Origin of the sequence: Pseudomonas sp. SIMBA_068, from assembly GCF_046534705.1 — a bacterium.
Classification (GTDB): domain Bacteria; phylum Pseudomonadota; class Gammaproteobacteria; order Pseudomonadales; family Pseudomonadaceae; genus Aquipseudomonas; species Aquipseudomonas putida.
On record NZ_JAWRYI010000001.1, the window covers coordinates 1 to 115343 of the forward strand.

The window sequence follows — 115343 nt, forward strand, 5'->3', positions numbered from 1 at the left end:
GGACTCATAGCTCAGCTGGATAGAGTACTCGGCTACGAACCGAGCGGTCGCAGGTTCGAATCCTGCTGAGTCCGCCATATCCCATCAAGAAGCCCGCTCAGTTGAGCGGGCTTTTTGTTTTTCTGCGCCACTGAATTGTTGGCCATGTCGATCTAAGCTCTTCTGTAATGTTTGTGGTGTAGCTTGAGGCCGCTGGTGCGGCGCCGAATTCGATCAGGCATCGCAAACACATCTACGCACACAACAAATGTGCTTTAAACGCCAGAGCCGCCGTCGCACTGATAGCTTCAAGCGTTGTCCCACCTTTATCGCGCAAACGATTGTTCTGGCCAAAAATTTAAGCGATCTGACAGCTTTAGCAGTGTATGATTGCGCCCGTCAGCCCCGCCGGGGCTTGTGGAAAACCACCATGGACTTACCCAGTAGTTACTCGCTAACACGATTCATACAGAAAGATCTGACCGATTGATTCTCCCGGCGTGCTCCGCTGCTGGGAGTGGAGTTCGCCTATGACTGAAGTAGAAGTAAAAAAAGCGCAAGAAAGCCTGCAGGATCGCCTGGCCCAGGTGGTCGAACTGCTGCAACGCCAGCGTGTGGTCGAAGACCTGACGCACCGCCAGGAAGGCGCGCACAACGACTTGGTCGAAAACCTGGTCCACCGCCAGAATCTCGTCGAGCTGCAGCGCAAGCTCGATGATCTGCACCCCGCCGACATCGCCTATATCCTCGAAGCCTTGCCCCTGGAAGACCGCCTGACGGTCTGGCAGCTGGTGCGCTCGGATCGCGATGGCGACATCCTGCTTGAAGTTTCCGACTCGGTTCGCCAATCGTTGATCGCGGACATGGACGATCACGAGCTGCTGGCCGCCGCCAAGGAAATGGACGCCGACGAGCTGGCCGACCTGGCCCCAGAGCTGCCGCGCGACGTTGTTCACGAGCTGATGGAAACCCTCGATGCCCAGCAACGCGAGCGTGTGCGCTCGGCGCTGAGCTACGACGAGGAGCAGGTCGGTGCGCTGATGGACTTCGAGATGGTCACCATCCGCGAAGACGTCAGCCTGGAAGTGGTGCTGCGCTATCTGCGCCGCCTGAAAGAGCTGCCCAACCACACCGACAAACTGTTCGTGGTCGATTACGACGGCATCCTCAAGGGGGTGTTGCCGATCAAGCGCTTGCTGGTCAACGACCCGGAGAAGAAGGTAGCGGAGGTCATGGCGACCGACCCGGTGTCCTTCCAGCCCGAGGAAGATGCCTATGATGCAGCGCAGGCTTTCGAGCGTTATGACCTGGTATCGGCACCTGTAGTAGACAAAGGCGGGCGCCTGATCGGCCGTTTGACCATCGACGAAATGGTCGACCTGATCCGTGAGGAGAGCGAGAGCGAAGTCCTCAACATGGCGGGCCTGCGTGAAGAGGAAGATATCTTTGCCTCGGTCTGGCGCTCGTTCCGCAACCGTTGGGCATGGCTGGCGATCAACCTGATTACCGCTTTTCTCGCTTCCCGCGTTATCGGGCTGTTTGAAGGCTCGATCGAAAAGCTGGTGGCGTTGGCTGCGTTGATGCCTATCGTTGCGGGTATTGGTGGCAACTCGGGTAACCAGACCATCACCATGATTGTCCGCGCGATGGCGCTGGACCAGGTGTCGCCGGGCAATACCAGCCGCCTGATGCGCAAGGAGTTGGCAGTGTCGCTGATCAACGGCCTGGTGTGGGGCGGAGTGATCGGTGCGGTGGCTTTCTGGCTGTATGGCAGCTGGTCACTGGGTTTGGTGATGACCGCCGCAATGACCCTGAACCTGTTACTGGCAGCGCTGATGGGCGTGCTCATCCCGATGACATTGGCCCGCCTGGGCCGCGACCCGGCGATGGGGGCGAGTGTGATGATCACTGCCGTGACCGACAGTGGCGGCTTTTTCATCTTCCTCGGCCTGGCTACGCTGTTCCTGCTGTAAACCGATCTTTCCCTGTGGGAGCGGGCATGCCCGCGAACACCGGCGCAGCCGGTGCCATCCACCGCGTCGCCTGATTCGCGGGCTTGCCCGCTCCCACAGTGGTCCTGCAATGGCGTATGCCGTTGCCGTAGGCCAGCCACAAAAAAGCCAGCTTACGCTGGCTTTTTCATGTTCGCTGCAGACCTCAGGAAGCGTCAGCGGCCATTTCCACATCGTGAGCGATGAGGGCCACCAGGGCGTTCTGCTGGCGGTGGGACAGTTGACGGAAGCGCTGCAGCAACTCGCGCTCATGCAGCGACAGCTCAGGGCTGTCCAGGCGCATGCTCAGCTCGTCACCCAGCGCACCTTCCTGGATAAGGCTCTGTTCCAGGCGCGCGATGATTTCGGAGTTCATGCTGCGGTGATGGTTTCGCGCTACCTCGGCAATGCGCTCACGCATCCCGTCTGGCAGGCGGACGACGAACTTGTCAGCGGTGCGGCTCGAATAAATAGCCTGTTTCATTGGGCGCATATAAATTGACCGGAGTTTGGTTCAGGGGAAGCGGTTCTCAAATTGGCCGCACGGGGTGGAAGTACGACCGTGGCGACGACAAAATGTTCAACCGGCAGTAAAAATGGGTGCTCATCTTGCCTCATCATCGCCGTTTCCTTGGCGTCAATTCTGTGACAAATAGTGAGCCGGATAAAGGCTTTCTGCCAGTACCAATTATCAGAAATGAGCACTGGTTTGAAAAGTTTTACATGCTCCGGCTTGCCCAACCGTCAGTCTTTTGCCGTCAAAAACTGGTAAAACGCAGCAAAAGGCAAGGAAAACACCTAGAATGCGGCGGTTTCCCTTCATAGAGCATAGTGGCTATGCAACATGACGCAAGCGACCGTCGATCAGGGTCAGGCCGGTTGATATTTCTGATAGGACCGTCGGGTTCGGGGAAAGATTCCCTGATCGACGCTTCGCGTGAGCGACTGGCGGCCGCCGGGGTAGAAATTGCCCGTCGCGTCATTACCCGTTCGGCCGAAGCCAAGGGCGAAGCCGCTCATGGGGTTACGCCCGAGCAGTTCGAGACCCTGCGTGCACAGGGCGCATTTGCCATGCACTGGCGCGCCAACGGCCTGGACTATGGTATTGCGCAGCAGGTGGACGAGTGGATGGCGGCGGGCAGGGCAGTGCTGGTGAATGGCTCGCGCGCCTACCTGGCCGAAGCGCGCCAGCGTTACCCGGACCTGCTGGCGGTGCTGGTCGAGGTCAGGCCCGAAGTGCTGCGTCAGCGCCTGCTGGCCCGTGGCCGCGAAAACGCCGAGGAAATCGAGCAGCGCCTGGCTCGCAGCGCCCGTTTGCAGGCACCGCCCGATCCTTCAGTGCATGTGCTGGACAACTCGACAACCCTGGAGGCAGCGGTCGCAGCCCTGTTCGGGCTGCTTCGCGATGAAGGGGTTCTGCCACCGGTGTAGCAGTGCCAGAAAAGGATTACGCGAAAAAGCCCGGCAGGTGCATGACAAACGCCAGCATGCTGGTTAACATGCTGGCCATCCCGCTGCGCAGCGCTCGCTGCCGGTCGTAGCGTCTCAGTAGCTCAATTGGATAGAGCATCCCCCTCCTAAGGGGAAGGTTGCAGGTTCAATTCCTGCCTGGGACGCCATTTCTTGTTTCTCCCGTTTTTGCCTCCGCCTCCTGTGCAGCCGCCGCCGTCCGTTTGCGCGTCAGGAAGTACCCCGCCACTACCAGCACCACCGTCAGCACCGTGAACCAGAACTGGAAACGCGACGCCGGTTCGAACGCCTGGGTGCCGATCACTGCCAGCAAGGCGAACAGCGCAACGATATTGGCGTACGGGAACAGCCAGGCGCGGAAGGCCTTGGGGTCGATCGCTTCATGACGGGTTTTCCAGCGCATGGCCACGTGGGCGATGATGATGAAGATCCACACGACCATCACGAGGCTGCCGGTACTCTTGGCCAGGGTCATGAACAGGTCGCCGGCGCTGATAAAGTGCACGGTCAGGATCATCGTGCAGATCGACAGGCTCAGCAGCAATGCATTGATCGGCACGCCCTTGGCACTGGTGCGCGAGAACAGCTTGGGCGCGTGCCCGCGCTGGCTCAGCGAGAACAGCATGCGCGAGTTGGAGAACATGAACGAGTTCATCACCGACATGAACGAGACGAACAACACCAGTTTCATGGCCACCGCCGCACCACCGAACCCGGCCAGGCTGAACAGCGAAACATAGGGCGAGGCCAGGTTGGCCTTGTCGGTCCATGGCAGGCACAGGATCAGGATCGACACCGAGCCGACGTAGAACAGCATCACGCGCAGGATCACGCTCTTGATCGCGCGGATCACGTTCTGCCGCGGGTTCTCCGACTCACCTGCGGCCACGGCGGCGATTTCGCTGCCGCCCAGCGAGAAGATCACCACGATGACACCCGCCATTACCGGCGACAGGCCGTTGGGCATGAAGCCGTCGTGGGCGGTGAGGTTGACCAGGCCAGGCGACGGAATGTCGTGGTGCAGGCCAAGCAGGATCGAGATGCCCAGCAGCATGAAGATGAGGATGGTGGCGACCTTCATCGCCGCCAGCCAGTACTCCACTTCGGCAAACGAACGCACCGAGTAGGCGTTGCTGGCCATCAGTGTCACCAGCATCAGGAAGGCGCCTGCCCAGATCGGCAGCCAGGGTAGGAAGTCATGCAGGATGGCGCCCAGCAGGACTGCTTCCAGGGTGATGGTCATCATCGACTTGAACCAGTACAGCCAGCCGACTGCAAACCCGGCCCAGTCGCCGAGCCAGGTGTTGGCGTAGGTCGAGAACGACCCGGCATCCGGGTTGCGGCAGGCCATTTCGCCCAGCATGAACATGACCAGGGTGACCACCAGGCCACCAATGAAATACGACAGGATGGCCGCAGGCCCTGCCGATGCGATCAGTGAGCCCGAGCCCATGAACAGGCCTGCACCGATCACCCCGCCCAGTGCGATCATGGTGATGTGCCGCTGCTTGAGGCTTTGCTTCAAACTGTTGGATTGCATTTCCTTGTCCTCTCTTATTGTTGGGGGGACCTGACAACGTCCCCCAACGCAGGCATCGTCATGCGCCTGCGTCCACGCGTGGCAAATAGCTACCAGCCTGCCAACCTGGACAATAAGGCCAAGGACCTCAAACGAATTCTCTGCACAACATCCTGCCGATTTTTCCTGAGATCGGTTATGGCGCCGGTAGCGGTGCAGTTGACCAAGCCATGCACCACCTGAACATCGACACCGCCGGGCGCCTTCAAACGGGTCAGGTTGGGGAGCCTTTCACGACCCGCGGCACTTTCGTACCGACCGCCGCAACTCCCTCATGCCGTGCCGGCCGCTTGTTGCTCTTCATCCAGGCCGTCCGCCTTGGCGAGCTGCTCTTGCGCTTTCTCCTCGATCTTGCGCTCGATGTCCTCTTTCATGCGCTGGGCGATCAACTCGTCGACCTTTGCTTTCATTTCTGGCGGCAGGGCGTCGTACTCTTCTTCGGTCAGGCCTATTTCACGCAGCAGTTTTTCCTTGATCATCTCGCCGGGTGACTTGGACATGAAGTCGTGAAACTCCTGCCGGGCAGTCTTGGGTGGCAGTGGTTCTCCGATCACCGGCTCGGTGGTCGCAGAACCCAGGTTTTGCAGCATCACCTTGAATTTGGCAAAGGCTTCTTCGCGAGCATCCTCAGCGTTTTGCTGAGCGGTGTTGCCTTGGCGCTGCTGTTGGGTCGCCGTGTTGGCGGTGGTTATTGGCGTGCCGGCTGGCGCAATCTCGGCCACTGTCTGCTCATCGTTGGCGTGCCGAGGCTGATGGAGCGTGGGCTGCCAGCTGACGCCGTTAGGGGCGATTATCATGTTTCCTCCTTGGAAATAGCGTTGGCAGCTACCCAGCGCAAAAGCCATGCCAGCGCTGTGCCGGTCGAAATCAGGCCTTTGGCGCTATTTCGGTTGCGCGCTGGCGGGCATATGCTTGCCTGTCCAAGGCATGATCTTGCCGCCTGCGGCAATTACCACCACTGTCGGCAGCCCCTTGACCGGAGCGCAGTTGCTGGGCATCAGGGAGAGCGTCCATGAATCAGGAAACCAGGCCGGCACCCGCCAGCTTCAGTGAACAGCAATTGCACACCTTGTTCGAGTTGATCAGTGATGGCATCTGGGACTGGAATGCCAACACCGGCTACGTCTATCGCAACCCCGGCTGGTACGCCATGCTCGGTTACGCCAGCCACTCCATGGCCAACTCGGTACTGACCTGGGAAAGTGTGATCCACCCCGAGGACTACCCGCGGGTAATGGCGCATTTCGAGGCCTATATCAACCAGCGCAACGAGCGCTACCTCATCGAATACCGCTGCCGTTGCCAGGATGGCAATTACATCTGGATCGAAGACAGCGGCTACATCATCGGCCAGAACGCAGACGGTTCGGTGGCGCGCATGCTCGGGGCGCACCGCAACATCGACGCCGGCAAGCGCCTGGTGGCGCAGCTGGAGCAGAAGAACCAGTCGCTGGAGTGCCAGGTGGCCGAGCGTACCCGCGAGCTGTCCTGGGTGAACCAGCAGTTGCAGCGGCAACTGGACGAAAACCTCGAGTTGGCCGAGCGCGATGCGTTGACCCGCATTGCCAATCGCTATCGGCTGGAAAAGTCGTTGCAGACGGAGTGCGAACGCGCCCAGCGATTCCGTCAGCCGTTGTCGCTGATCGCCATGGACATGGACGATTTCAAACCGATCAACGACCGCTACGGCCACGCCCGTGGCGATGCGGCGCTGGTGTTGGTGGCCGATAACTTGCGTACCTGCCTGCGCGAGCTCGACGTGTTGGCGCGCTGGGGTGGCGATGAGTTCGTCATCGTGCTGCCCCAGACCACGCTGGGCGAGGCGCTGGATGTGGCGGCGGGCTTGCGCCAGGTGATGGAGCAGCTGGAGCCGGTGGGCGATTGCCGGCTGACCCTGAGCTATGGCGTGGTGCAATGGCAGGAAGGGGAGGACCAGCATGCGCTGCTGGCGCGTGCCGACAAGGCGCTGTACCGGGCCAAGGCGGCCGGCAAGAATGCCATAGCCCCATAGCCTGACGCGGTCCGACAAGGGATCGCGCAGGTGATGGGGATCAGTGCCTGGATGAAAAAAGACCCGCAGCGCCTCTCGGCGCAGCGGGCCAAATCGGCCTTGGCCGCTTCAGTGTCAGATATGCAGGGCGTGGCCCAGGGCGCGCAATGCCGCTTCCTGTACCGCCTCACCCAGCGTCGGGTGGGCATGGATGGTGCCGGCCACATCCTCCAGGCAGGCGCCCATCTCCAGCGATTGGGCAAACGCGGTGGACAGTTCGGAAACCGCCACGCCAACGGCTTGCCAGCCCAGGATCAGGTGGTTGTCCCGCCGTGCCACCACGCGCACGAATCCGCTCTTCGCTTCCAGGCTCATGGCCCGGCCATTGGCGGCAAACGGGAACTGCGCGACGATGCAGTCCAGCCCTTGCTGGCTGGCCTGCTCCGGGGTTTTACCGACTACCACCACTTCTGGGTCGGTGAAGCACACCGCAGCAATCGCGGCAGGCTCGAAGCGGCGTGCCTTGCCAGCGATGATCTCGGCGACCATTTCGCCCTGGGCCATGGCCCGGTGCGCCAGCATCGGTTCGCCAACCACGTCGCCGATGGCCCAGACGTTGTGCATGCTGGTCTGGCAGCGCGCGTCGATGGCAATGGCGGCGCCGTTCATTTTCAAGTCCAGGCACTCCAGGTTGAAACCTTTGGTGCGCGGCCGGCGGCCGACGGCCACCAGCACCTGGTCGGACTCCAGGCGCAGTTGCCCGCCCTTGCCGTCGTTGGCCAGCAGGCAACCGTTTTCGTAACCTTCGACGCTGTGGCCCAGGTGCAGGGCGATGCCCAGCTTTTTCAACGACTCGGCCACCGGGGCAGTCAATTCGCTGTCGTAGGTCGGCAGGATGCGCTCACGCGCTTCCACCACGCTTACTTGCGCGCCCAGCTTGCGGTAGGCAATGCCCAGTTCCAGGCCGATATAGCCACCGCCCACCACCACCAGGTGCTGCGGCAGGGCTTTCGGCGCCAGGGCTTCGGTCGAGGAAATCACCGGCCCGCCCAGTGGCAGCATCGGCAGTTCGACGCTGCTGGAGCCGGTGGCCAGCAACAGGTGTTCACACTGGACACGCTGGCCATCAACTTCGACCTGCTTGCCGTCGAGCACCTTCGCCCAGCCATGAATTACCTTGACCCCGTGCTTTTTCAGCAGGGCGGCCACACCAGTGGTCAGGCGGTCTACGATGCCGTCCTTCCAGGCCACGCTCTGGCCGATGTCCAGGCGCGGCGAGGCAACGCTGATGCCCAGTTCCGACGGCCCGGCGAAGCGCGAGGTCTGGTGGAACTGCTCGGCCACATGGATCAGCGCCTTGGACGGAATGCAGCCGATATTCAGGCAGGTACCGCCCAGCGCCTGGCCTTCCACCAGCACGGTAGGGATGCCCAGTTGCCCGGCACGGATGGCGGCCACATAGCCGCCAGGGCCGCCGCCGATGATCAACAGGGTAGTCTGGATAGTCTGTTGCATGCTTACTCCACGAACAGGCAGGCAGGTTGTTCGAGCAGGCCACGCACGGCCTGGATGAACAGGGCGGCGTCCATGCCATCGACCACGCGATGGTCGAACGAGCTGGACAGGTTCATCATCTTGCGCACGACGATCTGGCCGTCGATCACCACCGGCCGCTCAACCATGCGGTTGACGCCGACAATCGCCACTTCCGGGGTATTGACCACCGGCGTGCTGACGATGCCACCGAGGGCGCCCAGGCTGGTCAGGGTAATGGTCGAGCCCGACAATTCTTCGCGGTTGGCCTTGTTGCTGCGTGCAGCGTTGGCCAGGCGCGAAATCTCGCCGGCATTGGCCCACAGGCTGCCCGCTTCGGCGTGGCGCAGCACCGGTACCATCAGGCCGTTGTCACCTTGGGTGGCGATGCCCACATGCACCGCGCCATGGCGGGTGATGATCTGCGCTTCGTCGTCATAGGTGGCGTTGATCTGCGGGAAGTCACGCAGCGCCACGACCAGTGCACGCACCAGGAACGGCAGCAGCGTCAGCTTGCCGCGGCTGTCGCCGTACTTGCTGTTGAGCTGCTGGCGCAGGGCTTCCAGGGCGGTGACGTCGATTTCTTCCACATAGCTGAAGTGCGCGACCCGGCGCTTGGCGTCCTGCATGCGCTGGGCGATCTTGCGGCGCAGGCCGATCACTGGCACCTGCTCGCTGTCGCTGCGCTTGGCATAGCCATTGGGGGCTTGCCCGGCGGCGCTCTGCGGCTTGCTCATGAAGGCGTCAAGGTCTTCGTGCAGGATGCGCCCGGCCGGGCCGCTGCCGTGCACATAGCGCAGTTCGATACCGGTATCCAGCGCACGCTTGCGCACAGCCGGTGAGGCCAGCGGCTTATCGCCCGGCTGGCGCGGCACGATGGGCGCAGCTTCGTGGTTGGCGGGTGCCTGGTACGCAGCGGGTTTTACGTCTTTCTGCGGTTCTGGCTTGTCTGCCACAGGGGCGGCGGGCGTTTCTACCTGTTTGGCCTGAGGCACATCCACATGGTTACCGCTGCCTTCCACTTCGATGCGGATCAGCTCGCTGCCGACCGCCATCACTTCACCTGGCTGGCCACCCAGGGCCAGCACCTTGCCGCTGACCGGCGAAGGGATTTCCACGGTAGCCTTGTCGGTCATGACGTCGGCCACCACCTGGTCCTCGGCGATCATGTCGCCGACCTTGACGAACCATTCCACCAACTCGACCTGTGCGATGCCTTCGCCAATGTCCGGCATCTTGATGACGTGCGTGCCCATTCAGACCTCCATGACCTTTTTCAATGCCGCACCTACCCGCGAAGGCCCTGGGAAATACGCCCATTCCTGCGCGTGAGGGTAGGGGGTGTCCCAGCCGGTGACGCGCTCGATCGGCGCCTCCAGGTGGTGGAAGCAGTGCTCCTGCACCAGCGACACCAGTTCGGCACCGAAGCCGCAGGTACGGGTGGCTTCATGCACCACCACGCAGCGGCCGGTCTTTTTCACCGACTCGACGATGGTGTCCAGGTCCAGCGGCCACAGGCTGCGCAGGTCGATCACTTCGGCATCGACGCCGCTTTCTTCGGCAGCCACCTGGGCCACGTACACCGTGGTGCCGTAGGTGAGCACGGTCACGTCATTGCCGGGGCGGGTAATGGCGGCCTTGTCCAGCGGCACGGTGTAGTAACCGTCGGGCACGGCGCTGTGCGGGTGCTTCGACCACGGCGTTACCGGGCGGTCGTGGTGGCCGTCGAACGGGCCGTTGTACAGGCGCTTGGGCTCCAGGAAGATCACCGGGTCGTCGCATTCGATCGAGGCAATCAGCAGGCCTTTGGCGTCGTACGGGTTGGACGGCATGACGGTGCGCAGGCCGCACACCTGGGTGAACATCGCTTCCGGGCTCTGGCTGTGCGTCTGGCCGCCGTAGATGCCACCGCCGCATGGCATGCGCAGGGTCAGCGGGGCGATGAACTCGCCGGCCGAACGGTAACGCAGGCGCGCCATTTCCGAGACGATCTGGTCGGAGGCGGGGTAGAAGTAGTCGGCGAACTGGATCTCCACCACCGGGCGCAGGCCGTAGGCGCCCATGCCCACGGCGGTACCCACGATGCCGCTTTCGGAGATTGGCGCGTCGAATACGCGGGACTTGCCGTACTTGTTCTGCAGGCCTTCGGTGCAGCGGAACACGCCGCCGAAGTAGCCGACGTCCTGGCCGTAGACAACCACATTGTCGTCGCGCTCAAGCATGACATCCATGGCCGAGCGCAGGGCCTGGATCATGGTCATGGTAGTGGTGGCCATGGCGGTTTCCGGGTTGATGCTGTTGTTGTGATCGTTCATCTCAAACCCCCAGTTCCTGGCGTTGACGGCGCAGGTGGTCGGGCATTTCCTTGTACACGTCCTCGAACATCGAGGCGGCGCTCGGGATGTGACCGTTGGCCAGGGTGCCGTACTGCTCGGCTTCTTTCTGCGCGGCAATCACAGCAGCCTCGAACTCGGCCGTGGTGGCCTGGTGTTCTTCCTCGGACCAGTGGCCGATCTTGATCAGGTGCTGCTTCAGGCGGACGATCGGGTCGCCCAGCGGGAAGTGGCTCCAGTCATCGGCGGGGCGGTACTTGGACGGGTCGTCCGAGGTCGAGTGCGGGCCCGCGCGGTAGGTGACCCACTCGATCAGGCTTGGGCCCAGGCCGCGGCGGGCGCGTTCGGCGGCCCAGCGCGAGGCGGCGTATACGGCGACGAAGTCGTTGCCGTCAACCCGCAGCGAGGCGATGCCGCAACCTACACCACGGCCGGCGAAGGTGGTCGACTCGCCACCAGCGATGGCCTGGAAGGTAGAAATGGCCCACTGGTTGTTGACCACGTTGAGGATCACCGGGGCACGGTAAACGTGGGCAAAGGTGAGGGCTGTGTGGAAGTCTGACTCGGCGGTGGCGCCGTCACCGATCCACGCCGAGGCGATCTTGGTATCGCCCTTGATCGCCGAAGCCATGGCCCAGCCGACCGCCTGCACGAACTGGGTCGCCAGGTTACCGCTGATGGTGAAGAAGCCAGCCTCGCGTACCGAGTACATGATCGGCAACTGGCGGCCCTTCAGCGGGTCGCGCTCGTTGGAGAGCAGCTGGCAGATCATCTCTACCAGCGACACGTCGCGGGCCATCAGGATGCTTTGCTGGCGGTAGGTCGGGAAGCACATGTCGGTGCGGTTCAGCGCCAGCGCCTGGCCGCTGCCGATGGCTTCTTCGCCCAGGCTCTGCATGTAGAAGGACATCTTCTTCTGGCGCTGGGCAACCACCATGCGGCTGTCGAAGATCCGCGTCTTGAGCATGGCGCGCATGCCTTGGCGGAGGATTTGCGGGTCGATGTCTTCAGCCCACGGGCCTTGGGCGTCGCCTTGCTCATCGAGCACGCGGACCAGGCTGTAGGACAGGTCGGCGGTGTCGGCAGCATCGACATCCACAGGGGGTTTACGGGCTTGACCTGCATCGTTGAGGCGCAGGTAGGAAAAATCGGTCTGGCAGCCTGGCCGGCCGGTGGGCTCGGGCACATGCAAACGCAGGGGGGCGTACTCGTTCATGCTTTTTACGCTCGCTCGGGTATTTGTTTTTGTGAGCTCTGAAGCGGCCGCCGCTGAATACCTGCTTGTGACTGGTAGGTCAGCGTCATCTACATCTTAGTGGCCCGGCAGGAGAATTTTTCTCTCAAGTTGATTGCCTTTGCCGAGCGGTGCAGATAAACATTCCGCATAAACACAAAAAACCGGTGATTTTGTCTCATGCGCAAACTCGATCGTACCGATATCGGCATTCTCAACAGCCTGCAGGAAAACGCCCGCATCACCAACGCCGAGCTGGCACGCTCGGTCAACCTGTCGCCCACGCCCTGTTTTAACCGGGTGCGGGCCATGGAGGAACTGGGGGTAATCCGCCAGCAGGTGACCTTGTTGTCACCCGAGGCGCTGGGGTTGGATGTAAACGTGTTCATCCATGTCAGCCTGGAAAAGCAGGTGGAGCAGTCGCTGCACCGCTTCGAGGAGGAGATTGCCGAGCGCCCCGAGGTGATGGAGTGCTACCTGATGACGGGGGACCCGGATTACCTGTTGCGGGTACTGCTGCCGAGCATCCAGGCGCTGGAGCGGTTTCTCGATTACCTGACGCGGTTGCCGGGGGTGGCCAATATCCGCTCGAGTTTTGCCTTGAAGCAGGTGCGGTACAAGACCGCTTTGCCGTTGCCGGCCAATGGCATGACCTTGCGCGAGTAGCCCATCTGTAGGAGCAGCCTTGTGCTGCGAAGAGGCCATCAGCACCAGTAGAGAAGCAGCGGCCATGCGGGCCTCTTCGCAGCTCAAGGCTGCTCCTACGGATCCCGGCGTGCCCCGTAGGTGCTTGATATTTTAAACACCCCCAGCCTATGTTGTTGTCAGCGTACAACAACAAGGACAAGCGTCATGAGCACCGCTCCGCTTCAGGGCATCGATGAAATCGAATGCGTCACCCCCGACCTCAACGGCGTCCCGCGCGGCAAGGTGATGACCGCCGAAGGCTTTCTGGAAGGCCGCCGCCTGCAGATGGCCCGGGGGGTGTTGCTGCAATGCATCATGGGCGGCTACCCGCCGGCGAAATTCTACGGCAGCGACGACGGCGACCTGGCGCTGGTGGCCGAACCCAGCCAGGTCCATCGCCTGCCCTGGAGCAGCGACGGTCGCGCCCTGGCCATCTGCGATGCCATTGAACTGGATGGCCGGCCCTCGGCACTGTCCACCCGTGGCCAGCTCAAGGCGGTCATCGCCCGCTACGCGGCCCTGGGGCTGGCGCCCGTGGTGGCGACCGAACTCGAATTCTTTGTTTTTGCCCCCAACAGCGACCCGCAGCAGCCGTTCCAGCCACCCGTAGGCAGCGATGGCCGTCGCGAGCTTGGCCATTCGGCGTTCAGTGTCAGTTCCAACAATGGCCTGCGCCCGTTCTTCAAAGAGGTGTACCACTGCATGGCCGCGCTCGGCCTGCCGCGCGACACGTTCATGCACGAAATGGGCGTCAGCCAGTTCGAGATCAACCTGCTGCACGGCGACCCGCTGGTGCTGGCTGACCAGACCTTCCTGTTCAAGCATCTGCTCAAGGAAGTGGCGCTCAAGCATGGGCTGACCGTGGTGTGCATGGCCAAGCCGCTGGCGCGCACGCCCGGCAGCTCCATGCATATTCACCAGAGCCTGGTCGAGGCCGGCAGCGGGCGTAACGTGTTCAGCGACGAGCAGGGCCAGCCGACCGACACCTTCCACCATTTCATCGGCGGCCTGCAGGCGTGCATGGCCGACTTCACCGCGCTGTTCGCGCCCAACGTCAATTCCTACCAGCGCCTGTGCCACCCCTATGCCTCGCCAAACAATGCCTGCTGGTCTGAGGACAATCGCGCCGCTGGCCTGCGCATTCCGGCCAGTGCGCCGTCAGCGCGGCGGGTCGAAAACCGTTTGCCCGGTGCCGACACCAACCCATACCTGGCCATCGCCGCCAGCCTGGCTGCCGGGCTGCACGGTATCGAGCAGCGCCTGCAACCTTCGCCGGCCATTCAGGGCGAGTTTGAAGTGCCCGAGCACCTTAGCCTGCCGTGTACCCTGCATGCCGCGCTCGAACGGCTCAAGCGCAGCGCACTGGCACGGGAACTGTTCGGCAGCGAGTTCATCGAAGGCTACATCGCCAGCAAAACCCTGGAGCTGACCGATTTCTACGACGAGATCACCCCGTGGGAGCGCCGGGTGCTGGCGGCACAGGCCTGATCGCGACACGACCTGCACCGGACACGTCCCCGCCACCGCATTTTGCTGGCGGGGGCCTGCACTGACCGGCATTTGCCCTTATGCTGCTAGCACCTACCGCCACCTGACCAGGGAGCTTCTCGGTACGTATGCGAAATGTATGGAAGCCGTTTCAGTCGTTGTATTTCGCCGCGCTGATGATGTTGATCGGTTCGGGCCTGCTCAGTACCTACCTGGCCCTGCGCCTGGCGGCCGACAATGTCGACAGCCTGTGGGTGGGTGCGTTGATGGCGGCCAACTACTTTGGCCTGGCCGTCGGCGGCAAGGTCGGCCACCGGCTGATTGGCCGGGTCGGGCACATTCGCGCCTATGCCACTTGCGCCGGTATCGTCGGTGCGGCGGTGCTGGGGCATGGACTGACCAATTGGCTACCGGCCTGGGTCGGGCTGCGAATGATCGTCGGCCTGGGCATGATGTGCCAGTACATGGTCATCGAGAGCTGGCTCAACGAGCAGGCCGATGTGAAACACCGCGGTGCGGTGTTCAGCGGCTACATGATCGCCTCGTACCTGGGACTGGTGCTCGGCCAGCTGATCCTCGTGGTGCACCCTGAGCTTGGCCCGGAGCTGCTGATGCTGGTGGCGATGTGCTTTGCCCTGTGCCTGGTGCCGGTGGCAATGACCCGGCGCATCCACCCGGCGCCCTTGCGCCCGGCACCGATGGAACCGAAGTTCTTCATCAAGCGCGTGCCGCAGTCGCTCAGTACGGTATTGGGCTCGGGGTTGATCGTCGGCTCGTTCTACGGCCTGGCGCCTTTGTACGCCTCAAGCCAGGGGATGGCGACCGAGCAGATCGGTCTGTTCATGGGTAGCTGTATTTTTGCCGGCCTGCTGGTGCAGTGGCCGCTGGGCTGGTTGTCTGACCGTTACGACCGGGCGGTGCTGATCCGTAGCGTGGCAATAGGCCTGGCGCTGGCGGCTGCGCCATTGGCGATACTTCCCAGTGTTCCCCTGGAGATGCTGTTCGGTATCGGCTTCCTGATTTCGTTGCTGCAGTTCTGCCTGTACCCGCTGGCGGTGGCGTTTTCCAACGACCACGTGGAAAGCGAGCGGCGGGTGTCGCTGACGGCCATGCTGTTGGTGACCTATGGCGTGGGCGCGTGTATCGGGCCACTGGCGGCGGGCGTGCTGATGAAAGTGCTGGGCCCGCAGATGCTCTATGCGTTCTTCGTGTTCTTCGCCCTGGTGCTGGTGTGGCGCATTCGGCCGAAAGCGGTTACCGGGCTGCACCAGGTGCAGGATGCACCGCTGGGCCACGTGGCGATGCCGGCGGCCGGTTCGCCCTTGTCGGCAGCGCTGGACCCTCGGGTGGATGAGCAGACCGTGCAGGACGTGATGCAGGCGCCGGTGGCGGCGGAAGACACCGAAGAGGAAGAGAAGGGCGCTGAGAAGGGCCTTGAGCCGGAGAGTGAGGTCAGCAAGTCGATGTAGGCCGGCACTGGAAGAACACAAATGAAAACGCCACCTGAAAAGGTGGCGTTTTTGCATTTGGCCGACGATCAATAATCGTCCTTGTCGAACCGCCGCGCCTCGCGTTGCAGCTGGTACACAAAACTCTCGATCTTGCGCTGTGCCTGCCCGCTCAGGTTATGGAAGCGCACGCCAGCGAAGGTGGTGTTGATGTGCTCTTCATAGTGCAGGTGACGCAGTTCGACCATGGTGTCCACCAGGCCCAGCGGGTTACCCGCCTTGAAGCGCTCGTACACCTGGCCCAGTTGCAGGCGGCTTTCTACATCGCCTTCAAAACGCAGCTTGCAGCCGGTGGCCGAGATATCCAGCAGCTTGCCACGCAGGGCGCCGTTACCCTTCAGGTGGGTGCCATCGAGGATGATGTCGACCAGTTGCGACAGCTTCAGCGCGGCGCGGAAGGCGTTGCGGCGCTGGTGGTAGGTCATCTCTTGAGGCATGGCGCCGCTGTAGCAGCGGTGGCCGTCGACTTCGCTGATCTTCAGCTCGTGGTTGCATTCCCAGGCGATGCGCACGCCATCGTGGAAGCCCTCAACGCGGAAGTGCTCGCCGTTTTCGATGAATTTTTCACCGTCGCGCGGGATCATCTCGTCCAGTGCCAGGGTGTTGCTTTCACGGTCCACGTGCACCACGTAGCTTTGGAAGCGCTGGCTGCGGTCATGGAAGGTGATGATCAGGGGGTCGTGGCTTTCCTGCAGTTGCCGCAAGTTGGCCGCAATCTCCAAGGGGGTGTTCAGCACCTTTGGCGGTTGCGGGGCTTCGGTTTCATTGAACACGGCTTATCGTTCTCCAGGCAAAAGCGACACACGCAAGTTACGGCATTTTGCCAGTATGTTCCGTGCCTTGATAGAAAAATCACACTTGGCTGAGGGCCCGTGGCTTGGCCAGCAGCGAGGTGCTGCCGCGGCTGTCGTAGAGCGACGGCGAGTCGCCGCCCATGAGGATTCTGATCTGGTTGTTGGTGACGTGTTGCTGCACCTGGATGATCCGGCCGTTGGTCTGGTTGACCTGCTGGCAGTCATCCATCAGTTTCGACAGCATGTCGAGCCGCTGCAGCATCGCTTCGCCATGGGGCGATTGGGCGGCTACCGCTTGCACGCCAGTGCGATCGGCACTCAGGCCCAGGCTGCCGAGCAACTGGCTGCGGCGCTGGCCATGCTGCTCGAGCAAGATGATCAGCGACTGCTTGCGCGCCAGAATCTGTTCCAGCAGCGGCATGTCGCGGCCATGCAGGGCGATCGCTTCTTTATTCAGAAGGTCGAGCAGTTCCTGCATCGGGGCAATGTCATCTTCGATCAGTTGCAGCAAGGTGGTGTCGTGCATGGCTAACTCTTGGCTTTTCTAGCGTCCGTGAAGTCAGCGCGCCGAACGGTCAGCGCTGGGCTTCGAAATCGAGCAGTTTGCTGGCGATCTTGCCGGCATCGACCTGATAGCTGCCGTCGGCGATCGCCTGTTTCAACTGGGCCACACGGGCACTGTTGACGACTGGCTCGTCGCGCAGCTTGTCGCTGATCTTCTGCAACTGCTGTGCCTCTTGGCTGAGGTGTACCGCTTCTCCGCTGGCGCTGGTGCTGGTGGCCGCTTCCTGGCTGGCGGCCGGTTTTTCGGCGCTGCCGGGCGCGGTATTGCCGCGCACGCCGCCCGTGACGGACGGAGAGTTATTCAAACGACTGAAGTCGATGACCATGATCAGGAACCTCTGGGTATTTGGACGCTTGCCTTGTTTTCGGCCAACCCGAAAGAAACTTTAGGCACAAATGCATAGCCGCCTGTCAGCAAGCTCGCGAACCCGTTCTCTGACACAGTTTAGGAAATGCGGTTCCTCACTGCCAGCGCAATCTGTGGCTGGCTACATACTCACCTCGACCTGGCCCGGGCCAGTAACCCGGGCCTTGACCACCCGTTTGGAGTTCAGGTTGCGTACCCGTATCTGTTCGCTCAGGCCGCCCTTGCTCAGGGCTTCGCCCGGCATGCGCACGCTGAGGCTGCCGCTACGGGCGATGATCACCACCTGGTCGCCCTTGCGCACCACCTCGGCCCGCTCCAGATGCTGCGGGGTGAGCACCTGGTCGATCACCGTGGGGCGCAGCATCTTCATGCCCACCGCCTGGTCCAGTTCGGTCAGAAAACCCTGGCCAAGGGTGCCGACATCGCGCTCGCGCAGGGCCACGTCGCCTTCGCCCACCGTGTTATCGCGCTTGAGTGGACGGGTGACCACCACCACGTCGCGGAACAGCCGCACCGTGGCCGGGACAAACACCGTCCACGGGGCCGTACTGTCGCAGCGCACCCGTACCGTTACCCGGCCAAGTGGCAGGGAAGGGCTTTCCAGCGAGGCGTCTAGCTGCTGGCTGCACAACGGCATGCGCAGGCGGGGGTCCAGCGGGTTGACCTGGATTTCATAGCGGCCGGGGGTCTGGGTGGTGGCCAGGTAATCTTCTACCGTGAATTCAAGAAACCCTTGGGTGACACCGATAAGCTGTTCAGGCAAGGTAAGCGCGTCCGCTACCGTGCGAACGCCGGGCGCCAGCAGGCACAGCGTGGCCAGCGAGCCAGTCAGCAGGCGCGTCAATCGTCGGAAAAATGTCGTTTTCGTATGCATGACGCTCAAAAAAGCAAAGCCCGTGCCGACTCGTAACTTGAGTTGCAACGAAAGGCTGAAAGATTAAGGAGTCTGGCATGGCGGGTGTTATGGATTCGGTCAACCAGCGCACGCAGCTGGTGGGGCAGAATCGCCTGGAATTGCTGCTGTTCCGCCTCAATGGCGAACAGCTTTATGGCATCAACGTGTTCAAGGTCAGGGAAGTGCTGCAATGCCCTGCGCTGACCCTGCTGCCCAAGGCGCACCCTGTGGTGCGTGGCGTTGCCAACATCCGCGGGGCGACCATCCCGATCCTCGACTTGTCGATGGCCACCGGGTTACGGCCGCTGCAGGAAGAAACACGCAACAGCTTCGTGATCATCACCGAGTACAACACCAAGACCCAGGGCTTCCTGGTGCACTCGGTGGAGCGCATCGTCAACATGAACTGGGAAGAGATCCATCCGCCACCCAAGGGCACCGGCCGTGACCACTACCTGACTGCGGTCACCCGGGTGGACAACCGCATGGTCGAAATCATCGACGTGGAGAAGGTGCTGGCCGAGGTTTCGCCGTCGTCCGAATCGGTGTCGGCCGGGGTGATCGATGCCGAGGTGCAGGACAAGGCGGTGCTGATGCGGGTGCTGACCGTCGATGATTCGTCGGTGGCGCGCAAACAGGTCAGCCGCTGCCTGCAGACCGTGGGGGTGGAAGTCGTGGCACTCAATGATGGCCGTCAGGCCCTGAACTACCTGCGTCAGCTGGTGGATGAGGGCAAAAAGCCGGAAGAAGAGTTCCTTATGATGATCTCGGACATTGAAATGCCGGAAATGGACGGCTATACGCTAACGGCGGAGATCCGCAGCGACCCGCGCATGCAAAAATTGCACATCTGCCTGCATACTTCGCTTTCCGGGGTGTTCAACCAGGCAATGGTCAAGAAGGTCGGCGCCGATGACTTCCTGGCCAAGTTCAAGCCGGACGACCTGGCCCAGCGGGTGGTCGACCGGATCAAGGCAGCGCATTGAAGCAGCCGGGGCAAGCCCCCGGCACCAGTGATTGAAAAGAGGCGGCAGTAGTGTCTACGGGTAATTTGGATTTCGAACAGTTCCGGGTATTCCTGGAGAAAGCCTGTGGCATCCTGCTGGGCGAAAATAAGCAGTACCTGGTTTCCAGCCGTCTCAACAAGCTGATGGAACAACAGGGCATCAAGAGCCTGGGCGAGCTGGTGCAGCGCATCCAGGCCCAGCCGCGCAGTGGGTTGCGCGAGCAGGTGGTCGATGCCATGACCACCAACGAGACCCTGTGGTTTCGCGATACCTACCCGTTCGAAGTGCTGAAGAACAAGGTGATCCCCGAGTTCATCCGCAACAACCCCGGCCAGCGCCTGCGCATGTGGTCGGCGGCCTGTTCGTCGGGGCAGGAGCCGTATTCCATCTCGATGGCAATCGACGAGTTCGAGCGCAGCAACCTTGGCCAGTTGAAGATGGGGGCGCAGATCGTTGCCACCGACCTGTCCGGCACCATGCTCACCAACTGCAAGACCGGTGAGTACGACAGCCTGGCCATTGCCCGCGGTTTGTCCCAGGAACGCCTGCAACGCTACTTCGACCCCAAGGGGGCGGGGCGTTGGGCGGTCAAGCCGGCGATTCGCAGCCGCGTCGAGTTCCGCTCGTTCAACCTGCTTGACAGCTATGCCAGCCTGGGCAAGTTCGACATCGTGTTCTGCCGCAACGTGCTGATCTACTTCTCGGCACAGGTGAAGCGCGACATCCTGCTGCGCATTCACAGCACACTGAAGCCAGGTGGCTACCTGTTCCTTGGCGCCTCGGAGGCGCTGAACGGGTTGCCGGACCATTACCAGATGGTCCAGTGCAGCCCGGGGATCATCTACCAGGCCAAGTAGACACAGGCGCGGTCCTTGTAGGAGCAGCCTTGTGCTGCGAAGAGGTCGGTGCAAGCGCAGTTGATCAACTGTTCTTTCACCGGCCTCTTCGCAGCACAAGGCTGCTCCTGCAGAGGCCGGTATGGATCTCAGATAGTCTGACGTCAATTTTTTGTTTTGCCGCTTTTGCCGCCCGGCAATTGCCGCTTTCGCCGCCCAAGGCGGAAGGTCTTTGCCGCTTTTCTGGCATCACCCTGACACCACTCCACCTCGAAAGCCCATGTTTCCGGGCTTTGCAATGATTGGCACAGCCCTTGCTATACCTTGCTCAACGAAATTCCGGTCAACCTCTGAAGGTTTCCCCGACATGAGCATCAGCTTCGACAAGGCGCTTGGTATTCACGAAAAGGCCATGGGCTTCCGCGCCCAGCGCGCCGAAGTGCTGGCCAACAACATCGCCAACGCCGACACGCCCAATTACAAGGCGCGTGACATGGACTTCGCCTCTGTGCTGGCCGCCGAAAGCGACAAGCAGCAAAGCGGCCGCTTCGCCATGGACCGCACCAATAGCCGCCACATCGAAGCCGAAGGCCTCGCCATCGCGGCCGACGATACCCTCAAGTACCGCACGCCGCTGCAGCCATCGATTGACCAGAACACCGTGGACGCGCAGATCGAGCAATCGAACTACACCGAAAACGCCATTGGCTTCCAGGCCAGCTTCACCTTGCTCAACAGCAAATTCAAGGGGCTGGTATCGGCCCTGCGGGGAGAATGACCATGTCCCTTTCCAGCGTCTTCAACATTGCCGGTAGCGGCATGAGCGCGCAGAACACGCGCCTGAACACCGTGGCTTCCAACATTGCCAACGCCGAAACCGTCTCGTCGAGCATCGATCAGACCTACCGCGCTCGCCACCCGGTGTTCGCCACCACCTTCCAGGATGCGCAGGCTGGCACCAGCCAGTCGCTGTTCGACGACCAGGGTGAAGCAGGGCAGGGCGTGCAGGTTAAAGGCATCGTGGAAGACCAGAGCACCCTGGAGGCTCGCTACGAGCCAAACCACCCGGCAGCGAACAAGGACGGCTACGTCTACTACCCGAACGTCAATGTGGTCGAGGAGATGGCTGACATGATCTCCGCCAGCCGTGCGTTCCAGACCAACGCCGAGCTGATGAACACGGCCAAGAGCATGATGCAGAAAGTCCTGACCCTGGGGCAGTGATAGGAAGCCGACATGACCACTACCAATTCAACCTCTGACGTCAGCAGCGCGTACCTGACATCGCTGCAGAAGCAGACGTCGAAGACCGACAGCAGTACCGGTGCTGCCGGCAGCGCGCTGGGCAAAGATGCTTTCCTGCAGTTGCTGGTTACCCAGATGAAGAACCAGAACCCGCTCGATCCGCAGGAAAACGGCGAGTTCGTGGCGCAGCTGGCGCAGTTCAGCAGCCTTGAGAGCATGCAGTCGCTCAATGACTCGGTGACCTACATCGCGGCTGGGCTGCAATCCTCCCAGGCGCTGCAGGCTTCGTCGCTGGTCGGGCGCAATGTGATTGTCCAGACCGACAAGGCCGTGGTCGACACCAGCAAGGATATGAAAGGCACTGTCAACCTGACGTCGTCGAGCACCGCCACCTCGGTGGGCATCTACGACAAGGACGACAAGCTAGTGCGCACCCTCGATCTGGGTACTCAGAAAGCCGGCAAGATCGACTTTACCTGGGATGGCCTGAACGACGACGGCGAAGCAGCGCCAGCCGGTACCTACACCTTCAAGGCCACTGCTTCGATCGATGGCACGGCCACGGCCATGACCACCAATCTGCCCGCCTCGGTCACCAGCGTGACCATGGGCACCAACGGTTCGGAGATGACACTCAACCTGGCCGGGTTGGGCAGTGTTGCTCTTTCCAAAATCCAAAGCATCGGCATCTAGGGCCTGAGCAAAACGACAGGAGTTACACATGTCTTTCAATATCGGCCTTAGCGGCCTCTATGCAGCAAACAAGGCCCTGAACGTTACCGGCAACAACATTGCCAACGTTGCCACCACCGGCTTCAAGTCGTCGCGCGCCGAGTTCGCCGACCAGTACTCCAACTCCATTCGCGGCACCAGTGCCGGCAAGAACGTGGTGGGCACTGGCGTGAAGACTGCCGCCGTGTCGCAGATGTTCACCCCGGGCAACATCAATGGCACCGGCCAGGCGCTGGACATGGCCATCGATGGCAACGGCTTCTTCGTGATGAACGACAATGGCTCGAAGATCTACACCCGTGCCGGTGCCTTCTACAGCGACAAGGACGGCTACGTGGTCAGCTCGTCGGGGGCCAACCTGCAAGGTTATGCAGTGGATGCCAATGGCAAGATCATCCAGGGTGTGCTGACCAACCTGCAGATCGACACCTCGAACCTGACGCCGAACCCGACCGGTCGCATCTCCGAGAACGTCAACCTCAACTCCACCGCGACTGCACCCACCCAGACGCCGTTCGATCCGACCAATACCGGCACCTATAACTACACGTTCAATACCGACGTGTACGACAGCCAGGGTAACGCGCACCAGCTGAACCAGTACTTCGTCAAGGACGCCACCAGCAACTCCTGGACCATGTACACCACTATCGACGGGCGCAACCCGGCCGATCCGACCTCGACCACGCCGCTGTCCAACAAGCTGCCGTTCAAGTCTGACGGCACCCTGGACACCGCCTCGATGACGGAAGGTCCGGTAGCCGGCGGCATGACCATCGCCGCCAACAAGACCTTCACCCTCAGCAACTGGATCCCGGCACAGAAGAACGCCGCCGGTGTATGGGGTGCCAACGGCGCTACCGCCAACGTTGCGGGGGTGAACCTGGACATGCTCGGTACCACCCAGTACAACGCCGCCTCCGCCACCACCGCGAAGAGCCAGGACGGCTTTGCCACCGGTGAGCTGTCGGGCCTGACCATCGACGAAAGCGGCAACATGTTCGCCAACTTCACCAATGGCCAGGACAAGGTGATCGGCCAGGTGGCTATCGCCAACTTTGCCAACCTGCAGGGCCTGACCCCGATTGGTGGCACCAACTGGAAAGAGTCCTACGCCTCGGGCGTGCCGGTGATCGGCGCCCCGGACACGGGTACCTTGGGCCAGATCACCGGCGGCGCACTGGAAGACTCCAACGTCGACCTGACCGGCGAGCTGGTCAACCTGATCAAGGCGCAGAGCAACTACCAGGCGAACGCCAAGACCATTTCCACCGAAAGCACCCTCATGCAGACCATCATCCAGATGACCTGATGGTCGCCTGCTAGTGTGGTTTTGTCTGTAATTGGGGCTGCCTTGCAGCCCATCGCCGGCAAGCCGGCCCCCACAGGAGGTTGCAATTCCCTGTGGGAGCTGGCTTGCCGGCGATGGGCCGCAAAGCGGCCCCAGGTTCTTCAAGGTTCACACCCATGAAACGGCTAATGCTTACCGCCCTCCTGGCCATGGCCTTGCCGCTCTCGGCCGCTCCCGCCCCGTTCTACCAATGGCAAAGCCTGGCCACCGGCCGCTACCTGTGCTCGGCCAGCAATCCGGGGGAGGGTTGGGTCCGCCATTCCGGCCCCTACAACAACGCCGCGTGCCGCACCTTCTGACAAGCCCTTGCCGCAGGCGGCAAACATCCGCCGACAAACTGACGTTTGTTGCCCCTTGCCGCGCTGAAACCCCCGTAAACAGGCGGTTTCAGACTTGGTTCGATTATTGCTTCGAACCTGCCCAGTGACAGCGCGGCAGCGACGCGCAGAGGAGATACTGTGGACAAGTTGCTTTATGTGGCCATGACCGGCGCCAGCCAGAACGCGCTGGCGCAAAAGGCCCACGCCAACAACCTGGCGAACATTTCCACCAACGGCTTTCAGCGTGACCTGGAACAGGCGCGTTCGATGCCGGTGTTCGGCGACAGCTTTCCGGCGCGCGCCTTTGCCATGACCGAGCGCCCGGCCACCGACTTCAGCGAAGGCCCGTTGGTCGAGACGGGTCGTGACCTGGATGTTGCCGTGACCGGCAAGGGCTTCATCGCTGTGCAGGCACCGGACGGCAGTGAAGCCTACGTGCGTACCGGCAGCCTGAACATCGACGCCCTCGGCGTGCTGCGTGCCGGCAACGGCATGCCGGTGATCGGCAACGGTGGCCCTATTGCCATCCCGCCGGAGCAGAAGGTTGAGGTCGGCGCCGACGGCACCCTCAGCATTCGCTCCATGGGTGAAGACCCGCGGGTGATGGCCGAGGTCGACCGCATAAAGCTGGTCAACCCGGACACCAAAGGCCTGACCAAAGGCCTGGACGGTCTGATCCACACCACCTCTGGCCAGCCGGCCGACGCCGACGTCAACGTGCGGGTGGTGGCGGGCTTCCTGGAAGGCAGCAACGTCAACGCTGTCGAGGAAATGACCTCGGTGCTGGCGCTGTCCCGCCAGTTCGAACTGCACGTCAAGATGATGAACACGGCCAAGGAAGGCGACGAAGCCATGGCTCGGGTTTTGCAAATCGGCTAATCACTTTTGAACGGGTGCCGTAAAACAGGCGCACGAGGAGAAACTACATGCTTCCGGCTCTTTGGGTCGCTAAAACCGGCCTGTCCGCCCAGGACACCAACCTGACGGTCATTTCCAACAACCTGGCCAACGTCTCCACCACCGGCTTCAAGCGTGACCGTGCCGAGTTCGCTGACCTGCTGTACCAGATCCGCCGCCAGCCCGGCGCCCAGTCCACCCAGGACAGCGAGCTGCCTTCGGGCCTGCAGGTCGGTACCGGTGTGCGCATTGTCGGCACCCAGAAGAGCTTCGTCGCCGGCAGCCTGCAGACCACCGAAAACCCGCTGGACATGGCCGTCAACGGCCGTGGTTTCTTCCAGATCCTGCAGCCGGATGGCACGGTGTCGTACACCCGTGACGGCACCTTCCACCTGAACTCCGACGGCCAGATCGTCACCGCCAACGGTTACGCCCTGGAGCCTGCCGTTGTCGTGCCGAACGACGCGCAAACCTTCACCGTCGGCCAGGACGGCACCGTGTCGATCACCACGGCCGGCAACCCTGCGGCGCAGGTGATCGGCAACATCCAGACTGCCGACTTCATCAACCCGGCTGGCCTGCAGGCCATCGGCGACAACCTGTTCCTGGAAACTGCCGCCAGTGGCGCGCCGCAAGTGGGCACCCCGGGCCTGAACGGTTTCGGTACCACCCAGCAGCAGACCCTGGAAAACTCCAACGTCAGCACCGTGGAAGAGCTGGTGAACATGATCACCACCCAGCGCGCCTACGAGATGAACTCCAAGGTCATCTCCACCGCCGACCAGATGCTGTCGTTCGTGACCCAACAGCTCTAAGCCCTGTCGCTTCGTTACACCCGTGAGGTATGCACCATGAATCGTCTGTTGTCCGTGTTCGCCCTGGGGGGGGCGGTGTTGCTGGCAGGTTGCGTCGGCCCGACGCCCAAGCCCAACGACCCGTACTACGCGCCGGTACTGCCGCGCACCCCGTTGCCGGCAGCGGCCAACAACGGTTCCATCTACCAGGCCGGTTTCGAGCAGAACCTGTACAGCGACCGCAAGGCGTTCCGGGTGGGTGACATCATCACCATCACCCTCAACGAGAAAACGTCGGCCAGCAAGAACGCAGGTTCGCAGATCCAGAAGAACAGCAAGGCCGACATCGGCCTGACCTCGCTGTTCGGCAGCACACCGAACACCAATAACCCGTTCGGTGGCGGTGACCTGTCGCTGGAGGCCGGCTACAACGGCGAACGCGCCACCAAGGGCGACAGCAAGGCCACCCAGGGCAACACCCTGACCGGTTCGATTACCGTGACCGTGGCCGAAGTGCTGCCCAACGGCATCATCGCCGTGCGCGGCGAGAAGTGGCTGACCCTGAACACCGGCGAAGAGCTGGTGCGCATTGCCGGCATGATCCGCGCCGACGACATCGCCACCGACAATACCGTGCCGTCCACCCGTGTGGCCGACGCGCGCATCACCTATTCCGGTACCGGCTCGTTCGCCGATGCCAGCCAGCCCGGGTGGCTGGACCGCTTCTTCATCAGCCCGCTTTGGCCTTTCTGAGTACGGATGACCATGTTCAACGTGAGGCAGCTGATTGCCGCAACCCTGCTCCTGTCCTGTGCCTTCGGTGCGCACGCAGAGCGCCTGAAGGACATCGCCAGCATTTCTGGCGTGCGTTCCAACCAGTTGATCGGTTACGGCCTGGTGGTGGGGCTGAACGGCACGGGTGACCAGACCACCCAGACGCCGTTCACCCTGCAAACCTTCAACAACATGCTGTCGCAGTTCGGCATCAAGGTGCCGGCCGGCTCCGGCAACGTGCAACTGAAGAACGTCGCGGCAGTGTCGGTGCATGCCGACCTGCCGGCGTTCGCCAAGCCCGGCCAGGTGGTGGACATTACCGTGTCGTCGATCGGTAACTCCAAGAGCCTGCGTGGCGGCAGCCTGCTGATGACCCCGCTCAAGGGTATCGACGGCAACGTCTACGCCATCGCCCAGGGCAATCTGGTGGTGGGGGGCTTTGACGCCGAAGGCCGTGACGGCTCGAAGATCACCGTCAACGTTCCGTCGGCCGGTCGCATCCCCGGGGGTGCCAGTGTCGAGCGGGCAGTGCCGAGCGGCTTCAATCAAGGCAACACCTTGACCCTGAACCTCAACCGCCCCGACTTCACCACCGCCAAGCGCATCGTTGACAAGGTCAACGACCTGCTCGGCCCGGGTGTGGCCCAGGCTGTGGACGGTGGTTCGGTGCGGGTCAGTGCGCCGATGGACCCCAGCCAGCGCGTGGATTACCTGTCGATCCTGGAAAACCTCGAGATCGACCCGGGCCAGGCGGTGGCCAAGGTCATCATCAACTCGCGTACCGGTACCATCGTCATCGGCCAGAACGTCAAGGTGTCGCCGGCAGCGGTGACCCACGGCAGCCTGACCGTGACCATTACCGAAGACCCGATCGTCAGCCAGCCGGGGGCCTTCTCCAATGGCCAGACGGCCGTGGTGCCGCGCTCGCGGGTAAACGCCGAGCAGGAAGCCAAGCCGATGTTCAAGTTCGGCCCGGGCACCACGCTGGATGAGATCGTCCGCGCGGTGAACCAGGTGGGCGCAGCGCCCGGCGACCTGATGGCCATTCTCGAAGCCCTGAAACAGGCCGGCGCCTTGCAGGCCGACCTGATCGTGATCTGAGGACGGCGCGGATGAACATCAAAAGCCAGGTTTCCGGCAGTGCCGACAGCGGCGCCTACACCGACCTCAACCGCCTGAGTGCGCTCAAGCACGGTGACCGCGACAGCGAAGCCAACGTGCGCAAGGTGGCCCAGGAGTTCGAGTCGCTGTTCATCAGCGAAATGCTCAAGGCCTCGCGCAAGGCCAGCGACGTGCTGGCTGATGACAACCCGATGCACACCGAAACGGTCAAGCAGTACCGCGACATGTACGACCAGCAGCTGGCCGTGAGCATGTCCCGCGAAGGTGGTGGTATCGGTCTGCAGGATGTGCTGGTGCGCCAGCTGACCAAGGGCCGCAGTGCGTCGATCAACACCAGCCCGTTCCCGCGTGCCGACGGCAGTGGCCCGGCGCTGTGGGGCAACAGGGTGGCGGAGCCGGTGCATGCGACGGAATCGACCGCTACCCGCAACGACGTCGCTGCGCTCAACTCGCGGCGCCTGGCCTTGCCGAGCAAGCTTACCGACCGCCTGCTGGCTGGCATCGTGCCGTCGGCCGCCACGGCCAATAACGCCGCTGTGCCGGCCCGTGACGGCCAGCAAGTGGCCAAAGCCTTCGCTGTGCCGGATAACGGCCTGCGCATTGTCGGCCGCGCCGTGGCCCAGCCGCCGCTGGCGCCGAACAAGGCCTTTACCGACAGTGACGAATTCGTCGCCACCATGCTGCCGATGGCCGAGCAAGCGGCCAAGCGCATTGGTATCGACCCACGCTACCTGGTGGCCCAGGCCGCGCTGGAAACCGGCTGGGGCAAATCGGTGATGCGCAATACCGATGGCAGCAGCAGCCACAACCTGTTCGGCATCAAGGCCACCGGCAACTGGCAGGGTGAGCAGGCACGGGCGATCACCAGCGAGTTCCGCGATGGCCAGTTCGTCAAGGAAACCGCAGCGTTCCGCAGCTATGACTCGTACCAGGACAGCTTCCACGACCTGGTGAACCTGCTGCAGGGCAATTCTCGCTATCAAGATGCGCTGGACTCGGCCGATAACCCTGAGCAGTTTGCAAGAGAGCTGCAGAAGGCAGGTTATGCGACCGACCCGGGCTATGCGAAGAAGATCATCAGCATCGCCCAGCAAATGCAGTCAACCCCGCAATACGCCATGGCTGGCAGAACCACGAATCTATAAAAGGACTAAATCATGTCGAGCCTGATTTCCATCGGCCTGAGTGGCCTGAGTGCCAGCCAGGCGGCCTTGTCGGTAACCAGTAACAACATCGCCAACGCCGCGACCAGTGGCTACTCGCGCCAGCAGACGGTTCAGGCGGCGGGGCCCTCGCACAACATCGGCGCGGGGTTCCTGGGTACCGGTACCACGCTGGCGGACGTGCGCCGCATCTACAGCTCCTACCTGGACAACCAGCTGCAGACCGCTACCTCGCTGCAGGCCGACTCGGTTGCCTTCCAGGACCAGATCACCAGCATCGACAAGCTGCTGGCCGACCGCGATACCGGTATCAGCTCGGTCCTTACAGCGTTCTTCTCGGCCCTGCAGACGGCGGCGGCCAAGCCCGGTGACGTTGCCTCCCGGCAGCTGTTGCTGACCCAGGCGCAAACCCTGAGCAACCGTTTCAACGCGGTGAGCACTCAGCTGACCCAGCAGAACGAAACGATCAACTCCCAGCTCGACACCATGGCTGGCCAGGTCAACAAGCTCACCGCCAGCATCGCCGAGTACAACAAGCAGATCGCGGCGGCCTCGGGCACCGGCAACACGCCCAACAGCCTGCTGGATGCGCGCAGCGAAGCAGTGCGCCAGCTCAACGAGCTGGTCGGCGTGACCGTACAGGAACGTGACGGCAACTACGACGTGTACCTGGGCAGCGGCCAGTCGCTGGTTACCGGCAACAAGGCCAACACCTTGTCGGTGCAGCCTGGTACTGCCGACAAGAGCCAGGCCAGCCTGCGCATCAACTATGAGTCGTTCAGCTCCGACGTGACCTCGGTGGTGACCGGTGGCGCGATCGGCGGCCTGGTGCGTTACCGCCAGGACGTGCTGATACCGTCCATGAACGAGCTGGGCCGTGTTGCCCTGGTGGTGTCGGACAGCATCAACAGCCAGCTGGGGCAGGGCCTGGATGCCAATGGCCAGTTTGGCAGCTCGCTGTTCTCCAGCATCAACAGCGCCACTGCCGTTGCCCAGCGCAGCCTGGCTTCGTCGAACAACAGCACCGGCTCCGGCAACCTGGACGTGACCATCGCCAACAGTGGTGCGCTGACCACCTACGACTACGAGGTGAAGTTCACCAGCGCCAACCAGTACAGCGTGCGCCGCTCCGACGGCACCGACATGGGCAGCTTCGACCTCAGCACCGACCCGGCGCCGGTGATCGACGGCTTCAGCCTGTCGCTGAAAGGCGGTGGCCTGGCGGCCGGCGACAGTTTCAAGGTGATCCCTACCCGTGCGGCAGCCGGCAGCATCACCACCACCCTGACTGATGCCAACAAGCTGGCCTTCGCCGGGCCGATCAGTGCGGCGGCAGGCAGTGGCAACAGCGGTACCGGCACCATCACCCAGCCCACGCTGGGCGAATCGCTGGATATTTATGGCGGTGCCGATACCGCACTGATCCAGCAGTCGATTCGCGACTCGATGCCGGTGCGCGTAGTGTTCGACGCCGCCAGTGGTGGCTCCCAAGGCTACAAGCTGTTCGATGCCAAGGGCACCCAGATCGGCACCGGCAGCGTGGTCCCGGGTACCGACAACAAGCTGTCGGTGGCTGTGCCAATGCTGGATGCTGCCGGGCAGCCGATTCTCGATGGCAGCGGCAACCCGCGCACGTTCAGCGTCGAGACCACCATCGGCGGCAGCCCGGCGGCCAATGACAGCTTTACCCTGTCGTTCAATGCCGACGGCAAGGCCGACAACCGCAACGCCACGGCGCTGCTGGGCCTGCAGACCAAGTCGACGGTGAACACCGGTTCCGGCGGTGGCACCAGCTTCACGTCGGCCTATGCATCGCTGGTCGAGCGAGTGGGTGCCAAAGCCAACCAGGCGACCATCGACACCACGGCGACCGAGGCGGTACTCAAGTCCGCCAGCGAAAGCCGCAGCGCGGTATCTGGCGTCAACCTCGATGACGAGGCGGCCAGCCTGGTGAAATTCCAGCACTACTACACGGCTTCGTCGCAAATCATCAAGGCGGCGCAAGAAACCTTCAGCACCCTGATCAATGCCTTGTAAGGAGTAGACTCTCGTGCGTATTTCCACTGCTCAGTTCTATGAGGCCAGCGCCAGTAGCTACTCCAAGAACTTCTCCACCATGAACAAGACCAACGATCAGGTCACGTCGGGTATTCGCATCCAGACCGCGGCCGATGACCCGGTCGGCGCGGCGCGTCTGCTGCTGCTGCAACAGCAGCAGTCGCTGCTGGACCAGTACAGCGGCAACATCAACACGGTGAGCAACGCCCTGCTGCAGGAGGAGAGCGTACTCTCCACCATCAACGACGCCATGCAGCGCGCCAGCGAGCTGGCGATCCGTGCTGGCGGCCCAGGGGTTACCGACTCTGACCGTGTGGCCATCAGTACCGAGCTGAAAGAGATCGAGGCGAACATCTTCGGCCTGCTCAACTCGCGCGATGCCAACGGCGACTACATGTTCGGCGGCTCCAAGAGCACCACGCCACCCTATGTGCGCAACTCCGACGGCACCTACAGCTACAACGGTGACCAGACCCAGCTGAGTCTGCAGGTGTCCGACACCCTGAATCTGGCCACCAACGACACCGGCTTCACCATCTTCGATTCCGCCAGCAACAAGAGCCGCACGCAGTCGACCCTGGTGGTGCCCGCCACTGACGATGGCGTGGTCGGGGTATCGTCTGGCCTGATGACCTCGAGTACCAGCTACAACAACAGCTTTACTGCCGGCCAGCCGTACAAGCTGACCTTCACCAGCGCGACCCAGTACACCATCACCGATGCAAGTGGCAGGGACATCACCTCTGAAACCGCCACCAACGGTACCTTCGACAGCAAGACCGAAGGCGCCAACAGCATTGCCCTGCGTGGCGTCGAGTTTGAAATCACCGTTACCGTGGAGGAGGGCGCCGATGCCGACGCCGCGGTGGCAGGGCGCGAGTTTTCCCTGGCGGCGCGCCCGGACTCGTTCAACACCACCCGCAACGCCAGCAACACCTCCAGCGCCCAGGTCACCAGCGGCAGCGTGACCGACGAAGCGGCTTATCGCAGCACCTTCCCCAGCAATGGGGCTGTGATCAAGTTCACCGGGCCTGGCGCCTACGAGCTCTACGCCCAGCCGCTGACGGCTGACAGCAAGGCAGTAGCCACGGGTACCTACACCGCACCAGCCCTGACGGTGGCGGGTGTCACGTATCAGGTGAGCGGTTCGCCGGAGGCGGGTGACCAGTTCGCGGTTACCGCCAATACGCACCAGAACCAGAATGTGCTGGAAACCCTCAGCCAGTTGCGTGCTGCGCTGGATACGCCGGTAACGGGTGTAGGCCAGGCCAATGCGCTGAAGGATGCGGCGGCCTCGGCGATCGCCAACCTCGCCAGTGCCCGTGAGCAGGTCGATATCACTCGTGGTTCGATCGGCGCCCGGGGCAATTCGCTGGAGATCCAGCGCCAGGAGAACACCAGCTTGGGCCTGGCCAACAAGACCACCCAGAACGCCATCGGCAACACCGACATGTCGCAGGCGGCCATCACCCTGACCTTGCAGCAGGCCATGCTGGAGGCCTCGCAGCTGGCCTTCTCGCGCATTTCGCAGCTGAGCCTGTTCAACAAGCTCTGATCTGTCTTGCTGAAACCGGGGCGCAAAGCGGCCCCGGCTTTTTCATGCCCGCGAAAATTCCGGTTTCTCACACCCTCGGCACGGCTTTCGTAGCATTTCAATGTGACCAATGAGTCAAAACGATCATCTTCCCTGTATTCTATGCAGCAGCTGTTGCAGCATTTTGTTACCGGTGCGCAGGTGAGCCCTGCCTTCAACCTCTGGCGGTGACGCGCCCCGGTATTTGGCGCCCTCAATTCATCGAGTGGTGGTCTTTGGCTGTTTTCATTGGGAAGCCAGAATGATTGGCATCAAAAGCATTGCGAGTTACGTGCCTACCGCTGGCTTGGACAACTACGTCCAGGGTGCGAAGTTCGGCAAGGACGAAGAGTTCATGTTCGGCAAGATCGGCGCGTCGTTCCTGCCGCGCAAGGCCGAAGAGCAGGAAACTTCCGACCTGTGCGTAGAAGCCGCCCGGGCCCTGTTTGCCAGCAACCCTGACCTTGATCCGCAGTCGATCGATGCGCTGATCGTGGTCACCCAGAACGGTGATGAAGAAGGCCTGCCGCACACCGCCGCCATCGTCCAGAGCAAGCTCGGCCTGTCGACCCGCGTGGCGGCGTTCGACGTGTCGCTGGGTTGCTCCGGCTATGTGTATGGCCTGTACGCGATCAAAGGCTTCATGGAAGCGGCAGGGCTGAAAAACGGCCTGCTGATCACGGCCGACCCGTATTCGAAGATCGTCGACCCGGAAGACCGCAACACCACCATGCTGTTCGGCGATGCCGCCACAGCCACCTGGATGGGTGAAGACGCGGTATGGAACCTGGGCCAGGCGCGCTTTGGCACTGACGGCTCCGGTGCCGAGCACCTCAAAGTCACTGACGGCAAGTTCTTCATGAACGGCCGCCAAGTGTTCAACTTCGCCCTGGTCAAGGTGCCGGCGCACCTGCACGAGCTGCTGGATGCCAGCGGCCTGACCTCGTCCGATATCGACGCCTTCTGCATCCACCAGGGCAGTGCGGCGATTGTCGACGCCGTGGCCCGGCGCTTTGAAGAGCAGCACCCGGAGAAGTTCGTGAAGGACATGCTGGAAACCGGCAATACCGTGTCCTCCAGTGTGCCGCTGCTGCTGCAGAAGCACATGCTCGACGGCAGCTGGAAGCGTGTGGCGATCAGCGGCTTTGGCGTGGGCCTGTCGTGGGGCTCGGCCATCCTGTACCGCGACTGATCCCCCAGCAGTCCCCAAAAGCGCCCGGCGGCCCCCGCCCGGCGCTTTTTTTTTGCCTGCAAAATTCTGTGGCTTGGCGCCGCTTTCTGTGGGAGCGGGCATGCCCGCGAAGAAGGCGACTCAGTGGATGGCACCGGCTTTGCCGGTGTTCGCGGGCGCGCCCGCTCCCACAGATGGAGTGGCTGGCTGGTGAAATTAAGCTGGATTTGGAGTGGTTTTTGACGCCAATAAACTGCCCTTAACCCCTTGATTTCTCGGGGCTGGCCCCATGCCAGCATTTTTTTTTCGAAAAACCCCTCAAGCATCCCGCGCACCCGACGATAACTATTACGAAGGTTCTCTAGGCCAGTCCGGCGGTTGCCAAGGCCGGAAGCCGCAGTACCCATCCAACGAGGATTTCGTCATGGCTTTAACTGTAAACACCAACATTGCGTCGATCACCACCCAGGGCAACCTGACCAAGGCTAGCAACGCTCAGACCACTTCGATGCAGCGTCTGTCCTCGGGTCTGCGTATCAACAGCGCTAAAGACGACGCTGCCGGCCTGCAGATCGCCAACCGTCTGACCAGCCAGATCAATGGCCTGGGCCAGGCTGTGAAGAACGCCAACGACGGTATCTCGATCGCTCAGACCGCTGAAGGTGCAATGCAGGCTTCGACCGACATCCTGCAGAAAATGCGTACCCTGGCCCTGTCCTCGGCTACTGGCTCGCTGAGCAACGACGACCGTAAGTCGAACAACGACGAATACCAGGCTCTGACCGCTGAGCTGAACCGTATCTCGGAAACCACCACCTTCGGTGGCCAGAAGCTGCTGGACGGTTCGTACGGCACCAAGGCCATCCAGGTCGGCGCCAACGCCAACGAAACCATCAACCTGGCGCTGGACAACGTTTCGGCCAAGAGCATCGGCTCGCAGCAGATCAAGTCGGGCACTATCGCGCCTAGCGCCAGCGGTGTGGCCGCAGCTGATCTGGTTGTCACTGGCAACGGTCAGAGCAAAACCGTCAGCTATGATGCGGGCTCCTCGGCCAAAGACATCGCTGCCAAACTCAATGGCTCCATCGGTGGCCTGACTGCTACTGCCAGCACCGAAGTCAAACTGGCTGTTGCCAGTGGCGCTGCAGCTACTCCAGCCAACTTTGACCTGACTGTAGGCGGTAGCACCGTCAGCTTCATCGGTGTTACTGACACCGCAAGCCTGGCTGATCAGCTGAAGTCCAACGCCGCCAAGCTGGGTATCAGCGTTAACTACGACGAATCGACCAAGAGCCTGTCGGTGAAGTCGGACACTGGCGAGAACCTGGCCTTCACCTCCAAGGCCGGCGCAGACGCCATCTCGGTGGGTGCACGCGACGGCAACGGTGATTTCCCAGGTACTCTGACCACGCTTTCCGCTACCGTTAACGACAAATCGACCGTTACTGGCCAGATTTCTCTGGACTCTGCCAAAGGTTACTCGGTGGCTAACGGTGCAACCGGTACTGGCGCTACTGACCTGTTCGGTTCAGCTTCCAAGTCTTCGGCCAAGACCACCATCGCCGACACCGATGTCACCGAGGCCACCAACGCCCAGAACGCTCTGGCCGTTATCGACAAGGCCATCGGTTCGATCGACAGCGTCCGTTCGGGCCTGGGTGCTACCCAGAACCGTCTGCAAACCACCGTCGACAACCTGCAGAACATCCAGAAGAACTCCACCGCTGCCCGCTCCACCGTGCAGGACGTGGACTTCGCTTCGGAAACTGCCGAGCTGACCAAGCAGCAGACTCTGCAGCAGGCTTCGACTGCGATCCTGTCGCAGGCTAACCAGCTGCCATCTTCGGTCCTGAAACTGCTCCAGTAATTCAGGCGCCTGAGTAAAGGGTGAAAGGGCGCGTTTACGTGCCCTTTCACCCTTTTTGACATGAGGAGTTCGAAACATGGACATGAGTGTCAAGCTGAGCCAGGTGTATCCGTCGGTGTTACCCCAGGCGCCAGTCGCTGATCGGGATCGGGATCCAGCATTGCCTGCCAAGGTGCAGGACGCTGCGGCCCCCGATTACCAGCCGCACTCGCGCGAAGACCTGGAAAAAGCGGTTGGCGAGATCCGTGATTTCGTCCAGTCAAGCCAGCGTCAGCTGGATTTTTCCATTGATGATTCCACTGGTCGGGTTGTGGTCAAGGTAATTGCCACCCAGTCCGGTGAGGTGATCCGGCAGCTTCCGTCGGAAACTGCGCTGAAATTGGCGCAGAGCCTCAGTGAAGCCAGCAGCCTGCTGTTCGATGATCAGGCATAGGCTGGCATGATTTTTGTTGCTGTCGGCCGATTGATGGATTTATCCGCCAAGGATCCGGCAGCTACTGAACAAGGAGAGCAATGATGGCAGGTACAACAGTCAGCGGTATTGGCTCGGGCATTGATACCCAGGCGATCGTCGATTCCCTGGTGGCCGCGCAGAAGGCGCCGAAGCAGGCGCAGATCAATACCCAAACGCTGAAGGCAACCACCACGTTGTCCTCTATCGGCAAGATCCAGTCGGCGCTGGATGCCTTCCGCGGCGCCTTGACCAACATGACCGACACCAACAGTTTTGGTGGCCTTAGCCTGAAGTCTTCGGATGAGAAGGTTGCCACCGTCACCATGGGTACCGGGGCTGCCAACGGTTCGTTCAAGTTGATTGTCGACAAGCTGGCGACTGCGTCGAAGGTGTCAACGAAGGTCTACGCAAATGGCGCCGGCTCTGTAGTCAACGCCACTGGCAGTCCGACCACGTTGACCATGACTCAGAATGGCAAGGCCTACGATTTGAGTGTTCCTGCTGGCGCAACGCTGCAGCAGGTGCGCGATAGCATCAACAGCCAGTTCAGTACGGCAGGCCTGAGTGCCAACGTACTGACCGACGCCACGGGTTCGCGTCTGATCATCACCTCGACCAAAATGGGTGACGACTCCGACATCACCCTTTCGGGCAATTCGGGCATTGATACTGGCTATACCGTTGTCGATGAACCGGCGGACGCCGAGTACACGCTGGACGGTATCGCCATGAAGTCCAAGACCAACGACATCACCGATGCCGTGAGTGGTCTCAACATCAAGCTGGTGGGTACGTCGCCTAAAAACGCGACAAGTGGCGAGGTAACAGCGACGGTACTTTCGCTGACTACCAGCTCTACTACGTTGAAGTCGGGCCTCAAGGGTTTCATTGATACCTACAACGCCCTGCTCAAAGTCATGAATGCTGAAACCAAGGTCACCAAAAACGCTGATGGCACCATGACGTCTGCGGCGCTGACCGGTGATGCCACGATGCGTACGTTGATGTCCTCCATTCGTGAGGAGCTCAATGCGGTGTCGGGCAGCGGCACCTTGAAATCGCTCGCTGCCTTTGGTGTCACTTCTGCCCAGGATGGCGGTGCGCTCAGCCTGGATGACAAGAAATGGGACAAGGTTGCCTCCACCAATGCGGCGGACCTGACCAGCATCTTCAATGGCAAGGATGGCCTGCTGGCGCGCCTGCAAAAGGTGACCGAGCCGTTTGCCAAAGCCAGTACCGGTACCTTGGCCGAGCGCTCCAAGGTCCTGAGTGAAAGCCTGACCAAGCTCAAGAGCGAGCAGGACACCCTGGATACCCGGATGGAAGCCCTGCAGAAGAGCCTGCAGGACAAGTACAACAACATGGATACGCTGGTCACCCAGCTGCGCCAGCAGCAGAATTCCGTGCTGAGTACCCTTAATGCGCTGAACAAGTCGAGCAGTGACGATTAAAACGTGAACATTGCATGAAGTGCGGGCATGATGCCCGGCTTCATGTCGTCGGCCGGTAAAGTTTTTCACCGCCTGCCCGATACAAGGAATATCTCTCCCTTAAGCCTGCCCGTCACGAGGTCGCAAGATGAATCCCATGAGAGCCCTTCGTCAGTACCAGAAGGTCAATTCCCATGCCCAGATTTCCGAAGCCACGCCGCACCGCCTGGTGCAGATGCTGATGGAAGGTGGCCTCGATCGCATGGCCCAGGCCAAGGGTGCCATGGCGCGTGGCGACATCGCGGAAAAGGGCCTGATGCTCGGCAAGGCGATCGACATCATCATCGGCCTTCGCGACGGCCTGCAGCCCGAAAAAAGTGAAAACCCGGAGACTGTCGAGAAACTCGACGCGCTCTATGTCTACATGACTAATCGGCTCATGCAGGCCAATGTCGACAACGATGCCGGCATTATCGACGAAGTTGCCCAGCTGCTGATTACCGTGAAAAGCGGTTGGGACGGCATTGCCGACGCCCAGCCTGCCAGCTGACGGCAAGGAGATTACCGTGACCGCACTGCAACGCCTCGATGACACCTGTGATGCCCTGGTCGGCGCCCTGAGCGAGCGTGACTGGGAAGCCATTGCCAAGCTGGATGTGGCGTGCCGCGCTTGCATCGACGAGGTGCTGGAAACCCACGCGGTGGACCAGGCGTTGCTGCGCGAGAAGCTGGAAGGGGTGCTGCTGGTCTACCGCAACCTGATCGACGTGACAACCGGGGAACGCCAGGCAATTGCCGAAGAGATGATGCAGATCAACCAAGCGAAAAATGCTTCGAAGGTTTACCATCTGTTCAGTTAAGATGCGCACAACTTGACAAAAGGCGCCATAAATTTGACTGTGTGGGCCTTTTTGACTTTACTAGTGTCTGTTCTCGAATTCCAGACGTCCGAACACTGACCATTCAGTCGGAATGATGTCGAGCATGCCCCTGCAGGGCGGCGATATGACTAGGGAAGTTGCTATTGCATGTGGCGTGAAACCAAGATTCTGCTGATTGATGACGACAGCGCGCGCCGCCGCGATCTGGCGGTGGTGCTGAATTTCCTCGGTGAAGAAAACCTCGCTTGCTCGAGCCATGACTGGCAGCAAGCGGTCGAGTCGTTGTCTTCGAGCCGTGAAATATTGTGCGTGCTCATCGGCAGCGTAGACGCTCCGGGCAATCTCCTTGGGCTCGTTAAGACAGTGGCCGGGTGGGATGAGTTCCTTCCGGTGCTGCTATTAGGTGAAATTTCTTCTGCGGAGTTCCCGGAAGACCTTCGCCGCCGGGTGCTTTCCAACCTGGAAATGCCACCAAGCTACAGCCAGTTGCTGGATTCACTTCACCGTGCCCAGGTCTATCGCGAGATGTACGACCAGGCGCGCGAGCGCGGCCGTCAGCGCGAGCCTAACCTGTTCCGCAGCCTGGTCGGCACCAGCCGTGCCATCCAGCACGTGCGGCAGATGATGCAGCAGGTGGCCGATACCGACGCCAGCGTGCTGATCCTGGGTGAGTCGGGCACCGGCAAGGAAGTGGTGGCGCGCAACCTGCACTACCATTCCAAGCGCCGCGAAGCGCCGTTTGTACCCGTCAACTGTGGCGCGATCCCGGCCGAGCTGCTGGAAAGCGAACTGTTCGGCCACGAGAAGGGTGCCTTTACCGGGGCGATCACCAGCCGCGCCGGGCGTTTCGAGCTGGCCAACGGCGGTACGCTGTTCCTCGACGAAATTGGCGACATGCCGTTGCCGATGCAGGTCAAGCTGCTGCGTGTGCTGCAGGAGCGTACCTTCGAGCGTGTGGGTAGCAACAAGACCCAAAGCATCGACGTGCGCATCATCGCTGCAACGCACAAAAACCTCGAGACCATGATCGAGGACGGCACCTTCCGCGAAGACTTGTACTACCGTCTGAACGTGTTCCCCATCGAGATGGCGCCGCTGCGTGAGCGGGTGGAAGACATCCCGTTGCTGATGAACGAGCTGATTTCGCGCATGGAGCACGAGAAGCGCGGTTCCATCCGTTTCAACTCCGCGTCGATCATGTCGCTGTGCCGGCACGGCTGGCCGGGCAACGTGCGCGAGCTGGCCAACCTGGTCGAGCGCATGGCGATCATGCACCCGTACGGCGTGATTGGCGTGTCCGAGCTGCCGAAGAAATTCCGCTACGTCGATGACGAAGACGAGCAGATGGTCGACAGCCTGCGCAGCGATCTGGAAGAACGCGTGGCCATCAACGGCCACACGCCAAACTTCAGCAACCCTGCGATGCTGCCACCTGAAGGCCTGGACCTGAAGGACTACCTCGGTAGCCTGGAGCAGGGCCTGATCCAGCAGGCGCTGGACGATGCCAACGGTATCGTTGCCCGCGCGGCTGAACGTTTGCGTATTCGCCGTACCACCCTGGTCGAGAAGATGCGCAAGTACGGCATGAGCCGCCAAGGTGGCGAGGACCAGGCGGAGGATTGACGCCTGGTGGCACCCCTGAAATGACCTCTTCGCGGATAAACCCGCTCCCGCAGCAATGGCGCAAGTTTTAAGTATTGCGCGACACCTGTGGGAGCGGGTTTACCCGCGAAGAGGCAAGCAAAATTCCCTCCATTATTTATTCTTCCCCGCTCGCCAGTCGGTCAGGGCCGGCCCCGGCATGGGTTGAGCCTTCTCGGAAACCCCCCAGTAACAAAACCGATTTCGCAGCCAGTGCGATCCTAAAGCAGGCATGCGTTTTGCTTTGCCTAGCATAAAGGGCCAAGGGCCAGTTTTTTGTCGCCGCCCCTCCGACCAATGCGGACCAACAGTACAATGAAAGCAGTCATTCTGGCCGGTGGGCTGGGCACACGCATCAGCGAAGAATCCCACCTGCGCCCTAAGCCGATGATCGAGATAGGCGGCAAGCCGATCATCTGGCACATCATGAAGATCTACTCGCACTACGGGATCAACGACTTCGTCATTTGCCTGGGCTACAAGGGTTACGTGATCAAGGAGTACTTCGCCAATTACTTCCTGCACATGTCGGACGTCACTTTCGACATGGCGGAAAACCGTATGGATATCCACAACCGCCACGCCGAGCCATGGCGGGTGACGCTGGTGGATACCGGTGAAAACACCGCCACCGGTGGCCGCCTGAAGCGAGTTCGCGATTACGTTGGCAATGAAACCTTCTGCCTTACTTACGGCGACGGTGTGTCCGACGTCGATATTCCGCGCCTGATCGAATTCCACCGCCAGCACGGCAAGATGGCCACGGTTACCGCCGTACAACCGCCGGGCCGTTACGGCGCCCTGGATGTGCACGGCGAGCAGGTGCGCGGCTTTCAGGAAAAGCCGGCAGGCGACGGTGGCTGGATCAATGGTGGCTTCTTCGTGCTCGAACCGGCCGCGCTCGAATACATCCAGGGCGATGCCACTACCTGGGAAGACGAGCCCATGCGCCGCCTGGCCGAAGACGGCCAGTTGATGAGCCACCTGCACCGTGGCTTCTGGCAGCCGATGGATACCCTGCGTGATCGCACGCTGCTTGAAACACACTGGAAGAACGGCGACGCAGCATGGCAGCTATGGCGTTGAGCCCGGCATTCTGGGCAGGGCGCCGCGTCCTGCTGACCGGGCATACCGGTTTCAAGGGCGGCTGGCTGGCCGTGTGGCTGCGCCAGCTTGGCGCCGAGCTGCGCGGTTTCGCCTTGCCTGCCGCCACCACGCCATCGCTGTGGCAGGTCGCGCAACTGCAACAGCAGATTCCAGGTGATTTCGCCGATATCCGTGATGCCTCGGCCCTGGCCCGTGGCCTGCAGGATTTCCAACCCGAACTGGTGCTGCACCTGGCGGCTCAGCCGCTGGTGCGCGAGTCGTACCGGGCGCCGGCTGACACCTACGCTACCAACGTCATGGGTACGCTGAACCTGCTGGAGGCCGTGCGTGCCACGCCCTCGGTACGTGCGGTGCTGGTGGTGACCACTGACAAGTGCTACGACAACCGCGAGTGGCCCTGGCCCTACCGCGAGCAGGATGCCCTGGGCGGCTTCGACCCCTATAGCAGCAGCAAGGCCTGCGTCGAACTGCTGTGCGCAAGCTACCGCGACTCTTTCCTGCGTTCCGCCGGCGTGGCCCTGGCCACGGCACGTGCTGGCAATGTTCTGGGTGGCGGGGACTGGTCTGCCGAGCGCTTGCTGCCGGATATCTTCCGCGCCTGGCAAGACGGTGAAGAAGTGGTCTTGCGCTATCCCCATGCGACCCGCCCCTGGCAGCACGTGCTCGACCCGCTGATGGGCTACCTGCAGCTGGCGCATGGCTTGCTCACAGACGCCGAGCGATACGCAACTGCCTGGAACTTCGGCCCGGACAGCGCAGGCCTGGCTACCGTCGGCGAAATCGTCCGTCGTCTTGCCCTGCGCTGGCCGGGCGAAGCGCGCTGGTCGGTCGCCAGCGATGCCCAGCCGCATGAGGCCGGTTTGCTGGCACTGGATTCCAGCAAGGCGCGGCAAGTGCTTGGCTGGGCACCGCGCTGGTCGCTGGATGACACCCTGAAACATACCCTGGACTGGCACCTGGCCTGGCGCGCAGGGCGTGACATGAACATCGTTACCCGCGAGCAGATCGCGGCTCACCAAGGCGGAACCCATGAGTGACAGTACGGCGCAGCAGTTGCGCCAACAGATTGCCGAACTGGTCGGGCGCTATGCCGAGCTGCAGATGGCACCCAAACCTTTTGTCGCAGGGCAGAGCAGCGTGCCGCCCTCCGGCAAGGTGATCGGCGCCGGCGAGTTGCAGTCCATGACCGAGGCCGTGCTGGATGGCTGGTTGACCACCGGCCGCTTCAACGAGGCGTTCGAGAAGCGCTTGGCCAGGTACCTGGGGCGTCGCTGTGTACTCACCACCAATTCCGGCTCGTCGGCCAACCTGCTGGCGTTTTCCGCACTGACCTCGCCACGCCTCGGCGACCGGGCGATCAAGCCGGGTGACGAGGTGATCGGCGTTGCTGCCGGCTTCCCCACCACCGTCAACCCGATCCTGCAGTTCGGCGCGGTACCGGTGTTCGTCGATGTCGAGATGGGCACCTACAACATCGACCCGGCGCTGATCGAAGCGGCCATCGGCCCGAAGACCAAGGCCATCATGTTGGCCCACACCCTGGGCAACCCTTTCGATCTGGGCGTTGTGCGCGCCCTGTGTGACAAGTACGGCCTGTGGCTGATCGAAGACTGCTGCGATGCCCTGGGTTCCACTTACCAGGGCCGTATGGTTGGCGGCTTTGGCGATATCGGCACCCTCAGCTTCTACCCGGCGCACCACATCACCATGGGCGAGGGCGGTGCGGTGTTTACCGACTCGCCGTTGCTCAAGCGCATCATCGAGTCGTACCGCGACTGGGGCCGCGATTGCTACTGCGCGCCGGGCGAGGACAACACCTGCAGCAAGCGCTTCTGCTGGCAAATGGGTGACCTGCCGCACGGCTACGACCACAAGTACACCTACTCGCACCTGGGCTACAACCTGAAGATCACCGACATGCAGGCCGCCTGCGCCCTGGCGCAGATGGACCGGGTTGATGATTTCGTTGCCGCCCGTAAGCGCAACTTCGCCTGGCTGAGCGACCGGCTGGCCGGTTGTGCGGACCAACTGATCCTGCCGCAGGCCACCCGCGACAGCGACCCGTCCTGGTTCGGGTATCCGATCACCCTGCGCGATGGCTGTGGAATCAACCGCGTCGAGCTGGTGCGCTACCTGGATGAACAGGGCGTGGGCACACGCTTGCTGTTTGCCGGCAACCTGACCCGCCAGCCCTACATGCAGGGGCTGAACTACCGGGTTTCCGGCGAGTTGCCGGTAACCGACAAGATCATGAACGACACGTTCTGGATCGGCCTGTGGCCGGGCTTGAGCGACGCCCACCTGGAACATGCGGCCAGTCACATCGAAGCCTGGCTCAACCGAGGATCCCAATGATGAGCACCCCTACCGCCAGCGCGGGTACCTTGTTCGACAAACCGCTGTTCATCCTGGAAATGGCGAACAACCACATGGGCGATGTGGCGCATGGCGTGGCGCTGATCCGCGCCTTTGCCGAGGTGTGCAAGGCATTTCCGTTCCGCTTCGCTTTCAAGCTGCAATACCGTGATCTGGACACCTTCATTCACCCGGCGATGCGTGGCCGTGACGATGTGAAGTACATCAAGCGCTTCAGCGAGACGCGCCTGTCCCGTGAGCAGTTCGATAGCCTGGTGGCGGAAATCCGTGCCAACGGTTTCCTCTGCCTGTCCACGCCGTTCGATGAAGCATCGGTGGAGGTGATCGAAGAGCAGCAGCTGGATGCGATCAAGATCGCCAGTTGCTCCATGAGCGACTGGCCATTGCTGGAACGCGTGGTACAAACTCAGCATCCGCTGATCGTTTCCACTGCCGGATCGACCCTGGAAGAGCTCGATCGCCTGGTTAGTTTCCTTGCCCATCGGGAAAAGAACTTCGCCATCCTGCATTGTGTAGGCGAGTACCCGACCGCCGATGCCAACATGCATCTGTCGCAGGTGGATTTTCTGCGCCGGCGTTATCCGGGTGTGCGCGTGGGCTTTTCAACGCATGAAAATCCGGACAATACCGATATCGTCAAGATTGCACTCGCCAAGGGCGCGCGCATTTTCGAAAAGCACGTCGGCTTGCCCACCGAGCAGTTCCCGCTCAACGCCTATTCGGCAAGCCCGGAGCAGGTTCGACGCTGGCTGGAAGCCGCGCAATATGCCTTGCTGCTCTGCGGTGAAGGCGAGCAGCGTTTGCCGGTAAACGAGAGTGAAGTCGCCAGCCTGCGCTCCCTACGTCGTGGCGTATTTGCGCGCAGGGCCATTGCCGCGGGCGAGGTGGTACAGGCAGACGATGTGTATTTCGCTTTCCCGCCGCAGGATGGGCAGATCACTGCCAATGACTGGTCGAAATACGCCACCTTCACAGCCCAGGCGGATATTCCCGAGCATGCAGCGCTGAGCACGCAGAACAGCACGCGGCGCGATGTGCGTGACAAGGTCTGGGAGATTGTCCAGCGCGTTCGGGCGCAGCTGAGCAGCAGCCACGTGGTGGTGCCGGGCCGGGTCGACCTGGAAATATCCCACCACTATGGCCTGGATCATTTCGACGAGGTCGGTTTGACCATGCTCACGGTGGTCAACAGGGGTTACTGCAAGAAGCTGCTGATGCTCCTGCCGGGTCAGCAGCACCCGGAGCAATATCACCAGCGCAAGGAAGAGACCTTCCACGTCCTGCATGGCGAGCTGACGCTGCAGCTGGACGGTGTAAGTCGTGCCTGCCGCCCGGGCGATGTGGTCACTGTCGAGCCAGGTGTTCGCCATGCCTTCCACAGTCAGGAAGGGGCAATCATCGAAGAGCTGTCTTCCACGCATTTCAGCAATGATTCGTTCTATACCGACGAAGCGATCAATGCCAATCGCGACCGTAAAACCCTCTTGAGCTATTGGATGGACTGACGTGCCTACCCCCTATCGTGTTGCTGACTACATTGCTGACTTCATCGCCGATCTGGGGGTGGAGCACGTCTTCCTGTTGCCGGGCGGAGGTGCCATGCACCTCAACGACGCGGTCGGCAAGCACCCCAACCTGGATGTAGTGGCCTGCCACCATGAGCAGGCCGCCGCGATTGCTGCCGAAGCCTATTGCCGTATCAATGAGAATATCGGTGTGGCCATGGTCACCACCGGCCCGGGTGCGACCAACGCCGTGACTGCCGTTGCGGGCGCGTGGATCGAGTCGGTGCCGTTGCTGGTCATCTCCGGCCAGGTCAAGCGTGCCGACCTGCTGCGTGGCGCGCCCCTGCGGCAGAAAGGCGTGCAGGAAGTGGACATCGTCAGTGTGGTCGAGCCGATCACCAAGTACGCGGTAACCATCCAGCAGCCAGAAGACATTCGCCGGGAGCTGGAGCGCGCGGTCTTTGTGGCACGAGATGGCCGTGCCGGCCCGGTGTGGATCGACGTACCGCTGGACGTGCAGGGCGCGCCGATCGATCCCGACAACCTGGTGGGGTGGGACGAGGCCGCTGCACCCGTTGCAGCGCTGGAGGCGCAAACGCTGGCGCAGATCCGCAGCTTGCTTGAGGGTGCCGAGAGACCGCTGATCCTCGCCGGCCATGGTGTTCGCTTGAGCGGCGCGGCCGCAGCCTTTCGTGATCTGATCGAGTCCATGGGCGTGCCGCTGGTGACGACCTGGAATGCAATGGACCTGCTGCCGCATGAGCACCCATTGTATGTGGGCCGGCCAGGTGTGGTAGCGCTGCGTGCACCGAACTTCGCGGTACAGAATGCCGACCTGCTGATCACTCTCGGCTGTCGTCTGGACAACATCATCACCGCCTATGCACCACGAGACTTTGCGCGCAATGCACGCAAGATCGTCGTTGATGTGGATGCCAACGAGATCGCCAAGCTCGACATGGCTATCGATGTCGCCGTTACCTGCGACGCCGCCAGCTTCGTCGACACACTGGCTGCTTCTCTGAAAGGTGCTTCGTTCAGCCGGCCACAATGGTTGGAACGTTGCCGCGACTGGAAGTCACGCTATGGCGTCAACGACGGCAAGCCCTTCGCCGCCAGCGGGCCGATCAGCCACTTCCAGTTTGCTGACTCGCTTTCCAATGCAGTGCCGGAAAATACGCTGGTCAGCACCGGCAGCTCCGGGCTGGCGGTCGAAGTGTTCTACACCGTATTCCGCAATCGTCCAGGCCAGCGTGTATTCCTGACCTCGGGTCTGGGTGCGATGGGTTACGGCCTGCCAGCTGCGATTGGTGCTTGCTTCGCCAACGGCTGCAAGCCGATGGTGGCGGTGGAGAGTGATGGCAGCCTGCAACTGAATATTCAGGAGCTGGCCACGCTTCGCGGTTTCAACCTGCCGATCTGCCTGGTGGTGATGAACAACGGCGGTTATGCCTCGATCCGCAATACCCAGCGCAACTACTTCGAAAGCCGCTATGTCGGCACAGGCCCTGAAGCAGGCTTGTGGATGCCGGACCTGGAAGAACTGGCGCGTGCCTACCATTTGCCGTTCAAGCGTATCAGCGATGCCGCCGAATTGGACCAGGGCCTGGCCGAGGCCATGCAAATGCCGCGGCCGATGATTCTGGAAGTCCTGTTGATGAAGGATGAGGCATTGAGCCCGAAAGTCGCCGCGATTCCGCAGGCCGATGGTTCGATGACCTCCATGCCGCTGGAAGATATGTCCCCCTTGCTGCCGCTGGCAGTACTGGAGGAAGAAATGGCTGGCAACATCGCCCCGGTATCGCGCCAGGTTCGGCAGCAGGTCAAGTGATGAAGCGCCACGTCCTGTTCGACTTCGACGGCACCTTGGTTGACTCCGCGCCGGCCATTCTGGCCTGCTTTGCCCGTGCGCTGAAGGCACACGGCCTGCAGGCCATGTGCCCTATAGACGCCAGCCTGATCGGGCCGCCTTTGCGCCAGACGCTGGCGACACTCAGCGGTAGTAGCGACGCAGTATTGCTTGATGCCCTGAGCGCTTCGTTCAAGGACATCTACGACGCCGAAGCCTGCCTGGAAACGGCCGCCTATGTCGGGTGCCAGGCGGCCTTGGAACAGCTACATGAGCAGGGCTTCAGTCTGTCCATCGCGACCAATAAGCGGTTGCTGCCAACCCAGCGCATCATTGCGGCATTAGGTTGGCAAGGGCTGTTCAGCGAAGTGTATGCCAGTGACTCCTACCCTGATCGCTATTCGGACAAGGCCGGCATGATCGCTGCCTTGCTGGAGGATGGCGGCATTGCAGCGCAATCGGCTCTCTACATTGGCGATACCGTCGCAGACGGTCGTGCAGCGGCTGCCAATGGTGTCGAGTTCTGGCCCGTCGCTTGGGGTTATGGTCAATTTGCCAGTCATGAGCAGCCATTGCCTTCGCCGCAAAAGTTGCTGGAACGCCTGGTGCGCGCATGATGACAACCACGACAGCCAGTGCATGCCCCTGCTGCGGATCCATCGAGATGCAGTTGCCCAGCCCTGCGTACACACCCTGCCGGCTGTGCGGGCATCGTTGGCGGCTGCCGATGGACCAGGCGGGCTACTATGAAACCCTGGTTGCACGTAACGATCTGAACACACCTTGGTTCAAGCGCAAGATGCGTGAGCGCGTCGCTGCGGTTTCTGACTTGCTGCAGACGGGCAGGGAGCGTGTGCTCGAAGTCGGCTGTGCGGAAGGTGAACTCGGGCGTGAGATCAAGGCGCGCTTTGCCGTCACCTATGAGGGTGTGGAGTTGTCGCAAGACAGGGTGCTGGCCGAGCAGAAGCTTGACCGCGTCTTCCATACGCCGACCAGCCAGATCGAGGCAGCGCCGTACCAGCTGATCGTGTCCTTTCATGTGCTGGAGCATATCGCCCGACCCGAGCAGGAGCTTGCGGCCTGGTCGAGTCTTCTTGGTGCAGACGGGCGTGTGCTGATCGAGGTGCCGAACCAGGCGGGGCATCCGCTGCTGGCCAGTGATCGCAATCTCGAGCACCTGCACCAGTTCACCCCGGCGTCGCTGACCCTGCTGCTTGCACGTTGCGGCTTTAGTTGTGATGGGGTGTCCGTGGGGCATTACGAATCACCGGTCTACCCGGACTCGATCCGCATCGTCGCCCGCCTGCAACTTGGGGCAGAGCGCCGCGAGCAGCTTCTGCTGCAGCGTTTTCGTGAAAGAACCGGCGGCCCGTTCCTGGTGTACGGAATTGGCGGCGACTACCTCAATTACCTGGCACCGTTAGCCGAGTCGCTGGATATCCACGCCTTGCTGGACTCATCCGAAGCGAAATGGGGGCAACGCCTGGGTAAACACGTGGTGTGTGCCTACGACCCGCAAGCGCATGCGGAATTACCCATCGTCATCTGCTCCATCCGCTTCGCCGCAGAAATCCGTCAGCACCTGCTCAACCTCGGGATTGCAGCGCAGCGTATCATCGGTCTGGATAGCATCTATGAAGACGCCTGATTCCATTCTCGCCGGGGATTTGAGCGGTATTCTCGCCGCCCCGTTGCCTTGGGAGGCCCTGTACGGTCGTCACATCCTGGTCACCGGCGCCTCGGGTTTTATCGGGGGGCATGTAGTCGAGGCCCTGGCCTGGCTCAATCGCCTTCAGCCCCAGGCGAACCTGCATGTGTATGCCCTGGCTCGGGACCTGGAAAAACTGCGTCAACGCATGCCCTGGCTGGATATGCCTGGTGAAGTGACGCCTCTGATCCAGGATGTCACCCAGCCCTGCGGCCTTGCTGCGCCACTGGGTTTCATCATCCATGCCGCCAGCCCTGCCAGCCCCAAGGACTATCTGCAGCGCCCGGTCGATACGATTCGCGCCAATACCGATGGCACCGGGGCACTGCTTGAGCTGGCCCTGGAAAAGCAGGCACGTTTCCTGTTCCTCAGCAGCGGTGCGGTGTACGGCGACAATCCCTGGCAAACCGATGCGATCGCGGAAGGTGATTTTGGCCGTGAAGACCCGTTGGCTCCACGGGCCTGCTATGGCGAGAGCAAGCGCCTGGCCGAAACCCTGTGCCGGGCCTACCACACCCAGTACGGTGTGGATGCCAGGATCGCGCGAATTTCCCATTGCTATGGGCCGGGTATGCGTCTGGATGATGGCCGGGCGATTTCCGATCTGCTTGCCGATGTACTTCACAATCGGGATATCCAGCTGGATTCCGATGGAAGCGCCTCGCGTCCGTTCTGCTACGTCTCCGATACCGTGCTCGGGCTGTTCCACATTCTGTTTCAGGGTGAAGCAGGCCATGCCTATAACGTTGGTGAAACGCAGGAAACCAGCATCCTGGAATTGGCCGAAAAGTTGATTGCCTCAGCCGGTAAGGCAGGGCAGCTCATGGTCAGGCCGAAGGCGCGCAGTGGTCCGGCGCCCGCCGTGAGAAGCGCTGGGCATTTCAATATCGACAAGATCCGCGCTTTGGGGTGGGCGCCACTCACATCTCTGGATGTGGGTTTAACCAGACTCTTGCAGGCCAATACATGAACGCTCCCGATTCGCGTCCGACTCTGATTGGTTACCTCCCCCCGCCTGAGGGGATTAGAAAGACAGGGGCCAATTACCAGTATCATTCCCAATTTATCAATATTGGGGACATTGTTTACGCCCATGCCGGCGCGCTGTTGACTTCGGGGCGCAATTTTGAGGCCTGGAACTTTCGGATGACCGCAGAAGAGGTCAATGAGCGATTTTCCAAGGTGATATTTTTCATCCCTTGCAGGATTGCGCCGCCTCCGTATGACCAGGATGGTTATCCTTACGCCTACGTCACGGACTTTATCGAAAAACTGAAGATTCCTTTTTTCAGTCTTGGCGAATCCATTCAAGCCAGGGAGTACGATTATCAGCCCGGGTTCCACAAGCAGCTTTCCCCTGCGGTGGTCCGCTATCTGAGTGTGATCGCCGATAGATCGCCGGTGGTGGGGACGCGCGGCTATTATTCAGCGGACGTGCTGAATAGCCTCGGGATCAAGAATGCCGTTCCCTTAGGCTGCCCATCCCTCTACTTGAATGGCCCTGCGCTGCGCACATCCTTGATGGAGGTGCCGAGCAACCCTGAAAAGGTTGCGGTGTGCTACTCGAACTACCAGGGCAATCGGCATAGCCGGATCGACGACTTTCTTCGCCTGGCCAGTGAGCAGGATTATTACTATGTCGAGCAGGTCTTTGGCCTGCTTGCGCAGGCGCTCTATTACCCCGGGAAGGTCAGCGGGGCCGATATCCATGCGGCGCGGCGGTTCTATAAAGACTTGGCGCCTGTGCTTGCCTTGTTGAAAAAAAAGCGCGTTCGCTACTTTACAAACTACAGCCTGTGGAAGGAATTCCTCGGGTCGATGGATTTTGTGTTCGGGGCCAGAATGCACGGTTTGACGCCGGCGATCCATGCCGGAAAACCTGCCGTTTTCATTGCGCACGATTCAAGGGTGCGGGAAATGTGCGAGTTTTTTTCACTGCCGTTTGTGGCGGAACATGAACTGCCCGCATCAATGGATATCAACTTCTTCTTGTCACGCTGTGACTACACCGCAACGCTTTCGCAGTATCAGGACGCGTATGCGCGATTCGTTCAGACGCTGCGCGCGCTTGGGCTGGACGGCAATATCGATGCAGCGGGTTCGATTATTGACTGCTGGGAGCCCGCGCCTGACGTGCAGGTGGCCGGCGAGGAGCGAGTTCCCCGTTACTCACCCGAAGAAATGTTTAACCTGGAACAGCAACTTGCCATTTGCGCCGGGATTCCGGACGAGGCCTTTGTGAGGCTTGCCCAGATCCGTGATATTTCTCAAAGTTGGTACCGTTCTCGCCTCAATACACAGGCGGGCTAAGACCGCTCTTTTGGCCAGTTATTGTTGCGTCTTCCGTTTTGGCAAGGCCGTTCGTAAAGTTCAGGGTAGGCGATATGAGAGCGTGTGAAATTTGTGGCGCAAGCCATCCGGAGCAACTGCACCGTCAGCATTTTCTGTTCCCGGGGCTTCCCCAGGCAGTCCATTACGATGTGGTGGCCTGTCGCAACTGCGGTTTTGCCTACGCCAGCGACATTCCGGATCAGTCGGCGCTCGATCAGTTCTATCAGAACGTCGAGCATCACCTGCATACCGACCTGCCGCCCGGGTTGGCACGTATTCATGGCGATTTCTTCCACTTCGTCCAGCAACATGCAGACTTGGCAAGCGACGCTCGCATTCTCGATATCGGTTCGGGCATGGGTCATTTCCTTGCACATTTCAAACAGGCAGGCTTCCAGCGCTTACTAGGCATGGAGCCCAGCCCAGCTGCAGCCAAGCTGGCGCACGAAATCTACGGAGTAGAGATCAGAAGCGCGACCGTGGATGCTTTCGTCACTGAAGAGCGCTTCCAGTTGATCAGTCTTTGCGGCGTGCTGGAGCATATTGCCGACCTGCGCAACAGCCTGGCGAAGATTGCGGCGCTGCTGGCGGATGACGGCTATCTGTTCATCGCTGTTCCCGATGCCGAAGCCTTCGGCAAGACGCCGCTGGCTGAGCCCTTCCTCGAGTTTGCACTGGAACACATCAACTTCTTCAGTGCTGCCAGCCTCGACAACCTGCTGGCGGCTAACGGCTTCGAGAAAGTGACGGTGATCTCCCAGCACAACGATTTCTACGACAACCATTACCTGCTGGCCATGTACCGCAAGACCAGCCCGGCAGCGAAGCGTTTCACGGTTGATGCTGTGGCGGCTGCCAGCCTGCTCAGTTATGTCGAGCTTTCACGGCAGGTATTGCGCCCGGTGGAAGCGCTGGCCCAGCAACTGGAGGCCAGTGCTGAGCCGGTGCTGATCTGGGGCGCTGGCGCGCTTACCAGCCGGTTGCTCTGCGATACCCGGCTGGGCAAGGCCAATGTCTGCGGCATCGTCGACCGGAACAGGAACCTGCAGGGCAAATCCCTGCTCGGTGTGACCATTACCGGCCCCGATGAGCTGGCGCAGCACCAGGGGGCCACGGTCTTCATTGCCAGTACCACTTACGCTGCAGAGATCCGCGACACACTGACCCAGCAACATCACTGGCGCGGCAGAATCCTCAGCCTCGCAACCGGAGCCCGGTAATGCCGATGAACACGCTCAACCACATCCGTACGGCCTATGAGGCCGGGGGCTCTGCCAAGCAGGATTACATCGAGGCCATTCACGCGCGGCACGCCAGCCTGTTCGAGTACCCTGAGTTTATCGCCGGTACCGATGTGGAGTCTTTGCGCATTCTGCCAGAGGGCATCTTCGTGCGTTCCCGCTCGCAGCAGGTCGAGTTGTTTCTGGATCCCCAGGACCAGCACCTGGTGCCCTGTACCCTGATGAACTTCCGTGCCTATGAAACACAGGAAACCGAGTTCCTCAAAGCCATCACCCAGGAAAACGCGGTGATTCTGGACATCGGCGCCAATTGCGGCTGGTATGCCCTGGCGCTGGCTCGGCATTGCCCGTCGGCGCGGATTCACGCCTTCGAACCAATCCCCCATACCTATGAGATTCTCGAGCGCAACATCCGCCACAACGGCTTGTTCAACATAGAGGCGCACCGGCTGGCCTTTTCAAACCAGCAGGCGACGCTGGAGTTTCTCTACACGCCCAACTGCTCCGGCGCCACTTCCCAGGTCCTGGCCGGGCAACCGGGCCGCCAGGAAAGCCTGCAGAAGGTGTCCTGCCCGGCCACGACGCTGGATAGCTTCTGCGCGCAGCATGAGCTGGCGCCCCAGATCATCAAGTGCGATGTGGAAGGGGCGGAGTTGATGGTGATCCAGGGTGGCGAGGCGATGCTCGCTCAACACAAACCGGTGATTCTGATCGAGCTGTTGAGAAAGTGGGCCAGGAAGTTCGATTACCACCCTAACGAGGTGGTGGAGCGGCTCGATGGTCTTGGCTACCAGGCTTACACCCTGAGCGAAGAGGGGCTACGCCCGTGCCCTGGCATTGACGAGGAAACCCAGGAAACCAACTTTGTCTTTCTCCACGGGCAGAAGCACCGTGAGATCCCTGATCTGGTGCGGTCGTTGCCATGAACCCAGCCATTCCGTCGCTGACCGTTGCGCTGCTGACCTACAATCGACTGCACTACCTCGAGCAGTCCATCGCTGCCGTCCTGGCCCAGAGCTATGAGGATTTCGAGCTGCTGGTACTCGACAATGGCAGCAGTGACGGGACTGCGGAGTTTATCCTGCGCTTGCAGGACCCGCGAATCCGCTACGTCAGGAATTCCCGCAACATCTCCAGTGTGGAGTTCAACTGCCGTTCGGCTTATCACCTTGCCCTTGGGCGACGGGTGATCGTGACCCATGACGATGATGTCATGGAGCGAGACATGCTTGAACGGCAGATGCGTTTCATGGATTGCCATCCAGAAGTGCGGCTGGTGTGGACTCGCGTCAGTGACATTGATCAGGATGGGGATGCGCTAGTCGGCGAGCACACCCTGCCTGAATCGGAGCGAGTCTTCGCTCCAGGGGAATACATCAGCAGTTTTCTCAAGGAGCGGTTGTGGCCTATGCCCAGCGGCGTGATGCTGGAGCGGGCCGTACTGCCCAGCTTCTATGCGGTACACGCGTGCCTCGGCGACGCGGCTGCCCACAAGAAAACATTGGAGACGGCAGGCATCGAGGACGTGCTGATGCCGGCGCGTATCAACCGCCGGCATGCTATCGGCTTCCTCGATCAGCCGTTGCTGCGCCGTCGGCTGCACACCAGGCAGTTCTCCCATGTGGCAAGCCTGTCGCTACCAGGGGTCGCTCTCTATCGAGACCTGAAGCACATTGCCAGGGGCGTGCCTGGTCTGGAGGTAGAGGCCCTTCATTTTGATGCCTACGTGGCGCGCTTCGCGATTCAGGAAGCCATTACCACCCAGGTGGGTCAGGCAATCGACAAGCACATTCTGAAGAAGATTGGTAAAACGGCCGACAGCCTGCTGCGCAACTTGGAGCAAGCCCCCGACGCCTTTCTGGCGGGCTTGCCAGTCTTCCTGCTAGCCCAGCTTCTGTTGCTGGGGGACCAGGTGTGCCCGCTGGACAAGTTGTCGGTTTCCGGGCATGCCAGCGCTACCCGGCAACTTCTGAAATGGACGCGCAAAACCGTTGAAAACCCAGGCTCGAGCATTCTGGCCGGCCTGGAGGGGCGCAGGATCATCATCTTTGGTAGCGCCTTCATCGCCGCATTGCTGATTCTTGAAGCCAGAAACAAAGGTGGACAGGTCGTCGCCTGTATAGACTCCAACCTCAATCGCCAGGGCACGCAAATGCTCGGCGTGCCCATCCAGCCCTTGGCCTGGATGAGTGAGCAAGTGGAACAGGACGATGTCGTGATCATCAGCTCCGAGCGGGACCATGAACATTACATCGAAGCGCTTGTCCGCCAACATCTCACGGCGCCGGCACGCATCGTGTCGTGGAAAGAGCTGACGGAATCTGCGTGATTCAGGGCATAGAGGCTTCGTGCCGACAGGCGCCGTGTCGCTTGACGCAAGCGAGCAACATTTTTTGGGGGAAGTGACAGCATGACGAATTGGGCTTTGATCGCGGGTGGGCGTTGTACCGGGCAACCTTGGCGAGTGCTGGTTGCCGGGTTTTGCCTGGACGATGAGCAGGCCTTCCTGCTGTCCGATGCGCACTGGCAAGAACTACAACGGCAATTGCCGCTGCAGCCCCTGGCGGCCTATGGCCTGAGCAATGGGCTGGTGTTCGAGCGAGCTACCGAAGCCGCCGGAGAGTGCGACGGCGTCTTTCTGATTGCCCACCCTCGTCAAGCCAATGCCTTGTTCGCGTTGCCGTCACAGGTGCGGCGTTATCTGCTGCTACGTTCTTCCGAGCAATTTGGGGCGCTACAGGACGATACCTGCTTCAGCAAGGTTCTGATTCCGGCGAAGGGAGAGCCTGTCAGTACTTCGAGGGTGCACATCGATTACTTGAAACTTCCCGATGCGCCCGGATCCGATGCGCAAGCGTGGCCACTGACGCGAGAAGCTGAAGACCGCGACCATTCCAGGAATTACCATTGTTCGGCGGACTTCTGGCTCTATAAAGTCACCACTGCAATCGCTGATGATGCTGCTGCCGTACGGCAGTTCGAGCCGCTGCTGAGTGTCGTTATTCCGACCTACAACTATGGGCGCTATCTTGCCCAGTGTGTTCAGTCGGTGCTCGATCAGGGTGTGGAGAATATCGAGATCCTGGTGCTGGACAACGCTTCCACGGACGATACCGCCGAGGTAATGGCGGCATTCGCGGGCAACCCGAAAGTGCGATACATCCGTAACCGATACAATTACGGCCCGGGTTACAACTGGCGAAATGGCCTGCGTATCGCGCAGGGGCGTTACTTCACGTTCCTTTCCGCCGACGACTATTTCAATCCGGGCCATCTGTCGCGTCTGTTGCCTACGCTGGAGAGCCAGCCCAACGTGGCGGTTGGCTATACCGGCATTCGCTGGGTCGATGGTTCGGGGCAGGCATTGAACCAGCCTCGTCACCCCGGCTACCGCAATGGCGACTATGTCGGCGGGCGTAATGAAGTCGCTGATCTGCTCATCTACGACAGCTACATGACGCCTTCGGCCGTCATCTACCGGCGTGAGATTTTTTGCCGGGTCTGGAATCCAGGCAACAGCTACGGTGCCGGCGACTGGGAAATGGTCGTGCAGATGGCGGAGCGTTACCCCGATTTCGCCTACGTCGATATGCCGGGTGTCAGCTATCGCTGGCATGGTGCGCAGTATTCGAGCGGGTTTTATGCCTCCAGCGAGCCATTGATGGGGCACCTTGCCATTGTCGAGGGGGTATTCGAGCGCAATGCGCAGCATCATCTTCACGGGCGTGAGCGCGAGGTGGCCGGGCACCTCAAGCGGCGTCTGGATCTGTATCCTGACGAGCAGGGTTCCGAGCTGGGGGCCCGGGCACGCCGGCTTTGCGAGCGCCTGGAAGAACAAGCGCGGCAGCAAGAGCAGGCGTTGTTCTCTGTTATCCTGACAACCTTCAACCGCCCGCAATTGCTCAAGGATGCGCTGAACAGCATTGCGCATCAGTCCTTCAAGGACTTTGACGTCATCCTGGTCAATGACAATGGCGAGCCGGTCGAGTCGCTGCTGGCTGAGTACGATTTCCCGATCACGTACATCCGCCAAGGCCGCAATCGCGGCCCGGCCGCTGCCCGTAATACCGCTTTGCATCTGGCCCGTGGCCGGTATGTCGTTTATCTGGACGACGACGACCTGTACCTGCCTGACCACCTTGAAACACTGGCCAAAGCGCTGGATACCCACCCCGACAGTGTGGTGTACACGGATGCAGTGTTCATTCAGGAAACGATTGCGGCGGGCAAGCGGACCGAGGTGGCGCGTGAACAACGCTATCCACACGAGGCCTACTCCCGGGAGCGTTTGCTGGTAAACAACTACATCCCGATCAACACCTTTGCCTGCCCACGCGCGCTTGCGCTTGCCGTGGGGGACTTCGACGAGTCGCTGGCAGGCTTGGAGGATTGGGATTTCCTCATGCGCCTGAGCGCGCGAAGCGCCTTCCATCATGTGCGCAGCGAGACGGTGGAAGTCCGTATGCGGCGGGACGACAATGCACCTGCACGACGCTCCGAGCAGGCACTGAAAGATTACCCAGCGCTTTATCGCGAGTTGTATGCGCGCCATGGCGACGTTGGCAGCGAAGAAGTACAGCGCGGGCGCCAGCAAATGCTGGAGCATCTGGGTGGCAAGCCCAAGGCGTTGACACTGCAAACCTGGCTGGCCGAACGCGTTCCGGATGCCATGCAGAGTCGCCTGATCGAACAGCGTCTGCGCGCCCATCAGGGTGGCCCTGTGATCGGGGTAATCGTGGTGGACGCTGACGGGCGCGCCGATGCATTGAAAGCTTCTCTGCAAAGCCTGGGTAGCGATCACTGCCTTTATTCCACTTTGAAAATTGTGGCGCTGACGCCGGGCGAGGCTCCCGCGACTTCGGCGCAGGACAAGCTGCATTTCGTGCGTCTGACCGATGCCAGCCTGAGCGATCAGCTGAACCAGGCAGTTCAGGCGGGTGAATTTGACTGGTTCATGCTGGTAGACGCGGGGAGTGAGTTCACTGCAAGTGGCTTGCTGATTGCCGCGCTTGACCTGTTGGCGGCGCCGGGCTGTCGGGCCGTCTATGGTGATGAGGGTTTGCGTTCCGATGGGTCAGAAATGGGCGCTGTGCTGCGCCCTGATCTAAACCTTGATCTACTGCTCAGTTTGCCGGCGAGCCTGTCACGCCACTGGCTGTTCAACCGGCAGGTGTGGCTGGAAATGGGCGGCTTCCGCCAGGAGGCGGGCCAGGCATACGAGCTGGATTACATCCTGCGCCTGATCGAGTCTGCCGGTTTCGAGGGGCTGGGGCATATCAGCGAGCCGTTGTTGGTCTGCGATGCCCCGTCGCTGCGCGACTGCCCGGACGAGCGCGGGGTCATCCAGCGCCATCTGCATGCCCGCGGTTTTGCACAGGCGCGCATCGGGTCTCGTCTGCCCGGGCGTTATGATCTGAACTATGGCGCCCCCGGCGACGCACCGGTCAGCATCCTGATCCTGCTCCAGGGCAACAGCACCGAGCGGGTGCAGCGCTGCATGGAAACCATTCTGGAGAAGACAACCTATCGAAACTACGAGGTGCTGCTGCTGGCGCGTGATAATGCCGGCCCGGCAGTAAACGGCTGGCTCGACAACGTTGCCCGGCTTGGCACCGATGCCATTCGTTGCCTGCGATTCCCTGCCGGCATGGCGCCTGTGCAAATGCGCAACCAGGCCGCCGGGCAGGCCCGTGGTGATTTCCTGCTGTGGCTGGACGAAGGCGCTGCGGTGCTCGATAACGATTGGTTGCAGCAGATGCTCAACCACGGCATGCGCCAGGAAGTCGGCGTGGTGGGGGCCAAACTGGTGGCGGGGGACGCTACCATCAGCCATGCCGGTTTCGTGCTCGGCCTGAATGGCCCTGTTGGCGAAGCTTTTGCCGGTCAGCCGATGGACGCGTCCGGCTATCTGCAGCGCCTGCAAGTGGACCAGAACTATGTCGCCGTGAGCGGCAAGTGCCTGCTGGTGAACAAAAGCCTGTTCCTGGAGGCGGGCGGTTTCGACGAGTCCCCCGAGTTGCAGCGCTGGACGGATGTTGATCTGTGCCTGCGCCTGCACCGTGGCGGCTACCTGAACGTGTGGACGCCGCGTGTTCAGTTGCTGCTAAGTGAGGATGCTGTAACGCCGGCCACCGCCGCAGAAGAAGATGCCTTGTATGACCGCTGGCTGCCTGTACTGGCACGCGACCCGCTCCACAACCCGAACTTCTCGCTGTCTTCCGACAATGGCCTCGGCCTGGCGCCCTCCGGTCTGAGCTGGCGACCGTTGTCGTCCTGGAAACCGCTGCCGACGATCCTCGCCCATGCGGCGGACAGAGGAGGGTGTGGCAACTACCGGGTCATCCAGCCGCTGGATACGCTCAACCGCGAGGGGCTGGCCGAGGGGGTGGTGGCGTGGAATTATCTGGCGCCTGCCGAACTTGAGCGTTATCAGCCCGACAGCATCATCCTGCAGCGCCAGGTTGGCGATGAGCAGATTGAGCATATACGCCGGATGCACGCGTTTTCGCGGGCTTTCAAGGTCTTCGAGCTGGACGACTACCTGCCCAACCTGCCGCTCAAGAGCGTGCACAGGGCGCACATGCCCAAGGACATTCTGCGGTCCATACGTCGCAGTCTTTCCTATGTGGACCGCTTTGTCGTCTCCACGCAGCCGCTGGCCGAGGCCTTCGCCGGCGTACATGGCGATATCCGCGTGGTACCCAACACGCTGGATACCCGCTACTGGAGCGACCTCAAGGCCCTGCGCCGGCAGTCGCGCAAGCCGCGTGTCGGCTGGGCGGGTGGGGCGAGCCACACGGGCGACCTGGAAGTGATCGCGGACGTGGTCAAGGAATTGGCCAACGAGGTGGAATGGGTGTTCTTCGGCATGTGCCCGGACAAGCTGCGGCCTTATGTTCATGAGTTCCACCCGAGTGTCTCGATTGAGCAATACCCCGCGACGCTGGCCAGGATGAACCTGGACCTGGCCCTGGCGCCGGTCGAGCAGAACCTGTTCAACGAGTGCAAGAGCAACCTGCGTTTGCTGGAGTACGGCGCCTGTGGTTTCCCGGTGATCGCCAGCGACCTGCGTTGCTACCAGGGCTACAGCGATTTGCCGGTCACACTGGTGAAGAACCGTTTCCGAGGCTGGGTAGATGCCATTCGCATGCACATCTCTGATCTGGATGCCACGGCGAAGGCGGGCGATGCACTGCGCAATGCAGTGCTGGGCGGCTGGATGCTCGAAGGCGACAACCTGAGCAACTGGCGCAAGGCCTGGCTGCCGGATTGATACATTGTCGTAGGCCTGGATCGGCCTCTTCGCGGGCTTGCCCGCACCCACAGGTACAGCGCAGGGCTTGACTCCTATGCTGGCCCTGTGGGAGCGGGCAAGCCCGCGAAGAGGCCGGCACAGGCAACACAAATCCCCATCTCCGGCACGGCTATTGCTACACCGCTGGCAACACACCGTTTTTATGACGGTCAGCCACGCGAGAGAGCACGATGCCCCAGGCCGCCCACGTAACCCGAGCCCCCGATCATCAGGGGCAGACCCCGATCGAGCAGGACAGCCACCAGGGTATCGAGCAAGCCTTCGCCCTGTTCAATCAGGTATCCAGCCAACTCAGCCAGTCCTACAGCCTGCTCGAAGCCCGGGTCAGTGAACTCAAAGGCGAGCTGGCCGTGGTCAGTGCCCAGCGCATCGAGGAACTGAGCGAAAAGGAACGCCTGGCCAACCGTCTGCAGAACCTGCTGGACCTGCTGCCTGGCGGGGTGATCGTGATCGATGGCCATGGCCTTGTACGTGAAGCCAACCCGGCTGCCTGCGAACTGCTCGGCGAACCGCTGATCGGCGAGTTATGGCGTCAGGTGATCGCCCGCAGCTTTGCACCACGCAAGGACGATGGCCATGAAATCTCGCTGCGCGACGGCCGCCGCCTGTCCATCGCCACCCGCTCGCTGGATGCCGAACCCGGCCAGCTGGTGCTGCTCAACGACCTGACTGAAACCCGTCGCCTGCAAGACCAACTGGCCCGCCACGAGCGCCTGTCGTCGTTGGGGCGCATGGTCGCCTCGCTGGCGCACCAGATCCGCACGCCGCTGTCGGCCGCCATGCTCTACGCCAGCCACCTCGCTGACAGCGAGCAACAGCTGAGCCCGGAAACCCGCCAGCGCTTCGCCGGTACCTTGAAGGAGCGCCTGCACGAGCTGGAGCACCAGGTGCGTGACATGCTGGTGTTCGCCCGTGGCGAGTTGCCGCTGGGTGATCGGGTTACCCCAAAAGCCCTTTTCCAGGCCCTGCAGCAGGCGGCTCAGGCGCATGTGCAGGGGCACACCGTGCGCTGGCAGTGCGACAGCCATCTGGGTGAGCTGCTGTGCAATCGCGACACCCTGGTCGGCGCCTTGCTCAACCTGATCGAAAATGCCCTGCAGGCCAGCGACGGCCCAGCGCGCTTGAAGGTGCACCTGTTCCGTCGCGAGCGCACCCTGCATCTGTGTGTCAGTGACGCCGGCAGCGGTATCGCCGCCGAGTTGTTGGCGCGCCTTGGCGAGCCGTTTCTCACCACCAAGGCCACTGGCACCGGCCTCGGCCTGGCGGTGGTCAAGGCTGTGGTGCGTGCGCATCAGGGCGCTATCAGCCTGCGCTCGAAGGTGGGCCGAGGCACCTGCGTGCGGGTAGAGCTGCCGTTGATCGACGGGCAATTGGCGGAGGGGGTGTAATGGCAATCAAGGTGCTGCTGGTCGAGGACGACCGCGTATTGCGCCAGGCGCTGGGCGATACCCTGGAAATCGGCGGTTTCGCCTACCAGGCAGTGGGCAGTGCCGAAGAAGCGCTGGAGGCGGTGGTGGATGATGCCTTCAGCCTGGTGGTCAGCGATGTGAACATGCCCGGTATGGACGGGCATCAGTTGTTGAGCCAGTTGCGCCGCCAGCAACCTCAGCTGCCGGTGCTGTTGATGACGGCGCACGCCGCCGTCGAGCGTGCCGTCGAAGCAATGCGCCAAGGTGCTGCCGACTATCTGGTCAAACCGTTCGAGCCAAAGGCGCTGCTCAGCCTGGTCGAGCGGCATGCCGCCGGGCGGGTGTCCGCTGACGAGGGGCCGGTGGCCTGTGAGCCGGCCAGCCGCCAGTTGCTGGAGTTGGCCGCACGCGTGGCGCGCAGTGACTCGACCGTGCTGATTTCTGGTGAGTCCGGCACCGGCAAGGAAGTGCTGGCGCGCTACATTCACCAGCAGTCGCCGAGGGCGGCGCAGCCCTTTGTGGCAATCAACTGCGCGGCCATCCCCGACAACATGCTCGAAGCCACCCTGTTCGGCCATGAAAAGGGTGCCTTCACCGGTGCCATCGCCGCCCAGGCCGGCAAGTTCGAGCAGGCCGAAGGCGGTACCCTGCTGCTCGACGAAATCTCGGAAATGCCAATGGCCTTGCAGGCCAAGCTGCTGCGTGTGCTGCAGGAGCGCGAAGTGGAACGGGTGGGCGGGCGCAAGCCGATCAGCCTGGATATCCGCGTGCTGGCCACGACCAACCGCGACCTGGCCGGCGAAGTAGCGGCCGGGCGCTTCCGTGAAGACCTGTTCTACCGCCTGTCAGTGTTCCCCCTGGCTTGGTGCCCGTTGCGTGAGCGCCCGGGCGACATCCTGCAACTGGCCGAGCGCCTGCTGGCGCGCCATGCGGCCAAGATGAAACACGCCCCGGTACGCCTGTCGCCGCAGGCCCGGGCCTGCCTGCAGGCCTATGCCTGGCCGGGCAACGTGCGTGAACTCGACAACGCGCTTCAGCGGGCGCTGATCCTGCAGCAGGGTGGGGTGATCGAGGCGGCGGATTTTTGTCTGGCAGGCGCCATTCCCTTGTCGGCGGGCACGTCGCCATCACTTGAAGCCACTGCCGAGGCCAGCGGGCTGGGCGATGACATGCGCCGCCATGAGTACCAGATGATCATCGATACCCTGCGCGCCGAGCGCGGTCGGCGCAAAGAGGCGGCCGAGCGCCTGGGCATCAGCCCGCGCACCTTGCGTTACAAACTGGCGCAGATGCGCGATGCCGGGTTCGACGTCGAGGCCAGCCTGTTCGGCTGACACTGCGCCCCGCTGTGAATACCGTCCCACAGGGGCCGTATAAGCCAGTGAAAGGTGATTGCCAAGGCTGGCACCTTTGTTGCTTTACGTAGGCTATTCGCCGCATGAGTGTCAAAAAAATGCGGCCGCAGGAGAGAGAAGGGTCATGAGCCAAGGTGTTGAATTCAATCGTCTGATGCTGGACATGCGGGCCATGCAGGCCGATGCCATGTCGCTGCCCAAGGTCGCCGCCGCCCCCGAGCTGGCGCCGGGGCAGAGTACCTTTGCCGACATGCTTGGCCAGGCCATCGGCAAGGTGCATGAGACCCAGCAGGCATCGACCCAGCTGGCCAATGCCTTCGAGATCGGCAAGAGCGGCGTCGACCTGACCGACGTGATGATCGCTTCGCAAAAGGCCAGTGTGTCGATGCAGGCCATGACCCAGGTACGCAACAAACTGGTACAGGCGTACCAGGACATCATGCAGATGCCGGTTTGAGGACGGACGTAGACCATGGCTGAAGCAGTCGTCGACAACCCCCCCGCCAAGACGGGCCCGGCAGCGGCCAAGCGCCCGCTGCCAGGTATGTCGTTCCTGGAAAACATCGCGCAGATGCCCATGCTGCGCCAAGTCGGCCTCATGGTCGGCCTGGCGGCCAGCGTGGCAATCGGCTTTGCCGTGGTGCTGTGGTCGCAACAACCCGATTACCGTCCGCTGTACGGCAGCCTGTCGGGCATGGACACCAAGCAGGTCATGGACACCCTGGGTGCTGCTGACATCCCCTATAACGTCGAGCCCAACTCCGGTGCTCTGCTGGTCAAGGCCGACGACCTCTCCCGTGCCCGCCTGAAACTGGCGGCCGCCGGCGTGGCGCCCAGCGATGGCAATGTCGGTTTCGAACTGCTCGACAAGGAGCAGGGGCTGGGCACCAGCCAGTTCATGGAAGCCACTCGCTACCGCCGCAGCCTGGAAGGCGAGCTGGCGCGTACCGTTTCCAGCCTGAACAACGTCAAGGCCGCACGCGTGCACCTGGCCATCCCGAAAAGCTCTGTGTTCGTGCGCGACGACCGCAAGCCTAGCGCCTCGGTACTGGTCGAGCTGTACCCGGGCCGTGCCCTGGAAGCCGGTCAGGTGTCGGCCATCGTCAACCTGGTGGCGACCAGTGTGCCGGAGCTGGACAAATCCCAGGTCACCGTGGTCGACCAGAAAGGTAACTTGCTGTCCGAGCAGCTGCAGGACTCTGCCCTGACTGAGGCCGGCAAGCAGTACGACTACAGCCGCCGTATGGAAAGCATGCTTACCCAGCGCGTGCGCAACATCTTGCAGCCTGTCCTGGGCAATGACCGATACAAGGCCGAAGTGTCCGCCGACCTGGACTTCAGTGCCGTCGAGTCGACTGCCGAGCAGTTCAACCCCGACCAGCCGGCGCTGCGCAGCGAGCAGTCGGTTGACGAGCAACGCGCCAGCAGCCAGGGCCCGCAAGGTGTGCCTGGCGCGCTGAGCAACCAGCCGCCAGGCGCCGCTTCGGCACCGCAAACCACCGGTGGCGCCGCTACCCCGGCCGCAGCCATTCAGCCTGGCCAGCCGCTGGTGGATGCGAACGGCCAGCAGATCATGGACCCGGCCACCGGCCAGCCGATGCTCGCACCGTACCCGTCGGACAAGCGCCAGCAAAGCACCAAGAACTTCGAGCTGGACCGCTCCATCAGCCACACCCGCCAGCAGCAGGGGCGCATGACCCGCCTGTCGGTGGCAGTGGTGGTAGACGACCAGGTCAAGATCGACCCGGCCACCGGCAACACCAGCCGTGCACCCTGGGCCGCCGAAGACCTGGCGCGCTTCACCCGCCTGGTGCAGGACGCGGTCGGCTTCGACGCCAGCCGTGGTGACAGCGTGACGGTGATCAACGTGCCATTTGCCGCCGACCGTAACGAAGAAATTGCCGATATCGCCTTCTACCAGCAGCCGTGGTTCTGGGACATCGTCAAGCAAGTGCTGGGCGTGGTGTTCATTCTGGTACTGGTGTTCGGCGTGCTGCGGCCGGTGCTCAACAACATCACAGGGGGCGGCAAGCAGGCCGCTTCGGATAGCGACATGGAGCTGGGCGGCATGGTGGGGTTGGATGGCGAACTGGCCAACGACCGCGTCAGCCTGGGTGGCCCGACAAGCATTCTGCTGCCTAGCCCGAGCGAGGGTTACGAGGCACAGCTCAACGCAATCAAAGGCCTGGTGGCCGAAGACCCGGGCCGTGTAGCCCAGGTCGTCAAAGACTGGATCAACGCCGATGAGTGATAACCGAGCCGTTACCGCCAAGCTGAGCCGTGTCGACAAGGCGGCAATCCTGCTGCTTTCGCTGGGCGAGACCGATGCGGCCCAGGTGCTGCGCCACATGGGCCCCAAGGAAGTGCAGCGGGTGGGTGTGGCCATGGCGCAGATGGGTAATGTGCACCGTGACCAGGTCGAGCAGGTAATGAGCGAGTTCGTCGACATTGTCGGCGACCAGACCAGCCTGGGCGTGGGGTCCGATGCCTACATCCGCAAGATGCTCAACCAGGCCCTGGGCGAGGACAAGGCCAATGGCCTGGTCGACCGCATCCTGCTGGGTGGCAACACCAGTGGCCTGGACAGCCTGAAATGGATGGAACCGCGCGCGGTAGCCGACGTGATCCGCTACGAGCACCCGCAGATCCAGGCAATCGTGGTCGCTTACCTCGACCCTGACCAGGCCGGCGAAGTGCTGAGCAACTTCGACCACAAGGTGCGCCTGGACATCGTCTTGCGCGTATCGTCGCTGAACACCGTGCAGCCGGCGGCGCTGAAAGAGTTGAACCAGATCCTCGAGAAGCAGTTCTCGGGCAACTCCAACGCCGCGCGCACCACCTTGGGCGGCATCAAGCGCGCTGCAGACATCATGAACTTCCTGGACAGCTCCGTGGAAGGTGCACTGATGGATGCGATCCGCGAAGTCGACAGCGACCTGTCGGAGCAGATCGAAGACCTGATGTTCGTCTTCAACAACCTGGCCGACGTCGACGACCGTGGCATCCAGGCGCTGCTGCGCGAAGTGTCGTCCGACGTGCTGGTGGTGTCGCTCAAGGGCGCCGACGAGCGGGTCAAGGACAAGATTTTCAAGAACATGTCCAAACGTGCCTCCGAACTGCTGCGCGACGACCTGGAGGCCAAGGGGCCGGTGCGGGTCAGCGACGTGGAAACGGCGCAGAAGGAAATCCTCACCATCGCCCGCCGCATGGCCGAGGCCGGCGAGATCGTGCTCGGCGGCAAGGGTGCCGAGGAAATGATCTGATCCATCAGGTCAGGAAAAAATGGTGGGGCTGGTGCGGTCATTGTGGGAGCTGGCTTGCCGGCGATGAGGCCAGCCCAGGCAGAGTCGTTGCATGGCAAGGGCTGCGCCCTTGATCGCCGGCAAGCCAGCTCCCACAAGGCCCTTATGGGTCGAACATGCTTGTTGAGTACTTTAAAACATGTCCAGCAAAGAACATCACCCCAGCGACCTGATCCGCGCCCGCGACCTCGAGGGCGTGGATGTGTGGACGCTGCCCAGCTTCGACCCGGAGCCAGAGCCCGTACCCGAGCCTGAGCCGGAGCCCGAGCCGGTCGAGGAAGAAATCGAGGAAGTGCCGCTGGAAGAAGTCCAGCCGCTCACCCTGGAAGAGCTCGAGGCCATCCGCCAGGAAGCCTACAACGAAGGTTTCGCCACCGGCGAGCGAGAGGGCTTTCACAGCACCCAGCTCAAGGTGCGCCAAGAGGCCGAAGCGGCCCTGAAGGCCAAGCTCGACAGCCTTGAACAACTGATGGCCAACCTGATGGAGCCGATCGCCGAGCAAGACACCCAGATCGAGAAAACCCTCGTGCACCTTGTGGCGCACATGACTCGCCAGGTGATCGGCCGCGAATTGCACAACGACTCCAGCCAGATTACCCAGGTGCTGCGCGAAGCATTGAAGCTGCTGCCCATGGGCGCGGACAATATCCGCATCCACCTCAACCCGCAGGACTTCGAGCTGGCCAAGGCCCTGCGCGAACGCCACGAGGAAAACTGGCGGCTGCTGGAAGACAGCGCACTGCTACCGGGGGGCTGCCGTATCGAAACTGCCCATAGCCGCATCGATGCGACCATGGAAACGCGCATCGAGAAAACCGTGGCGCAGCTGTTCGACCAGTTGCACGACCATTCCCTGCACCCGGCGGCGCCAGACATGTCGGTAGACCTGGACGCCCCCGTCGAGCGTTCGGTGGAAAGCCCTGATGCACCTTAAGCGCACCAGCTTCGGCAAACGCCTGGGCAGTTATGCCGAGGCCATCGAGCTGCCGTCCCAGCCCATCGTCGAAGGCCGCCTGCTGCGCATGGTCGGGCTCACCCTGGAGGCCGAAGGCCTGCGCGCCGCGGTGGGAAGCCGCTGCCTGGTGATCAACGACGACAGCTACCACCCGGTCCAGGTAGAAGCCGAGGTCATGGGCTTTGCCGGGCCCAAAGTGTTTCTCATGCCGGTCGGCAGCATTGTCGGTATCGCCCCCGGCGCCCGGGTGGTGCCGCTGGATGACGGCGGCCGGCTGCCCATGGGCATGAGCATGCTCGGCCGTGTGCTGGACGGCGCCGGCCGCGCGCTGGATGGCAAGGGCGGGATGAAGGCCGAGGACTGGGTGCCGATGGACGGCCCTGTGATCAACCCGCTCAACCGTGACCCCATCAGCAAGCCGCTGGACGTGGGCATTCGCAGCATCAATGGCCTGCTGACCGTCGGTCGCGGCCAGCGCCTGGGCCTGTTTGCCGGTACTGGCGTAGGTAAGTCGGTGTTGCTGGGCATGATGACCCGCTTCACCGAAGCCGAAATCATCGTGGTTGGCCTGATCGGTGAGCGGGGCCGTGAGGTGAAGGAGTTCATCGAGCACATCCTGGGTGAAGAGGGCCTCAAGCGTTCGGTAGTGGTGGCTTCGCCTGCCGACGATGCGCCGCTGATGCGCCTGCGCGCTGCCATGTATTGCACGCGCATCGCTGAGTACTTCCGCGACAAGGGCAAGAACGTGCTGTTGCTGATGGACTCGCTCACCCGTTTCGCCCAGGCCCAGCGTGAAATTGCCCTGGCCATCGGCGAGCCGCCTGCCACCCGGGGTTACCCGCCGTCTGTATTCGCCAAGCTGCCCAAGCTGGTGGAGCGGGCGGGCAATGGCGAGGCGGGCGGTGGTTCGATTACCGCGTTCTATACCGTGTTGTCCGAAGGTGATGACCAGCAGGACCCGATCGCCGACTCGGCGCGCGGTGTGCTCGACGGCCACTTCGTGCTGTCGCGCCGGCTGGCCGAAGAGGGCCATTACCCGGCCATCGACATCGAAGCCTCGATCAGCCGGGTGATGCCCCAGGTGGTCGATGCCGACCACTTGCGCCAGGCGCAGAAGTTCAAGCAATTGTGGTCGCGCCTGTCGCAAAGCCGCGACCTGATCAGCGTGGGCGCCTATGTGGCCGGCGGCGACCCGGAAACCGACCTGGCCATTGCCTTGCAATCGAAGCTGGTGGAGTTTCTGCGCCAAGGCCTGCAGGAGAATGTGGGCATGGCGCAGAGCCGCGAACAGCTGGGGGCGATCTTCACGCCCCCGGCGGGCTGATAGGCCATGGCGCTGCCCGGACGCGCTGCGCGCCTGGCGCCGGTGGTGGACATGGCCGAGGAAGCCGAGCGCAAGGCAGCCCAGCGCCTGGGGCATTTCCAGCAGCAGGTGGCCACGTCCCAGGCCAAGCTGGCTGAACTCGAACGGTTTCGTGAGGATTACCAGCTGCAGTGGATCAACCGCGGCGGGCAGGGGGTCAATGGCAGCTGGCTGGTCAACTACCAGCGTTTTCTGGGGCAGCTGGAAGCGGCCATGACCCAGCAGCGCCAGAGCCTGGTGTGGCACCAGAACAACCTCAACAACGCCCGTGGCACCTGGCAGCAGGCCTATGCCCGGGTAGAAGGTTTGCGCAAGCTGGTGCAGCGCTACATGGACGAAGCCCGGCGCGCCGAAGACAAGCGTGAGCAGCGGTTGCTGGACGAACTGTCGCAGCGCCTGCCCCGCCAAAACCATTTTTAATCCTGTCTTGCACCATCAATCAGGCTACCGCGTGCCCCTGTAGGAGCAGCCTTGTGCTGCGAAGAGGCCATTGCAGCCAAAGATAATCTTTGGCGTTACCGGCCTCTTCGCAGCACAAGGCTGCTCCTACAAGGGGTCGCGTCGCCTGCTGGAACCATGTGCTTGCCACCCATGCCATCGCCTGCTAAACCTTAATGGAGTTGCATCCGCCATCATCGAAGGAATCGCTAGCATGGCAGTCGAGACTGATTTTTCGCAGGAAGGGAAAAAGCTGACGATCAAGATCAAGGGGCGCTTCGATTTCGGCAAACATCAGGAATTTCGTGACGCCTACGAACGCCAGCCCTATCGGCCCGATTCGGTAATCGTCGACCTGAAAGACACCACCTACCTCGACAGTTCCGCGCTCGGCATGCTGCTGTTGCTGAGGGACCATGCGGGCGGCGATGAGTCGGATGTGCGCGTGGTGCATGCCAGCTCCGATGTGCGCAAGATCCTCGCCATCTCCAATTTCGAAAAACTGTTCGACATCAGTTGAGCGCCGACATGCCGCCCCAACAGGCGTTGACCGTGCTGGTCGCCGAAGACGGGGCCGCCGACAGAATGCTGCTGGCGCAGATCGTGCGCCGCCAGGGCCATCAGGTATTCACCGCAGAAAACGGCGAGCAGGCGGTGGCGCTGTTCATCGAGCGGCGCCCGCAGCTGGTGCTGCTGGATGCGCTGATGCCGGTGATGGATGGCTTCGAGGCGGCGCGGCAGATCAAGGCTCTGGCCGGCGAGGCGCTGGTGCCGATCATTTTCCTGACGTCGCTGAATGAGGAAGAGGGCCTGGTGCGCTGCCTGGAGGCCGGGGGCGATGACTTCATGGCCAAGCCCTACAGTGCGGTGATCCTCGGCGCCAAGATCCGCGCCATGGACCGCCTGCGCCGGCTGCAGGCTACCGTGCTGGAGCAGCGTGACCAGATTACCCGGCACCACCATTACCTGCTCAACGAGCAGCGGGTGGCCAAGGCGGTATTCGACAAGGTGGCCCACTCCGGCTGCCTTTCTGCCCCTAACATCCGCTACCTGCAATCGCCCTATGCGCTGTTCAATGGCGACCTGATGCTGGCCGCGTTCACGCCGGCCGGTGACATGCGTGTGCTGCTTGGCGATTTCACCGGCCATGGTCTGCCAGCGGCGGTAGGGGCGATGCCGCTGGCCGAAGTGTTCTACGGCATGACCGCCAAGGGCTACGGCATGGCGCAGATCCTGCGCGAGATGAACGCCAAGCTCAAACGCATCCTGCCGGTGGACATGTTCTGCTGTGCACTGCTGCTCGACCTCAGTTTGCAGCGCGGTTCGGTCGAGGTGTGGAACGGGGGCATGCCCGATGGCTATCGCCTGTCGGTAAATGGCCATATGCTATCATCACTGAGCTCTCGGCACCTGCCGCTGGGTATCCTGGCTGCAGAGCGTTTCGATGACAGCACTGAAGTGCTGCCGTTGGCACCGGGCGAGCGCTTGTTGCTGTTGTCGGACGGCGTGCTGGACACCGCCGATGACCAGGAACGGTTATTCGGCGTAGAGCGTTTGCGTGCGGTGCTGGCCGACAATCGCGACCCTGCGCAGCTGTTCGATGAAGTCATGCAGGCGCTGGAGCAATTTGGCGGGCACCCGCGTGATGACATCAGCCTGTGCGATATCCGCATGTTCAGCGCTGAGGAGCGGGTGCCGGCGCCGATGATCTACTCTGATAGCGGCCGTTCCAGCCCGCTGGACTGGTCGCTGAGGTTCGAGGTACGTGGTGAGAGCCTCAAGAGCTTCAACCCGGTGCCGTATCTGGTGCAGTTGTTGCAGGAAATTCACGGCCTGCGGGCGCGCACCGGCAGCCTGCACGCAGTGCTCAGCGAGCTGTATTCCAATGCACTGGAGCATGGTGTGCTGGGCCTGGATTCGCAGCTCAAGCGCGATGTGCAGGGGTTCGCCGACTATTATCAGGAGCGCGCCCGGCGGCTGGGTGCGTTGAGCGACGGTTTCGTGCGCATCGACTTCAGGGTTGAACCGCACGCCGAGGGCGGGCGTCTGATGATCGAGGTGCTCGACAGTGGCGTCGGGTTCGATGTGCAGCGTGTGCTGTCGCGGCCGTCGCTGGCGCAGGGCCTGAGCGGGCGTGGCCTGAACCTGATTCAGCGGCTGGCCAGCAATGCCCGCTGGAGCGAAGGCGGGCGTTGCGCACATGTGGAGTTCGTATGGTGAGCCACAGGCTGGCTCGGACATAATCTGGCTTGATCAAGGAGTGAACAAGTGACTGACATGCATATTGACCACAAGGTCCTCAGTGACCTGCGTGAAGTCATGGAGGATGGCTACCTGCAGTTGGTGCAAACCTTTCTCGACGACTCTGAACGGCGCCTGAGCCAGCTGCATGCGGCCAAAAGCGCCGAAGAGCTCGGTGCGGCCGCCCACAGCTTCAGGGGCAGCAGCAGCAACATGGGCGCCGTGGCCTTGGCTTGCCTGTGCCAGCAACTGGAAGACCGCGCGCGGCAGCGCCCGCTGTATGGGATCGAAGACCTGATCAACCGCATCGATCTGGAATATGTCGAGGTGCAGCACTTCTACCGCGATGAGCAGCAGCGTATTTCTGCAGGCTGATGTGTGAGTTGGCGCGAGTCTTGCCTCTCTCTGGCTGGATGATCTTTCTGTTCCTGGCGCGGAGACCGCTCAATGCCTGTCGCACCCAACCCTTTGTTGCAAGCCAACGCCATTACCAGCACCTCGCGTTCGGCCACCGCGCAGGCGGATAAACCGCTGCAGGCGCTGGGTGACAAGGGCGACGGCTTTGGCCAGGTGATGGCCAGGCAGGGGCGTGACAAGGCCGCCGGGCAGGATGACAGGGTCGCCTCGGCCAAGCCCAAGGACAAACCTGAGTCGGCAGCGGGTGGCAAGAAAGACCCCGCCGACAAAACTGCGGTTGCCGATGACGGCAATAAATTGCCAGCTGACGACGCTGCCCAGGCCGATACCGGGCTGCGTGATGCCAGCCTGGTGGCCGGCCAGGTCACCGACGCCCAGCCTGGTGCGCAACTGATCCAGGCCCAGGCCGAGGCCGTTGCGCCGGTACTGCAGGCCGCCACGGCGCAGGTTGCTGCGCTGCCCGAAGAACCCGCTGCCGAAGAAGCCTTCGACCCCGATGCCGACCCGTTGGCCAACCTGCCAACCTTGCGCCTGGCCTTGGAGCAGAGCGCCCAGGCCAAGGGTGGCACCTCGGCACATGCGCTGGATCCGTCCCGGGCCCAGGGCGAGGATGGGCAGGCGGCCGTCAATACCTTGGCGAATCTGGTGGACAATAGCGAGGGTGAAGCGGGTGAGTCGAGTGACAAGGCCTTTGGTGCCTTGCTTGAAGATGGCCTGAAAGACACCAAGAGCGCCAGCAGCGACACCCGCATCGATGATTTCGCCAATCGCCTGGCCAGCCTGACCCAGGCGGCCACGGCCAAGACCGCCAACGCCGTGCCGGCCAATGCCAGCCCGTTACACCAGCCATTGCCGATGAACCAGGGTGCCTGGGCCGAGGGCCTGGTCAACCGGGTCATGTACCTGTCCAGCCAGAACCTCAAGTCGGCGGATATCCAGCTGGAGCCGGCGGAGCTGGGCCGCCTGGACATTCGCGTCAATGTTGCGACGGACCAGTCGACCCAGGTCACCTTCATCAGCGGTCACGCTGGTGTGCGTGATGCCCTCGACAGCCAGGTGCACCGCCTGCGCGAACTGTTCGCCCAGCAGGGGCTGGCCCAGCCAGACGTCAACGTGGCCGACCAGTCGCGCGGGCAGCAACAGCAGCAGGGGCAGGCGCAGGGCAGCAACCTGTCCGGGGTGGCGGCGCGGCAGGCGGAGCAGGGCGGGGGCGAGCCCGTCGAAGGCGCCCGGCCTGTGGAGCAGCAGGTGGTTGTTGGCGACAGTGCGGTTGATTACTACGCCTGAAACTCATTCGCCTGTACCGGCCTCTTCGCAGCACAAGGCTGCTCCTACAGGGGAATGCAATCCCTGTAGGAGCAGCCTTGTGCTGCGAAGAAGCCGGCGCAGGCTGTCCAGGCTCATTCTGGCATAACACTTGCTCAAGCCAAGCCATCCACCTTTGAACCCCCGATGGACGACGGATTATTGGCATGGCGAAGAGCGAAACAGTCAAAGACCCCGCCACTAAAGGCAAACTCAAACTGATCCTGCTGGCCGTCGTAGGCCTGTTGCTGGCGATCGGCCTTTCGGTGGGCGCTACCTGGTTCATCATGCACAAGAGCGATTCGGCCCCGGCCGCCGAGCCTGTGGCCGGCAACGTCAAGCCAGCGGCGATCTACGAGGCGCTGACCCCGGCATTTGTGGTGAATTTCAACCAGAATGGCCGCCAGCGCTACATGCAGCTGAGCATCACCATGCAGGCGCGCAACCAGGCTGACCTGGATGCCCTGAAGGTGCACATGCCGGTGATCCGCAACAACCTGGTGATGATGTTCTCCGGGCAAGGTTTCGACACCCTGGCCAGCAGCCCGGTCGGGCAGGAGATGTTGCGCCAGAAGGCTACCGCAGTGGTCCAGGAAGTGGCGCAGAAGGAAGTCGGCAAGCCGGTCATCGACCAGTTGCTGTTCACCAATTTCGTATTGCAGTAGGAGTCCGCAATGGCCGTACAGGACCTGCTGTCCCAGGATGAAATCGATGCCCTGTTGCACGGCGTCGACGACGGGCTGGTGCAGACCGAAAGTGCATCCGAGCCTGGCAGTATCAAAAGCTACGACCTGACCAGTCAGGACCGTATCGTACGGGGTCGCATGCCGACCCTGGAAATGATCAACGAGCGCTTCGCCCGTTACACCCGTATCAGCATGTTCAACCTGCTGCGCCGTTCCGCCGACGTGGCCGTGGGTGGCGTACAGGTGATGAAGTTCGGCGAATACGTGCACTCGCTGTACGTGCCGACCAGCCTCAACCTGGTCAAGATCAAGCCGCTGCGCGGCACCTCGCTGTTCATCCTCGATGCCAAACTGGTGTTCAAGCTGGTGGACAACTTCTTCGGTGGCGATGGCCGCCACGCCAAGATCGAAGGCCGCGAATTCACCCCTACCGAGCTGCGCGTGGTGCGCATGGTGCTGGACCAGTGTTTCGTCGACCTCAAGGAAGCCTGGCAGGCAATCATGCCGGTCACCTTCGAGTACATGAACTCCGAGGTCAACCCGGCCATGGCCAACATCGTCGGCCCCAGCGAGGCAGTGGTGGTGTCCACATTCCACATCGAACTGGACGGTGGCGGCGGCGACCTGCACGTGACCATGCCGTACTCGATGATCGAGCCGGTGCGGGAAATGCTCGATGCCGGGTTCCAGTCCGACCTGGACGACCAGGACGAGCGCTGGGTCAAGGCCCTGCGCGAGGACGTGCTGGATGTGGCCGTGCCACTGACCGCCACGGTCGCCCGCCGCCAGCTGAAACTGCGCGACATCCTGCACATGCAGCCCGGTGATGTGATCCCGGTGGAGCTGCCCGAGCACCTGGTGCTGCGCGCCAACGGTGTGCCGTCGTTCAAGGCGCGGCTGGGTTCGCACAAGGGCAACCTGGCCCTGCAGATCATCGACCCGATCGAACGCCGCTGACGGCGTGCCGGTCGCTCACAACGAATTGAATGCCTGTCGAGGAAACCATGGCTAACGAAAACGAGATCACCTCCGCAGAGGACCAGGCGCTGGCCGATGAGTGGGCTGCGGCCCTTGAGGAAACCGGCTCGGCCGGGCAGGCCGACATCGATGCGCTGCTGGGCGGTGACACCGGCAACGGCGGCGGTGGCCGCATGCCGATGGAAGAGTTCGCCAGCTCGCCGAAGCCGAACGAAAACGTCAGCCTCGAAGGCCCGAACCTGGACGTGATCCTGGACATCCCGGTGAACATCTCCATGGAAGTGGGCAGCACCGAGATCAACATTCGCAACCTGCTGCAACTCAACCAGGGCTCGGTGATCGAGCTGGACCGCCTGGCTGGCGAGCCGCTCGATGTGCTGGTCAATGGCACGCTGATCGCCCATGGCGAAGTGGTGGTGGTCAACGAGAAGTTCGGCATTCGCCTGACCGACGTGATCAGCCCCAGCGAACGTATCAAGAAGCTGCGCTGAGTGAAGGGCACGATGCGCGCCATTGCGGCGTTCGCTGCACTGCTGGCCAGCCAGGCGTGCCTGGCCGCGGCCACGCCCGCGGCGACCCCGGCGACGGCGCCTGGCAGCCTTGGCGGCCAGTTGGCGCAGATGGTCTTCGGCCTGCTGCTGGTGGTGGGCCTGATTTTCTTCCTGGCGTGGGTGCTGCGGCGTATGCAGAGCACGGCGGTGAAGGGCGGGCAGGTGATCGAGATCGTCGGCAGCCGGGCCATCGGCCCGCGTGACCGCCTGCTGCTGGTGCAGGTGGGCAAGGAGCAGATCCTGATTGGCCACACCCCCGGTAGCATCGAGGCCTTGCATGTGCTGGCCGAACCTGTGGAAGTGCCGGCTGGCGCACGTCAGGCAACGCCGGAATTTGCCCAGCGGCTGATGGAGCTGATGGGCAAGGACCCTAAGGACAAGTTGTGATGAGCGGCCCGCTGCGTACGTTGTTGAACTCTTTATTGGGTGTAGCGCTGCTGCTGGCTGCGCCGCTGGCCCTGGCCGCCGACCCGTTGTCGATCCCGGCCATTACCCTGTCCAATGGGGCGGACGGGCAGCAGGAGTATTCGGTCAGCCTGCAGATTCTGCTGATCATGACGGCGCTCAGCTTCATCCCGGCGTTCGTCATCCTGATGACCAGCTTTACCCGCATCATCATCGTGTTCTCGATCCTGCGTCAGGCCCTGGGCCTTCAGCAGACACCGTCCAACCAGATCCTGACCGGCATGGCACTGTTCCTGACCATGTTCATCATGGCGCCGGTGTTCGACCGGGTGAACACGGACGCCCTGCAGCCGTACCTCAAGGAGCAGATGACCGCTCAGCAGGCCATCGACAAGGCCCAGGTTCCGCTCAAGGACTTCATGCTGGCGCAAACCCGGCAAAGCGACCTCGACCTGTTCATGCGCCTTTCAAAGCGCACCGACATTGCCGGCCCCGACCAGGTGCCGCTGACGATCCTGGTGCCGGCATTCGTCACCTCCGAGCTGAAAACCGCGTTCCAGATCGGTTTCATGATCTTCATCCCGTTCCTGATCATCGACATGGTGGTGGCGAGTGTACTGATGGCCATGGGTATGATGATGCTGTCGCCGCTGATTATCTCGCTACCGTTCAAGATCATGCTGTTCGTGCTGGTGGATGGCTGGGCGCTGATCATGGGTACCTTGGCCAGCAGTTTCGGCGGCGTCTGACGCCGTCAAGGAGAGCCGCCGATGACACCTGAAGTAGCTGTCGACCTGTTTCGTGATGCCCTGTGGCTGACCACCCTGATGGTCGCCGTGCTGGTGGTACCGAGCCTGTTGGTGGGCCTGGTGGTTGCGATGTTCCAGGCCGCCACCCAGATCAACGAGCAGACCCTGAGCTTTCTGCCGCGTCTGCTGGTGATGCTGATCACGCTGATCGTCGCCGGGCCATGGCTGGTGCAGAAGTTCATGGAGTACATCACCACCCTCTACACCAACATCCCGCAACTGATCGGTTGACGCGGATATGCTGGAGCTGACCGACGCGCAGATCGGCACTTGGGTTGCCACCTTCATCCTGCCGTTGTTCAGGGTGACTGCGGTGCTGATGACCATGCCGATCCTTGGCACGCGCATGCTGCCGGCGCGGGTGCGCCTGTACGTGGCGGTGGCCATTACCGTGGTGATCGTGCCGGCGCTGCCGCCGTTGCCTGAATTCGACCCGCTGAGCCTGCGCGGCCTGCTGCTGTGCGCCGAACAGATCATTGTCGGTGCGCTGTTCGGCCTGGCCTTGCAGTTGTTGTTCCAGGCTTTCGTGATCGCCGGGCAGGTCGTGGCGGTGCAGATGGGCATGGCCTTCGCCTCGATGGTCGATCCCGCCAACGGCGTTAACGTCACGGTCATCAGCCAGTTCATGACCATGCTGGTGAGCGTGCTGTTCCTGTTGATGAACGGCCACCTGGTGGTGTTCGAGGTGCTGACCGAAAGCTTTACCACCTTGCCGGTGGGCAATGCGCTGGTGGTCAACCAGTTCTGGGAGCTGGCCGGGCGGCTGGGTTGGGTATTTTCTGCCGGCCTGTTGCTGATCCTGCCGGTGATCGCTGCGTTGCTGGTGGTGAACATTGCCTTCGGCGTGATGACCCGCGCCGCGCCGCAGTTGAACATCTTCTCCATTGGTTTTCCGCTGACCCTGGTCATGGGTATGTTCATTTTCTGGGTCGGCCTGGCCGATGTGCTGTCCCACTACCAGGCATTGGCCAGCGAAGCGCTGCAATGGCTGCGTGAACTGGCGAGGGCGCGCTGAGCATGGCAGAAAGCGAGAGCGGTCAGGACAAGACAGAAGACCCCACCGACAAGCGCAAGCGCGATGCCCGCGAGAAAGGTGAGATCGCCCGCTCCAAGGAGCTGAACACGGTGGCGGTGACCCTGGCTGGCGCGGGTGGCCTGCTGGCATTCGGCGGTCATATGGCCGAGACGTTGCTGAGCATCATGCGCATCAACTTCAGCCTGACCCGCGACATCATTGTCGACGAGCGGGCCATGGGCGCCTTCCTGCTGGCCTCGGGCAAGATGGCGATATGGGCGGTGCAGCCGGTGCTGATCCTGCTGTTCGTGATTTCCTTCGTGGCACCTATTGCCCTCAGTGGTTTCCTGTTCTCTGGCAGCCTGCTGCAGCCAAAATTCAGCCGCATGAACCCACTGGCCGGGCTCAAGCGCATGTTCTCGATGCATGGCTTGACCGAGCTGCTCAAGGCGCTGGCCAAGTTTTTCGTGATCCTGGCGGTGGCGGTGGTGGTGCTGATCAACGACCGCCAGGCATTGCTGTCGATTGCCAACGAACCGCTGGAGCAGGCGATCATTCACAGCCTGCAGGTGGTGGGCTGGAGTGCGCTGTGGATGTCGGCCGGGTTGCTGCTGATCGCGGCGGCGGACGTGCCCATCCAGCTGTACCAGACGCACAAGAAAATGAAGATGACCAAGCAGGAAGTGCGCGACGAGTACAAGGACAGCGAGGGCAAGCCAGAGGTCAAGCAACGCATTCGCCAGCTGCAGCGCGAGATGTCGCAGCGGCGCATGATGGCGGCGGTGCCGCAGGCCGATGTGATCATCACCAACCCGACGCACTATGCGGTGGCCCTGCAGTACGATCCGGAGAAGGGCGGGGCGGCGCCGTTGCTGCTGGCCAAGGGTACCGACTTCATGGCCTTGAAGATTCGGGAGATTGGCGTGGAGCACAAGATCCAGATCCTCGAATCGCCGGCGCTGGCGCGGGCGATCTACTACTCCACCGAGCCAGAGCAGGAGATCCCCGCCGGCTTGTACCTGGCCGTGGCGCAGGTGCTGGCCTATGTGTTCCAGATCCGCCAGTACCGCGCTGGCAGGGGCAAGCGGCCAGAGCCGTTGAAAGAAGACCTGCCGATCCCGCCGGACCTGCGCCGCGACAGTTGACCTCTTGTTATCCTTAAAGGCGGCGCGGTGCGTGTAGGAGCAGCCTTGGGCTGCGAAGAGGCCGGTAAGGCTGAAGTTGATCTTCGCTTGCAATGGCCTCTTCGCAGCACAAGGCTGCTCCTACAAAAACAGCATCCTCTCCCGTGCAAAGTTGGAAGGCTTCTTGCAAAGCCACGCCCAGGCGCCCCCTGGGCGTCAAAGTTTTGCATCAAGAGGACTCGCGGTGGATCGCACTCAGTTAATCAGCAACGCCCGCAACAACCTGGCCGGTCTCGGTCGGGGCAACCTGGGCGTGCCGCTGCTACTGCTGGTGATGTTGGCAATGATGATGTTGCCGATACCGCCGTTCCTGCTCGACGTGTTCTTCACCTTCAACATCGCCCTGTCGATCGTCGTGCTGCTGGTCTGCGTGTACGCCCTGCGCCCGTTGGACTTTGCCGCCTTCCCCACCATCCTGCTGGTGGCCACGCTGCTGCGCCTGGCCCTGAACGTGGCGTCCACCCGTGTGGTCATGCTGCATGGCCAGGAGGGCCACGGCGCTGCCGGCAAGGTGATCCAGGCCTTCGGCGAGGTGGTGATCGGCGGCAACTACGTGGTCGGTGGCGTGGTGTTTGCCATCCTCATGATCATCAACTTCGTGGTGGTGACCAAGGGTGCCGGGCGTATTTCCGAGGTAAGCGCGCGTTTCACCCTCGATGCCATGCCCGGCAAGCAGATGGCCATCGATGCCGACCTCAACGCCGGCTTGATCGACCAGGCCCAGGCCAAGCACCGCCGTGCCGAAGTGGCGCAAGAGGCGGAGTTCTACGGCTCGATGGACGGTGCCAGCAAGTTCGTCCGCGGTGATGCCATTGCCGGCCTGCTGATCCTGTTCATCAACCTGATCGGCGGCATGCTGATCGGCATGCTGCAGCACGGCATGAGCTTCGGCGATGCCGGCAAGGTATACGCCCTGCTGACCATCGGTGACGGTTTGGTGGCGCAATTGCCATCACTGCTGCTGTCCACCGCCGCCGCGATCATGGTCACCCGCGCCTCGGGCTCCGAGGACATGGGCAAGCTGATCAACCGGCAGATGTTCGATTCGCCCAAGGCCCTGGCGGTGTCCGGCGGGCTGATGATCGTCATGGGGCTGGTGCCGGGCATGCCGCACGTGGCCTTCCTCAGCCTTGGCCTGCTGGCCTGCGGCGGCGCCTACCTGGTGTGGAAGAAGCAGAACAAGGTGAAGCTGGAGGCGCTACAAGAGGCGCAGCGCCAGCAAGACCTGTTGCCCTCGCCGCAGCGCGCGCTCGATACCAAGGAGCTGGGCTGGGACGACGTGACGCCCATCGACATGATCGGCCTGGAAGTCGGTTACCGGCTGATCCCGCTGGTCGACCGCAACCAGGGCGGCCAGTTGCTGGCGCGGATCAAGGGTGTGCGCAAGAAGCTGTCCCAGGACCTGGGTTTCCTCATGCCCACCGTGCACATTCGTGACAACCTCGACCTGCAGCCCAGCGCCTATCGCCTGACCCTGATGGGGGTGATCCTGGCCGAAGCGGAGATTTACCCGGACCGGGAGCTGGCGATCAACCCCGGGCAAGTGTTCGGCACCCTGAACGGCATTGCCGCGCGCGACCCGGCGTTTGGCCTGGAGGCGGTGTGGATCGACGTCGGCCAGCGTTCCCAGGCGCAGTCGCTGGGCTACACCGTGGTCGACGCAAGCACCGTGGTGGCCACCCACCTCAACCAGATCCTGCAGAAGCACTGCCATGAGCTGATTGGCCACGAAGAGGTTCAGCAACTGCTGCAGGTGCTGTCCAAGGCATCGCCTAAACTTGCAGAAGAGCTGGTGCCGGGTGTCATTTCCTTGTCGGGCCTGCTCAAGGTGCTGCAAGCGCTGTTGTCGGAACAGGTGCCGGTGCGCGATATTCGCAGTATTGCCGAAGCCATCGCCAACAACGCCGGCAAGAGTCAAGATACCGCCGCGCTGGTGGCGGTGGTGCGCGTCGGATTGTGTCGCGCCATCGTGCAAAGCATTGTCGGCGTTGAGTCGGAGCTGCCAGTGATTACCCTGGAACCAAGGTTGGAACAGATTTTGCTCAATAGTCTGCAAAGGGCCGGGCAGGGTCAGGAAGATGGTGTTCTTCTGGAACCGAGCATGGCCGAGAAGCTGCAACGTTCGCTGATCGAAGCGGCCCAGCGCCAGGAAATGCAGGGCCAGCCGGCCATCCTGCTGGTCGCCGGCCCGATCCGCGCCATGCTGTCGCGTTTCGGTCGCCTGGCTGTACCGAATTTGCATGTTCTGGCGTATCAGGAAATACCGGACAACAAGCAAGTCACCATCGTTGCCACCGTGGGCCCTAACGGCTGAGGTAGTGGATAATGCAAGTTAAGCGATTTTTCGCCGCCGATATGCGTCAGGCCATGAAACTGGTCCGTGACGAGCTGGGCGCCGATGCCGCGATCATTGGCAACCGCCGCATTGCCGGTGGTGTCGAACTGACGGCCGCGCTGGACTATAAGTTGTCCGCCCTGGCTCCGCGCGTGCCCAACGCCGAGCTGGAAGAAGAGCTGCGCAAGACCCATACGCGCATCGCCACTGCCCAGGCCGAGCTGGACCACCGCCAGGACAGCAGCGACAACAACCGCCAATTGTTTGCCGGGCAGTCGCTGACCGCCGCCGAGCCGTTGATCGAGCCGCACGTCGATGCCCCTGAGGCTGCCGCTGCCCCTGCTGCGGCGCCGGTCGACCCGCGCCTGTTCGATGCCATGCGCTCCGAGCTGTCGGGCCTGCGCGAGCTGCTGGAAGTGCAGCTCGGTTCGCTGGCCTGGAGCCAGTTGCAGGGCAGCAAGCCACAGCAGGCCAACCTCTGGCGCCGGCTGCAGCGCATCGGCCTGTCCGGGCCTATCGCCCGTGAGTTGCTCGACCTCACCGCCGAGATCGAAGAGCCACGCCAGGCCTGGCGCATGCTGCTGGCGCACCTGGCGCGGATGATCGAAATCCCCGAAATCGAACCGATCGAAGAGGGTGGGGTGATTGCCATGGTCGGCCCGGCCGGCATGGGCAAGACCACCACCCTGGCCAAGCTGGCTGCCCGCTACGTGCTCAAGTACGGCGCGCAGAACCTGGCACTGGTGAGCATGGACAGTTTTCGTATCGGCGCCCAGGAGCAGCTCAAGACCCTGGGCCGCATCCTCAACGTGCCAGTCACCTACGTCGACCCGGGCCAGTCGCTGGCTGCGGCACTGGAGCCACTGCTGCGCAAACGCGTCGTGCTGATCGATACCGCTGGCCTGCAGGCCAGCGACCCGGCACTGCGCATGCAGCTGGAAACCCTGGCCGGGCGTGGCATTGCCGCGAAGAATTACCTGGTGCTGGCTACCACCAGCCAGAAGCAGGTGCTGACCGCCGCCTACCACAGCTACAAGCGCTGTGGCCTGGCCGGTTGTATCCTGACCAAACTGGATGAAACGGCAAGCCTTGGCGATGTGCTGAGCCTTGCCATCAGTCATGAACTGCCCGTGGCCTACCTCACCGATGGCCCGCGCATTCCTGACGACCTGCATCTGCCGCGTGGCCACCAATTGGTGTCCCGTGCGGTCAATGTGCAGCAGCAGGACGAGCCCAGCGAGGAGGCCATGGCCGACATGTTCGCTGATCTCTATCACAACCCCCGGCGAGCGGGTTGACCATGAAGCGTGTGCAAAGTAGCTATGCCAAGGGGTACGCAGAATTGCCCCACGTGTGGCCTGAGTCCCAGCGAGACAAGGTAAAGAACAGACATGGGTAGCATGCATCCCGTACAGGTGATCGCCGTGACCGGTGGCAAAGGTGGCGTCGGCAAGACTAACGTTTCAGTGAACTTGTCCCTGGCGCTGGCCGAGCTTGGCCGCAGGGTCATGCTGCTGGACGCCGACCTGGGCCTGGCCAACGTCGACGTGTTGCTGGGCCTTACCCCCAAACGTACCCTGGCCGATGTCATCGAGGGACGCTGCGAGCTGCGTGACGTGATGCTGCAGGGCCCCGGCGGTGTGCGCATCGTACCGGCGGCCTCGGGCACCCAGAGCATGGTGCACCTGGCCCCGGCCCAGCATGCCGGGCTGATCCAGGCGTTCAGCGAAATCGGCGACAACCTCGACGTGCTGGTGATCGACACTGCGGCGGGGATTGGCGAGTCGGTGGTCAGCTTCGTTCGCGCCGCCCAGGAAGTGCTGCTGGTAGTCTGCGACGAGCCCACCTCGATCACCGATGCCTACGCCCTGATCAAACTGCTCAACCGCGACTACGGGATGAATCGTTTCCGTGTGCTGGCCAACATGGCGCAGAGCCCGCAGGAAGGGCGCAACCTGTTCGCCAAGCTGACCAAGGTCACCGACCGCTTCCTCGACGTTGCCCTGCAGTACGTGGGCGCCGTGCCGTACGACGAGTGTGTGCGCAAGGCGGTGCAGAAGCAGCGCGCCGTCTACGAAGCCTTCCCACGCTCCAAGTGCGCGCTGGCTTTCAAGGCGATCGCCCAGAAGGTCGACAGCTGGCCGCTGCCGGCCAATCCGCGCGGCCACCTGGAGTTCTTTGTCGAGCGTCTGGTGCAACCCACCAGCGCGGGACCCGTGCTATGAACGCCAGCGGCTTCAAGATGTACAGCCGGGCGGCGAAAGACGCCCAGTACGAGCTGATCGAACGCTACGCCCCGCTGGTGAAGCGCATTGCCTACCACCTGTTGGCGCGGTTACCGGCCAACGTGCAGGTCGAGGACCTGATCCAGGCCGGCATGATCGGCCTGCTTGAAGTGGCCAACAAATATGACGCCAGCAAAGGCGCCAGCTTTGAAACCTATGCCGGCATCCGCATCCGCGGGGCCATGCTGGACGAGGTGCGCAAGGGCGACTGGGCCCCGCGTTCGGTGCACCGCAATACCCGCATGGTCAGTGACGCGATGCGTGCCGTTGAAGCCAGAACAGGCCGGGACGCTAAAGATCATGAAGTTGCTGCCGAACTCCAATTGAGTCTCGATGATTACTACGGGATCTTGAACGATACCTTGGGCAGCCGCCTGTTCAGCTTTGACGACCTGTTGCAGGACGGCGAGCACGAAGGGCTGCATGAGGATGGCGCCAGTGGCCATGTCGAACCTGCGCGTGGCCTGGAAGACGAACGCTTCCAGGCTGCCCTGACCGAGGCCATTGCCAACCTGCCGGAGCGTGAGCGCCTGGTACTGGCGCTGTACTACGACGAAGAGCTGAACCTCAAGGAAATTGGCGAGGTGCTTGGGGTCAGCGAGTCGCGGGTCAGCCAGTTGCACAGCCAGTGCGCCGCGCGCCTGCGTAGCCGCCTGGGGGAATGGCGGGCACGTTGAGCCCGGTGTCGTTGCAGTCGTTTTCCACGTGCGTTATCCACGTTGTACCGAATTGAATGAGTGCGTGCCCGGTAGACCGGGCGCGTTTGAGACTGCTTGGAGGTCTAATTGGACAAGAACATGAAAATCCTCATCGTTGACGACTTTTCGACGATGCGGCGGATCATCAAGAACCTGTTGCGTGACCTGGGCTTCACCAACACCGACGAAGCCGACGATGGCATTACGGCGCTGCCGATGCTGCAAAGGGGCGCCTATGACTTCCTGGTGACCGACTGGAACATGCCCGGCATGTCCGGCATCGACCTGCTGCGCAAAGTGCGTGCCGACGATCAGCTGAAGACCTTGCCAGTATTGATGGTGACCGCTGAAGCCAAGCGCGACCAGATCATCGAAGCGGCCCAGGCCGGCGTCAATGGCTATGTGGTCAAGCCGTTCACCGCTCAGGTGCTCAAAGAAAAGATCGAGAAGATCTTCGAACGCGTCAACGGCTGAGTCACGTCAGGGGGCGCGCCATGGATTCATCACAAACGTCTTTGGGGGAGTTCGAATCGACCCTGAAGAAACATGCCCAGGAGTTGGTCGAAAGCCTGGAACGGGGCCGTTTTGGCGAGGCGGTACAGCTGATTCACGAGCTGAACCAGACCCGCGATCGCGGCCTGTACCAGGAAGTCGGCAAGCTGACCCGCGAGTTGCACAGCGCTATCGTCAGCTTCCAGATCGACCCGACCATCCCGCAGGCCGAGGAGGTGTCGCAGATTACCGACGCTACCGAGCGCCTGTCGTACGTGGTCAAGCTGACCGAGGGCGCGGCCAACCGCACCATGGACCTGGTCGAGGCAAGCACCCCGGTGCTCAACGACCTGGCCAGCGAAGCCAAGGCCCTGAGCACCGACTGGCAGCGCTTCATGCGCCGCGAAGTGGCTGCGCCGGAGTTCCGTGACCTGGTCAAGCGCGTCGACAGTTTCCTGACGCACAGCGCTGAAGGTAACCGCAAGGTTGCCGGGCATCTCAACGACATTCTGCTGGCTCAGGACTATCAGGACCTGACCGGCCAGGTGATCAAGCGCGTCACCAGCCTGGTGACCGAGGTGGAAAGCAACCTGCTCAAACTGGTGCTGATGGCCAGCCAGGTCGACCGCTTTGCCGGTATCCAGCATGACCACGATCAACTGCGCGCAGAAAAAGATGCAGAAAAACATCCGACTCGGGGTGAAGGTCCGCAGATTCATGCCGATAAGCGTGAAGACGTTGTGTCCGGTCAGGACGATGTCGATGATTTGCTGTCCAGCCTGGGTTTTTAAGGAGCACGTTTGATGAGCTTCGGCGCCGATGAAGAAATCCTCCAGGATTTCCTGGTAGAAGCCGGCGAAATTCTTGAGCAACTGTCCGAGCAACTGGTCGAGCTGGAAAGCCGACCTGACGATGCCGACCTGCTCAATGCGATCTTTCGCGGTTTCCACACTGTAAAAGGGGGCGCCGGCTTCCTCCAGCTGAACGAGCTGGTGGAGTGCTGCCATATCGCCGAGAACGTGTTCGACATCCTGCGCAAAGGTGAGCGCCGGGTCGATGCGGAACTGATGGACGTGGTGCTTGAAGCACTGGATACGGTCAACAGCATGTTTGGCCAGGTGCGCGAGCGCGCCGACGTAACCCCGGCCACCCCCGAGTTGCTGGCGGCCTTGTCGCGTCTGGCCGAACCCGGTGGGGCCGAGGCCGCTGAAGCGCCTGCGCCAGCGGCACCGGTAGCCGAGGCGCCGGTTGCGGCCATGGGCCCTGCCGATGAGCAGGACATCACCGACAGCGAGTTTGAACAGCTGCTCGATTCGCTCGATGCGGTCAAGGCGCAAGCCGCGGTCGATGAGCAGATGCAGGGCGAGGCTGTCAGTGGTGCAGGTGACGAAATCACCGACGCCGAGTTCGAGTCGCTGCTCGACCAGCTGCACGGCAAAGGCCAGTTCAGTGTCGAAGCTGCGGTACAGCCGGTTGCCGCACCCGCAGAAGCGGTAAGCGACGAAATTACCGACGAAGAATTCGAATCGCTGCTCGACCAGTTGCATGGCAAGGGAACGTTCCAAGCTGATGCCTTGCCTGCCGTCAAAGCACCGGCGCCAGTCGCGGTTGACAACAGCGCCGCTGGCGACGAAATCAGCGAGCACGAGTTCGAGGCCCTGCTGGACCAGTTGCACGGCAAGGGCAAGTTTGGTGGTGACGTTGCTGCGGTCGAGGCCCCGGTTGTCGCCAAGGCGCAAGCGCCTGCCCAGGCCTTGGCCGACAGCCAGCCGGTGGCCAAACCAGCCGTTGCTGCGCCGGCGCCTGCGGCCGCCAGCAAGCCTGCGCCGGCCCCCCGTGCGCCGGCGCAGGCTGCCGAGAAGCATGCCGTCAGCGAAGCGGAAACCACCGTTCGCGTCGACACCGCGCGCCTGGACGAGATCATGAACATGGTCGGCGAACTGGTGCTGGTGCGTAACCGCCTGGTGCGCCTGGGCCTGAACAGCGGCGACGAGGCCATGTCCAAGGCCGTGTCCAACCTCGACGTGGTCACTGCCGACCTGCAGACGGCGGTGATGAAAACCCGCATGCAGCCGATCAAGAAAGTGTTCGGCCGCTTCCCACGGCTGGTACGCGACCTTGCCCGCCAGCTGAAAAAAGAGATCAACCTGGAGCTGGTCGGCGAAGAAACCGACCTGGACAAGAACCTGGTCGAGGCCTTGGCCGACCCGTTGGTGCACCTGGTGCGCAACGCCGTCGACCATGGTGTCGAGATGCCCGACGAGCGTGAAGCTTCGGGCAAGGCCCGCACCGGACGCGTGGTGCTGTCGGCCGAACAGGAAGGTGACCACATCCTGTTGTCGATCTCTGACGACGGCAAGGGTATGGACCCGAACATCCTGCGCGCCAAGGCCGTGGAAAAAGGCCTGATGGACAAGGATGCCGCTGAGCGCCTGAGCGAGTCGGACTGCTACAACCTGATCTTCGCCCCGGGCTTCTCGACCAAGACCGAGATTTCCGATGTGTCTGGCCGTGGCGTGGGCATGGACGTGGTGAAAACCAAGATTTCCCAGCTCAACGGTTCGATCAACATCTACTCGGCCAAGGGCCAGGGCTCGAAGATCGTCATCAAGGTACCGCTGACCCTGGCGATCATGCCCACCCTGATGGTGATGCTGGGCAACCAGGCGTTCGCCTTCCCGCTGGTCAACGTCAACGAGATCTTCCACCTCGACCTGTCGCGCACCAACGTGGTCGACGGCCAGGAAGTGGTGATTGTGCGCGACAAGGCGCTGCCGCTGTTCTACCTCAAGCGCTGGCTGGTACAAGGCCAGGTGCACGAAGAGCAGCACGAGGGTCATGTGGTGATCCTGTCGGTCGGCACGCAACGCATCGGCTTTGTCGTCGATCAACTGGTTGGCCAGGAAGAAGTGGTAATCAAGCCGCTGGGCAAGATGCTGCAGGGCACCCCGGGCATGTCCGGGGCCACCATCACCGGTGACGGTCGCATTGCGTTGATTCTCGACGTCCCGAGCATGCTCAAGCGTTACGCCGCGCGGCGTATTTGATTTCGGTGGCGCACCCTGGCGGGTGGCGCCGCCTAATGGAGTGTTTATGGCAGTCAAGGTCCTGGTGGTGGATGATTCCGGTTTCTTCCGCCGCCGTGTCTCGGAAATCCTCTCTGCGGATCCGACGATCCAGGTAGTAGGTACCGCGACCAATGGCAAGGAAGCAATCGACCAGGCGCTGGCGCTCAAGCCCGATGTCATCACCATGGACTACGAAATGCCCATGATGGACGGCATCACCGCGGTGCGGCACATCATGCAGCGCTGCCCGACGCCGGTATTGATGTTCTCCTCGCTGACCCACGAAGGCGCTCGCGTCACCCTCGACGCGCTGGATGCTGGCGCGGTGGATTACCTGCCGAAAAACTTTGAGGACATCTCGCGCAACCCCGACAAGGTCAAGCAGATGCTGTGCGAGAAGGTGCATACCATTTCGCGCAGCAACCGCCGCCTCGGCAGCTATGCCAGGCCGGCGCCGGTCGCCGCCCCTGTGCCCGCCAGCAGCCCTGCGCCGGCCAGCAGCTTCGCAAGCCCGGCGCCGGCCCGCCCTGCGGCGACTGCCCGTGCAGCGGCCCCGGCGGCGTCGCACTCGCCAGCCCCCAAGCGCAAACCTTACAAGCTGGTGGCCATCGGCACCTCCACGGGCGGCCCGGTGGCCCTGCAGCGGGTATTGACCCAGCTGCCGGCCAACTTCCCGGCGCCGATCGTGCTGATCCAGCACATGCCGGCGGCGTTCACCAAGGCCTTTGCCGAGCGCCTGGACAAGCTGTGCCGCATCAACGTGAAGGAAGCCGAGGACGGTGACATGCTGCGCCCAGGCCTGGCCCTGCTGGCCCCCGGCGGCAAGCAGATGATGATCGACGGCCGTGGCACGGTGAAGATCCTGCCCGGTGACGAGCGCCTGAACTACAAGCCGTGCGTGGACATCACCTTCGGCTCGGCAGCCAAGTCGTACGGTGACAAGGTGCTGTCGGTGGTGCTCACCGGCATGGGCGCCGATGGCCGCGAAGGTGCGCGCCTGCTCAAGCAGGGCGGCAGCACCGTGTGGGCCCAGGATGAAGCCAGCTGCGTGATCTATGGCATGCCCATGGCTATCGTCAAAGCCAACCTGGCGGACGCGGTGTACAGCCTGGACGAAATCGGCAAGCACCTGGTGGAGGCCTGCGTCTGATGGACGTCCTCAGCCTGATCGGCCTGATTCTCGCCTTTGTCGCCATCGTCGGTGGCAACTTCCTCGAAGGCGGCCATGTCGGCGCTCTGGTCAACGGCCCGGCGGCGCTGATCGTGCTGGGTGGCACCCTGGCGGCTGCCTTGTTGCAGTCGCCGCTGTCCTCCTTCAAGCGCGCCTTGCAGATCTTGCGCTGGATCCTGTTTCCGCCGCGGGTCGACCTGGCGGGTGGCATCGACCGCGTGGTGAACTGGAGCCTGACCGCGCGCAAGGAAGGCCTGCTGGGCCTGGAAGGCGTGGCCGATGCCGAGCCAGACCCGTATGCGCGCAAGGGCCTGCAGTTGCTGGTGGACGGCGCCGAGCCAGAAGCCATCCGCAGCATCCTTGAAGTCGACTTCCTGACCCAGGAAAGCCGTGACATCCAGGCGGCCAAGGTGTTCGAGAGCATGGGCGGCTATGCGCCGACCATCGGCATCATTGGTGCGGTAATGGGCCTGATCCACGTGATGGGCAACCTGGCCGACCCCTCGCAGCTGGGCAACGGCATCGCCGTGGCCTTCGTTGCCACCATCTACGGCGTGGCCAGCGCCAACCTGATCCTGCTGCCGGTCGCCAACAAGCTCAAGGCCAACGTCATGCGCCAGTCGCGCTACCGCGAGATGCTGCTTGAAGGCTTGTTGTCGATTGCCGAGGGTGAAAACCCGCGCTCGATCGAGTTGAAGCTGCAAGGCTTCATGGAGTAACCCATGCGTCGCCGTCGTCATACCGAGGAACACGAAAACCACGAACGCTGGCTGGTGTCGTACGCCGACTTCATCACCTTGCTGTTCGCCTTTTTCGTGGTGATGTACTCGATTTCCTCGATCAACGAGGGCAAGTACAAGGTTATTTCCCAGGCCTTGCTCGGGGTGTTCAACGACCCTGAGCGCAGCATGAAACCGATCCCCATCGGCGATGAGCAGCCGTTGAGTGTGCGTCCGGCAGAGCCGCTGGTCAAAGACAGCGAGCAGACCGAAGCGGGCCTGGCAGCGACCAATGTCGACCCGCTGAAAACCATCAGCGATGATGTGCGCGATGCCTTTGGCGACCTGATCAACAGCAACCAGATGACTGTGCGCGGCAACGAGTTGTGGATCGAGATCGAGCTGAATTCGTCGCTACTGTTCGGCAGTGGCGATGCCATGCCCAGCGACAAGGCATTTGCCATCATCGAAAAGGTGGCCAACATCCTCAAGCCGTTCGCCAACCCGGTGCATGTCGAAGGCTTTACCGACAACCTGCCGATCCGCACGGCGCAGTACCCGACCAACTGGGAGCTGTCGTCGGCGCGGGCGGCGAGTATCGTACGCCTGCTGGCCATGGAAGGGGTCAACCCGGCGCGCATGGCCTCGGTGGGTTACGGCGAGTACCAGCCGGTAGCCGGCAATGACACCGCCGAAGGCCGCGCACGTAACCGCCGGGTGGTACTGGTGATTTCGCGTAATCTGGAAGTGCGCCGCAGCCTGACCGGCTCGGGCAGTGCCCATGCCACGCCGGATGCCGCGTTGCGCCGGGCTGGCACACAAAGTGCACCTGCAACGCCAGCAACGGTGGCGGGGCAGTGATCCGTCAATTCCCCGTCGCTGCATTGTATTGAAAGTGACTCCGTCCCCTGTGGGAGCGGGCATGCCCGCGAAGTAGACGACGCGGTGGATGACACCGGCTGCGCCGGTGTTCGCGGCGGTTCGACGCTTCGATGAGCCCGCTCCCCCCAGGGATCGTGCCGGATCTTGGATAGTAGTTTCTACAGTGTCCCTGCCAAATCAATAGATAGAGTTTGCTTGATGAGAGTCTGGGCAGTAGCCAATCAAAAAGGTGGCGTCGGCAAGACCACCACCACCATCGCCCTGGCTGGCCTGCTGGCTGAGGCAGGCAAGCGCGTGGTCGTTGTCGACCTCGATCCGCACGGTTCGATGACCAGCTATTTCGGGCACAACCCCGATGCGCTGGAGCACAGCTGCTACGACCTGTTCCTGCACAAGGGCGCAGTGCCAGACGGCCTGCCCGGGCAGTTGCTGCTGCCCACCAGCGACGAGCGCATTTCGCTGTTGCCGTCGAGCACCGCACTGGCCGTGCTGGAGCGTCAGTCGCCGGGGCAGAATGGCCTGGGCCTGGTGATCGCCAAGAGTCTGGCGCAGCTGTGGCAGGATTTCGACTATGCCGTGATCGACAGCCCACCCTTGCTGGGCGTGTTGATGGTCAATGCCCTGGCGGCCAGCCAGCAGTTGGTGATTCCGGTGCAGACCGAGTTTTTGGCGGTGAAGGGCCTGGAACGCATGGTCGGCACCCTGGCCATGATCAACCGCTCGCGCAAGCAGGCGCTGCCGTACCAGATCGTGCCAACGCTGTTCGACCGCCGCACCCAGGCCTCCCTGGGCACACTCAAGCTACTGCGTGACACCTACGGCCAACAGGTTTGGCAGGGCTATATTCCGGTGGATACGCGCCTGCGCGATGCCAGCCGCAAGGGCGTCACGCCCTCGCAGTTCGACAGCAAGAGCCGCGGGTTGATTGCTTACCGGGCGCTGCTCAAGCACCTGCTGACCTACAAGACTGCAGTGCAGGTGGCCTGATGACCCAGACCCGACACACCAGCACCCGGCCGCAGATGGCCTTGCAGTCGTACCTCGATGGCCTGCTGCAGGAAGCCACCGAGGCCGAAGACCTGTTTGAGCCGCCAGCCGCGCAGGACGCGTTCGCCGAGGCGGTGCGTGAGGAACAGGCACGTGATGCCCGTCAGCTGGCCCGACCGGTACCCGCCGAAGCCCCTGCCAGCCTTGCCCCGCGGCCGTTTGCCGAACCCAGGCTGGCGGTGCTGCCCAGCGTCGTGCCAGTAGAGGCGCCGGTGGTGACGGTGGTCGAGCAGGAGGTGCTCGCCGAGGCCGCCATTCCGGTGCTGGTCGAAGAACAAACCGTGGAACCCGCAGTGCCGCTGGTCGACGTGCACCTGCCAGCGCCCAATCTCCCGGTGCCCCCGGCGACCGTCGACGGCCGCCCGGTGTGGGCGGCGGAGCCGTTCGAGTGCCTGCTGTTCGATGTCGCCGGCCTGACCCTGGCGGTGCCGTTGGTGTGCCTGGGCTCGATCTACAACCTGGCCGGCCAGGAGCTGACGCCGCTGTTCGGCCAGCCTGACTGGTTCCTGGGTATTTTGACCTGCCAGGCCGGCAACCTGAAGGTGCTGGACACCGCGCGTTGGGTAATGCCCGACCGCTACCGCGACGATTTTCGTCAAGGCCTGAATTACGTGATTTCCGTGCAAGGCTACGAATGGGGGCTGGCCGTGCATCAGGTCAGCCGCTCGTTGCGCCTGGACCCGTCCGAGATCAAGTGGCGTAGCCAGCGCGGCCAGCGCCCGTGGTTGGCCGGCACGGTGATTGAACACATGTGTGCACTGCTCGACGTCGCCGCACTGGCCGAGCTGATCGCCAGCGGCGCGGTCAAGCAGATGCACGCCAAACAGAAATGACACAGAACACAACCGCCAAACAGCGGATTTTGAGGGTAGGGGAATGAAAAAGTCGTCTGCACAAGGTTCCGAAGATCCGATCCTGCAGTGGGTTACCTTCCGTCTGGACAACGAGTCCTACGGCATCAACGTGATGCAGGTACAGGAAGTGCTGCGCTACACCGAGATCGCCCCGGTACCGGGCGCTCCAAGCTACGTGTTGGGCATCATCAACCTGCGCGGCAATGTGGTGACCGTGATCGACACCCGTCAGCGTTTTGGCCTGATGCCGACCGAGGTCACCGACAACACCCGTATCGTCATCATCGAAGCCGACAAGCAAGTGGTCGGCATTCTGGTCGACAGCGTGGCCGAAGTGGTTTACCTGCGCCAGTCCGAAATCGAAACCGCACCGAACGTGGGTAACGAAGAGTCGGCCAAGTTCATCCAGGGCGTGTGCAACAAGAATGGCGAACTGCTGATCCTGGTCGAGCTGGACAAGATGATGACCGAGGAAGAGTGGTCCGAGCTGGAGAATATCTGAGTTGATCCTACAGGTTGCTGTCATCTTCCTGGCGCTGGTCTGGGCGCTGAGCCTGTGGTTCTTCCTCAACTACAGCAAGCGCCAGCGCGAGCTGGCTGCGCAGCAAGCCGAGGGCGATGCGCTGCGTGACCAGCGCATCAAGGACCTGGCCAAGCGCCTGGACGACTACCAGAACGGTACCGTGCGCATGGGCGAGGCGCTGCACGAGCTGAGCGTGACGATGGCCCCGCTGCCTGACAGGCTCCAGCAGTTGGAGCAGCGCGATCCCAACAACGTCACTTTCTCACAGGCGGCCAAGCTGGTTGGCATGGGCGCCAGCGTGGCCGAGCTGACCGAAAGCTGCGGCCTTACCCAGGCCGAGGCGGAGCTGATGAGCAAGCTGCACCGCAGCGGCTGACCTGGGTTACAGGCCTGCCTGGGCGCACCGGAGCAGGGGCTGATCCTGTATCGCGCTGCGGGTCAGGTAACTCAGGACGCCGACCTCAGGGTTTGCCCCAAGAGTGGTAGTTGCCGATGGTTGCCACGCTACCCAGTGCCTGGTCGTTGTTGCGCGCCTGGGCAATGGGGAAGGCCAGGTTTTCCGTGAGGGCGCGATAAGTGGTCTGCGGAATCGACTCCAGCTTGCTTAGTTGCCGCAGGAACTGCAGCCTGGGTAGATGCCGAGCAACTACATCGTTGAGCAAGCCAGGCCCGGTCATCCTGCTCAATTCCTTGGCGTAGGCTGCGTAACCGTGGGTGCCTGCCAGTGGCCTGATGTCGTAGAACGATAGATTGCTGCGGTAGCGTGCATCCATCTCTGCAGAAATTGCGCGCAGGGTCGGGTTGTTGGCATGGCTGCCGATCATGTTGCTGTTGTAGTCACAATGCATGCCCAGCAGCTCGTTGTTCACCGGGCTGCCGAGGACCAGGCCATCAGGCGTGGTTTTCAAGGCTACCGAGCTGATCATGGCGAAGCTGTCGGGGTTGTCTTCGAAGCTGCGCAGCGTGTCGTCGACGTCCATGTAGATTCCGCCCTCCGAATGGAGTAACGGGTAGCGCAGTACGTCGGAGGCAGACGCGAAGTTTGCCCCGTTACTGTCCAGTGCCTGGCGGTACTGATGGTAGTAGTCAGTTTGCTCGAAGGCCGCGTAGAAGGGCTGCTCTTCCAGGGTTTTGATCTGAACGTTCGAAGCAGCGGTCAACTTTGCGCGGTTTTTCATGAAGGCTTTAGGGTTGGACTTCGACAGGTAGAACTCATAGGTAAAGCCTGTACCCTCAAGGCGTTTGGCATTGCTCGCGATGTTCTCCACCAGCTCATCGGGGATGCTCTTCCCGCCGACCCAGATGCTGAGGATTTTCTTGGGCAGTGGGGTTACTTCCGAGCTGTTGACCACAGGCACACTGAGCGGCAGTTGCAGGTCGACGTCCAGATTACGTAGCGTGTACATGCGCATTGCATCGCTGGCGCCACGCGTGGCCGGGTTGACCTGATACAGATCGCGCGTGCCCGCGTGTACCTGATAGTAATTCGGCAGGACTTCGTTGGCATCCTCCTGGAGGATGAAGGCATCGTTTTCAGTGTCATACAGTACCTGGACTTCGTTGCCGTCCTTGAGCGCCAGCAGCGGGTTGGTACCCGTTGCCCGATTCAAGGGTCCCCTGGCAATCCGCGTGGCTTCCACAGGTGGCTCGGCTGGCACGAAAAAGTCTGCCAGTATTTCTTCAGGTAGCCGGGGAGGGCTGTTGGGGCTCAGGGGGTAGCCCCATTGATCGTTAAGACGCGTGGGCAGGACGAAGCGCGAGCTTTTGCCTGGGAACAGCATTCGCAGGTCGTCTGCAGGGAGCAAGGCCAGTGGGGCGGCATTAAGCAGGCCGAAGGCGATGTTGGTCACACCAGCGTCCTTGTCTGCAAGGGTCTTGCCGTTGATCGCCTGATCGAGCCCCAGGCCAAATTGCGCGACACCGCCGGCTGCCAGCAGCGGGATCAGCTCGGGAACCACCAGCGCCAGTGGTGCCAGCAGGTTGATCGACGCCACCAGGTAGCCGCGCCAGCGAGCCTTGGTCACCTGCGCATCGCTGGTGATGATGAAATCGGCATCGGCATAGCTGCGCTCGCGCTGGCGTTGGGTGAGGGCTGTGAACAGATCACCTGCGAGCAACGGGCTGTAGTGGCCGGCCTTGTAGTTGATGTACTCGCGGGGGGGCCAGGGGCCGTCGACGGTGAAGCCTGCGCGGTTGGGCGATCGGTGGTGAAAACCGGGGTAGGCGCCAAGGCCCGCCAGCGCGGTATCCAGCCCACTGAAGTCCAGGCCATCGGGGGTGTCGGCCAGTTTGAAGTACTGGCGCAGGCGCAGGCGTTTTTCGTCGTCGCGGCACTGTTCGGCGAACCAGTCTTGCATGGCAGCCATACCGTCGAACTCATGCAAGGGAGATGCATTGCCTGGCAGGTACAGCAGTACTTTTGGCTGTGCCTCGTCTGTGATGCAGATCAGGTCGGTGGCTGCGTAGCCGTAAACGTTCAAAGGCCTTGCCTGCAAACCGGGTGCTTTTGCCATCAGCCCCGCCACTTGCCAGGCCATCTGGCGGCCTGCATCGCTCAACGAGCCTTCCTGGACCTGCTTGTTGCAGGCGGCCATGAAGCTGATCTGCATTGACTGCCGGTGGGTTTGTTCAGCCTGTTGCCAGTAATTGTCGAGCATGCCGACGAAGCGGGCGTGAAAGTCCAGGTCCCAGATGAACTGCTGCATGGCCTCGACGTCGACCGGCAGGTGTGTGCTGCTGTCGTAGCGGGCCGGGGTCGTGCGCCGGAACAGGCCGTTGAACACCGAGAAGCCGGCGCTGTTGTCGAACACCCCAGGTTCGGGCAGGCGCTCGACGATAGTCAGCGGGCCATCTGGCAACGTGCCTGCCCAGTGGCCAGGGAGCAACTGGCCGATCAGGTTCTTGGCTGTTTCACCCTGCCAGTCTGAAAGCGTCGCTTGGGTAAGTGAAAGGCGCTGGACGATGACTGCCTGATTGCCACGGTAGTGCAGGGTGACTACGTCGGTCTGGTCGGGGTCAAGGTCATGGCCCTGCTGCGTCAGCCATTGGTGGATCGCACGGCTGGCTTCGCGGTCAGGGCGGGGGATATGGCTCAGGTGGTCGCGAACGTACTGCACGGCGGCGGCGTTGATGCGGCTTGTGGACATGGTGTTCACCTTGCTCATTGACAGGAATGGCAAGGCTGAACGGCTGACGTCGACGGCGGTGGTAGATAACTACCGGTGGTTTGCCGGCGGCAGCAGTGCGGTGACCGGAGTGATGTCGCGCGGCGCCTCGGCTTCGTCGCTGAAACCGGCGGGCACCTTGCCCCGCAGTTGCCAGGCGAAGGCAATGATCTCGGCAATGGTCAGGTACAGTGCCTCCGGGATCTGCTCGCCCAGTTCCAGGCGTGCCAGCAGGCGCACCAGTTCGGCGTTTTCGTAGATCGGCACCTCATGCTCGCGGGCCAGGGCCAGGATGGCCTCGGCCAGCGCATCGTCACCTTTGGCGGTGAGGGTTGGGGCCTGCTGGCCGTCGTAGGTCAGGGCAATGGCCTGGCGGAGTGGTTTCTGTGTCATGCGTTTTCGTCTACCCAGCGTTGCTCAACCCGTGTGCGCGGGCCTTGAGGGGGGATGCCCGGGTGGCATTCCAGGTCGCCAACCTCCAGACCCCGCTCCAGCAGGCGCTGGCGCAAGGCACCGAGCTGGCTGTCGATCAGCTTTGCGGTTTGTTCGCGCTCTGCCCACAGGTGCCCGCTCAGGCGGCCTTGGCTGAACTGCGCCTGTACTTGCAGTGGGCCGAGAGGTGAAAGGTCGAAGGCCAGTTCGATGCGCCACAGGGCTTGCAGAGGGTCCTGTGCTTCGGGTTGGCGGTCTGCCTGCTGTTGCGGGGTTTCTTCACGCTGCAGTTTGACCTGCAATGGGATGAACTCCTGGCCGTGGCGGATCGGCACTTCAGTTTGCCAGGTGGTCTGCAGATTGCCGTTTTCCAGCGTGCCGGTTTGTTGCAGGCTGCTCATGGCATGGCTTTGCAGGCGCGAGATGGCCGCAGCGGCCAGGCGCAGCAGTTGTTGCAGGTCGCCTTCGTCTTCCATGGCCTTGAGCAGGCGCGAGGGCAGGGGGAACGCCCCTGGCTGCGGCTTGGGGCTGACCCGTTCGAGCATGCCCAGCGCGCTGCGGGCCAGCGCCGGCATGGTCACGGCCAGGCTGGCGGGCGCGAGGTTGGGCGTGCCGGGTGCGTTGGCCGGGGCCTGAGTGATCAGGCGCAGCAGGTGGGCCTTCAGGTCTGTGGCCACGCTGGCAGGAAAGCCGCCCAGCAGTTTCGCTTCAAGGAAAGTGCCGCTGTTGTTCAGGGCCTGGGCCACGGCCTTGGCGTCGCCCAGCTGGCGGGCGTCTGGCAGGCCGGCCAGCAGGCGCTCGGCGCTGGCACGCAGGTCGCCATCGACGCCCGGGTCGCGGGTGAGCTGTTGCAGGGCGTTGAGCAGGCCGGGCAGCGAGGCCTGGCGGTTTTGCTGGGTCAGCAGTTGCTGGGCAATGCTGAGCTGGTCCTGCCTGCCGCTAAGCGGGACAAAGCGCAGCGACTGGTCGCCCTGCACCAGTGCGCTGAGCAGGCTGCCAATGGCCAGCGGGCGCGGGCTGTCGATGCTAAGGGTGGAGCCGGCCTGGGCAGTGTTGAGCAGGCTGACCAGCGCCCGGTAGCTCGCCGGTTGCCCAGGCGCCTGGGCCAATGCCTGGTTGGTCAGGACCTTGCCTTGCAGCAGCGTGCCGACGGGCACTTTGCTGGTATCCAGGCGAGCGAGGGTGGCGATCTGGCTGGCGTTGGCCTGCTGCAGCATGATTGCCAGGCGGTTGCTTTCGGTCTGGCTGACAGTGACCTGGCTGCCTTGGGGCAAGGGCTGGCTGGCGCTGGCTTGCAGTTGGGTCTGTACGCCGTTGGCCTGTATCAACCGCAGCACCAGCTGGAAGTCCTGGCCCGTCTGGCGCAACGACACGACCTCGGCCTGTGCGGTCTCGCCGGGTGCCAGCAGGCCGGGCTGCGCCTGGATCAGGCGCAGCAGTTCGCCGGTCATGCCCGCCTTCATGGCTTGGCTGTTGATCGCGGTTTGTGCGCCGAGACTATTGATTTCAGTCATGATTGTATACAACCTGTCGGACCCGGCCTCTTGGCAGCGCGGTGGCGCGTGTAATAATGCCGACCGCCCGTGGTTGCCAGTATAACGGCAGCGCGCGGGGCGACTTGAGACACAAGGGTTCTGGAGCGGCGTCGCCTGCTTCGCGGGCACGCCCGCGAAACAGGCGACGCCGGCCCGAAGCCCTACAAAGATAAGGCGAAACCGTGACCCTTCACCTCCAAGCTGCGGGCCTGGCCTGCGAGCGCGACTGGCGCCTGCTGTTCGAGCAGCTCGATTTCGAGCTGGGCGCCGGCGACATGCTGCAGATCAGCGGCCCCAACGGCAGCGGCAAGACCAGTTTGCTGCGGCTGCTGGCCGGGTTGATGCAACCCACCGCCGGGCAGATATTGCTGGGCGGCAAGCCCCTGGCCGAGCAGCGCCATGCCCTGGCCAGCATTCTGCTGTGGATCGGTCACGCCGCGGGCATCAAGGACCTGCTCACCGCCGAGGAAAACCTCACCTGGCTGTGCGCCCTCCACCAGCCGGCCAGCCGCGAGGCGATCTGGGCGGCGCTGGAGGCTGTCGGTTTGCGCGGTTTCGAAGACGTACCCTGCCATACCCTGTCGGCCGGTCAGCAGCGCCGCGTGGCCCTGGCCCGGCTGCACCTGGCCAGCCCGCCGCTGTGGATTCTCGACGAGCCGTTCACTGCCCTGGACAAGCAAGGCGTAGCGCAGCTCGAAGCGCACCTGGCGGCCCACTGCGAGCAGGGCGGCACGGTGGTGCTGACCACCCACCATACGCTGGAATGCAAGCCCTCCGGTTACCGTGAACTGAACCTGGGGCAATGGGCGGCATGAGCGTATTCATCCTGTTGTTGCGTCGCGAAGCGCGCCTGCTGTTCCGTCGTCCTGCCGAGCTGGCCAACCCGCTGGTGTTCTTCGCCATCGTCGTGGCCATGTTCCCGCTGGCAGTCGGCCCGGAAAGCCAATTGTTGCAAACCTTGTCGCCGGGCCTGGTCTGGGTAGCGGCGCTGCTGGCAGTGCTGCTGTCGCTGGACGGCTTGTTCCGCAGCGATTTCGAGGATGGCTCGCTGGAGCAGTGGGTGCTGTCGCCGCACCCGCTGGCGCTGCTGGTGCTGGCCAAGGTGCTGGCGCACTGGATCTTTTCCGGGCTGGCGCTGGTATTGTTGGCGCCGCTACTGGCGCTGATGCTGGGGCTGCCGAGCCATTGCCTGCCAGTGCTGCTCGGCTCCCTGCTGCTGGGCACACCGGTACTGAGCCTGCTGGGCGCGGTAGGTGCGGCGCTGACAGTCGGTCTGAAGCGCGGTGGTTTGTTACTGGCGTTGCTGATTCTGCCGTTGTATATCCCTGTATTGATCCTGGGCAGTGGCGCGTTGCAAGCGGCGTTGCAAAATATGCCCGCAACCGGCCACCTGCTCTGGCTCGCCAGCCTGACGGCCCTGGCCGTTACCCTGGCACCCTTTGCGATAGCGGCCGGCCTGAAGATCAGCGTCGGCGAATAACGAGTCCCGGGCTTTCAAGCCCGGCAAATACCCTGGATGTACCCTGATGAAAATAAGCTGGACGTGGTTCCACAAGCTGGGCTCCCCGAAATGGTTCTATGCCATCAGCGGCCGTATGCTGCCATGGCTGGCCGGCGCTGCCGTGCTCCTGTTGCTGGTCGGTATCACCTGGGGCCTGGCGTTCGCCCCTCAGGACTACCAGCAAGGCAACAGCTTCCGCATCATCTACATTCATGTGCCGGCGGCGATGCTGGCGCAGTCCTGCTACGTGCTGCTGGCGGTCGCCGGGGTAGTGGGGCTGGTGTGGAAGATGAAACTGGCCGACGTCGCCCTGCAATGTGCCGCGCCCATCGGCGCCTGGATGACCGCCGTGGCGCTGGTTACCGGCGCCATCTGGGGCAAGCCGACCTGGGGCAGTTGGTGGGTGTGGGACGCCCGCCTTACGTCCATGCTCATCCTGCTGTTCCTGTACTTCGGCATTATTGCGCTGGGCCAGGCAATCAGTAATCGTGACAGTGCGTCCAAGGCCTGTGCGGTGCTGGCGATTGTCGGAGTGGTCAACATCCCGATCATCAAGTACTCGGTGGAGTGGTGGAACACCCTGCATCAGGGCGCGACCTTCACCCTGACCGAAAAACCGGCGATGCCCGCAGAAATGTGGTTGCCGCTGCTGTGCACGGCGTTGGGTTTCTACTGTTTCTTCGGTGCTGTGCTGTTGCTTCGCATGCGCCTTGAAGTGCTCAAGCGCGAGGCGCGCGCCAGTTGGGTCAGGGACGAAGTGTTGAACAGCCTGGGGCGGAGGAGCGCACAATGAGCTTTGCCACCTTCGGTGATTTTCTCGCCATGGGCCACCATGGCCTGTACGTGTGGTCGGCCTATGGCATCTGCCTGGCGGTGCTGGCGCTGAATGTCGCTGCGCCGCTGTTGGCCCGCCGTCGCTACCTGCAAGAAGAGGCGCGCCGTTTGCGCCGGGAGAACAACCAGTGAATCCGCAGCGCAAGAAACGCCTGTTGCTCATCGTCGGCCTGCTGGCCGGCGTCGGGGTTGCCGTCGGCTTTGCCTTGAGCGCATTGCAGCAGAACATCAACCTGTTCTACACACCGACCCAGATCGCCAACGGCGAAGCGCCGCTGGACACCCGCATCCGTGCTGGCGGCATGGTCGAGAAGGGCTCGGTGCAGCGCTCGTCCGACTCGCTGGACGTGCGCTTTGTGGTCACCGACTTCAACAAGTCGGTGCCAATCACCTACCGCGGCATCCTGCCCGACCTGTTCCGCGAAGGGCAGGGCATCGTCGCCTTGGGCAAGGTCAACGCTGAAGGCGTGGTGGTGGCCGATGAAGTACTGGCCAAGCACGATGAGAAGTACATGCCGCCCGAGGTCAGCAAGGCCCTGAAGGAAAGCGGCCAGGCCGCCACCGGTACGGAGGCCAAGCCATGAATGCGGCACTGGTAATCCCTGAACTCGGCCAGCTGGCGATGATTCTGGCCATCTGCTTTGCCGCCGTGCAGGCCAGTGTGCCGCTGCTCGGCGCCTGGCGTGGCGACAGCCTGTGGATGAGCCTGGCGCGCCCGGCGGCGTGGGGGCAATTCGCCTTCCTGGCCTTTGCCTTCGCCTGTTTGACCCATGCCTTCATGACCGACAACTTCTCCGTCGCCTATGTGGCCAGCAACTCCAACAGCGCCTTGCCGTGGTACTACAAGTTCAGCGCCGTATGGGGCGCCCACGAAGGTTCGTTGCTGCTGTGGGCGTTTATCCTGGGCGGCTGGACCTTTGCCGTGTCGGTGTTCTCGCGTCAGTTGCCGCAGGTGATGCTGGCTCGCGTGCTGGCGGTGATGGGCATGATCAGCGTCGGCTTCCTGAGCTTCCTGATCATCACCTCCAACCCGTTTCAGCGCCTGCTGCCGCAAGTGCCCACCGACGGCCGCGACCTCAACCCGCTGCTGCAGGACTTCGGCCTGATCGTTCACCCGCCGATGCTGTACATGGGCTACGTGGGCTTCTCGGTGGCCTTTGCCTTCGCCATTGCCGCCTTGCTCGGTGGCCGCCTGGACGCTGCCTGGGCGCGCTGGTCGCGGCCTTGGACCATCGTCGCCTGGGCCTTCCTGGGGGTTGGCATCACCCTGGGCTCGTGGTGGGCCTACTATGAGCTGGGCTGGGGTGGCTGGTGGTTCTGGGACCCGGTGGAAAACGCCTCGTTCATGCCCTGGCTGGTGGGCACGGCGCTGATCCACTCGCTGGCGGTGACCGAAAAACGTGGGGTGTTCAAGAGCTGGACCGTGCTGCTGGCTATTGCCGCATTCTCGCTGAGCCTGCTGGGTACCTTCCTGGTGCGCTCTGGCGTGCTGACCTCGGTGCACGCGTTTGCCGCCGACCCGTCGCGGGGCATTTTCATCCTGTTCTTCCTGTTGTTCGTGGTCGGTGGTTCGCTCACCCTCTTCGCCCTGCGCGCACCGGTGGTCAAGAGCCAGGTCGGCTTCGCCCTGTGGTCCCGCGAGACGCTGCTGCTGGCCAACAACCTGGTTCTGGTGGTGGCCGCGTCGATGATTCTGCTCGGCACGCTGTACCCGCTGGTGCTTGATGCCCTGACCGGGGCCAAGCTGTCGGTGGGTCCGCCGTATTTCGATGCCTTGTTCCTGCCGCTGATGGCGCTGCTCATGGTGGTAATGAGCGTGGGCGTGCTGGTGCGCTGGAAGGACACCCCGGGCAAATGGCTGATCAGCATGATCACCCCTGTGCTGATCGGCAGTGCCATCCTTGCCCCGGTTGCCGGTTTTATCGTTGACGACTTCGACTGGCCGACCCTGTCCGCCTTCGCCCTGGCGGCCTGGGTGGTACTCGGCGGGCTGCGCGACATCCTCGACAAGACCCGTCACAAAGGCCTGCTGAGGGGCCTGCCTGGCCTGGGACGCAGCTACTGGGGCATGCAACTGGCACACCTGGGCCTGGCGGTGTGTGCGCTGGGCGTGGTGCTGTCGAGCAACAACAGCGCCGAACGCGACCTGCGCATGGCCCCGGGCGAAAGCGTGGAGCTGGGTGGGTATCACTTCCTGTTCCAGGGCGCCAAGCACTTCGAGGGGCCGAACTTCATCTCCGACAAAGGTACCGTCGTGGTCAGCCGTGATGGCCGTGAAGTGACTACCCTGCACCCGGAAAAGCGCCTGTACACCGTGCAGCAGTCGATGATGACCGAAGCTGGCATCGATGCCGGCTTTACCCGCGACCTTTACGTTGCCCTGGGCGAGCCGCTGGAAAACGGCGCCTGGGCGGTGCGTGTGCACATCAAGCCTTATGTCCGCTGGATCTGGCTGGGCGGTCTGCTGACCGGCCTGGGCGGGTTGCTGGCGGCGCTCGACCGGCGCTACCGCGTCAAGGTCAAGACCCGGGTGCGTGATGCCCTGGGCGTGTCTGGAGCAGCTGCATGAAGCGTTGGATCATGGTAGTCCCCCTGGCAGTGTTCCTGCTGGTGGCGGTGTTTCTCTACAAGGGGCTGTTTCTCAAGCCCGACGAGCTGCCGTCGGCAATGATCGGCAAACCGTTCCCGGTGTTTTCCCTGGCTTCGACCCAGGGCGACCGCACCCTGACCCAGGCCGACTTGCAGGGTCGCCCCGCACTGGTCAACGTGTGGGCCACCTGGTGCCCGTCGTGCAAGGTCGAGCACCCGTACCTGAACCAGCTGGCGCAGCAGGGCGTGGTGATCCACGGGGTCAACTACAAGGACGACAACGCCGCCGCGCAGAAATGGCTGGCCGAGTTCCACAACCCGTACCAGCTGGACATCCGTGACGAGCAGGGCAGCCTGGGCCTGGACCTTGGGGTGTACGGCGCGCCGGAAACCTTCCTGATCGACGCCAAGGGCATCATCCGCTACAAGCACGTGGGCATTGTCGATGCAACTGTCTGGCGTGAGCAGCTGGCGCCGCTGTACCAGGGCCTGGTCGACGAGGCCAGGCCATGAGGCGCTGGCTGGCAGCTGCCGTGCTGGGCATGAGCCTGGCCGGCGTGGCCAAGGCGGCTATCGACACGTACCAGTTCCGCGACGACGCCGAGCGCGAACGCTACCAGCAGTTGACCAAGGAACTGCGTTGCCCCAAGTGCCAGAACCAGGACATTGCCGACTCAAACGCGCCGATTGCTGCCGACCTGCGCCGCGAGATCTTCCGCATGCTTGGCGAAGGCAAGAGCAACCAGCAGATCGTCGACTTCATGGTCGACCGCTATGGTGACTTTGTGCGCTACAAACCGGCACTCAGCGGGCGTACCTGGCTGTTGTGGTTCGGCCCGGGCATCCTGTTGGTCGGTGGTTTTGCGGTGCTGGCGGTGATCGTGCGCCGACGCCGTGGTACGGCTTTGCCGGGCAACAATGAGCTTTCCGTCGAAGAACGCGAGCGACTCGCCAAACTGCTGGAAAAAGAACAGACCCATGACTGAATTCTGGCTTAGCGCGGGCCTGCTGCTGCTCGCCGCCCTCAGCTTTTTGCTGATCCCGATCCTGCGTGGCCGTGGCCGCCAGCAGGAAGAAGACCGTACCGCCCTGAACGTGGCCCTGTACCAGGAGCGCGTGGCCGAACTGGCTGCCCAGCAGGCTGCCGGTGTGCTCGATGCGGCGCAGTTGACCAAGGGCCGTGACGAGGCTGCCCGTGAGCTGCTGGCCGATACCGAAGGCGCCGAAGCCCCGCGCCAGGGCCATCTGGGCAAAGCCCTGCCGCTGCTGGCTGCAGTGCTGGTACCGCTGATGGCGCTGGGGCTGTACCTGCATTTTGGCGCCGCAGACAAAGTGGCGCTGACCCAGGAATTCGCCGAGGCGCCCAAGTCGATGGAAGAAATGACCACGCGCCTGGAGCGTGTGGTCCAGGCCCAGCCGGAGTCGGCAGAGGCCCTGTACTTCCTGGGCCGTGCCTACATGGCCGAGCAGCGCCCGGCCGATGCTGCGCGTACCTTCGAGCGTTCGGTCGCCTTGGCTGGCCGCCAGCCCGAGCTGCTCGGCCAGTGGGCCCAGGCCCTGTACTTTGCCGCCGACAAGCAGTGGAACCCGCAGTTGCAGGCACTGACGGATGAAGCGCTGAAGGCCGACCCCAACGAAGTGACCAGCCTGGGCCTGCGCGGTATTGCTGCCTTCGAAGGCGAGCGTTACCAGGAAGCCATCGACTACTGGAAGCGCCTGCTGGCGCAACTGCCGGAAGGCGATGCCTCGCGTGCGGCCCTGCAAGGCGGCATCGACCGCGCTGCCGAACGCCTGGGTGGCCCGGCAGGGCAGGCTGCAGAGCCCGCGCCGGTGGCTGCGCGGCTGAAAGTACGGGTGGAACTGGCGGCGGCATTGAAGGACAAGGTAAAACCGGACGATACGGTGTTCATCTTCGCTCGCGCCAGCAATGGCCCGCCCATGCCGTTGGCAGCCAAGCGGGTGACGGTAGCGCAGTTGCCGATCGAAGTGGAGTTGTCCGATGCTGACGCGATGATGCCGCAGATGAAACTGTCGCAATTTGCCGAAGTCCAACTGGTTGCACGTGTTTCCCGCGCTGGCCAGCCTACCCGCGGCGAGTGGATTGGCCAGGGCGCGCCGTTGCCCAGTGCCACCCAGGCTACCCAGCACCTGACCATCGACAGCCCAGACCCGTAAGAGAGCAAAGCCATGCATAGCACCGTCCGCCTGACCCTGATCACCCTGGCCCTGGGTTTGTCTGCGTGTACGGTGCACCAGCCGTATGAACAGCCGGCACCACCGATCGAGCGCGTGCCGCCGCAAGGGCCGGTGGTCAAGCCGTTGCCGGGTGGGCAGCCGTCCACCCAGCCGAGCAAACCGGCGGCGATACCCAAGCCGATGCCGCGCACCTCGGCCAGCTTTGCGCCACCACCTGGCGGGGCGAGCCATTGGGACCCCAAGCTGGGTGTATATGTATTGGAGAAGCAGCCCAACACGTTCTACCGGCAGCGTACCTACTATCGGTTTGATAACGGCTGGAGCTGGTCGCTGAGCCCGAATGGGCCTTGGCAAGATACTGACAGCAGTGGTGTGCCCGGTGGGTTAGGGCGAGCGTTCGCCCAGTAGGGGGCTTTCGGGTCCGTCTTGAGTTATTTGGGTGTTCGAGATCGAGCGCCGCCCGCGCGGCGCATCGCGAGCGAAGCTCGCTCCTACGTTTGTTTCGGGCCAATTATTCCTGTGGGATTTGCGCGCGAACGCCTTGGTGCATGGCTCGATATCGCGTTGTACAAACAAGGCGGTCGCGCGCGCTTGCCACAGGCGTAACTGGCCCGAAACAAACGTAGGAGCGAGCTTCGCTCGCGATGCGCCGCGCGGGCGGCGCTCGATCTCCCATGCACCGCATCTCTAACGCCGGACTCCCGGCCGTTACGCTATCTCATTTCCCACTCCACCAATACAGTACAATTTTCCGCGCAATTACCGATTGACTGTACTGCACGGTGATTCCGCATAATGCCCCTTCAACATTGGGAGGTGGCATGCGCAAGACAGTCTTGGTACTGGTAGAAACCGTCGACGATTACCTGCCCATGCTGGAGCAGGCCGGTTACCGCCTGATCCGCGCCCCCTCGCCGCAACTGCGCGCCGACGCCATCCAGCGCCACGCCAGTGAAATCGATGCCGTGCTCACTCGTGGCCCGCTGGGGCTGACTGCCGCAGAAATCGACGCATTGCCCAAGTTGCAGATCATCTGCGTGATCGGTGCCGGTTACGAACAAGTCGACCTGGCTGCCGCCGCCGCCCGCGGCATCACCGTTACCAACGGCGCGGGTGCCAATGCCAGCGCGGTCGCCGACCACACCCTGGCGCTGTTGCTGGCGCTGCTGCGCGACATTCCCCGTGCTGACGCCAGCACCCGCCGCGGCGAGTGGAACCGGGTAATCAGCCCGTCGGTGAGTGGCAAGCGCCTGGGCATTCTTGGCCTGGGGGCGGTGGGGCAAGCCATTGCCAAGCGCGCCAACCTGGGCTTCGACATGCCCGTCAGCTACCACAGCCGCACGCCGCGCGAAGATGTGCCTTACACCTGGTACGACAGCCCGCTCCACCTGGCCGAAGCTGTCGACATCATGGTCGTGGCCACTCCCGGTGGCGCCAATACCCAGCATCTGGTCGATGCCCAGGTACTAGAGGCGCTGGGCGGCAAGGGCTATCTGGTGAATATCGCCCGGGCTAGCGTGGTCGACACCGACGCCCTGGTGGCCGCCCTGGAGCAAGGCAAGCTGGCTGGCGCCGCCCTGGACGTATTCGATGACGAACCGGCGGTGCCGGATGCTCTCAAGGCTATGGCCAACACGGTGCTCACACCCCACGTGGCCGGCCAGTCGCCGGAGGCCGCGCGCGATACCGTGACCCTGGTGCTGCACAACCTGCAGGCATTCTTTGCCGGTGAACCAGTACTGACCCCGGTGAGCCGGTAACCCTTTCAGACATCTGCCTGGCAAATCCCGGGCAACAAGGAGTGTGTGCATGCAACTCGAAATCTTCCAGGTCGATGCCTTTTCCGCTGAACCGTTCGGTGGCAACCCGGCGGCGGTGATCCCGCTCCAAGCCTGGCTGCCGGACGATGTGCTGCAGCGCATTGCCGAAGAAAACAACCTGTCGGAAACCGCCTATTTCGTGCGCAACGGCGAAACCTTCGACCTGCGCTGGTTCACCCCGACCGTAGAAGTTGACCTGTGCGGCCACGCCACCCTGGCCTCGGCTTATGTGCTGTTCGAGCAGCTGGGTGAGCAGGCGCAGGTACTGCGCTTCAACACCCGCAGTGGTGAATTGCGTGTCAGCCGTGGCACTGACGGGCTGCTGGCCATGGATTTCCCGGCCAAGCAGCCGGCCGTCGTGGAAACCCCGGTGGGCCTGCTGCAAGCGCTAGGCCTGACCCAGGCACAGGCGGTGTACCGCAGCGATGACTATGTAGTAGTGATTGATGACGCCCTGTTGCTCGATACGCTGAAGCCGGACTTTGTAGCGCTGTCGGCCTTCGACGTGCGTGGTATTGCCGTGACGGCGGCAGGGCGTGGCTTTGATTTCGTCACCCGCTGGTTCGGCCCACGGGTTGGCGTGAATGAAGACCCGGTCACCGGCTCGGCACACACCTCGCTGGCGCCAGTGTGGGCTGACCGCCTGGGCAAGCAGGTGCTGAGCTGCGAGCAGGGCGGGGCACGCAAAGGGCAGCTGCTGTGTGAAGTACCGGGCAATGGCCGGGTGATCATCAGCGGGCGAGCGGCGTTGTACCTGCGCGGCACTGTGTACATCTGAAGCTTCACGCGATCCTTTGTAGGCGCGTTGCAGCTGGCATCTATAATTGCTGGCCCAACCCTCGCTAAAGGAACCAGCCATGGCCATGGAAAAACAAGGTACCTGCCTGTGCGGCGCCACCACGCTCAAGGTCACCGTCGACAACACTCATATCAGCGCATGCCATTGCAGCATGTGCCGCAAGTGGACCGGCGGGCCGTTGCTGGTGGTGCATTGCAGCCAGCCACCGGTGATCGAAGGGCGTGCCCCCAGTGTCTATGACTCGTCCGACTGGGCCCAGCGAGGGTTTTGCGGCCAATGCGGCACGCACCTGTATTACCGGCTGAAGGCCAACGACTTCCATGCAGTGCCGGTCGGCCTGCTGGATGGGGATCAGGAATGGGATTTCGATCTGCAGATTTTTGTCGAGCAGAAGCCCGCCTGGTACTGTTTTGCCAACCACACCAAAGAGCTGACCGGCCAAGAGGTGTTTGAGCAGAACAGCTAATCGTGTGCCGTCGATCCTGCTTGCCAAACCGGTGCATTCCTGAGAAAAGGGCGGCTTTGTTTCCAGCGTTGGAGTGTGCCCGTGAGCCAAGAACTGCAGATAATCGACCTGGTCGAGGGTGAAGGCAAAGCCGCCGTCAAAGGCGCCCTGATCACCACCCAGTACACCGGCTGGCTGGCCGATGGCAGCGAGTTCGATTCATCCTGGTCACGCGGCAAGCCGTTCCAGTGCGTGATTGGTACCGGTCGAGTGATCAAGGGGTGGGACCAGGGCCTGATGGGCATGCGCGTTGGCGGCAAGCGCAAACTGCAGGTTCCTGCACACCTGGGCTATGGCGAGCGCAGTGTGGGGGCGATACCGCCTGGCTCGGACCTGACCTTTGAGATCGAATTGCTGGAAGTGCTGACGCGGGATGATTGAGGAAAAGGACTACACGCGCTGTCGGCGCGTGTCTGATTGAGGGGCGATTCACAGCCAGTTAAGCTTGCCCACTCAACAAGCGAGAGGGGAGCAATTCCATGAAGTCGCATTTTTCCTCGAGGGTGGTACGCGAAGCTAACGCTTTGCTAGTTGCATCAGGTGCACGTATGGAAATTTCGCTACCGCGTGAACTGGCCAGCGTGATCACTAACCCGCGGAAGACCCGTTCGGAACTGAAGGCAGCCTTTACAGCCGCGTACTTCCGCCTGCGCAAGGGGTGAAAGCCTTATGGCGGACGGCTGCTACAACCACATCTACTCTGTGCTTGTAGAAAATGAGTAAGATACGCTCGGTATCATTGCCTATTCGTTATACAAGCGGCAGAAAATCGAATTCATCCAGGCTTTCAAAACAAAGCATGATCGGGAGCCCAAAGATGAAGACTTGGCTCTCATCGAACAGCTGTTTGATGTCACCATCATCGACTCTGTCCCTGCGAGCGAAGCTGCAGGAGCACTGTGACGGCTACTCCTCAGAGTGATTAGTCGAGACTGGACATAATTCAGCAACACCCATCCCCTAACCTAGGCCTTGCCCAGGGAACGGCATCCACCTCCAGGGAGGAACCAAACGGGTTCAGGGCACTCTGACCCTCACTCGTTGCCAAGGATGGCATTCACTACAAGGGCGCCCTGCAGCTGACAGGGCGATGTGGCGGGTCAACCCGATTTTCTCTGCCACACGAGCCTGCCTTGATGAAGTTGCCAACATTCTTCCGCCGTCGTCGCCATTTGCTGCTGAGCCTGGTACTCACGGCCGTCGCCGTGCCGCTGGCGCTGGAGGCTGTCGAAAGCCGGGCTGAACCGGTGGATGGCACCCAGACCCTGGTGTTCTTGCGCCATGCCGAGAAACCGGGTGAGGGGCTTGGCCAATTGAACTGCCAGGGCCTCAACCGCGCACTGGACCTGGCAACCTTGCTGCCGGAGCGCTTCGGCAATGCCGACTACGTGTTTGCCGCCAACCCTTCGCGGCAAGTCGAAGAAGGCAGCAAGGACGAGAGCTACAGCTACATTCGCCCGCTGATGACCATCACCCCCAGCGCCATCCGCCTCGGCTTGCCGGTGAATATCGACTACGGCGCCAACGACACCGAGGAACTGGCCGATGAGTTGCTGAGCGACAAATACCGCAATGCGACCGTCTATACCGCTTGGTCCCACGGCTACCTGCCTGAACTGATCAACACGGTGGCCGGCAAGGCCTTGGGTGAAGAGCAGGTGATCACCCAGGACTGGAGCGGCGATGACTTCGACACCCTCTATGTACTGACCCTGACCTGGCACGACGGCAAGGCCAGCCTGCTCAGCCGCAACGTACGCCAGGGCCTGAATGACGGTGCGCATAGCTGCCCGACCTGATCCGCTGGTACTGTTTGGCCAGGAAGCCGGAACAGGGAAGGGTGATGAAGCAGCGGGTAACGGTAATCGGTGGCGGGGTGGTTGGCCTGGCAACGGCCTACGCGCTTGTTCGTGAAGGGTGGTCGGTTGATTTGATCGAGGCCCGTGACAGCCTGGCGTCGGCCACCAGCTTCGCCAATGGCGGGCAATTGTCCTATCGCTATGTGGCACCGCTGGCTGATGCCGGGGTGCCCTGGCAGGCACTGGGTTGGCTATTGCAGGGCGAGTCGCCGCTGCGCCTGCGCTTGCGTCTGGACCCGGCGCAGTGGCGCTGGCTGCTGGCATTCACCTTGGCATGCCGGCGCAGCGTCAATCGCCGAAATGCCGGGCAACTGCTGGAGCTGGCGCTGCGCAGCCAAGCCGTTCTGGCGCAGTGGCGCGACAGCCAGAACTTTGGTGATTTTGCCTGGCGGCGCAATGGCAAGCTGGTGGCTTTTCGCAGCGAACGGGCCTTTGCCCATGGCCGGGCGCAATTGACCGACCCGGCCAGCCAGCGGGTGCTGGCGGCCTCCGAGTTGCGCGCGCTGGACCCTGCGCTGGAGGGCGCACCGTTTGTGGGTGGCGTGTTCACAGCGGATGAAGAGGTTGGCGACTGTCACTTGTTCTGCCAGCGCCTGGAGGCACTGTTGCGCGCTTCGGGGCAATGCCGTTTCCTGCTTGGTCGGCCAGTGACGCAGCTGGTACGGCGCCAGGACCAGGTCGTAGCGCTGCAACTAGGCAATGAGCAACTGGACGTGGAGCAGTTGGTGCTGTGTGCGGGGCATCGTGGCCCAGGCTTGGCATTACCGGGGGTGCAGATACCGGTGTATCCGCTTAAGGGCTACAGCCTGACGGCACCCATCAGCGCCGGGCATCGGCCGCCGGAGGTGAGCCTTACCGACTATGAACGCAAGATCGTCTATGCCCGCCTGGGGCAGCAGATGCGGGTAGCGGCGATGGTGGACATTGTCGGGTTCGACGAGTCGGTGGAAAAGCGCAGGTTGCAGAGCATGCGGCGGCTGGCGCTGGAGACATTGCCCATGGCTGCGGATTATGGCCAGGCGGTGGAGTGGGCGGGCATGCGCCCGGCGACACCGACCGGGGTGCCGATCATAGGGGGGACGGTGTATCGCAACCTGTGGCTGAACCTGGGGCATGGGGCATTGGGGTTTACCCTGGCCTGTGGCAGTGCGCAGCGCCTGGTCGAAATGATGGGTTGATAGCACTGGCCTCTTCGCGGGCAAGCCCGCGAAGAGGCCAGTACAGGCCAATGAAGGATCAGCGGCCCAGGCGCATCGGCCAACCCACCACTTTCTTCACCCGCGGCGTGGCATAGGTGCGCACCTTGGAGGTGCTCAAGCCCATGCGCACCAGCGATTCGGCGATGGTCACCGCCGCGCTCACGCCATCCACCACCGGCACGCCGGTGCGCTGGCGGATCTGCTCGTCGAGCCCGGCCATCCCACCGCAACCCAGGCAGATCACCTCTGCCTTGTCGTCACGCACGGCGCGTTCGGCCTGCTCGACAATCGCCTCCACAGCACGTTGTGGGTCAGCTTCCAGCTCCAGCACCGCCAGCCCGCTGGCCCGCACCGACGCACAGCGGTCATAAAGGCCAGACAGCTTCAGACGGTCTTCGATCAGTGGCACGGTGCGGTCCAGCGTGGTCACCACGGAATAGGCATGGCCCAGGTACATCGCGGTGCTGGCGGCTGCATCGGTAATGTCCACCACGGGCACGTTCAGCAATTCCTGCAGGCCCTCGCGGCCGTGTTCGCCATAACCGGCCTGGATCACGGCGTCGTAGGGGCCCTCGTAGGCCAGCACCCGGTCCATCACGGCGATGGCGGCCAGGTAGCTTTCGAAGTTGCCTTCCACCGACTCGGCACCGAACCAAGGGGTAAGGCCGACGATTTCGGTACCGGGCGCTGCTACGGCCCGGGCTTGCTGGGCAATGGCTTCGGTGATGGCATCGGTGGTGTTGACGTTGGCGATCAGAATACGCATGGGCAGTCCTCCCTGATTAATGGCTGCTGTGGTCGACGGCGATGCATTCGCCGCTGACGTCGTGGTAGTGGCGGTTGCGTGGTGCGATCAGCAGGTACAGGACGGCGGCGATGCCGGCACCGATCAGCCAGGAGAACGGGGCCACACTGTGGAAATTGGGTACCAGGGCCAGCACGATGGCCAGCAACGCAGCAGGCACGAAGGCGGCCACGGCGCGCAGGTTGATGCCCTTGCTGTAGTGGTAGGCACCGGTCGGGTGCTCGGTGTATAGCTCTGGCACGTTGATGCAGCCTTTGCGCAGCAACCAGTAGTCGGACATGATCACCCCGTACAGCGGGCCGAGCAGGGCGCCCAGGCCGGACAGGAAGTACACGATCACCAGCGGGCTGTTGTACAGGTTCCACGGCAGGATCAGCACCGCCAGGGTGGCGCTGATCAGCCCCGCGCGACGGAAGTTCAGGTGGCGTGGCGCCAGGTTGCTGAGCACAAAGGCCGGGGCGACGAAGTTGGCCATGATGTTCACCGCCACGGTGACAATCAGGAAGGCTACGCAGCCCAGTACCAGGAACAACGTGCTGGGGATGGCGGCGACGATCTGGGTCGGGCTGTCGATGATCTGGCCGTTGATCTGGAACTGCGCGCCGCACAGCACCACGGTGATCACGGCAAACACCAGGATGTTCACCGGAAGGCCCCAGAAGTTGCCGACGCGGATGGTCTTGCGGCACGGCGAGGAGCGGGCGAAATCACAGAAATTCAGCACCAGGGTGCCGTAGATGGCCAGCCACAATGCCCCGCCGGCGAAGATGTTGCGCCACATATCGATGCCGGTCAGTGGCTCGGCGACCGACCAGGCGATGCGCGCGTCGGCCTTGAAGTACATGAACACTGCCAGGGCGGCCACGGTCAGCAGGATCACCGGGCCGGCGAAGGCCTCGTAGCGGCGCACCATCTCCATGCCGTAGGCCAGGATCACCAGCTGTACCAGCCAGATTGACACGAAGCACACCCAGCCCAGGCTCGACAGGCCGAGGATGCTGTCGTGGTCGTAGGCCGCCATTTGCGGCCACACGGCGGTAAGCAGCACGCGCAGCACCACTGAGGCCAGGAAGGTCTGGATGCCGAACCAGGCGATGGCAATGACTGCGCGGATCAGCGCCGGTATCTGTGCGCCATGGATGCCGAAGGCAATGCGGCTGATGACCGGGAACGGCACCCCGGTTTTCTGCCCCATGTAGCCGGACAGGTTCATGAAGAAGTACACCAGCGCCGCGCCAATGGCCAGCGACAGCAAAATCTGCCAGCCACCCAGGCCAAGGGCGAACAAGCCCATGGCGAACGAGTAGTTGGCAATATTGTGCACATCGTTTGTCCACAACGCGAAGATGCTATAGCCACCCCAGCGCCGCCCTGCGGTGCGTGTCGGGGCAAGGTCGCGGTTGTGCAGGCGCGGGCTCAGGGCCAGTTCTGGCGCATTGCCGACGAGGCTGGAAGCGGGGGGGGTGCTGGCGACGGATAGCTCAGGGGCAAGGTCGAGGCTGCTACTCATTCCGGCGGGCTCCTGATGCACTTTGACTGCGATGAGCGGGCATGCGCACGGGCTCGCCATCTCGTCGGTGCAGCTTGGCATCACAGGGTTCTGGGCGCGGCGGCCGGCTTTGGACCGGCGTCGCGGGTTCTTGTGTATTTATGTTTTGTTCAAGTTGTATACAAAACATGAACACACAAAAGCGAGTTCCATGCCAAGGAAAGAGCAAGTTTCAACAGGTCATCATTTCAAACCTATCTTGTTCAAAGATAAGTTGATGAAATAAATTGGTTATAAGTTGACCTAATGAACAGGTTTATTTTTTTGGAGGATTAGTTAGTTGATCAATTGGTCAAATTAAGCGGTGGGAAGTGTGTAACGAAATGGGGCTCTACTGGATAAAGTGCACACAAAAATGGCACTTATGGTGACGTTCTTGTGTACAAAAAATAGTCAGCTTTTCCTGTTTTGGCCTCTTCGCGGGCACGCCCGCGAAGGGGCCGTAACAGGAGCAAATCAATCCATCGGCGGCAATCGCCGCTTCACCGGGCTTTTCTTGATAATGGCGGTGTTGGTCTCGGCCAGCACATTGATGCGGTCGAGCAGGGTGTCCAGTTGCTCCATCGAGCGCACATGCAACCGGGCAATGAAACAGTCCTCCCCGGTGACCTTGTCGCACTCGGTGAACTCGGGGATGGCAATGATCTGCCGTTCTACCTCCTGCAGCTGGCCCGGCAGTGGGCGGATGCGCACGATGGCCTGTAACTGGTAACCAAAGGCGCGCGGGTCGACCTCGACGGTGTAACCGCGCAGCACCCCACGCTCTTCCAGTCGGCGCAGGCGCTCGCTGACGCTGGGCGCGGACAGCCCGCTGACTTGCGCCAAGGCTTTGAGCGAGCGGCGCGAGTCTTCCATCAGTGCGTTGATCAGCAGTTGGTCGATGGCATCGGTCATGGTCACCTCGTCAGGTAATTCGCGTTATTTGCCTTGATAGTAAAGGCAAGGCTGCAAATCTGCCTTGGTAATCCGCTGGAAGGCAAGGCTGTAACCTTTGCATACTGTTGTCATCGTCAATGGGAGGTGTGAGATGGACAGTTCATTGCGCCGTGGCTCGCTGGAAATGGTCGCCGCCATGCTGATTTCCGGGACCATCGGCTGGTTCGTGCTGGTGTCGGGGCAGCCGGTGCTCGAGGTGGTGTTCTGGCGCTGCGTTTTCGGCGCCGTAACCCTGCTGGTGATTTGCGCCGCTTTCGGCTTTTTGCGGGCCGGAGTCATCAGCCGTACGGCGTTCCTGTTGGCGATCGCCAGCGGCGTGGCCATTGTCGGCAACTGGCTGCTGCTGTTTGCCTCGTATTCCCGTGCGTCGATCGCCATCGGGACAGCGGTGTACAACGTGCAGCCGTTCATGCTGGTGGGGCTGGCAGCGCTGTTTCTGGGCGAAAAGATCACACTGGCCAAGCTTACATGGCTTAGCGTGGCGTTCCTCGGCATGTTGGCCATCGTCAGCGCCCATGGTGTGGGGCAGGGCGGTGGTGAGGAATACTTGCTGGGCATTGGCCTGGCACTGGGCGCGGCGTTTTTGTATGCCATTGCGGCGTTGATCATCAAGCGGCTGAAAGGCACCCCGCCTCACCTGATCGCGTTGATCCAGGTAGCGACGGGTGTGCTGTTGCTGGCGCCGTGGGTCAAGCTCGGCGGATTGCCGGGTGAAGCGCCAGCGCTGGCCAGCCTGTTGACGCTGGGCATGGTCCACACCGGCCTCATGTATGTGCTGCTGTACAGTGCCATCCAGCGTTTGCCCACGGCGTTGACCGGGGCGCTGTCGTTCATTTACCCGATTGCGGCGATTCTGGTGGACTGGGTGGCCTTCGGTCATCGGCTGGCGCCGCTGCAATGGCTGGGGGTAGGGCTGATTCTGCTGGCAGCGGCGGGGATGCAGCAGGGGTGGTGGTTCCGGCCGGCGCGGCTTGCAGTCAAGAATTGAAGTGACCTTGTGGGCCTCTTCGCGGGTAAACCCGCTCTCACAGGATCACCGTAGCTCTGAATACTGTGGGGTCCCTGTGGGAGCGGGTTTACCCGCGAAGAGGCCGGCAAGGTAGAATGCCGCTTTTGCCAGCCTGCGACCCACCATGACTTCCCCGATTCACACCTTGGAGCAGCACCTGCTCGCCGCCCTCGACCCTGCCCCGCAGGAAACCCGCCGCCTGTTCCATGGCCGTGGCCGTTGCTGGGCAGGCCTGGAGCAGGTCACTGTCGACTGGTTGCAAGGCGTGCTCTCGGTAGCCCTGTTCCGTGAGCTGCCCGAGGGCCAACTGGCCGAACTGGAAGCCATGCTGCGCAACGTGGCCCAGTCCCCGCAATGGGCCGGCCAGGCCATTCTCATCCAGCACCGCTATTTGCCCGACAGCCCGGGCCAGTGGCTGCTGGGCGAGCCGTGCCAGCAACGCGAGGTGGTCGAAGACGGCCTGACTTACCTGCTGGACCTGGGCGTGCGGCAGAACAATGGCCTGTTTCTCGACATGCGCTACGGCCGGCGCTGGGTGCGCGAGCAGGCGGCGGGCAAGCGCGTGCTGAACCTGTTCGCCTACACCTGCGGCTTCTCGGTGGCAGCGATTGCCGGAGGCGCCGAGCAGGTGGTGAACCTGGACATGGCCAAATCGGCGTTGTCCCGCGGGCGCGATAACCATCGCCTGAATGGCCACGATGCATCGCGTGTGGCCTACCTGGGGCATGAGCTGTTCAAGTCATGGGGCAAGGTGCGCAAGTACGGGCCTTACGACCTGATCATCATCGACCCGCCGACCTTCCAGCGTGGCAGCTTTGTGCTGACCCAGGATTACGCGAAGATCCTGCGGCGTTTGCCGGAGTTGCTGAGCGCGGGTGGGACGGTGCTGGCCTGTGTCAACGACCCGGGTGTCGGGCCGGAGTTTCTGATCGAGGGGATGGCTGAGCAGGCGCCGTCGCTGGCG

General features: G+C 62.3%; 110 protein-coding genes and 2 tRNA genes (1 of these 112 running past the window's edge). 94 read left to right on the plus strand and 18 right to left on the minus strand.

The features are described from left to right. Both SB756_RS00005 and mgtE read left to right on the plus strand, forming a co-directional pair. Positions 1 to 77 (plus strand) — tRNA-Arg (locus tag SB756_RS00005). A gap of 432 nt (positions 78 to 509) precedes the next feature. Then, complete coding sequence (mgtE, locus tag SB756_RS00010; RefSeq protein WP_016498500.1) at positions 510 to 1952, plus strand: magnesium transporter; 1443 nt, start codon at positions 510 to 512, stop codon at positions 1950 to 1952. Positions 1953 to 2136: 184 nt separating this feature from the next. Here the strand turns inward: mgtE and SB756_RS00015 are convergent, their stop codons facing one another. Further along, positions 2137 to 2463 (minus strand): Arc family DNA-binding protein, encoded by a 327-nt coding sequence (locus SB756_RS00015; RefSeq protein WP_003254499.1) that lies wholly within the window; start codon positions 2461 to 2463, stop codon positions 2137 to 2139. Continuing rightward, positions 2451 to 2711 carry a hypothetical protein gene (locus SB756_RS00020; RefSeq protein ID WP_410909948.1) on the minus strand — a complete coding sequence of 87 codons (261 nt, stop codon included), beginning with the start codon at positions 2709 to 2711 and terminating at the stop codon, positions 2451 to 2453. The genes SB756_RS00015 and SB756_RS00020 overlap by 13 nt, the downstream gene beginning before the upstream one ends. A gap of 96 nt (positions 2712 to 2807) precedes the next feature. Here SB756_RS00020 and phnN point away from each other — a divergent pair, with 96 nt between their 5' ends. Both phnN and SB756_RS00030 read left to right on the plus strand, forming a co-directional pair. Beyond that, the gene (gene phnN / locus SB756_RS00025; protein ID WP_410909949.1) at positions 2808 to 3401 is read left to right on the plus strand and encodes a phosphonate metabolism protein/1,5-bisphosphokinase (PRPP-forming) PhnN; all 594 of its coding nucleotides are present in this window, start codon (positions 2808 to 2810) and stop codon (positions 3399 to 3401) included. A gap of 111 nt (positions 3402 to 3512) precedes the next feature. After that, positions 3513 to 3589 (plus strand) — tRNA-Arg (locus tag SB756_RS00030). Here SB756_RS00030 and SB756_RS00035 read toward each other — a convergent pair. Beyond that, positions 3568 to 4980, minus strand: a complete 1413-nt coding sequence (locus tag SB756_RS00035) for an amino acid permease (RefSeq protein ID WP_410909950.1) — start codon at positions 4978 to 4980, stop codon at positions 3568 to 3570. The genes SB756_RS00030 and SB756_RS00035 overlap by 22 nt on opposite strands. A 311-nt stretch (positions 4981 to 5291) precedes the next feature. Next, positions 5292 to 5816 carry a hypothetical protein gene (locus SB756_RS00040; RefSeq protein ID WP_410909951.1) on the minus strand — a complete coding sequence of 175 codons (525 nt, stop codon included), beginning with the start codon at positions 5814 to 5816 and terminating at the stop codon, positions 5292 to 5294. A gap of 215 nt (positions 5817 to 6031) precedes the next feature. Here SB756_RS00040 and SB756_RS00045 point away from each other — a divergent pair, with 215 nt between their 5' ends. Then, a complete protein-coding gene (locus tag SB756_RS00045) occupies positions 6032 to 7030 on the plus strand; it encodes a diguanylate cyclase domain-containing protein (RefSeq protein ID WP_341796454.1) in 999 nt (332 codons plus the stop codon). Between the two features lie 114 nt (positions 7031 to 7144). Here the strand turns inward: SB756_RS00045 and lpdA are convergent, their stop codons facing one another. Genes lpdA through SB756_RS00065 form a run of 4 tightly spaced genes read right to left on the minus strand, consistent with a single transcriptional unit; the run spans position 7145 to position 12091 of the window. Further along, positions 7145 to 8524, minus strand: coding sequence for a dihydrolipoyl dehydrogenase (lpdA, locus tag SB756_RS00050; RefSeq protein WP_341796453.1), 1380 nt, complete (start codon positions 8522 to 8524; stop codon positions 7145 to 7147). 2 nt (positions 8525 to 8526) lie between these two features. After that, positions 8527 to 9798: a dihydrolipoamide acetyltransferase family protein gene (locus SB756_RS00055; RefSeq protein WP_084967277.1), complete on the minus strand. Its 1272-nt coding sequence runs from the start codon at positions 9796 to 9798 to the stop codon at positions 8527 to 8529. Then, the gene (locus SB756_RS00060; RefSeq protein WP_016488476.1) at positions 9799 to 10857 is read right to left on the minus strand and encodes an alpha-ketoacid dehydrogenase subunit beta; all 1059 of its coding nucleotides are present in this window, start codon (positions 10855 to 10857) and stop codon (positions 9799 to 9801) included. A 1-nt stretch (position 10858) separates the two neighbouring features. Further along, positions 10859 to 12091 carry a 3-methyl-2-oxobutanoate dehydrogenase (2-methylpropanoyl-transferring) subunit alpha gene (locus SB756_RS00065; protein ID WP_016498508.1) on the minus strand — a complete coding sequence of 411 codons (1233 nt, stop codon included), beginning with the start codon at positions 12089 to 12091 and terminating at the stop codon, positions 10859 to 10861. A gap of 198 nt (positions 12092 to 12289) precedes the next feature. On the opposite strand from SB756_RS00065, the gene bkdR reads away from it, so the two are divergent. From bkdR to SB756_RS00080, 3 genes are all read left to right on the plus strand, one after another. Continuing rightward, on the plus strand, positions 12290 to 12775 hold the full coding sequence (gene bkdR, locus SB756_RS00070; RefSeq protein ID WP_012273540.1) for a Bkd operon transcriptional regulator BkdR: 486 nt from the start codon (positions 12290 to 12292) through the stop codon (positions 12773 to 12775). 267 nt (positions 12776 to 13042) lie between these two features. Continuing rightward, a complete protein-coding gene (locus SB756_RS00075) occupies positions 13043 to 14284 on the plus strand; it encodes a glutamine synthetase family protein (protein WP_410910406.1) in 1242 nt (413 codons plus the stop codon). A gap of 128 nt (positions 14285 to 14412) precedes the next feature. Beyond that, positions 14413 to 15753, plus strand: a complete 1341-nt coding sequence (locus tag SB756_RS00080) for an MFS transporter (RefSeq protein WP_341796451.1) — start codon at positions 14413 to 14415, stop codon at positions 15751 to 15753. A 68-nt stretch (positions 15754 to 15821) separates the two neighbouring features. Here SB756_RS00080 and SB756_RS00085 read toward each other — a convergent pair whose 3' ends face one another. The 4 genes from SB756_RS00085 to flgA all read right to left on the minus strand — a co-directional run bounded on the left by SB756_RS00085 (position 15822) and on the right by flgA (position 18391). Further along, entirely contained in the window at positions 15822 to 16565 is a 744-nt protein-coding gene (locus SB756_RS00085) for a flagellar brake protein (protein ID WP_341796450.1), read from the minus strand. A gap of 79 nt (positions 16566 to 16644) precedes the next feature. Next, positions 16645 to 17112 carry a flagella synthesis protein FlgN gene (locus SB756_RS00090; protein WP_019471387.1) on the minus strand — a complete coding sequence of 156 codons (468 nt, stop codon included), beginning with the start codon at positions 17110 to 17112 and terminating at the stop codon, positions 16645 to 16647. Positions 17113 to 17161: 49 nt separating this feature from the next. Next, positions 17162 to 17476, minus strand: a complete 315-nt coding sequence (gene flgM / locus SB756_RS00095) for a flagellar biosynthesis anti-sigma factor FlgM (protein WP_059394767.1) — start codon at positions 17474 to 17476, stop codon at positions 17162 to 17164. 162 nt (positions 17477 to 17638) lie between these two features. Beyond that, the gene (gene flgA, locus SB756_RS00100) at positions 17639 to 18391 is read right to left on the minus strand and encodes a flagellar basal body P-ring formation chaperone FlgA (RefSeq protein ID WP_410909952.1); all 753 of its coding nucleotides are present in this window, start codon (positions 18389 to 18391) and stop codon (positions 17639 to 17641) included. Between the two features lie 77 nt (positions 18392 to 18468). Here flgA and SB756_RS00105 point away from each other — a divergent pair, with 77 nt between their 5' ends. The 68 genes from SB756_RS00105 (at position 18469) to SB756_RS00440 (ending at position 92023) form a co-directional block, all read left to right on the plus strand. After that, positions 18469 to 19398, plus strand: a complete 930-nt coding sequence (locus SB756_RS00105) for a chemotaxis protein CheV (protein ID WP_016498515.1) — start codon at positions 18469 to 18471, stop codon at positions 19396 to 19398. A gap of 50 nt (positions 19399 to 19448) precedes the next feature. Then, positions 19449 to 20276, plus strand: coding sequence for a protein-glutamate O-methyltransferase CheR (gene cheR / locus SB756_RS00110; RefSeq protein WP_016498516.1), 828 nt, complete (start codon positions 19449 to 19451; stop codon positions 20274 to 20276). 346 nt (positions 20277 to 20622) lie between these two features. Continuing rightward, positions 20623 to 21033, plus strand: a complete 411-nt coding sequence (flgB, locus tag SB756_RS00115; RefSeq protein ID WP_016498517.1) for a flagellar basal body rod protein FlgB — start codon at positions 20623 to 20625, stop codon at positions 21031 to 21033. Between the two features lie 2 nt (positions 21034 to 21035). Then, positions 21036 to 21479, plus strand: coding sequence for a flagellar basal body rod protein FlgC (flgC, locus tag SB756_RS00120; RefSeq protein WP_016498518.1), 444 nt, complete (start codon positions 21036 to 21038; stop codon positions 21477 to 21479). A 12-nt stretch (positions 21480 to 21491) separates the two neighbouring features. After that, entirely contained in the window at positions 21492 to 22193 is a 702-nt protein-coding gene (gene flgD, locus SB756_RS00125; protein ID WP_341796448.1) for a flagellar hook assembly protein FlgD, read from the plus strand. Positions 22194 to 22221: 28 nt separating this feature from the next. Beyond that, positions 22222 to 23544 carry a flagellar hook protein FlgE gene (gene flgE / locus SB756_RS00130; protein ID WP_341796447.1) on the plus strand — a complete coding sequence of 441 codons (1323 nt, stop codon included), beginning with the start codon at positions 22222 to 22224 and terminating at the stop codon, positions 23542 to 23544. Positions 23545 to 23699: 155 nt separating this feature from the next. Continuing rightward, a complete protein-coding gene (locus SB756_RS00135) occupies positions 23700 to 23882 on the plus strand; it encodes a hypothetical protein (protein WP_016498521.1) in 183 nt (60 codons plus the stop codon). A gap of 159 nt (positions 23883 to 24041) precedes the next feature. Continuing rightward, the gene (locus SB756_RS00140; RefSeq protein ID WP_019471397.1) at positions 24042 to 24782 is read left to right on the plus strand and encodes a flagellar basal body rod protein FlgF; all 741 of its coding nucleotides are present in this window, start codon (positions 24042 to 24044) and stop codon (positions 24780 to 24782) included. Between the two features lie 47 nt (positions 24783 to 24829). Beyond that, entirely contained in the window at positions 24830 to 25615 is a 786-nt protein-coding gene (flgG, locus tag SB756_RS00145; RefSeq protein WP_016498523.1) for a flagellar basal-body rod protein FlgG, read from the plus strand. A gap of 36 nt (positions 25616 to 25651) precedes the next feature. Then, positions 25652 to 26347 (plus strand): flagellar basal body L-ring protein FlgH, encoded by a 696-nt coding sequence (gene flgH / locus SB756_RS00150; protein WP_016488460.1) that lies wholly within the window; start codon positions 25652 to 25654, stop codon positions 26345 to 26347. 12 nt (positions 26348 to 26359) lie between these two features. Next, on the plus strand, positions 26360 to 27469 hold the full coding sequence (locus tag SB756_RS00155; RefSeq protein WP_041167972.1) for a flagellar basal body P-ring protein FlgI: 1110 nt from the start codon (positions 26360 to 26362) through the stop codon (positions 27467 to 27469). Between the two features lie 11 nt (positions 27470 to 27480). After that, positions 27481 to 28635 (plus strand): flagellar assembly peptidoglycan hydrolase FlgJ, encoded by a 1155-nt coding sequence (gene flgJ, locus SB756_RS00160; protein ID WP_410909953.1) that lies wholly within the window; start codon positions 27481 to 27483, stop codon positions 28633 to 28635. 12 nt (positions 28636 to 28647) lie between these two features. Continuing rightward, positions 28648 to 30690, plus strand: coding sequence for a flagellar hook-associated protein FlgK (gene flgK, locus SB756_RS00165; RefSeq protein ID WP_410909954.1), 2043 nt, complete (start codon positions 28648 to 28650; stop codon positions 30688 to 30690). A gap of 13 nt (positions 30691 to 30703) precedes the next feature. Beyond that, complete coding sequence (locus SB756_RS00170; RefSeq protein ID WP_341796444.1) at positions 30704 to 32266, plus strand: flagellar hook-associated protein 3; 1563 nt, start codon at positions 30704 to 30706, stop codon at positions 32264 to 32266. Between the two features lie 280 nt (positions 32267 to 32546). Then, positions 32547 to 33476 carry a ketoacyl-ACP synthase III gene (locus SB756_RS00175; protein ID WP_043197112.1) on the plus strand — a complete coding sequence of 310 codons (930 nt, stop codon included), beginning with the start codon at positions 32547 to 32549 and terminating at the stop codon, positions 33474 to 33476. A 403-nt stretch (positions 33477 to 33879) separates the two neighbouring features. Beyond that, entirely contained in the window at positions 33880 to 35322 is a 1443-nt protein-coding gene (locus SB756_RS00180) for a flagellin (protein WP_410909955.1), read from the plus strand. Positions 35323 to 35398: 76 nt separating this feature from the next. Continuing rightward, positions 35399 to 35755: a flagellar protein FlaG gene (locus SB756_RS00185; RefSeq protein ID WP_410909956.1), complete on the plus strand. Its 357-nt coding sequence runs from the start codon at positions 35399 to 35401 to the stop codon at positions 35753 to 35755. An 83-nt stretch (positions 35756 to 35838) separates the two neighbouring features. Then, positions 35839 to 37227, plus strand: a complete 1389-nt coding sequence (gene fliD / locus SB756_RS00190; protein ID WP_341796441.1) for a flagellar filament capping protein FliD — start codon at positions 35839 to 35841, stop codon at positions 37225 to 37227. Positions 37228 to 37354: 127 nt separating this feature from the next. Beyond that, on the plus strand, positions 37355 to 37756 hold the full coding sequence (fliS, locus tag SB756_RS00195) for a flagellar export chaperone FliS (RefSeq protein WP_016498531.1): 402 nt from the start codon (positions 37355 to 37357) through the stop codon (positions 37754 to 37756). Positions 37757 to 37772: 16 nt separating this feature from the next. Further along, positions 37773 to 38066 (plus strand): hypothetical protein, encoded by a 294-nt coding sequence (locus SB756_RS00200; RefSeq protein ID WP_026034449.1) that lies wholly within the window; start codon positions 37773 to 37775, stop codon positions 38064 to 38066. Between the two features lie 168 nt (positions 38067 to 38234). Then, positions 38235 to 39710, plus strand: coding sequence for a transcriptional regulator FleQ (gene fleQ / locus SB756_RS00205; protein WP_016498533.1), 1476 nt, complete (start codon positions 38235 to 38237; stop codon positions 39708 to 39710). A 333-nt stretch (positions 39711 to 40043) separates the two neighbouring features. After that, a complete protein-coding gene (gene rfbF / locus SB756_RS00210; RefSeq protein WP_341796439.1) occupies positions 40044 to 40814 on the plus strand; it encodes a glucose-1-phosphate cytidylyltransferase in 771 nt (256 codons plus the stop codon). Next, a complete protein-coding gene (gene rfbG, locus SB756_RS00215) occupies positions 40805 to 41872 on the plus strand; it encodes a CDP-glucose 4,6-dehydratase (protein WP_410910407.1) in 1068 nt (355 codons plus the stop codon). Before rfbF ends, rfbG begins: the two co-directional genes overlap by 10 nt. Continuing rightward, positions 41865 to 43190, plus strand: a complete 1326-nt coding sequence (gene rfbH / locus SB756_RS00220; RefSeq protein WP_410909957.1) for a lipopolysaccharide biosynthesis protein RfbH — start codon at positions 41865 to 41867, stop codon at positions 43188 to 43190. Before rfbG ends, rfbH begins: the two co-directional genes overlap by 8 nt. Continuing rightward, on the plus strand, positions 43190 to 44716 hold the full coding sequence (locus tag SB756_RS00225) for an N-acetylneuraminate synthase family protein (RefSeq protein ID WP_341796438.1): 1527 nt from the start codon (positions 43190 to 43192) through the stop codon (positions 44714 to 44716). The genes rfbH and SB756_RS00225 overlap by 1 nt, the downstream gene beginning before the upstream one ends. A 1-nt stretch (position 44717) precedes the next feature. Then, positions 44718 to 46547, plus strand: coding sequence for a thiamine pyrophosphate-binding protein (locus SB756_RS00230; protein WP_341796437.1), 1830 nt, complete (start codon positions 44718 to 44720; stop codon positions 46545 to 46547). Next, positions 46547 to 47182, plus strand: a complete 636-nt coding sequence (locus tag SB756_RS00235; protein WP_341796436.1) for an HAD family hydrolase — start codon at positions 46547 to 46549, stop codon at positions 47180 to 47182. Before SB756_RS00230 ends, SB756_RS00235 begins: the two co-directional genes overlap by 1 nt. Before the next feature lie 47 nt (positions 47183 to 47229). After that, on the plus strand, positions 47230 to 48213 hold the full coding sequence (locus SB756_RS00240; RefSeq protein WP_341796435.1) for a class I SAM-dependent methyltransferase: 984 nt from the start codon (positions 47230 to 47232) through the stop codon (positions 48211 to 48213). Further along, positions 48200 to 49243 (plus strand): NAD-dependent epimerase/dehydratase family protein, encoded by a 1044-nt coding sequence (locus tag SB756_RS00245; protein WP_410909958.1) that lies wholly within the window; start codon positions 48200 to 48202, stop codon positions 49241 to 49243. Before SB756_RS00240 ends, SB756_RS00245 begins: the two co-directional genes overlap by 14 nt. Next, positions 49240 to 50583 (plus strand): polysaccharide pyruvyl transferase family protein, encoded by a 1344-nt coding sequence (locus SB756_RS00250; RefSeq protein ID WP_341796433.1) that lies wholly within the window; start codon positions 49240 to 49242, stop codon positions 50581 to 50583. The genes SB756_RS00245 and SB756_RS00250 overlap by 4 nt, the downstream gene beginning before the upstream one ends. A gap of 74 nt (positions 50584 to 50657) precedes the next feature. Next, on the plus strand, positions 50658 to 51824 hold the full coding sequence (locus SB756_RS00255; RefSeq protein WP_410909959.1) for a class I SAM-dependent methyltransferase: 1167 nt from the start codon (positions 50658 to 50660) through the stop codon (positions 51822 to 51824). Beyond that, entirely contained in the window at positions 51824 to 52771 is a 948-nt protein-coding gene (locus SB756_RS00260) for an FkbM family methyltransferase (RefSeq protein ID WP_341796431.1), read from the plus strand. The genes SB756_RS00255 and SB756_RS00260 overlap by 1 nt, the downstream gene beginning before the upstream one ends. After that, positions 52768 to 54174 (plus strand): glycosyltransferase family A protein, encoded by a 1407-nt coding sequence (locus tag SB756_RS00265; protein ID WP_341796430.1) that lies wholly within the window; start codon positions 52768 to 52770, stop codon positions 54172 to 54174. Before SB756_RS00260 ends, SB756_RS00265 begins: the two co-directional genes overlap by 4 nt. A gap of 81 nt (positions 54175 to 54255) precedes the next feature. Continuing rightward, complete coding sequence (locus SB756_RS00270) at positions 54256 to 59118, plus strand: glycosyltransferase (protein ID WP_410909960.1); 4863 nt, start codon at positions 54256 to 54258, stop codon at positions 59116 to 59118. Positions 59119 to 59330: 212 nt separating this feature from the next. Continuing rightward, positions 59331 to 60548 carry a sensor histidine kinase gene (locus SB756_RS00275; protein WP_341796428.1) on the plus strand — a complete coding sequence of 406 codons (1218 nt, stop codon included), beginning with the start codon at positions 59331 to 59333 and terminating at the stop codon, positions 60546 to 60548. Beyond that, entirely contained in the window at positions 60548 to 61903 is a 1356-nt protein-coding gene (locus SB756_RS00280) for a sigma-54-dependent transcriptional regulator (RefSeq protein WP_341796427.1), read from the plus strand. The genes SB756_RS00275 and SB756_RS00280 overlap by 1 nt, the downstream gene beginning before the upstream one ends. Before the next feature lie 145 nt (positions 61904 to 62048). Beyond that, positions 62049 to 62381 (plus strand): flagellar hook-basal body complex protein FliE, encoded by a 333-nt coding sequence (fliE, locus tag SB756_RS00285; protein ID WP_341796426.1) that lies wholly within the window; start codon positions 62049 to 62051, stop codon positions 62379 to 62381. Between the two features lie 15 nt (positions 62382 to 62396). Next, entirely contained in the window at positions 62397 to 64175 is a 1779-nt protein-coding gene (gene fliF / locus SB756_RS00290; protein WP_016498549.1) for a flagellar basal-body MS-ring/collar protein FliF, read from the plus strand. Then, on the plus strand, positions 64168 to 65187 hold the full coding sequence (gene fliG, locus SB756_RS00295) for a flagellar motor switch protein FliG (protein ID WP_016488432.1): 1020 nt from the start codon (positions 64168 to 64170) through the stop codon (positions 65185 to 65187). Before fliF ends, fliG begins: the two co-directional genes overlap by 8 nt. A gap of 178 nt (positions 65188 to 65365) precedes the next feature. Continuing rightward, positions 65366 to 66160 carry a flagellar assembly protein FliH gene (gene fliH, locus SB756_RS00300; RefSeq protein WP_341796424.1) on the plus strand — a complete coding sequence of 265 codons (795 nt, stop codon included), beginning with the start codon at positions 65366 to 65368 and terminating at the stop codon, positions 66158 to 66160. Further along, positions 66150 to 67505, plus strand: a complete 1356-nt coding sequence (fliI, locus tag SB756_RS00305) for a flagellar protein export ATPase FliI (protein ID WP_059394792.1) — start codon at positions 66150 to 66152, stop codon at positions 67503 to 67505. Before fliH ends, fliI begins: the two co-directional genes overlap by 11 nt. 6 nt (positions 67506 to 67511) lie before the next feature. Continuing rightward, positions 67512 to 67964: a flagellar export protein FliJ gene (gene fliJ, locus SB756_RS00310; RefSeq protein WP_410909961.1), complete on the plus strand. Its 453-nt coding sequence runs from the start codon at positions 67512 to 67514 to the stop codon at positions 67962 to 67964. Positions 67965 to 68196: 232 nt separating this feature from the next. Further along, positions 68197 to 68502, plus strand: coding sequence for an STAS domain-containing protein (locus SB756_RS00315; protein WP_016488428.1), 306 nt, complete (start codon positions 68197 to 68199; stop codon positions 68500 to 68502). Between the two features lie 8 nt (positions 68503 to 68510). Next, the gene (locus SB756_RS00320; protein WP_410909962.1) at positions 68511 to 70202 is read left to right on the plus strand and encodes a SpoIIE family protein phosphatase; all 1692 of its coding nucleotides are present in this window, start codon (positions 68511 to 68513) and stop codon (positions 70200 to 70202) included. 48 nt (positions 70203 to 70250) lie between these two features. Beyond that, a complete protein-coding gene (locus SB756_RS00325; RefSeq protein ID WP_341796422.1) occupies positions 70251 to 70598 on the plus strand; it encodes an Hpt domain-containing protein in 348 nt (115 codons plus the stop codon). A gap of 72 nt (positions 70599 to 70670) precedes the next feature. Next, the gene (locus tag SB756_RS00330; protein ID WP_341796421.1) at positions 70671 to 71927 is read left to right on the plus strand and encodes a flagellar hook-length control protein FliK; all 1257 of its coding nucleotides are present in this window, start codon (positions 70671 to 70673) and stop codon (positions 71925 to 71927) included. Between the two features lie 185 nt (positions 71928 to 72112). Then, a complete protein-coding gene (gene fliL / locus SB756_RS00335; protein WP_341796420.1) occupies positions 72113 to 72610 on the plus strand; it encodes a flagellar basal body-associated protein FliL in 498 nt (165 codons plus the stop codon). Between the two features lie 9 nt (positions 72611 to 72619). Then, positions 72620 to 73588: a flagellar motor switch protein FliM gene (fliM, locus tag SB756_RS00340; RefSeq protein ID WP_013973595.1), complete on the plus strand. Its 969-nt coding sequence runs from the start codon at positions 72620 to 72622 to the stop codon at positions 73586 to 73588. A 47-nt stretch (positions 73589 to 73635) separates the two neighbouring features. Beyond that, positions 73636 to 74100: a flagellar motor switch protein FliN gene (fliN, locus tag SB756_RS00345; protein ID WP_341796419.1), complete on the plus strand. Its 465-nt coding sequence runs from the start codon at positions 73636 to 73638 to the stop codon at positions 74098 to 74100. A gap of 12 nt (positions 74101 to 74112) precedes the next feature. Then, positions 74113 to 74547, plus strand: a complete 435-nt coding sequence (gene fliO / locus SB756_RS00350) for a flagellar biosynthetic protein FliO (RefSeq protein WP_264360260.1) — start codon at positions 74113 to 74115, stop codon at positions 74545 to 74547. Beyond that, complete coding sequence (gene fliP, locus SB756_RS00355; protein WP_341796418.1) at positions 74547 to 75314, plus strand: flagellar type III secretion system pore protein FliP; 768 nt, start codon at positions 74547 to 74549, stop codon at positions 75312 to 75314. The genes fliO and fliP overlap by 1 nt, the downstream gene beginning before the upstream one ends. A gap of 21 nt (positions 75315 to 75335) precedes the next feature. Beyond that, positions 75336 to 75605, plus strand: coding sequence for a flagellar biosynthesis protein FliQ (gene fliQ, locus SB756_RS00360; protein WP_012273497.1), 270 nt, complete (start codon positions 75336 to 75338; stop codon positions 75603 to 75605). Between the two features lie 7 nt (positions 75606 to 75612). Then, positions 75613 to 76389, plus strand: coding sequence for a flagellar biosynthetic protein FliR (gene fliR, locus SB756_RS00365; RefSeq protein WP_016498561.1), 777 nt, complete (start codon positions 75613 to 75615; stop codon positions 76387 to 76389). A 2-nt stretch (positions 76390 to 76391) separates the two neighbouring features. After that, the gene (gene flhB / locus SB756_RS00370; protein ID WP_016498562.1) at positions 76392 to 77534 is read left to right on the plus strand and encodes a flagellar biosynthesis protein FlhB; all 1143 of its coding nucleotides are present in this window, start codon (positions 76392 to 76394) and stop codon (positions 77532 to 77534) included. A gap of 223 nt (positions 77535 to 77757) precedes the next feature. Continuing rightward, entirely contained in the window at positions 77758 to 79887 is a 2130-nt protein-coding gene (gene flhA / locus SB756_RS00375) for a flagellar biosynthesis protein FlhA (RefSeq protein ID WP_063423081.1), read from the plus strand. Between the two features lie 11 nt (positions 79888 to 79898). After that, a complete protein-coding gene (gene flhF, locus SB756_RS00380) occupies positions 79899 to 81206 on the plus strand; it encodes a flagellar biosynthesis protein FlhF (protein ID WP_059394800.1) in 1308 nt (435 codons plus the stop codon). A gap of 93 nt (positions 81207 to 81299) precedes the next feature. Beyond that, positions 81300 to 82133 (plus strand): flagellar synthesis regulator FleN, encoded by an 834-nt coding sequence (gene fleN, locus SB756_RS00385; RefSeq protein ID WP_012273492.1) that lies wholly within the window; start codon positions 81300 to 81302, stop codon positions 82131 to 82133. Continuing rightward, a complete protein-coding gene (gene fliA, locus SB756_RS00390; RefSeq protein ID WP_019472908.1) occupies positions 82130 to 82870 on the plus strand; it encodes an RNA polymerase sigma factor FliA in 741 nt (246 codons plus the stop codon). The genes fleN and fliA overlap by 4 nt, the downstream gene beginning before the upstream one ends. 120 nt (positions 82871 to 82990) lie before the next feature. Continuing rightward, the gene (locus SB756_RS00395; RefSeq protein WP_162489843.1) at positions 82991 to 83365 is read left to right on the plus strand and encodes a chemotaxis response regulator CheY; all 375 of its coding nucleotides are present in this window, start codon (positions 82991 to 82993) and stop codon (positions 83363 to 83365) included. 20 nt (positions 83366 to 83385) lie between these two features. After that, positions 83386 to 84174: a protein phosphatase CheZ gene (locus SB756_RS00400; RefSeq protein WP_016498567.1), complete on the plus strand. Its 789-nt coding sequence runs from the start codon at positions 83386 to 83388 to the stop codon at positions 84172 to 84174. 12 nt (positions 84175 to 84186) lie between these two features. After that, complete coding sequence (locus SB756_RS00405; protein ID WP_341796416.1) at positions 84187 to 86430, plus strand: chemotaxis protein CheA; 2244 nt, start codon at positions 84187 to 84189, stop codon at positions 86428 to 86430. A 46-nt stretch (positions 86431 to 86476) separates the two neighbouring features. Beyond that, positions 86477 to 87601 (plus strand): chemotaxis response regulator protein-glutamate methylesterase, encoded by a 1125-nt coding sequence (locus SB756_RS00410; protein WP_063423083.1) that lies wholly within the window; start codon positions 86477 to 86479, stop codon positions 87599 to 87601. Beyond that, entirely contained in the window at positions 87601 to 88341 is a 741-nt protein-coding gene (locus tag SB756_RS00415) for a flagellar motor protein (RefSeq protein ID WP_043197155.1), read from the plus strand. The genes SB756_RS00410 and SB756_RS00415 overlap by 1 nt, the downstream gene beginning before the upstream one ends. A 3-nt stretch (positions 88342 to 88344) precedes the next feature. After that, positions 88345 to 89202: a flagellar motor protein MotD gene (gene motD, locus SB756_RS00420; protein WP_063423084.1), complete on the plus strand. Its 858-nt coding sequence runs from the start codon at positions 88345 to 88347 to the stop codon at positions 89200 to 89202. Between the two features lie 219 nt (positions 89203 to 89421). Then, a complete protein-coding gene (locus SB756_RS00425; protein WP_016488407.1) occupies positions 89422 to 90210 on the plus strand; it encodes a ParA family protein in 789 nt (262 codons plus the stop codon). Then, positions 90210 to 91103, plus strand: coding sequence for a CheW domain-containing protein (locus SB756_RS00430; RefSeq protein ID WP_341796415.1), 894 nt, complete (start codon positions 90210 to 90212; stop codon positions 91101 to 91103). Before SB756_RS00425 ends, SB756_RS00430 begins: the two co-directional genes overlap by 1 nt. A 43-nt stretch (positions 91104 to 91146) precedes the next feature. Next, entirely contained in the window at positions 91147 to 91626 is a 480-nt protein-coding gene (locus SB756_RS00435) for a chemotaxis protein CheW (protein ID WP_003254393.1), read from the plus strand. Between the two features lies 1 nt (position 91627). Continuing rightward, entirely contained in the window at positions 91628 to 92023 is a 396-nt protein-coding gene (locus SB756_RS00440) for a DUF2802 domain-containing protein (protein ID WP_016498573.1), read from the plus strand. Between the two features lie 85 nt (positions 92024 to 92108). Here SB756_RS00440 and SB756_RS00445 read toward each other — a convergent pair whose 3' ends face one another. The 3 genes from SB756_RS00445 to SB756_RS00455 all read right to left on the minus strand — a co-directional run bounded on the left by SB756_RS00445 (position 92109) and on the right by SB756_RS00455 (position 96757). Further along, positions 92109 to 94793 carry a dermonecrotic toxin domain-containing protein gene (locus SB756_RS00445; RefSeq protein ID WP_410909963.1) on the minus strand — a complete coding sequence of 895 codons (2685 nt, stop codon included), beginning with the start codon at positions 94791 to 94793 and terminating at the stop codon, positions 92109 to 92111. Between the two features lie 69 nt (positions 94794 to 94862). Then, entirely contained in the window at positions 94863 to 95204 is a 342-nt protein-coding gene (locus tag SB756_RS00450) for an EscU/YscU/HrcU family type III secretion system export apparatus switch protein (protein WP_410909964.1), read from the minus strand. Next, positions 95201 to 96757: a flagellar hook-length control protein FliK gene (locus tag SB756_RS00455; protein WP_410909965.1), complete on the minus strand. Its 1557-nt coding sequence runs from the start codon at positions 96755 to 96757 to the stop codon at positions 95201 to 95203. Before SB756_RS00455 ends, SB756_RS00450 begins: the two co-directional genes overlap by 4 nt. A gap of 203 nt (positions 96758 to 96960) precedes the next feature. Between SB756_RS00455 and ccmA the strand changes: the two genes are divergently transcribed. The 16 genes from ccmA (at position 96961) to SB756_RS00535 (ending at position 110059) form a co-directional block, all read left to right on the plus strand. Next, positions 96961 to 97593, plus strand: coding sequence for a cytochrome c biogenesis heme-transporting ATPase CcmA (gene ccmA, locus SB756_RS00460; RefSeq protein ID WP_410909966.1), 633 nt, complete (start codon positions 96961 to 96963; stop codon positions 97591 to 97593). Then, positions 97590 to 98258 (plus strand): heme exporter protein CcmB, encoded by a 669-nt coding sequence (ccmB, locus tag SB756_RS00465; protein ID WP_012051653.1) that lies wholly within the window; start codon positions 97590 to 97592, stop codon positions 98256 to 98258. Before ccmA ends, ccmB begins: the two co-directional genes overlap by 4 nt. 46 nt (positions 98259 to 98304) lie before the next feature. Continuing rightward, the gene (locus SB756_RS00470; protein WP_016498579.1) at positions 98305 to 99072 is read left to right on the plus strand and encodes a heme ABC transporter permease; all 768 of its coding nucleotides are present in this window, start codon (positions 98305 to 98307) and stop codon (positions 99070 to 99072) included. Continuing rightward, on the plus strand, positions 99069 to 99245 hold the full coding sequence (gene ccmD / locus SB756_RS00475) for a heme exporter protein CcmD (RefSeq protein ID WP_012273475.1): 177 nt from the start codon (positions 99069 to 99071) through the stop codon (positions 99243 to 99245). Before SB756_RS00470 ends, ccmD begins: the two co-directional genes overlap by 4 nt. Then, a complete protein-coding gene (ccmE, locus tag SB756_RS00480) occupies positions 99242 to 99697 on the plus strand; it encodes a cytochrome c maturation protein CcmE (RefSeq protein WP_341796410.1) in 456 nt (151 codons plus the stop codon). Before ccmD ends, ccmE begins: the two co-directional genes overlap by 4 nt. Next, positions 99694 to 101682 carry a heme lyase CcmF/NrfE family subunit gene (locus SB756_RS00485; RefSeq protein WP_410909967.1) on the plus strand — a complete coding sequence of 663 codons (1989 nt, stop codon included), beginning with the start codon at positions 99694 to 99696 and terminating at the stop codon, positions 101680 to 101682. Before ccmE ends, SB756_RS00485 begins: the two co-directional genes overlap by 4 nt. Beyond that, positions 101679 to 102215 (plus strand): DsbE family thiol:disulfide interchange protein, encoded by a 537-nt coding sequence (locus SB756_RS00490; RefSeq protein WP_016498582.1) that lies wholly within the window; start codon positions 101679 to 101681, stop codon positions 102213 to 102215. Before SB756_RS00485 ends, SB756_RS00490 begins: the two co-directional genes overlap by 4 nt. Further along, a complete protein-coding gene (locus SB756_RS00495; RefSeq protein ID WP_016498583.1) occupies positions 102212 to 102688 on the plus strand; it encodes a cytochrome c-type biogenesis protein in 477 nt (158 codons plus the stop codon). The genes SB756_RS00490 and SB756_RS00495 overlap by 4 nt, the downstream gene beginning before the upstream one ends. After that, positions 102681 to 103877, plus strand: a complete 1197-nt coding sequence (gene ccmI, locus SB756_RS00500) for a c-type cytochrome biogenesis protein CcmI (RefSeq protein ID WP_341796406.1) — start codon at positions 102681 to 102683, stop codon at positions 103875 to 103877. The genes SB756_RS00495 and ccmI overlap by 8 nt, the downstream gene beginning before the upstream one ends. Before the next feature lie 12 nt (positions 103878 to 103889). Next, a complete protein-coding gene (locus SB756_RS00505) occupies positions 103890 to 104306 on the plus strand; it encodes a hypothetical protein (RefSeq protein WP_016488394.1) in 417 nt (138 codons plus the stop codon). Between the two features lie 413 nt (positions 104307 to 104719). Beyond that, on the plus strand, positions 104720 to 105658 hold the full coding sequence (locus tag SB756_RS00510) for a 2-hydroxyacid dehydrogenase (protein WP_410909968.1): 939 nt from the start codon (positions 104720 to 104722) through the stop codon (positions 105656 to 105658). A 49-nt stretch (positions 105659 to 105707) separates the two neighbouring features. Further along, positions 105708 to 106496 (plus strand): PhzF family phenazine biosynthesis protein, encoded by a 789-nt coding sequence (locus SB756_RS00515; protein WP_410909969.1) that lies wholly within the window; start codon positions 105708 to 105710, stop codon positions 106494 to 106496. 79 nt (positions 106497 to 106575) lie between these two features. Beyond that, complete coding sequence (locus SB756_RS00520) at positions 106576 to 106983, plus strand: GFA family protein (RefSeq protein WP_016498587.1); 408 nt, start codon at positions 106576 to 106578, stop codon at positions 106981 to 106983. 81 nt (positions 106984 to 107064) lie between these two features. Then, positions 107065 to 107403 (plus strand): FKBP-type peptidyl-prolyl cis-trans isomerase, encoded by a 339-nt coding sequence (locus SB756_RS00525; RefSeq protein ID WP_016488389.1) that lies wholly within the window; start codon positions 107065 to 107067, stop codon positions 107401 to 107403. 755 nt (positions 107404 to 108158) lie between these two features. After that, the gene (locus SB756_RS00530) at positions 108159 to 108821 is read left to right on the plus strand and encodes a histidine phosphatase family protein (RefSeq protein WP_341796402.1); all 663 of its coding nucleotides are present in this window, start codon (positions 108159 to 108161) and stop codon (positions 108819 to 108821) included. Positions 108822 to 108865: 44 nt separating this feature from the next. Continuing rightward, positions 108866 to 110059, plus strand: a complete 1194-nt coding sequence (locus tag SB756_RS00535; RefSeq protein WP_410909970.1) for a D-amino acid dehydrogenase — start codon at positions 108866 to 108868, stop codon at positions 110057 to 110059. Positions 110060 to 110117: 58 nt separating this feature from the next. On the opposite strand, the gene SB756_RS00540 is transcribed toward SB756_RS00535, so the two are convergent. The 3 genes from SB756_RS00540 to SB756_RS00550 all read right to left on the minus strand — a co-directional run bounded on the left by SB756_RS00540 (position 110118) and on the right by SB756_RS00550 (position 113328). Beyond that, on the minus strand, positions 110118 to 110846 hold the full coding sequence (locus tag SB756_RS00540; protein ID WP_410909971.1) for an aspartate/glutamate racemase family protein: 729 nt from the start codon (positions 110844 to 110846) through the stop codon (positions 110118 to 110120). Positions 110847 to 110862: 16 nt separating this feature from the next. Continuing rightward, positions 110863 to 112395: an NCS1 family nucleobase:cation symporter-1 gene (locus SB756_RS00545; protein ID WP_410909972.1), complete on the minus strand. Its 1533-nt coding sequence runs from the start codon at positions 112393 to 112395 to the stop codon at positions 110863 to 110865. A 495-nt stretch (positions 112396 to 112890) separates the two neighbouring features. Beyond that, positions 112891 to 113328: an Lrp/AsnC family transcriptional regulator gene (locus SB756_RS00550; protein WP_043197208.1), complete on the minus strand. Its 438-nt coding sequence runs from the start codon at positions 113326 to 113328 to the stop codon at positions 112891 to 112893. Positions 113329 to 113461: 133 nt separating this feature from the next. On the opposite strand from SB756_RS00550, the gene SB756_RS00555 reads away from it, so the two are divergent. Then, positions 113462 to 114358 (plus strand): DMT family transporter, encoded by an 897-nt coding sequence (locus SB756_RS00555; protein ID WP_341796398.1) that lies wholly within the window; start codon positions 113462 to 113464, stop codon positions 114356 to 114358. 145 nt (positions 114359 to 114503) lie between these two features. Then, positions 114504 to 115343 carry the 5' portion of a class I SAM-dependent methyltransferase gene (locus tag SB756_RS00560; RefSeq protein ID WP_410909973.1) on the plus strand. 87 nt of this gene lie beyond the right edge of the window, so only the first 840 of its 927 coding nucleotides appear in the window; it begins with the start codon at positions 114504 to 114506; the stop codon falls past the right edge of the window.

Coding starts and splice junctions, on each gene's coding strand:
- SB756_RS00450 (WP_410909964.1), bottom strand. CDS start 95,204: ATGACACAGAAACCACTCCGCCAGGCCATTGCCCTGACCTACGACGGC.
- SB756_RS00520 (WP_016498587.1), top strand. CDS start 106,576: ATGGCCATGGAAAAACAAGGTACCTGCCTGTGCGGCGCCACCACGCTC.
- SB756_RS00275 (WP_341796428.1), top strand. CDS start 59,331: ATGCCCCAGGCCGCCCACGTAACCCGAGCCCCCGATCATCAGGGGCAG.
- SB756_RS00490 (WP_016498582.1), top strand. CDS start 101,679: ATGAAGCGTTGGATCATGGTAGTCCCCCTGGCAGTGTTCCTGCTGGTG.
- SB756_RS00530 (WP_341796402.1), top strand. CDS start 108,159: ATGAAGTTGCCAACATTCTTCCGCCGTCGTCGCCATTTGCTGCTGAGC.
- flgK (WP_410909954.1), top strand. CDS start 28,648: ATGTCGAGCCTGATTTCCATCGGCCTGAGTGGCCTGAGTGCCAGCCAG.
- fliD (WP_341796441.1), top strand. CDS start 35,839: ATGGCAGGTACAACAGTCAGCGGTATTGGCTCGGGCATTGATACCCAG.
- mgtE (WP_016498500.1), top strand. CDS start 510: ATGACTGAAGTAGAAGTAAAAAAAGCGCAAGAAAGCCTGCAGGATCGC.
- SB756_RS00320 (WP_410909962.1), top strand. CDS start 68,511: ATGCCGCCCCAACAGGCGTTGACCGTGCTGGTCGCCGAAGACGGGGCC.
- fliG (WP_016488432.1), top strand. CDS start 64,168: ATGAGTGATAACCGAGCCGTTACCGCCAAGCTGAGCCGTGTCGACAAG.
- fliP (WP_341796418.1), top strand. CDS start 74,547: ATGAGCGGCCCGCTGCGTACGTTGTTGAACTCTTTATTGGGTGTAGCG.
- bkdR (WP_012273540.1), top strand. CDS start 12,290: ATGCGCAAACTCGATCGTACCGATATCGGCATTCTCAACAGCCTGCAG.
- fliI (WP_059394792.1), top strand. CDS start 66,150: ATGCACCTTAAGCGCACCAGCTTCGGCAAACGCCTGGGCAGTTATGCC.
- fliM (WP_013973595.1), top strand. CDS start 72,620: ATGGCCGTACAGGACCTGCTGTCCCAGGATGAAATCGATGCCCTGTTG.
- SB756_RS00510 (WP_410909968.1), top strand. CDS start 104,720: ATGCGCAAGACAGTCTTGGTACTGGTAGAAACCGTCGACGATTACCTG.
- fliS (WP_016498531.1), top strand. CDS start 37,355: ATGAATCCCATGAGAGCCCTTCGTCAGTACCAGAAGGTCAATTCCCAT.
- SB756_RS00405 (WP_341796416.1), top strand. CDS start 84,187: ATGAGCTTCGGCGCCGATGAAGAAATCCTCCAGGATTTCCTGGTAGAA.
- fleQ (WP_016498533.1), top strand. CDS start 38,235: ATGTGGCGTGAAACCAAGATTCTGCTGATTGATGACGACAGCGCGCGC.
- SB756_RS00260 (WP_341796431.1), top strand. CDS start 51,824: ATGCCGATGAACACGCTCAACCACATCCGTACGGCCTATGAGGCCGGG.
- flgG (WP_016498523.1), top strand. CDS start 24,830: ATGCTTCCGGCTCTTTGGGTCGCTAAAACCGGCCTGTCCGCCCAGGAC.
- SB756_RS00225 (WP_341796438.1), top strand. CDS start 43,190: ATGAGCACCCCTACCGCCAGCGCGGGTACCTTGTTCGACAAACCGCTG.
- SB756_RS00240 (WP_341796435.1), top strand. CDS start 47,230: ATGCAGTTGCCCAGCCCTGCGTACACACCCTGCCGGCTGTGCGGGCAT.
- SB756_RS00425 (WP_016488407.1), top strand. CDS start 89,422: ATGAGAGTCTGGGCAGTAGCCAATCAAAAAGGTGGCGTCGGCAAGACC.
- SB756_RS00315 (WP_016488428.1), top strand. CDS start 68,197: ATGGCAGTCGAGACTGATTTTTCGCAGGAAGGGAAAAAGCTGACGATC.
- SB756_RS00395 (WP_162489843.1), top strand. CDS start 82,991: ATGAAAATCCTCATCGTTGACGACTTTTCGACGATGCGGCGGATCATC.
- SB756_RS00430 (WP_341796415.1), top strand. CDS start 90,210: ATGACCCAGACCCGACACACCAGCACCCGGCCGCAGATGGCCTTGCAG.
- SB756_RS00090 (WP_019471387.1), bottom strand. CDS start 17,112: ATGCACGACACCACCTTGCTGCAACTGATCGAAGATGACATTGCCCCG.
- SB756_RS00535 (WP_410909970.1), top strand. CDS start 108,866: ATGAAGCAGCGGGTAACGGTAATCGGTGGCGGGGTGGTTGGCCTGGCA.
- flgM (WP_059394767.1), bottom strand. CDS start 17,476: ATGGTCATCGACTTCAGTCGTTTGAATAACTCTCCGTCCGTCACGGGC.
- ccmD (WP_012273475.1), top strand. CDS start 99,069: ATGAGCTTTGCCACCTTCGGTGATTTTCTCGCCATGGGCCACCATGGC.
- fliL (WP_341796420.1), top strand. CDS start 72,113: ATGGCGAAGAGCGAAACAGTCAAAGACCCCGCCACTAAAGGCAAACTC.
- SB756_RS00255 (WP_410909959.1), top strand. CDS start 50,658: ATGAGAGCGTGTGAAATTTGTGGCGCAAGCCATCCGGAGCAACTGCAC.
- SB756_RS00540 (WP_410909971.1), bottom strand. CDS start 110,846: ATGCGTATTCTGATCGCCAACGTCAACACCACCGATGCCATCACCGAA.
- SB756_RS00250 (WP_341796433.1), top strand. CDS start 49,240: ATGAACGCTCCCGATTCGCGTCCGACTCTGATTGGTTACCTCCCCCCG.
- fliQ (WP_012273497.1), top strand. CDS start 75,336: ATGACACCTGAAGTAGCTGTCGACCTGTTTCGTGATGCCCTGTGGCTG.
- rfbG (WP_410910407.1), top strand. CDS start 40,805: ATGGCGTTGAGCCCGGCATTCTGGGCAGGGCGCCGCGTCCTGCTGACC.
- SB756_RS00235 (WP_341796436.1), top strand. CDS start 46,547: ATGAAGCGCCACGTCCTGTTCGACTTCGACGGCACCTTGGTTGACTCC.
- SB756_RS00455 (WP_410909965.1), bottom strand. CDS start 96,757: ATGACTGAAATCAATAGTCTCGGCGCACAAACCGCGATCAACAGCCAA.
- fliA (WP_019472908.1), top strand. CDS start 82,130: ATGAACGCCAGCGGCTTCAAGATGTACAGCCGGGCGGCGAAAGACGCC.
- fliE (WP_341796426.1), top strand. CDS start 62,049: ATGAGCCAAGGTGTTGAATTCAATCGTCTGATGCTGGACATGCGGGCC.
- ccmI (WP_341796406.1), top strand. CDS start 102,681: ATGACTGAATTCTGGCTTAGCGCGGGCCTGCTGCTGCTCGCCGCCCTC.
- fleN (WP_012273492.1), top strand. CDS start 81,300: ATGGGTAGCATGCATCCCGTACAGGTGATCGCCGTGACCGGTGGCAAA.
- flgB (WP_016498517.1), top strand. CDS start 20,623: ATGAGCATCAGCTTCGACAAGGCGCTTGGTATTCACGAAAAGGCCATG.
- SB756_RS00505 (WP_016488394.1), top strand. CDS start 103,890: ATGCATAGCACCGTCCGCCTGACCCTGATCACCCTGGCCCTGGGTTTG.
- motD (WP_063423084.1), top strand. CDS start 88,345: ATGCGTCGCCGTCGTCATACCGAGGAACACGAAAACCACGAACGCTGG.
- flgC (WP_016498518.1), top strand. CDS start 21,036: ATGTCCCTTTCCAGCGTCTTCAACATTGCCGGTAGCGGCATGAGCGCG.
- fliJ (WP_410909961.1), top strand. CDS start 67,512: ATGGCGCTGCCCGGACGCGCTGCGCGCCTGGCGCCGGTGGTGGACATG.
- SB756_RS00515 (WP_410909969.1), top strand. CDS start 105,708: ATGCAACTCGAAATCTTCCAGGTCGATGCCTTTTCCGCTGAACCGTTC.
- fliH (WP_341796424.1), top strand. CDS start 65,366: ATGTCCAGCAAAGAACATCACCCCAGCGACCTGATCCGCGCCCGCGAC.
- SB756_RS00180 (WP_410909955.1), top strand. CDS start 33,880: ATGGCTTTAACTGTAAACACCAACATTGCGTCGATCACCACCCAGGGC.
- flhB (WP_016498562.1), top strand. CDS start 76,392: ATGGCAGAAAGCGAGAGCGGTCAGGACAAGACAGAAGACCCCACCGAC.
- SB756_RS00065 (WP_016498508.1), bottom strand. CDS start 12,091: ATGAACGAGTACGCCCCCCTGCGTTTGCATGTGCCCGAGCCCACCGGC.
- SB756_RS00060 (WP_016488476.1), bottom strand. CDS start 10,857: ATGAACGATCACAACAACAGCATCAACCCGGAAACCGCCATGGCCACC.
- SB756_RS00175 (WP_043197112.1), top strand. CDS start 32,547: ATGATTGGCATCAAAAGCATTGCGAGTTACGTGCCTACCGCTGGCTTG.
- SB756_RS00155 (WP_041167972.1), top strand. CDS start 26,360: ATGTTCAACGTGAGGCAGCTGATTGCCGCAACCCTGCTCCTGTCCTGT.
- SB756_RS00555 (WP_341796398.1), top strand. CDS start 113,462: ATGGACAGTTCATTGCGCCGTGGCTCGCTGGAAATGGTCGCCGCCATG.
- phnN (WP_410909949.1), top strand. CDS start 2,808: ATGCAACATGACGCAAGCGACCGTCGATCAGGGTCAGGCCGGTTGATA.
- SB756_RS00400 (WP_016498567.1), top strand. CDS start 83,386: ATGGATTCATCACAAACGTCTTTGGGGGAGTTCGAATCGACCCTGAAG.
- SB756_RS00080 (WP_341796451.1), top strand. CDS start 14,413: ATGCGAAATGTATGGAAGCCGTTTCAGTCGTTGTATTTCGCCGCGCTG.
- SB756_RS00495 (WP_016498583.1), top strand. CDS start 102,212: ATGAGGCGCTGGCTGGCAGCTGCCGTGCTGGGCATGAGCCTGGCCGGC.
- SB756_RS00245 (WP_410909958.1), top strand. CDS start 48,200: ATGAAGACGCCTGATTCCATTCTCGCCGGGGATTTGAGCGGTATTCTC.
- SB756_RS00485 (WP_410909967.1), top strand. CDS start 99,694: ATGAATGCGGCACTGGTAATCCCTGAACTCGGCCAGCTGGCGATGATT.
- rfbH (WP_410909957.1), top strand. CDS start 41,865: ATGAGTGACAGTACGGCGCAGCAGTTGCGCCAACAGATTGCCGAACTG.
- flgD (WP_341796448.1), top strand. CDS start 21,492: ATGACCACTACCAATTCAACCTCTGACGTCAGCAGCGCGTACCTGACA.
- flgH (WP_016488460.1), top strand. CDS start 25,652: ATGAATCGTCTGTTGTCCGTGTTCGCCCTGGGGGGGGCGGTGTTGCTG.
- SB756_RS00055 (WP_084967277.1), bottom strand. CDS start 9,798: ATGGGCACGCACGTCATCAAGATGCCGGACATTGGCGAAGGCATCGCA.
- SB756_RS00265 (WP_341796430.1), top strand. CDS start 52,768: ATGAACCCAGCCATTCCGTCGCTGACCGTTGCGCTGCTGACCTACAAT.
- SB756_RS00135 (WP_016498521.1), top strand. CDS start 23,700: ATGAAACGGCTAATGCTTACCGCCCTCCTGGCCATGGCCTTGCCGCTC.
- fliR (WP_016498561.1), top strand. CDS start 75,613: ATGCTGGAGCTGACCGACGCGCAGATCGGCACTTGGGTTGCCACCTTC.
- lpdA (WP_341796453.1), bottom strand. CDS start 8,524: ATGCAACAGACTATCCAGACTACCCTGTTGATCATCGGCGGCGGCCCT.
- SB756_RS00270 (WP_410909960.1), top strand. CDS start 54,256: ATGACGAATTGGGCTTTGATCGCGGGTGGGCGTTGTACCGGGCAACCT.
- SB756_RS00435 (WP_003254393.1), top strand. CDS start 91,147: ATGAAAAAGTCGTCTGCACAAGGTTCCGAAGATCCGATCCTGCAGTGG.
- SB756_RS00445 (WP_410909963.1), bottom strand. CDS start 94,793: ATGTCCACAAGCCGCATCAACGCCGCCGCCGTGCAGTACGTTCGCGAC.
- SB756_RS00545 (WP_410909972.1), bottom strand. CDS start 112,395: ATGAGTAGCAGCCTCGACCTTGCCCCTGAGCTATCCGTCGCCAGCACC.
- rfbF (WP_341796439.1), top strand. CDS start 40,044: ATGAAAGCAGTCATTCTGGCCGGTGGGCTGGGCACACGCATCAGCGAA.
- ccmB (WP_012051653.1), top strand. CDS start 97,590: ATGAGCGTATTCATCCTGTTGTTGCGTCGCGAAGCGCGCCTGCTGTTC.
- SB756_RS00035 (WP_410909950.1), bottom strand. CDS start 4,980: ATGCAATCCAACAGTTTGAAGCAAAGCCTCAAGCAGCGGCACATCACC.
- SB756_RS00410 (WP_063423083.1), top strand. CDS start 86,477: ATGGCAGTCAAGGTCCTGGTGGTGGATGATTCCGGTTTCTTCCGCCGC.
- SB756_RS00185 (WP_410909956.1), top strand. CDS start 35,399: ATGGACATGAGTGTCAAGCTGAGCCAGGTGTATCCGTCGGTGTTACCC.
- SB756_RS00045 (WP_341796454.1), top strand. CDS start 6,032: ATGAATCAGGAAACCAGGCCGGCACCCGCCAGCTTCAGTGAACAGCAA.
- fliN (WP_341796419.1), top strand. CDS start 73,636: ATGGCTAACGAAAACGAGATCACCTCCGCAGAGGACCAGGCGCTGGCC.
- fliO (WP_264360260.1), top strand. CDS start 74,113: ATGCGCGCCATTGCGGCGTTCGCTGCACTGCTGGCCAGCCAGGCGTGC.
- SB756_RS00415 (WP_043197155.1), top strand. CDS start 87,601: ATGGACGTCCTCAGCCTGATCGGCCTGATTCTCGCCTTTGTCGCCATC.
- flgE (WP_341796447.1), top strand. CDS start 22,222: ATGTCTTTCAATATCGGCCTTAGCGGCCTCTATGCAGCAAACAAGGCC.
- SB756_RS00040 (WP_410909951.1), bottom strand. CDS start 5,816: ATGATAATCGCCCCTAACGGCGTCAGCTGGCAGCCCACGCTCCATCAG.
- SB756_RS00550 (WP_043197208.1), bottom strand. CDS start 113,328: ATGACCGATGCCATCGACCAACTGCTGATCAACGCACTGATGGAAGAC.
- SB756_RS00280 (WP_341796427.1), top strand. CDS start 60,548: ATGGCAATCAAGGTGCTGCTGGTCGAGGACGACCGCGTATTGCGCCAG.
- SB756_RS00105 (WP_016498515.1), top strand. CDS start 18,469: ATGGCGGGTGTTATGGATTCGGTCAACCAGCGCACGCAGCTGGTGGGG.
- flhF (WP_059394800.1), top strand. CDS start 79,899: ATGCAAGTTAAGCGATTTTTCGCCGCCGATATGCGTCAGGCCATGAAA.
- SB756_RS00015 (WP_003254499.1), bottom strand. CDS start 2,463: ATGCGCCCAATGAAACAGGCTATTTATTCGAGCCGCACCGCTGACAAG.
- flgJ (WP_410909953.1), top strand. CDS start 27,481: ATGAACATCAAAAGCCAGGTTTCCGGCAGTGCCGACAGCGGCGCCTAC.
- SB756_RS00470 (WP_016498579.1), top strand. CDS start 98,305: ATGAAAATAAGCTGGACGTGGTTCCACAAGCTGGGCTCCCCGAAATGG.
- flgA (WP_410909952.1), bottom strand. CDS start 18,391: ATGCATACGAAAACGACATTTTTCCGACGATTGACGCGCCTGCTGACT.
- SB756_RS00075 (WP_410910406.1), top strand. CDS start 13,043: ATGACCGCCGAAGGCTTTCTGGAAGGCCGCCGCCTGCAGATGGCCCGG.
- fliF (WP_016498549.1), top strand. CDS start 62,397: ATGGCTGAAGCAGTCGTCGACAACCCCCCCGCCAAGACGGGCCCGGCA.
- SB756_RS00330 (WP_341796421.1), top strand. CDS start 70,671: ATGCCTGTCGCACCCAACCCTTTGTTGCAAGCCAACGCCATTACCAGC.